The sequence below is a fragment of the Microbacterium sp. Bi121 genome, assembly GCF_918698005.1.
Lineage (GTDB): Bacteria > Actinomycetota > Actinomycetes > Actinomycetales > Microbacteriaceae > Microbacterium.
Map to the genome: position 1 here is coordinate 1 of NZ_CAKKLJ010000005.1, position 115,343 is coordinate 115,343.

The following is a 115,343-nucleotide window of genomic DNA, read 5'->3' on the forward strand; positions in this document are numbered from 1 at the left end:
GGTGCGGCGTGAACACCGCCCAGACGGGCGTACCCGCACGGCGGCGGCGCAGGCAGGACCGGCCCGACTGGCGCCCCAGCACTCGCACCGGCGTCCGCTGATCCTCGCCGGGTCGCTCGTGGCCGTCATCCTCGCCGTGGGACTGTTGTGGCCACAGGGCGACGATGCCGATCCTGCGGAGGCCGCCCAGCTGACCGCTCCAGCCTCGGAGACGGATGGCCTCGAGACCAAGGGCGATGCCGACGCAGCGGAAGGTCCGGAGGAGAAGCCTGTCGAGAGTCCAGCGCCGGCCGAGACCACCCCGCCCGCTGAAGACGGCCTGTCGGCTGTACCGGCCCTTCTAGACAGGATCGCCGAATGCACAGAAGCGGCGGCCCCCGACTGCCCCGCGGCTCTCGTGGACGGACTCGTCGCACCCGACAGCGGCCTGGCGACGCGTGGAGCTCAGGCGAGCGTGGCAACGCTCGTCGACGACTACGGAGATGTCGCCGTGATCAAGCTCGTCTCAGCCGATGACGATTCCGGCGAGAGCTCGACCGCGCAGATGCTCGTGCTCGAGCGCAGGGAAGAGAAATGGCTGGTGCGCGACGTCTACGACGTCGCGCACCAGCCGGATTGAGCGGTGTCTGAACTCAGGCGCCCAGGTTGCCGGCGAAGTTCGCCGCTTCGAGGCGGGCCTTGACCGCGCCGAGGAAGCGCGCGGCGTCCGCGCCGTCCACGATGCGGTGGTCGTACGAGATCGCCAGGTAGACGTACGAACGGATGGCGATGGCATCCACACCATCGACGGTCACGACGCCGGGGCGCTTGAAGACCGTACCGGTGCCGAGGATCGCCGACTGCGGCAGGAACACCAGCGGGGTGTCGAACAGGGCACCGCGCGAGCCCGTGTTCGTCACGGTGAACGTGCCACCGGCGAGCTCGTCGGGCTTCAGCTTGTTGTCGCGCGTGCGGGCGGCGAGGTCCGCGATCTCGTGAGCGAGCTGAGCGAGGTTCTTCGTCGCCGCGTCGCGGACGACAGGGGTCAGGAGTCCGCGCTCGGTGTCGACGGCGATCGAGATGTTCTCAGTCGCCGGGTAGACGATGTTCTCGCCGTCGACTGTCGCGTTGATGACCGGGAACGCCTGCAGCGCCTCGGCGGCGGCCAGGGTGAAGAACGGCAGGAAGGAAAGCTTGTCGCCGGTCTTCTTCTGGAAATCGTCCTTGACGCTGTTGCGGTAGTTCGCCAGAGCGGTGACATCGACCTCGACGAACGTGGTCAGCTGCGCCGTCTGCTGCATCGAGGCGACTGCGCGCTCAGCGACGACCTTGCGCAGACGCGACATCTTCTGCGTGGTGCCGCGCAGCGGCGAGATCTCGAGCGGAGCCGGGGCCGGAGCAGCCGCGGCTGCAGCCGGGGCCGCGCCCTTCGACTCGGCGGCCTTGAGCACGTCCTCCTTGCGGATGCGCCCGCCGACACCGGATCCGGTGACCGTCGACAGATCGACACCCTGCTGCGAGGCGAGGCGACGCACGAGCGGGGTCACGTAGAGCGAACCCTTGTCGTCGCCGGCCTTGTCCTCGGCGGTCGGCTCGGCTGCGGGGGCAGTCTGTGCCGGAGCGGCCTGTGCTGGAGCGGCCTGCGGGGCCGGAGCGGCCGGTGCCGGAGCCTCGGCAGCCGGAGCCTCAGCGGCCGGTGCCGGCTCAGCGGCCGGTGCCGGTGCCTCGGCGGCAGGCGCTGCGGGAGCCGCACCGGAGCCGACGCGAGCCAGGACGCCGCCGACCTCGACGGTCTCGTCTTCGCCCGCGACGATCTCCTGAAGGATGCCGGCGACCGGCGAAGGGATCTCGGTGTCGACCTTGTCGGTCGAGATCTCGAGCAGCGGCTCGTCGACGGCGACCTCGTCGCCGACCTGCTTCAGCCAGCGGGTGACGGTGCCCTCTGTGACGCTCTCGCCGAGTTCGGGGAGACGGATGTCGGTGGCGTTGCCGGCGGCAGCGGCGGGTGCCGCCTCAGCAGCGGGTGCTTCTGCGGTCGGTGCGGGCTCGGCCGGTGCCTCCTGCGCGCGGGCGGCCTCCTCAGCGGGGGCGGCCTCAGCAGGGGCCTCGGCGGGGGCGGAGTCCGCGGCCGCTGGGGCATCCGATGCCTGCGCTGCGCCGCTGCCGTCGCCGATGCGCGCGAGCAGCGCACCGACCTCGACGGTCTCGTCCTCGGCGACGAGGATCTCCTCGATGACGCCGCTGACCGGCGAGGGGATCTCGGTGTCGACCTTGTCGGTCGAGATCTCGAGCAGGCCTTCATCCGCCTGAACGGTGTCTCCGACCTGCTTCAGCCAGCGGGTGACCGTACCCTCTGTGACGCTCTCACCGAGAGCGGGGAGGACCACGGATGTGCTCATGACGGAGTCTCCTTCAAGAATGTTTATGACGTATTCAGCTTAGTGACCCTGACACCGGTTGGTGTTCAGAGGGCGTGCAATGGTTTTCCGGCGAGTGCGAGGAATGCCTCGCCGAGAGCCTCGCTCTGCGTCGGATGCGCGTGGATGAGCGGGGCGATGTCCTCAGGGTGAGCTTCCCACGCCACCGCGAGCTGCCCCTCGGTGATGAGCTCGCCGACACGATCTCCGAGCAGGTGCACACCGAGGACGGGACCGTCTTTCAGGCGGACGACCTTGACCAGACCCGTCGTGCCGATGATCTCGCTCTTGCCGTTGCCCGCGAGGTTGTACTCGTACGCGACGACAGCCTCTGCGCCGTGCTCGCTCACGGCCGCCTCCTCCGAGACGCCGACGGACGCGACCTCTGGGTTGCAGTACGTGATCTTCGGGATCTGCGATTCGGGGATCGGCGCGGGGGAGAGTCCGGCGATCCGCTCGGCCACGGCGATGCCCTGCAGGAATCCGCGGTGAGCGAGTTGGAGCCCAGGGACGATGTCGCCCACGGCCCAGAGACCGGGGACGCCGGTGCGCAGCTCGTCGTCGACGGTGACGAAGCCGCGATCGAGCGTGACCCCGGCTTCCTCGAAGCCGAGGTCGGCCGTCGCGGGGCCCCGGCCGACGGCCACCAGCAGGTAGTCGCCGGTGAACGTCTTGCCGTCCTCGAGCGTCACGGTGACGCTCGCGTCATCCTGCGTCGCGGTCTGGAAGCGGGTTCCGAGCGAGTACTGGATGCCGCGACGGCGGAACGCGCGTTCGAGTCCCTTGCTCAGCGCGATGTCCTCGTTGGGCACCAGGTGCGGCAGCGCCTCGATGATCGTGACCTCTGCGCCGAACGAGCGCCACACGCTGGCGAACTCCACGCCGATGACGCCGCCGCCGAGCACGAGAACGCGCTCTGGTACCTCGTCGAGCGCGAGCGCCTGCTCACTGGTGAGAATGCGTCCCCCGACGTCGAGACCGGGCAGTGAGCGGCTGTACGAGCCCGTCGCGAGAACGACATCAGCGCCGGCGTAGACATCGTCGCCGACGGACACCGTGCGGTCGGCGTTCAATCGACCGGTACCGGCGACCGTCGTGATCCCGCGGGCCTTGATCAGACCCTCGAGACCCTTGAACTTCTTCGCGACGATGTTCTCGCGGTACGTCCGGACCCCGGCGGCATCCACGCCGTCGAATGTCGCGCCGATGCCTACGGACGCGGCATCACGTACGTGATCGGCGACCTCGGCTGCATGCAGGAGTGCCTTGGTCGGGATGCACCCTCGGTGCAGGCACGTGCCCCCGACCTTGTCCTTCTCGATCAGGGCGACGCTCTTGCCGAGTTCGGCGGCTCGAAGAGCTGCGGCGTACCCGCCGCTGCCTCCGCCGAGAACGACGATGTCGAAGGTGTGCGTGGTCATCGAGCCTCCTTGGCGCGTGCTTCAGCGAACGCGACGAGTGAGCGGACGGTCGCGCCGGTAGCGCCCTTGTCCGTGAATCCGTACGGGGAACCGCCGTTCTCGGACGAGCCGGCGATGTCCAGGTGCACCCAGGGGATGCGAGGCGCGTCGTCCGCGTCGCCGTCGCGTCCGACGAAACGCTGCAGGAAGAGCCCCGCGAACATCGATCCGCCCGCACGGTCGCCCATGTTGGCGTTGATCATGTCGGCTATCGGGGAGTCGAGCGAGTCCTCCATGTACTCCGGCAGGGGGAGCGCCCAGGCGAGCTCATCCGCAGACTCGGCCGCAGTCAGGTACTCGGCCACCGCGTCGTCGTCGCCCATCACTCCGGTGTGGCGGTGGCCGAGGGCGACGAGGATCGCGCCGGTGAGAGTGGCGACGTCGAAGATCACGTCGGGCTTCTCTCGGCTGGCGGCGACGAGGCCGTCGGCTAGGACGAGTCGTCCCTCGGCATCCGTGTTGAGCACCTCGACGGTCTGGCCGTCCAGCATCCGGAGCACGTCGCCGGGGCGGATCGCGCTGCCCGAGGGCATGTTGTCGGTGATGCACATCCACGCCGTGACGCGGACGGGGAGTCGCAGCTGCGCGATCGCACGGAGGGTCGCGAGGACGGTCGCGGATCCGGCCATGTCGAACTTCATGCCCACCATGGATGCCGCCGGCTTGAGCGACAGGCCGCCGGTGTCGAAGGTGATTCCCTTGCCGACCAGCGCGATGTGGGCCGCGGCGTCTGCGGGGGCGTAGTCGAGGTGGACGACGCGCGGCGGACGGTCGGAGCCCTGCGCGACGCCGAGCACGCCGCCGAAGCCCTGTTCGGCCAGTGCTTCTTCGTCGAGCACCTCGACGGCGACGTCGAGATCGGCGACGGCATCCACGGCGCTCTGCGCCAGGTCTGCCGGGCTCTGCCACTCGGCGGGCACCGAGACGAGGTCCTTGATCAGGGCGAGGGCTTCGCCGAGGACCCTGGCGCGCTCGATATCAGTATCGCTGACGGTCGTGCCGTGGATCGTGACCGCATCGGCACGACTCTTACCGGGCTTGGCGCGGTATCCCTCGAAGCGGTAGCCGCCGTACGCGGCACCCTCTGCGGCAGCGGCGGCGTGCTCCTCCAGCGGACCGGCTGCGGCCAATGCCACGTTCGCGAAGCCCGTCAGGGAGCGGAGGGCGACGCCAGCTGCGTCACGCACTGCAGCGGCGTCAGCTGCCTTGCCAGCACCGACGACGGCGAACGGCAGATCGGTCACGCCGGGGGCGTGCACGCGGGCGAACGACGACGTGCCGCCGGTGAAGCCGACCGCGGTGAGCACGTCCTTGAGGCCGGAGTACGCGTCCAATGCATCGGGGAACGCCTCGAGATCCGGGACGACGAGCACTGCGGCGTCGGCAGCGCTCCCGGGGAATGGATTATCGGTGTGCGAGAGCGCAGGAAGCGTCATGGTTCCATCCTAGGCACCGACCGCCCCGCGAGCCCCAGCCGTGTTCGCTGTGAGCAACACCGAGTCGCGCCCCGGGTCCGCTCCGACTCGTAGCATGGACACATGCCCGTCTCCGGAGAGCTGTACGAACGCGTCGTGAGCGCACCCGCCGTCCCGCCAGGGCTGCCGCTCGTCATTCTGCTGACCGGGTTCACGGATGCGGGCAGCGCGGTCTCAGGACTCATCGATCACCTCCGCGACGTGGCCGACCCGCAGCCCATCGCGGTCTACGACAACGACGTGCTGCTCGATTACCGCGCACGCCGCCCGCTCTTCGTCTTCGAGCAGGACCACCTGACCGAGTTCCGCCCCGCCCGACTCGAGCTGTCGATCGCGCATGACGCGCTGGGACAGCAGTTCCTCCTCCTCTCCGGCTACGAGCCCGACTTCGCCTGGAACGCCTTCGCGCAGTCCGTCCTCGACTTCGCCGACGAGTTCGCCGTCTCCGGGGTGAGCTGGGTGCATTCGATCGCGATGCCGGTTCCGCACACCCGACCGATCAGCACGACCGTCAGCGGCAATCGCAAGGAGATCACCGCGAGCCTGTCGGTGTGGCGCCCTCGGACGCAGGTGCCCGGAACCGCAGGGCACCTGCTCGAGTACCGATTCGCCGAACGAGGCGACCGCATCGTCGGTTTCGTTCTGCTCGTTCCGCACTACCTGGCAGAGACCGAGAACCCCGAGGCGGTGATCGCCGCGGCCGATCGCGTGATGGGTGCGACGGGTCTCGTCCTCGCGCTCGACGATCTTCGCGAGAGCCGCGACGAGTTCCTCGCCAAGGTCGAGGAGCAGGTCGCGGGCAATGATGAGCTGCGTCAGATGGTGCACACGCTCGAGAACCGTTATGACGCGTACATGGCTGGGCGCGATCCGGAGGACACCGACCGGTTCGATGAAGGCGGCTTCGACGAGCGGGACCTCCCCAGCGCGGACGAGCTGGCGGCCGAGCTCGAGCGCTATCTCGCGACTCGTCCTCCGGGTGACGACGACAAGCGCTCGCGCTCCTGACGCGACTTTCGGCCGGATGCATCCGACCGTTCATTCGTGTGCGATACTGGTAATCCGACCCGTTGTCAATGGTTCGCGCTCGCGCTGCGGACTTGACAAGGGTCTTACTAGTGTCCGAAATGTCCCGGGGCTGCGCGCCCGCCCCGTGAAAGGCGAAACGTGACTCCTGCCGCGACCAAGAACACCCGGACGAAGAAGACGACCGAACCTGAAGCAGAGGTCGTCGAGACCGAAGCCGTCACTGCTGCGGCGAAGAAGCCGGCTGCGAAGAAGGCTCCTGCTGCGAAGAAGGCTCCCGCAGCCAAGAAGGCTCCCGCTCGCCGCAAGAAGGCCGACGACATCGTCGATCAGGCTCAGGCCGAGGCGGACGTCGTCCCCGAGGATTCCGAGGAAGACGACAAGAAGCCGGCCTTCACCGAGCCGCTGCCCACCGGCGCGATCGTCCTCACGTCCAAGGACGAGGACGACGTCCCCGTCTACTCGACGCAGATCACCGGTGCGACCGCTGACCCCGTCAAGGACTACCTGAAGCAGATCGGAAAGGTCGCGCTTCTGAACGCGGCCGAAGAGGTCGAGCTCGCGATGCGCATCGAGGCCGGCCTGTTCGCCGAGGAGAAGCTGTCGGCGATGTCGGCTGCCGAGAAGACCGGCCAGCTGGGCCTCGACCTGCAGTGGGTCGCCCGCGACGGTCAGCGCGCCAAGAGCCACCTGCTCGGCGCCAACCTGCGCCTCGTGGTCTCGCTCGCCAAGCGCTACACCGGCCGTGGCATGCAGTTCCTGGACCTGATCCAGGAGGGCAACCTCGGTCTCATCCGCGCTGTCGAGAAGTTCGATTACACCAAGGGCTTCAAGTTCTCGACGTACGCCACGTGGTGGATCCGTCAGGCGATCACCCGTGCCATGGCCGACCAGGCCCGCACGATCCGCATCCCGGTGCACATGGTCGAGGTCATCAACAAGCTCGCACGCGTTCAGCGGCAGATGCTTCAGGACCTGGGGCGCGAACCCACTCCTGAGGAGCTCAGCCGCGAGCTCGACATGACCCCTGAGAAGGTCGTCGAGGTGCAGAAGTACGGTCGCGAGCCCATCTCGCTGCACACCCCGCTCGGCGAGGACGGCGACAGCGAGTTCGGTGACCTCATCGAGGACACCGAGGCGGTCGTTCCGGCCGATGCTGTCGGGTTCACCATGCTGCAGCGTCAGCTCGAGCAGCTGCTCGACTCGTTGTCCGAGCGCGAAGCAGGCGTCATCCGCATGCGCTTCGGCCTCGGCGACGGCCAGCCCAAGACCCTCGACCAGATCGGCGACACGTTCGGCGTCACGCGCGAGCGCATCCGTCAGATCGAGTCGAAGACGATGGCGAAGCTGCGCCACCCGAGCCGCTCGCAGTCGCTGCGGGACTACCTCGAGTGATGCAGGCGAACGACGGCAAGGCGAATGAGGGCAAGGCGCTCGAGACGGACGTCGACGGCACGAACTACGCCCGCATTCCGCTGAAGACCAGGGTCGTCATGCCCGAGGACGATCTGGATGCCGTGATCACCGAGTACGCGACGGATACCGTGCAACCGGGCGACGTGCTGTTCGTGACCGAGAAGATCGTGGCGATCACGCAGGGCCGCTCGTACCGGCTCGACGAGATCAAGCCCCGCAAGCTCGCGCTCCTCCTGTCGAAGTACGTCACGCGCACGCCGTACGGCATCGGCCTCGGCATGCCCGAGACGATGGAGATGGCGCTGCGGGAGTGCGGCACACCGCGCATCCTCTTCGCGGCCGCCGTGGCTGCCGTCACCAAGGCGTTCGGACGCAAGGGCGACTTCTACCGCATCGCCGGTGACAAGGCCAGGGCCATCGACGGCCCGACCTCCGGCACGATCCCGCCGTACAACCAGGCGGTCGTGCTCGGCCCGAAGAACCCGCGCGGCGTGGCCGCGCACGTTCAGACGCTGATCGGCGGGAAGGCCGAGGTCGCCGTCGTCGACATCAACGACCTGGGCGGCAACATCCTCGGCTCGACGCTCGACCGCGCCGGCGAGGATCGCCTCGTCCGCATCCTCAAGGACAACCCGCTCGGGCAGGGGCATCAGTCGACCCCGATGGGCATCATCCGCGCCGTCTGATGGGCTGAGGCCGCAGAGGCCGCGCTCGGACTTCACTGGGAAGGGTCTCGATGGGAATCGGACGCGCCAGCGCGATGATCGCTGCCGGGACGCTCGTGTCTCGGTTGACGGGTCTACTGCGTGCAGTCGTGCTGGTCGCGGCGATCGGCTCTGTCGGCATGGCGTCTGACGCCTTCGCCGTCGCCAACCAACTTCCCAACAGCATCTACCAGGTGATCTCGGCCGGTGTCCTCACGGGCGTCATCGTGCCGCAGGTCGTCCGAGCGACCGCACACAACGACGGCGGGCACGCCTTCCTCGCCAAGCTGTTGACGCTCGGCACCATCATCGTCGGATCGATCACATTGGTGGCGACGCTCGGCGCGCCCGTGCTGATCGACCTGTATTCCGACTTCGGGCCGGCGCAGTCGGCGCTTGCGATCCAGTTCGCATACTGGTGCGTGCCGCAACTCTTCTTCTACGGCATGTTCGCTCTGCTGGGCGAGATCCTCAACGCGCGGCGTGTATTCGGCCCGTATGCCTGGGCGCCGATCGTCAACAATGCCGTATCCATCGCCGGTTTCGTGCTGTTCATGGTTCTGTTCGGCCAGAGTCGCAGCGGGCTCGGCGGCTGGAACACGGAGATGATCGCGTTGCTCGGCGGCACGGCCACCCTCGGCGTGATCGCGCAGATGGTCGTCCTCGTGCTCTTCTGGCGTCGGATCGGCATCCCGCTGCGGCTCGACTTCCAGTGGCGCGGCATGGGGCTGGGTCGCATGGGCAAGCTCGCGTTCTGGACATTCCTCACGACGCTGGCCGGCCAGCTGGTCGGGCTCGTCCAGTCCAGGGTCGTCACGCCGGCATCGGGCGAGAACGCGTCGGTCGCGGCATCCCAGTACACCTGGCTCGTGTTCATGGTCGCCTACTCCACGATCGTTCTCGCGATCGGAACGCCGTACTTCACGAGGATCAGCGAAGAGGTCGCGGCTGAAAAGGGGGATGAGGTCCGGGAGACCGTTCGCCAGGCGATCCGCATCCTCGGCCTGCTCGTCGTCGTCGCGATGGCGGCGATCGCCGTGGCGTCGATCCCCGCCTCCCGCATCTTCAGCAAGTCGGCAGCCGAGGCCGTCCTCATTGCGCCCCTGCTACTGGCATATCTTGTGAGTCTCCTGCCACTGGCGGTGCTGTTCGTCGTGCAACGCACCTTCTACGCCTACGGCGACGCGCGCACCCCTTTCATCTACACGCTGATACAGGCCGCTCTACTCGTCGTTCTGACCTTGGTCGTGGCAGCCACCACGCCCCTCGAGCAGCGGGCCGCGATGGTCGCCCTCGCGCAGTCGGTGGCGAGTACCGTTCAGACCGTGATCGCCGCGATCATGCTGAAGCGCAAGTTCGGATCGTTCGGTCTCGGCGGCACGATGCTGGCGCTGGGTCGCTTCGTACTGCTGGCCGTGCCAGCTGCTGCGGCCGGCTGGGGCGTCTTCCTTCTCGTCGGCGGAGTCGACAGCTGGATGCTCTCCGGCATGTTGCAGGGAGCCCTGGGCGCTGCCCTGATCGCCGTCGTGACGGGCGTCGTCTTCGTGGCGCTGCTCGCACTGTTCCGCGTGCCGGAGCTGACGACGGCTGTACGGATGCTGCGTCGACGCTGAGGACGGCGTCGGCGAGCGCGGGGCTCAGAACCCGATCGCGGCGCGGTAGCGGGGCTTGTTGCCGGTGCGGATGCCCGACACCGATGGCTTGTTCTCGTACACGCCGGCGCCCCAGTTGCCCTCGACCAGCACAGGGCCGTCCGGGCCGATCACGATGTCCCAGCCCACGTACTGGATTTGGGGGACCACGCGCGCGACGGTGTCGACGAACGCGACCATCTCATCGAAGAGGGGGAGCTGGAAGTCGGCGATGCGGAACCCGGAGTCCGGGTGGTCGACGTGCACGTGGCCGTGGGAATCGTACCCGGCCGAGCGCGCACGCCCTGTTTCGGGGTCGAGCATCGTGTAGAAGCCGCCGAAGGACATCTGGTCGCTGACCTCGCCGCGCCCGAACTTCTGCGCGACGGCCAGGATGTGGGTCTTCTGTCCGTCGAAGAATGCGGTCACGCGGGTGGTGTTGACCGTCCCGGGGCAAACGGCCGCAAGGTCGGCGTGCTGCGTGATCACCTGCTCGATGACCACCTCGCCGCGCGTGAACAGGCCGCGGTGGAACTCGGACCAGTCGTCCACGTCTGCGGCGTGATACCGCTTGACGCCGCTGCCGGCCTGGCCCATGCGCGTCTTGGCGATGATCGTGCCGTGCCGGCGGGTGAACTCCTCCAACTCGGCTGCGTTGTCGCTCGTGACCTCGAGCCACTCACGACGCAGGAACTCGTCGAATACGCGATTGAACGCGAGCTTGTCGTGGAACGTCGGGCGGTACGGCTCGGCGTCGTACCGCTGCGAGAGCTGATTCGACACCGGGTGAGTCATATAGGTCGCGCGCTCCGCGCTGTTCAGCGTCGCGAAGTCGTAGTCGACGTAATCCTGGAAACCCACGTTCTTGAATGCCGCACTCCACAGCATGTCGACGACCACCACCGGGACGGCCTTGCCGTGCTGGTCGCGAACCTCGCGGGCGCGCGTGAACACCGATCCGACATCGATGCGGCGTGCGCGGTTGGCGAGGTATCGCAGGCGGGGCATGACGCCCAGGCCGTTGGCAGGCATTCGTTCTCCAGATTCGTCGCGGACACACCATTCTAGGCGGCGACGCCCGAACGCCCGCCTTCAGCGGCGGCGCACGACACGGCCCGTAGACTCGATGAGTGGTCACTCTTCGCAGCACGGCAACCCGCGCCGTGATCTCTCGTTCTGCGCTGACAGCTCATGCGAAGGCGGCCGTCGCGGCCGGTGGCCGCGTCGCGGATCTGCGTCGTGACGCGTACGGACACGGCCTGCATCAGGTGGCCGACGCTGTGCTGCTGGCGGGGGCCGACGGTGTGCGCGTCGACGATGCGGAGACGGCGCGGATGCTGCGCGCCGATGGCCTGGATGCGAGCGCGACAACTGAACCGGACATCGACCCTGCGGCGCTCTACGGGTTCCCCACCGGCGCAGGCGCTGACTCCGTGGATCGACCGGTGATGCGGCTGTCAGGACGTGTCATGTCGATCAAGCCCCTGCGACGAGGGGAGGCCGTCTCGTACGGCTACACGCACCGCGCGGAGCGCGACACCACGGTGGCCCTCGTCACGGGCGGCTACGCTCAGGCCGTCGTGCGGGCACTCGGCAACCGCGCGCATGTCGAACTCCGAGGACGCGTGCATCCGATCGTCGGACGCGTGGCGATGGATGTGTGCGTCGTCGACCTCGGTGCGACGGACGCGGCGGCCGATGAAGGCGAAGAGGTCACCTACTTCGGGGGAGGCGGCCCAGCCGCCGGCTTCCTCGCCGAGTGGTCCGCGGTGACAGGTCTCACCGCAGCGGAACTCGCCTGCGCCGTCGGCCTCCGTGCCGCGAGAGCAGAGGAGGACTGATGTCCGCCCGCCTCGAGGTCCGCACCCAGACCTTCCTCGACAACATCCAGGCGGTAGCCGAGCGCATCGCCCCCGGCGAGATGATGCTCGTCACCAAGGACGACGCGTACGCGCACGGGCTGGACTGGGCGGTGCCGGCGGCGCTGTCCGCCGGAGTCCGATGGTTCGGTTCGTACGACGTGCCGTCGGCTCTGCGGATCCGTGCGGCGGCTCCCGAGTCCCGGATCTTCGCCTGGGCGACGTCTGCGGCTGACGAGGTCGCCGAGGCGATCCGTGCGGACGTGGACCTGGGCGTCGGCACTGCCGCCTATCTGCGACGGGTGATTGCCGAGGCCGATCGCGCTGGGCGTCGGGCGCGGGTTCACCTCAAGATCGACACCGGACTGCACCGCAACGGCATCAGGCCGGAGGACTGGGGAGATACGGTCGCTGTAGCACGTAGCGCAGAAGACGCCGGTCTGCTCCACGTCGCGGGTGTCTGGAGTCATCTCGCCGAGGCCAGCGACGATGAGGACGACGCGGCCCAGCTGGAGTTCCTGACCGCCGTCGACGCTCTCCAGAAGGCCGGAGGCACACCCGAGCAGCTGCATCTGACCGCGTCAGCTGCATCCTGGGCGCGACCGGAGCTTCGAGGATCGCTGAGCCGGATCGGCGCGTTCTGCTACGGCATTCGCTCTGCCGATGGACCGGAGCTCGACGGCATCCGTCCTGTCGCGTCACTCCGAGCCGAGGTCATCGACGTCAGCGACGATCGCGTTCGGATCGACATCGGAGCCCTGGACGGACTCCCGTCGACCCTTGCTGGAGCGCACCTCGGCGATCCGGCGACGCGGCGCATCCTCCACATCGACGGAACCTGGACCGACCTCGCCCGCTGGGACGCGGCTGCCGTCGGGGACACTGTGACGGTGTTCGGCGATGGCGGTCCGAGCGCGACCGATCTCGCCGAGAGGATCGACACCGTCGGCGAGGAGATCCTCACCCGCGTGTCACCGCTGATCGCCCGCAGATACAGCTGACGCGCGGAGCGTCTGCTCCGCGCGTCGGTGAAGACTCGGGTCGGATCAGACCGTGTCCACGAGGCGTGCGGTCTCGTCGTGCCACGAGGTCGCGATGCTGCGCAGCTTCTCTTCGTACTTGCGTCCGTGGTGTGCGCAGAACAGCAGCTCGGAACCGTTCACCTCTGCGGCGATGTAGGCCTGCGCTCCGCAGGAGTCGCAACGATCCATGGCCGTCAGGCGGTACTCGACGGTGGAGGTCTCACGTTCGGTTGTAGCGTTCATCTCGGTGCCTCCTCGGGTATCGGCGTCCGTTTCGGGATGTGCTCAATACAACCACGCCGGGCTGGGAGTCATGCCCGGATGGCGGCGTGTTTCGCTCACCGCGTACGCGGGCGCGCTGAGTACGGCTGCACAGGGGAGTGTCTGCGAGGCCGAAGACGGCTCCGCGAATAGAATCGATCCTTGTGACCGCCGAGTACTCCGCCCATCATCTTCAAGTCCTCGAAGGGCTCGAAGCGGTCCGCAAGCGCCCGGGCATGTACATCGGGTCGAACGGTTCTCCCGGACTCATGCACTGCTTGTGGGAGATCATCGACAACGCCGTCGACGAGGCCGTCGCCGGGAACGGCAAGCGCATCGAGACGATCCTGCACGCCGACGGCAGCGTCGAGGTGCAGGACAGCGGCCGAGGCATCCCCGTCGACATCGAACCGCGCACCGGGCTCACCGGAGTCGAGGTGGTCTACACGAAGCTCCACGCCGGCGGAAAGTTCGGCGGCGGATCTTACGCGGCGTCGGGTGGTCTGCACGGCGTCGGCGCCTCCGTCGTGAACGCGCTGTCCGAGCGTCTCGACGTCGAGGTCGATCGCGGCGGCAAGACGTACGCGATGTCGTTCCACCGCGGTGAGCCCGGCCTGTTCACGGACTCCGGTGAGAAGCGGCCCGACGCCCCGTTCGCCCCGTTCGAGAAGAGCAGCGAGCTGCGGGTCATCGGCAAGACCGCGCGCGGTGTCACCGGCACGCGGGTGCGGTACTGGGCCGACCGTCAGATCTTCACGAAGGATGCCGCGTTCCAGCTCGGCGAACTCGAGACGCGTGCACGTCAGACTGCGTTCCTCGTCCCTGGGCTGGAACTGACGATCCGCGATGAGCGCGAGGAATCGCGCGGCGAGGACGGTGCGGCCAAGGAGACGTCCTTCCACTACGAGGGCGGAATCTCGGAGTTCGTCGAGTACCTCGCGATGGATGCTCCCGTGACCGACACCTGGCGCATCCAGGGGTCGGGCACGTTCAAGGAGACCGTCCCTGTGCTGCAGGCAGACGGTCACATGGTCTCCACCGAGGTCGAGCGCGAGTGCCGCGTCGATCTCGCCATGCGCTGGGGGACCGGCTACGACACGGTCACCCGCTCCTTCGTCAACATCATCGCGACGCCCAAGGGCGGTACGCATCAGCAGGGTTTCGAGCAGGAGCTGCTCAAGGTTCTGCGGGCGCAGGTCGATCAGAACTCCCGGCGCCTGAAGGTCGGCAACGACAAGCTCGAGAAGGACGACGTGCTGGCCGGTCTCACCGCCGTGCTCACCGTCGAGGTGCCGGAGCCGCAGTTCGAGGGGCAGACCAAGGAGGTCCTCGGGACCCCTGCTGTCCGTCAGATCGTCGCGCAGGTGCTCCGGAAGGAGCTCGGTGCGCGCTTCACCTCCACCAAGCGCGACGACAAGAACCAGGCGAGCCAGCTGCTCGACAAGGTCGTCGCCGAGATGAAGGCTCGAGTCTCTGCCCGCGCCCACAAGGAGACGCAGCGTCGTAAGACCGCCCTGGAGTCCTCGTCGCTCCCGGTCAAGCTGGTCGACTGCCGCTCCAACGACGTGTCCCGCAGCGAACTGTTCATCGTCGAGGGCGACTCCGCGCTCGGTACGGCACGTCGCGCCCGCGACAGCGAGGTTCAGGCGCTCCTGCCGATCCGCGGCAAGATCCTCAATGTGCAGCGCGCATCGATCGGGGACATGCTCTCCAACGCGGAGTGCGCAGCGATCATCCAGACGATCGGCGCCGGATCCGGCAGGACCTTCGACCTCGATCAGGCGCGGTACGGCAAGATCATCCTGATGAGCGACGCCGACGTCGACGGCGCGCACATCCGCACTCTCCTGCTCACGCTGTTCTTCCGCTACATGCGGCCGCTGATCGAAGAGGGTCGTGTTTTCGCCGCCGTTCCGCCGCTGCACCGGGTGATCGTCATGAACCCCGGTTCCAAGCCGAATGAGACGATCTACACCTACAGCGAGCAGGAGCTGCACACGCTGCTGGCCAAGCTCCGCAAGGCGAACAAGCGCTGGCACGAGCCGATCCAGCGCTACAAGGGGCTGGGCGAGATGGATGCGGACCAGCTCGCGAACACGACGATGGACAAGGCAGGTCGTCTGCTGCGCCGAGTGCGCATGGAGGATGCCGAGGCGGCCGGCCGCGTCTTCGAGCTGCTGATGGGCAACGAGGTCGCCCCGCGCCGCGAGTTCATCGTCGACTCGTCGGATCAGCTGTCCCGCGAGTCGATCGACGCCTGAGCGTCGGCAGGGTTCGAGCCCGGCTCAGGCGCCGAGTTGTGTGCCGACCGAACCGATGACCGCGTCCAACGGCTGACCGGACGCGTCGCGCTTCGCGCCCGTCTCGGGGAGCGCACGAGCAGCACCGTCGGTTCCGACTGCCAGCGCAGTCCGAGGGCCGGCCCACGCGAGTCGCAGCCGATCCTCACCCTTGAGGAACGAATGCGTGCGAACGCCTCCTGTCGCACGGCCCTTGGCGGGGAACTCGCCGAACAGCGAGACCTTCGCGCGCCCGGCATCCGTCCCGGCGATCGTGCCGTCGGCACCCGAGATGGTGACGACGATCGCGTCCTCCTGGTTCGTGATCACCGAGAACGTGATGATCTCGGCGCCAGACGCCACCTTGACACCGGCCATGCCGCCGGCCGGGCCGCCCTGGGGCCTCACCGCCGAGGCGGAGTAGTGCAGCAGTTGGGCATCCGAGGTGACGAAGACGAGCTCAGCGGTGTCGGGCGCGGCTCCCGCTCCCACGAGGCTGTCCCCGGCCTTCAGACCGATGACTTCGGTGTCGGGGCGCACGGGGAGCGCTGAGGGGATGATGCGCTTGACGACGCCGGTGCGTGTCCCCATCGCGAACGGGGTGTCGTCGTCGAAGCGGAGCAGGGCGATGACGCGTTCGCTCTTGTCGAGCAGTCCGACGTAGTCGCGCAGCGCGACTCCAGCGGACAGGTGCACGGACGACGAAGGCACCGATGGCAGATCGACGGGGGAGAAGCGCAGCACGCGACCCGCTGTGGTCACCGCGCCGATCTCGCTTCGGGTGGTCGTGGTGAGGGTCGCCAGGACGGCGTCGTGCTTGCTTCGACGTGCAGCGGGAGCCAGCGTCTGCCCGTCGGCGAGGTCGACGCGCACGGCCTTCCCCGTGGTGGAGAGCACGACGACGGTGGGGCTGTCGGCGATCTGCAGGTCGACCGGCGCCTTCGAGCTGCGCGGCTTCGGGGGAGCGGCGTTCAGCAGCAGCGTCCGCCGCGGGGTGCCGTATGCCTCTGCGGCGGCATCCAGTTCGCGTGCCACCTGAGCACGCAGCAGCACCTCGCTGCCGAGCAGCTCCCGCAGCTCGGCGATCTCGGCCTGCAGCTTGTCGCGCTCGGCCTCGAGCTCGATGCGCGAGAACTTGGTCAGTCGACGCAGCCGCAGCTCGAGGATGTACTCCGCCTGCAGATCCGACAGGTCGAAGACCTGACGCAGGCGACCGCGCGCCTGATCGGAGTCGTCGGACGAGCGGATGACCTGGATGACCTCGTCGATGTCGAGGATCGCGATGAGGAGGCCCTCGACGAGGTGGAGCCGCTCTTCGCGGCGAGCGAGGCGGTACCGGCTTCGGCGGGTGATGACCTCGAGACGGTGGCCGACGTAGACGCTCAGCATCTCCTTCAGGCCGAGCGTGCGCGGTTGCCCCTCCACCAGAGCGACGTTGTTGATGCTGAAGGAATCCTCCAGCGGGGTCAGCCGGTACAGCTGCTCGAGAACCGCGTTCGGGTCGAAACCGGTCTTGATGCCGATCTGCACCCGCAGGCCGTGCTGACGGTCGGTGAGGTCGTTGACGTCGCTGATGCCCTGCAGCTTCTTCGCCTGCACGGCATCCCTGATCTTCTCGATCAGTCGTTCAGGACCGACCATGTAGGGCAGCTCGGTGACGATGATCCCGGTGCGGCGCGGTCCGATCTGCTCGACCGAGACCTTGCCGCGCACGCGCAACGCGCCGCGCCCGTTCGCGTAGGCGTCCTTGACGCCGTCGAGACCCATGAGGATGCCGCCGGACGGGAAGTCCGGGCCCGGCACGTACTCCATGAGCTCTTCCGTCGTGGCATCCGGGTTCTCGAGCAGATGGATGGCTGCGGCGACGACCTCGATGAGGTTGTGCGGCGCCATGTTCGTGGCCATGCCGACCGCGATGCCGCTGGCGCCGTTGACGAGGAGGTTCGGGAAGGCGGCCGGCAGCACCGATGGCTGCTGGAACTGCCCGTCGTAGTTCGGGATGAAGTCGACGACGTCCTCGTCGAGGCTCTCGGTCAGAGCCAGCGCGGGGGGAGCGAGACGCGCCTCTGTGTAGCGGGAGGCCGCGGGTCCGTCGTCCAGCGAGCCGAAGTTCCCGTGGCCGTCGACGAGGGGCACGCGCAGGGCGAAGTCCTGGGACAGACGGACGAGAGCGTCGTAGATCGCCGAATCGCCGTGCGGGTGCAGCTTTCCCATCACCTCGCCGACGACGCGCGCACTCTTGACGTGCCCGCGGTCGGGCCGCAGGCCCATCTCGGCCATCTGGTACAGGATGCGTCGCTGGACTGGCTTGAGGCCGTCGCGTGCATCGGGCAGCGCGCGGGAGTAGATCACCGAGTAGGCGTACTCGAGGAATGAACCCTGCATCTCGTTGGACAGGTCGATGTCCTGGATGCGCTCCTCGGCGGGCTCGGCTGATTCGGTGCGGGGCATGGACTTCCTGGGACGTCGCTGAGCCTGTGGAAGACTGGCTCGGATGTCTTCGATTCTACCGACCGTGCCGACGACAGCCCGGATCATCAGCGGGGTGGCGGACGACCTGCTTGCCGCGCTGGAGGGTGGATCCGGCGCTCTCGCACCCGCGCGATCCGTCGTGGTCGTCATCGTGGACGGTCTGGGGGCGATCCAGCTCCGCGCGCACGCCGGCCATGCTCGGCACCTCGTGGCGGGGGTGGGCAAGAAGGACGTGGCCCACTCGGTGTTCCCGACGACGACCGCCGCGGCGCTCACCTCGATCCTCACCGGCGTCGAGCCCGGGTCCCATGGTTTGGTCGGCTACCGCGTCCTGGATCGTGACCGCGATCGGCTCGTCAATCTGCTGTCTGGCTGGGAGTCGGACGGAATCGATCCGCTCGTCTGGCAGCCGCAGCCGACGATCTTCGAGCGCGCGACAGCCGCTGGACACCCCGCGTACGCCCTGGGGATCGCGAAGTACGCGCGCAGCGGCTTCACGAAGGCCACGCTGCGCGGCGCGGAGTTCGTCGCAGCCAGGACCGCAGCCGAGCGGGTCGCCGTGGCCTATCAGCTCGCCGCAGACGATCCGGGTTCGCTCGTCTACTGCTATCTGCCCGAGGTCGACAAGGCCGGCCACCAGCACGGTGTCGATTCGGCGGAGTGGATCGCGGCTCTCGAGGAAGTCGATCACGCCCTCGCAGTCGACCCGCCACGACAGGTCGGCGTGCTGGTGACGGCCGACCACGGCATGGTCGACGTCCCCGCGCACCGGCACGTCGTGCTCGACGAAGGGGATGCGCGTCTGGACGGCATCCGTCATGTCGGCGGAGAGCCGAGGATGCTGCACGTCTATCTCGAAGCAGACGCCGATCGTTCCGCGGTGCTGGACACCTGGCGCCGGCTGAGCGAAGGGGACGCCGATGTTCTCAGCCGGGCGGAGGCGGTGTCATCGGGCATCTACGGGTCAACGGTCGCGCCCGATGCGGATCGCCGCATCGGCGACCTCGTCGTCATCGCGCGCGGGAACAAGGCGTTCTACGACGGCACGGCCGAGGATCAGCGTTCGCGCGGGATGATCGGCCAGCACGGCGCTCTCACGCCGGAGGAGCGGCAGGTGCCCTACATCCGCCGAGGGGTGTTCGCGATCTGACCGTCAGTCGTCCGTGCGGGCGCCGAAGACGATCTCGTCCCACGACGGCATCGCATTGCGGCGACGCTTGCGACCGCCGGCGTCCTGAGGCGTCTCGTGGGCGACGGGGCGCTCCTCGGGCTCATCGTCGGACTCGAGCGAGTCGAACAGCGCGATCGGATCGGATGCGCGCGCCGGCTCGGCGTCCTCGTCGATGTCCGAGACGACCGGGGCGCTCTCGCGCTGGCCACGACGACGCCGGAGCGCCTCCAGAAGGTCGGCTGTCTCGGCGCTGGTCGTCGTCTGATCGGGAGCGCGATTGACGGCGGCCGCCTGTGCGGCGGGCCCGGAGCGCTCCGGCATGAGGGGCTCGTCGACGTCGCCCTCTGGAGCAGGCAGAAGCCGGGGACCGAAGGCGCCGGAGTCGAAGCGGCTGTCGTCCTTGTAGGGAGATTCCGTCCGAGCGCCCTCCACGGCGCGCAGACGGGGGATGAGCCCATCGGGGAGCGAGCCCTGGCGGGAGAGCTGCGTGGCATCCGCGTTCAGCGGAGACAGGGCGCTGCGGCGCGGGTCGAAGCTCCATCGTGCGTCGTGGGCGACTTCGTTGGCGGTGAACTCCAGCTTGACGATCCAGCCGGAATCCTCCTTCCAGCTCGCCCAGCGCTCCGCGCTCGCGTCGAGATCGGAGAGCTTGGTGCGGATGGCCGTGCCGAAGGTGGGCTGAGCGTCGGGCTCGACTTCGCTGCCTATGAGAACGGGAACAGCAAGGGCCTGGCCGACGACGTGCTCGCGCTCCGCGAGCACCGGGCTCTCGAATCGCGTGACCACGTCGATGCCGACGCCGAGCAGTTCAGCGGTCTCTGCCGCAGACAGGCCGGACCTGATGTGCGCCTGGATCTCGCGAGGGCTGACGGTGACGCGCGGCTTCTCATCGTCGTCGCGCCGGCGCGCACGGCGGATCTCTCGTTGCAGCACGTCATCGATGGCGAGCGCGAACCTCTCGCCTGAACCGGTGGCGAGGATCAGGAGGTCGTCTTCCGTGCCGACGATCGTGACGTTTTCCATGCGAATGCCCCTCTGATGGCTGTCCGATCATGGTGCCACGGGCGCACTCAGGACGCCGGGAATACACCGGGCGCGCCGTCAGTTTGATCTGTCGCACGGACCGGCATTTGCTTATCGCGCCGCCATCGTGCAAACTATGGCCGCCGCTTACCCGACGGCGCCCCGCCCACTAGCACCATGAAAGTGGAGATCTACCGCATGGCAACCGATTACGACGCCCCCCGAAAGAGCGAAGACGACTCCGAGTCGATCGAAGCCCTGAAGGAGCGTGTGCCGGACAAGTTGTCCGGCACGACCGGGGATGAGGACTCGGACAACCCGTCGAGCTTCGACCTCCCTGGTGCAGACCTCTCTGACCTCGAGCTCGACGTCGTCGTTCTCCCGGCACAGCAGGATGAGTTCACCTGCATGAGCTGTTTCCTCGTGAAGCACCGCTCGCAGTTGGACCACGAAGGTGCAGATGGTCCCATCTGCAAGGAGTGCGCCGCCTGACAGCAGACGCACTCACGCTCATGCGCCCCGGCCTCTCGGTCAGGGGCGCATTGTCGTTTTCAGGGTCGCATTGTCGTTTCTCGTGCCTCGCGGATCGCGGCGGCCAGTCGGTCCGGCGTGCGCGTGGAGATCGTCCAGCTGGTCACCGGATCAGCCGGATCGATGTTCTCGACGACCACCACGCCGTCGATTCCGCCGCGGATCAGATGCCATCCCCTGGCGGAGAGCCCGGCTCCGCGCGCGATGCGCGCGTCTTCGCCGGAGAGCTCGGTGACCTCGCCGAGCCACCGTGCGTCGATGTGCGCGCGTCCGGCACGCAGGACGGTCCCGTCGATGCGGATGCCGGGAGAGCCGGCGATCATCAGGACGATCAGTGCCAGCGCGACCGCCACGCCGATCAGCAGCGCGGGCAGCGACCCGAGCGGCGTGAACGTCAGTGTCAGCATCGGTGCGGCGACGGCCGCGGTCACCAGCATCCACAGGCTCGGTGAGAGGCGCTCGCGGTAGCGAACGCGCGTATCGGTGGTGGGGTTCTGCATTAGCCTCGTGGGGTGAGCGATTCCGTTGATCTCCCCATTATCGCGTCGATGATGCCTTCCTACGCCCATCCCGGTGATGCCGGCGCCGATCTCGTCGCCGCAGAGGCCGTTCATCTCGAGCCAGGAGAACGTGCGCTGGTGCCCACCGGCGTCCGCATCGCACTGCCGGACGGATACGCCGCATTCGTCGTGCCTCGCAGCGGGTTGGCCGCCAAGCATGGGATCACCATCGTGAACTCTCCCGGGACGGTGGATGCCGGGTACCGGGGCGAGATCAAGGTGAGTCTGCTCAACACCGACAGGTCGAGCGCGTACGATGTGGCGGTCGGGGACCGGATCGCACAGCTGATCATCATGCCGGTCACCAGGGCGAACTTCATCCCGGTCGACGAGCTCGAAGACAGTGCGCGCGGTGCCGGCGGGTTCGGCTCGACGGGATACCAGGCGCCCAGCGCCGAGCAGGCAGGAACAACGAAATGACTGAAGAAGAAACCACCCAGCCGTCGTCCAAGTCGGCGCCGGCGAACCGTGCCAGTGAGGGCCCGTTCGATGAATCCGAGGCGAACCCGGTTCGCCCGTACATCGACCTCGGCGGCATCAAGATCCTCCCTCGGGAGGGGCTGAACCTCCGCCTCGAGGTCGAGGAGCAGTCCAAGCGGATCGTCGCCGTCGGGCTCGATTACGCCGATTCGTCGCTTCAGGTGCAGCCGTTCGCCGCGCCCCGGACGCTCGGACTCTGGCACGAGACGCGCATGCAGCTGGTCGACCAGGTCCGTCAGCAGGGCGGTCGTGTCGAGGAGCGCGATGGTCCACTGGGCAAGGAGCTGCTCGCCGAGGTCCCCGGCCCCGCTTCCGAAGGATCCGAGCTGCGGCTCGCGCGTTTCGTCGGTGTCGACGGACCCCGCTGGTTCCTGCGCGGCGTGATCGGGGGAGCGGCGGCGTCCGACCCCGAAGCCGGGGCGAAGGTTGAAGACCTGTTCCGTTCGATCGTCGTCGTCCGTGGCGGTTCTCCCATGCCTCCGCGCGACCTCATTCCGCTGAAGATGCCGGCCACGCCGGGCTCCGCGTGAGCACGCCCGACGAGCAGCGTCCGGAGCAGGCACCGTCCTCGGCGTCCGAGGTCATCGGGGCCGCCCTCGGCGGTGCTGCGCGCAAGGCCGGGCTCGACCCCACCGAGGAGTCCAGCACGCAGAAGGTCGTCTGGTCGGCGATGGGCGGGTGGCGCGGCATCCTGGAATCGGTGCTGCCGAGCCTCGCGTTCGTCATCCTCTTCACCCTCGCCCCCGATCCGCTGATCCTGTCCCTCGGCGTCTCGGTCGGGCTCGCCGCGGTCTTCACGATCGTGCGGCTCGTGCAGAAGTCGCCGCCCTCGGCTGCTCTGGGCGGACTGATCGCGGCCGCTGGGGCCGCCGCGCTCGCGCTGTGGACCGGGCGCGGTGCCGACAACTTCGTCCCCGGGCTCATCACCAACGCCGTCTACGGCACGGTGTTCCTCGTCTCCGCGCTCATCGGCTGGTCGCTGATCGGCATCGCCGCCGGGTTCCTCATGGGGGATGCCACCGGTTGGCGCTCCGACCGCCGGAAGCGCCGGGCGTTCCGATGGCTCGGCATCGCCTGGGCTGTGCTGTTCTTCGCACGCCTGGCGGTTCAGCTGCCGCTGTATCTGACCGACCAGGTGACAGCGCTCGGAACCCTGAAGCTCATCATGGGCCTCCCGCTGTTCGCGCCCCTCATCGCCGTCACCTGGCTGGTGGTGCGAGCGCTCTATCCGCGCGCGTCGCCGCAGGACCCGGCACCCAGCGCGTGATAGATTTATCTTGACATCAAGATAAATTGCGGACTTTCGCCGAGGCTCAAACGGGCGCACACTGTTAGGTGCGCCTTGCTAGCCTCCGGCAGCCCAGGCGAGCAAGATGGAAGCGCCTGTCGCTCGCATCAGACTAGAAGGAGACGGATTCGTGTCCACGGTGAACAGCTTCGGTGCCAAAAGCACCCTGACGGTCGGCAGCACCGACTACGAGATCTTCAGGATCGACACGGTTCCCGGCTTTGACAAGCTGCCGTTCAGCCTGAAGGTGCTCCTCGAGAACCTGCTCCGCACCGAGGACGGCGCGAACGTCACCAAGGCGCAGATCGAGGCTCTCGGCTCGTGGGATGCCGCGGCCGAGCCCAACACCGAGATCCAGTTCTCGCCTGCCCGCGTGGTCATGCAGGACTTCACCGGTGTCCCCTGCATCGTCGACCTCGCCACCATGCGCGAGGCCGTCACCGCTCTCGGCGGAGACCCGAACAAGATCAACCCGCTCTCGCCCGCCGAGATGGTCATCGACCACTCGGTCATCGCCGACCTGTTCGGCAGCGAGAACGCCCTCGAACGCAACGTCGAGATCGAGTACGAGCGCAACGGCGAGCGCTACCAGTTCCTGCGCTGGGGCCAGACCGCGTTCAACGACTTCAAGGTCGTGCCCCCCGGCACCGGCATCGTCCACCAGGTCAACATCGAGCACCTGGCCAAGGTCATCTACGACCGCACCAACGGCGGCGTTCTGCAGGCTTACCCCGACACCTGCGTCGGCACCGACTCTCACACGACGATGGTCAACGGCCTCGGCGTTCTCGGCTGGGGCGTCGGCGGCATCGAGGCGGAGGCGGCCATGCTCGGCCAGCCCGTCTCCATGCTGATCCCGCGCGTCGTCGGCTTCAAGCTGACCGGCGAGATCCCTGCCGGCGTCACCGCGACCGACGTCGTGCTGACGATCACCGACATGCTGCGCAAGCACGGCGTGGTCGGCAAGTTCGTCGAGTTCTACGGTGCCGGTGTGGCGTCGGTGCCGCTGGCCAACCGCGCCACGATCGGCAACATGTCGCCGGAGTTCGGTTCGACGGCCGCGATCTTCCCGATCGACGACGTCACGACCGAGTACCTGCGCCTGACCGGCCGAGACGAGCAGGCTGTCGCCCTCGTCGAGCAGTACGCCAAGCTGCAGGGTTTGTGGCACGACGCGGACAACGAGCCCGTCTTCAGCGAGTACATGGAGCTCGACCTCGGCACCGTTGTGCCGTCGATCGCCGGCCCCAAGCGCCCGCAGGACCGCATCCTCCTGTCCGAGGCGAAGACGCAGTTCGAGCAGGACATCGTCAATTATGCCGACCCGTCCACCTCCGACTCGCTCGTCGACCTCGAGTCGAAGCACTCGTTCCCGGCATCCGACCCCGGCGCCGGTCCCGGCGACGAGGACCACGACACCCGTCCTGTGCACATCTCCAGCGGGGTCAACGGCACCTCCAAGCCGGTTCCGGTGACCACTCCTGATGGCGAGAGCTACATCCTCGACCACGGTGCGGTCACGCTCGCGGCGATCACCTCGTGCACCAACACGTCCAACCCCTCGGTGATGATGGCCGCGGGCCTTCTCGCCCGCAAGGCGCGCGAGAAGGGCTTGAAGCAGAAGCCGTGGGTCAAGACGACGCTCGGACCCGGCTCCAAGGTCGTCACCGATTACTACGAGAAATCCGGTCTCGACAAGGACCTCGAGGGCCTCGGCTTCTACACCGTCGGCTACGGCTGCACGATCTGCATTGGCAACTCCGGTCCACTCATCGATGAGGTCTCCGCCGCGGTCAACGACCACGACCTCGCCGTGACGGCCGTCCTCTCCGGCAACCGCAACTTCGAGGGTCGCATCAGCCCCGACGTGAAGATGAACTACCTCGCCTCGCCGCCGCTCGTGGTGGCGTACGCGCTAGCCGGCTCCATGCACTTCGACTTCGAGACCGATGCGCTCGGCAAGGACACCGATGGCAACGATGTCTTCCTGAAGGACATCTGGCCCACGCCCGCCGAGATCCAGGAAGTCATCGACTCGTCGATCTCGCGCGAGCAGTTCATCAAGCAGTACGCCACGGTCTTCGACGGCGACGAGCGCTGGACGAGCCTGCCGACCCCGACCGGGCCGGTCTTCGAATGGGACGAGAAGTCGACCTACGTGCGCCGTCCTCCGTACTTCGAGGGCATGAAGATGGAGCTGACCCCCGTCGCGGACATCACCGGTGCCCGCGTCATGGCGACGCTCGGCGACTCGGTCACCACCGACCACATCAGCCCGGCCGGAAACATCAAGATCGGTACACCGGCCGCGAAGTACCTCGAGGAGCACGGAGTGCGCCAGAAGGACTTCAACTCGTTCGGATCGCGCCGTGGAAACCACGAGGTGATGATCCGCGGCACGTTCGCGAACATCCGCCTGAAGAACCAGCTCGTCCGCGCCGTCAACGACGGCGCGGAGGTCGAGGGCGGCTTCACCCGTGACTTCACGAAGCCGGATGCTCCGCAGTCGTACATCTTCGACGCCTGCCAGAACTACGAGGCTGCCGGTACGCCGCTCGTCGTGTTCGGCGGCAAGGAGTACGGCTCCGGATCATCACGTGACTGGGCGGCCAAGGGCACCAGCCTGCTGGGCGTCAAGGCCGTCATCACCGAGAGCTTCGAGCGCATCCACCGCTCGAACCTGATCGGCATGGGCGTCGTTCCGCTGCAGTTCCCCGCCGGCGAGAGCTGGGAGTCGCTGGGTCTCGACGGCACCGAGGTCGTCTCGATCACGGGCCTCGAGGAGCTCAACAACGGGACCACGCCGAAGACGGTCCGCGTCACGGCCGAGCCGAGCGAGCACTCGCCCGAGGGCAAGCAGACGATCGAGTTCGACGCCGTCGTCCGCATCGACACCCCCGGCGAGGCAGACTACTACCGCAACGGCGGCATCCTGCAGTACGTGCTGCGGTCGCTGGTCTGACACCGATCGAGGGGTCCGGGTGCTTCGGCATCCGGGCCCCTTAGCGGTTCGTCCTCGGGGTATTCCCTGGCGTCGGCGGTACCATCGGAAGGTCGTCGTCCATCACGAGGAGACGACCAGTGAAGACGTTCAGGAGGTGCTGATGCCCATTCTTCCCGGCATCAACGGACCGCGCGATCTCGACACCCTCAGCTCCGCGCAGCTGAGCGATCTGGCATCCGAGATCCGATCGTTCCTCGTCGAGAACGTCTCCCGCACCGGTGGTCATCTCGGGCCGAATCTGGGCGTCGTCGAACTCACGATCGCCCTGCACCGCGTGTTCGAATCCCCGGACGACCCGTTCATCTTCGACACGGGGCACCAGTCGTACGTCCACAAACTGCTCACCGGACGACAGGACTTCTCCGCGCTGCGCGTGCGAGGGGGACTGGCCGGTTACCCGCAGCGCAGTGAGAGCCCTCACGACGTCGTCGAGTCATCGCACGCCTCGAGTTCGCTCAGCTGGGCGGACGGGATCTCCCGTGCCCTCTCGGCCACCGGCCGCGACGACCGGCACGTGGTCGCCGTCGTCGGAGACGGCGCTCTCACCGGTGGCATGACCTGGGAAGCCCTCAACAACATCTCCGACGACAACGACCGCAACCTCGTCATCGTCGTTAACGACAACGGCCGGTCCTACGCGCCGACCATCGGCGGGATGTCCCGCTATCTCAACCGGGTGCGCACCGCAGCGGCGTACAAGGACCTGCACCACCGCTCCGACCGTTTCTTCCGCCTGTTCGGCCCGGCGGGCCGTGCGCTGTTCCGCGGCGTGCGAGGCGGCACGCACGGCTTCCTCTCGCGCTTCACGAACAACGAGGCGCTGTACTCGAATCTCGACATCAAGTACCTCGGCCCCGTCGATGGCCACGACATCCCGGCGCTGATCGAGACGCTCGAGCTGGCGAAGTCCTACGGTGCGCCGGTCATCGTCCACGCGATCACCGAGAAGGGCCGCGGGTATCAGCCGGCCCGAGACGACGAGGCGGACCAGTTCCATGCGGTCAACCGCATCGACCCCGCAACGGGTGAGCCGCTGGGGTCGAGCAGCACTGGGTGGACCGATGTGTTCTCCGATGCGCTCGTGCGCGTGGGGGAGCGCGACCCGCGTGTCATCGCCATCACCGCGGCGATGCTGCGACCCACGGGTCTCGCCCCGTTCGCCGAGCGGTTCCCCGAGCGGGTCTACGACGTGGGAATCGCCGAACAGCACGCGGTCGCCTCGGCTGCCGGCCTCGCTTACGGCGGGCTGCATCCGGTCGTGGCGCTGTACGCGACTTTCATGGGGCGCGCGTTCGACCAGGTGCTGATGGATGTCGCGCTGCACAAAGCCGGTGTGACCTTCGTCCTCGACCGCGCGGGTGTCACCGGCCCCGATGGTCCGAGTCACCATGGCATGTGGGATCTCGCGATGCTGCAGATCGTCCCGCACATCCGCATCGCGGCCCCGCGTGACGGTGCGCGCCTCGCCGAGGCGCTGGATGAGGCTGTTGCCGTGGACGACGCGCCCACCGTCATCCGGTTCCCGAAGGGCGGCGTCGCGGCAGACATCGAGGCGATCGAGCGTCTGGATGACGGCGTCGACGTGCTCTCGCGCGGCGAGAGCGAAGATGTTCTCATCGTCGGGATCGGCCCGTTCGCCGCACTCGCGATGGATGTCGCCACTCGGCTGCGCGCGCAGGGAATCGGCGCGACCGTCGTCGATCCGCGCTGGGTGATCCCTGTGCAGCCGTCGATCGTCGCGCTGGCGCGGCATCACCGTCTCGTGATCACTCTCGAGGACGGCATCCGCGTCGGCGGCATCGGCACCCGCGTGCGGCAGGTGCTGCGCGAAGCAGGCATCGACACCGCCGTCGACGAGCTCGGTCTTCCCGATGAGTTCATCGATCATGCGTCGCGCGACCAGATCCTCGCGGATGCCGGGCTGACCGCCTCCAAGATCGCGCAGGACGTCGTCGCTCAGGTGCTCGGCACACGCATCCCCGTCGCACGCAACGCGGGCGAGACCGGTGCGATCGATCTACCGCTGCACGAGCGGCGCTGAGACCTCGCGCACCGCTCAGTTCAGGGCGTGCAGCGCCGCGACGGCCTCGTGGTTGCGGTCTGTTGCGCGCATGGCCTGCGAGAGCAGATGACCGTCGGTGAGCGCGTCACCGGTGATCATCACCGAGAGGACTTCGACACCGCAGGCGTGCAGGGTCTTCTCGGCGCATTCCTGAAGCACTCGGATGCCGAGCTCGGAGTTGTGGGGGAGTTCATTGCCGTCCAGCGTGCGGATGACGTCGCGCAGGGCCGCCCCGACGATGTTCGCGGCGCGCTCCTTCACGTTCACGACGTCGAGTTCGAAGACGCGCAGATCACGACCCGTCGCGATGGGACGCCACTCGAACGACGCGTGCACGAGATGCTGGTGCCCTGTGGCGCCGGTGAGCTGCCGCGCCGGGAGGTCTGTTGAGCGAACGCGCACGTCGATGAGCTTGTACCAGTAGAACATCGGGAACGCGCCATGGGTGCCTGGTTGCAGCACCACGACCTCTCCGGCGGTGCCGCGGCCGGTGCGCACCATCCGAGAGCCGGCCTTGCGGATGATGGGTTTCCCGTTCCGCGTCCGGATCGCCGCCCACCCCTCGTCGACCGTGACGATGAAGAGCTTGAGCAGCATCGGAACCACCAGCAGCGTGGTCAGCACCGCGGTTCCGCTCTTCACGAGCGTGGACATCCCTGAACTGCTGAAGATCGAGAAGAACGCGTCCATGGCTCCACTGTCGCGCATCCGGCAATCCCCAGCAGACCACAAGCGCCCTCGAGCCGAGGAGTTCACCATCATTTTCCCCGGCGTTACGCAAGAAGGGTGGGGCCGGGCTCAGCGCCCGACCCCACCCTTCGCCAGCATGCGTCAGTCGCCGATGCCGCGGATCTGCGGAGTGTGGAAGCTCGCGCCGAACACGCGCTCCGATGCACCCTCGCGGTCGAGGTACGGTGAGGCTCCACCGTCGATGAACGGCCAGCCCGCACCGAGGATCAGGCAGAGGTCGATGTCCTCGACCTCCGGCACGACCTTCTCGTCGAGCATGAGCTTGATCTCCTGCGCGAGGCCGTCCTGCACGCGCCGGAGGATCGTCTCCGCTGACGCCGGCGTCGATCCGACGGCACCCTTGAGAGCCTTCTCCGCCGCCTTGGTCCAGCCGGTAACGCGACCGCCCTTGTCCTTCTCGACGACCTGGGCGAGTTCCGCGAGCGCGTGGAAGTTCTCGTTCGCGTAGAACCGGTCGGGGAAGTGCCGCACCATCGTGTCCTGCACGTGCGCGGCGACCTTCCAACCGACGAGGTCGATGAGCTGGAACGGTCCCATCGGCAGTCCGAGCGGTCCGAACGCCTTCTCGACGTCGGCGACCGAAGTGCCTTCATAGACTGCTCGGGCCGCCTCGCCCATGACCTTCGCGAGCAGGCGATTCACGACGAAACCGGGAGCGTCTGCAGTGAGGACGGCGTTCTTTCCGAGCCCCTTCGCCACGACGAACGCGGTCGACAGCGTCTGCTCGTCGGTCACGGGCGTCTTGACGACCTCGATCAGCGGCATGACCGCGACAGGGTTGAAGAAGTGGAAACCGACCAGACGCTCGGGGTGAGCGAGCCCCGCGCCGATCTCCTCGACGGACAGCGACGAGGTGTTGGTCGCGAGGATCGCGTCCTCGGCGATGATCTTCTCGATCTCGCCGAACACCTGCTGCTTGACGCCGACCTCCTCGAACACTGCCTCGATGACGAAGTCGCAGTCCGCGTACAGGCTCTTGTCGGTCGTCCCGGTCACGAGCGCGCGGAGCTTGTTCGCCGAGTCGCCGTCGAGACGACCCTTCTGCTCGAGCTTGCCGATCTCCTCATGGATGTACTCCACGCCCTTGTCGACCCGAGCCTGGTCGAGGTCGGTGATCAGGACCGGCACCTGCAGCTTGCGCACGAACAGCAGAGCGAACTGGCTGGCCATGAGACCGGCACCGATGATGCCGACCTTCGTGACCTTCTTCGCCAGCGCCTTGTCGGGGGCGCCGACCGGGCGCTTGGCGCGTTTCTGCACGAGATCGAACGCGTACATGGATGCCGCGAACTGATCTCCGGCCACGAGCTCGGCCAGCGCCTCGTCCTCACGGGCGAAGCCTTCGGACTTCGTGCCGCTCTTGGCCTTGTCGAGCAGCTCGAGCGCCGCATAGGGCGAGCGCGGCATGGTGCCGATCTTCGACTCGAGCATGCCGCGCGCCATCTTGATGGCGATCGGCCACTTGGTGAGACGCTCGATCTTGCCCGGCTCGTTCTTGCGGTCGACCTTGGTCTTGCCGCTGAGCACGCCGTCGGCCCAGGCAAGCGAGTTCTCGAGGTAGCTCGCCGCGGGGAAGATCGCATCCATGATCCCCAGGTCGAACGCCTGCTGCGGCTTCAGCATGCGGTTCTGCTTCAGCGGGTTCGATATGACCACCTCGAGGGCGTTCTCGATGCCGATCAGATTCGGCAGCAGGTATGCGCCGCCCCATCCGGGGATGAGACCGAGGAACACCTCGGGCAGAGCGACGGCGGCGGCCGAGGCATCCACGGTCCGGTATGTCGAGTTCAGCGCGATCTCCAGGCCTCCGCCGAGGGCCAGCCCGTTCACGAACGCGAAGCTGGGGACACCCAGATCGCTGAGCGATCCGATGACCTTGTGTCCGAGTTGGGCGATCAGCCGTGCGTTGTCCTTCGACCCGACACGGCTGATGTCGGACAGGTCGGCGCCGGCAGCCAGGATGTATTGCTTGCCGGTGATGCCGACAGCCTGGATCTCGCCGGACGAGGCGCGGGCCTTCAGCGTCGCCAGCGTCTCGCCGAGCTCTGTCAAGGTGCCGGGACCGAGCGTGTTGGGGCGCGTGTGGTCACGACCGTTGTCGAGCGTGATGAGGGCCAGTGTCTTGCCGGACGCGAGGCGGATGTCGCGCACCGTGGAGTGCGTGACGACCTCGTCGTCGGCGAGCGCCTGGATGGGGGAGAAGTCGATCGTTTCGTAATCAGTCATTCCTGCATCCCTCACTTGCGCTTCTTGCCGTCGTAGAACGGGTTCTCCCAGATGACCGATCCGCCCTGGCCGAGGCCGACGCACATGGCGGTCAGACCGTAACGGACATCGGGCCGCTCGGCGAACTGCGCGGCGAGCTGGATCATCAGGCGCACACCGGATGCCGCCAGCGGGTGCCCGAGCGCGATCGCGCCGCCCCACTGGTTGACACGGGGATCGTCGTCGGCGATGCCGAAGTGGTCGAGCAGCGAGATGACCTGGATCGCGAAGGCCTCGTTCAGCTCGAACAGGCCGATGTCGGAGATGTCGAGACCAGCCTTCTTCAGCGCTTTCTCGGTCGACGGGATCGGGCCGATGCCCATGATCTCGGGCTGCACGCCCGCGAACGCGAACGAGACGAGCTTCATCTTCGGCTGCAGACCGAACTCCTTGACGGCGCCGCCGCCGGCGAGCAACGACATGGTCGCACCATCGGTGAGCGGCGATGAGGTACCCGCTGTGACACGGCCGTGCGGGCGGAACGGCGTCTTCAGCGCAGCCAGATCCTCCATGGTCGTCTGCGGGCGTCGGCCCTCATCCTCCGTTGCCAGACCCCACGCGCCTGCGGCGTCCTTCACAGCGACCGACACGAGATCGGGCTGGATCTTGCCGGCGTCGTACGCGGCCTGCACCTTGTGCTGGCTGAGCATGCCGAAGCGGTCGGAGCGCTCCTTGGTCAGGTGCGGGAAGCGGTCGAAGATACGCTCCGCGGTGACGCCCATGTTCAGGGCACCGGGGTCGACCATCTTCTCGGCGACGAAACGCGGATTCGGGTCGGCGTTGCCGCCGATCGGGTGGTGACCCATGTGCTCGACACCGCCGGCGAGGGCGAAGTCGTACATGCCGATGCCGATCGACGCGGCCATGGTCGTCACGCTGGTCATGGCGCCGGCGCACATGCGCTCGACGGCGAGGCCGGGGACGGTGTTGGGGAGACCGGCGAGGATCGCGACGGATCGTCCGAGAGTCAGCCCCTGATCACCGGTCTGCGACGTCGCTGCGATGGCGACGTCGTCGATGCGGTCCGCGGGAACCGCGGAGTTGCGCTCCATGAGACCGATCGTCGCCTTCACGGCGAGGTCGTCCGCACGGGTGTTCCAGTACATGCCTTTTTCGCCGGCGCGCCCGAACGGGGTGCGCATGCCATCGACGAAGAAGACGTCCGAGATCTCGGCCACTCTGCCTCCAAGGGTTGGGATTGAGTTCAGCCTAGGAGCGCGGTCATGGCGAACGGAATCGGTTGGATCGAACCTACGATTCCGAAGCGAGGGCCGGGTCGGGCGATTGAGCAGCTTCTACAAAGGCATCCACGATCTTCTGTGCAGTGTGCTCAATCTGCCACGGGCGAGCACCGAATGCTTCCAGCGCCCCGGCGACAGCATCCGTCGTAAGAGCCGGGGGCGTCCAGGCGAGTCTGCGCAGCGTCTCGGGCTTGAGCAGGTTCTCGGTGGGCATGTGCAGCGCCTCCGCGACCTCCTCGACAGCAGGACGTGCAGCCTTCAGACGTGCGTCGGCCTCAGGATTGCGCTCAGACCATGCCCGCGGCGGAGGCAGTGCGTCGCTGGGGACGCGCGTCTTGGGCAGGTCTTCCGTCTCACGCCCTCGGACGATCGCCTTCCACCAGCGGTCGAGCTCCGACCGGCTTGCGCGGCCGTTGAACGCCTGCACGCCTGCCAGAGCCTGCTTCGACTGAGGGCTCGCCAGCACGGCGGCCACCAGAGAGCGGTCAGGCACCAGGCGCCCGGGGGAGGTGTCCTGCTGCTGCGCGTACTCCTCGCGCGCTTCCCACAGCGACCTGGCGACGGCTAGGTTTCGTGCACCCTTCACCTGGTGCAGACCGCTCAGGCGGCGCCAGGGGTCCTCCCGAGGCGGTCGAGGCGGCTGGGCGAGCGTCGCGGCGAACTCCTGCGCGGCGTACTCCGTCTTGTCCTGTTCTTCCAGCTCGGCGGCGATCTTGTCGCGGACGTCGATCAGGTGCAGCACGTCGAGGGCGGCGTACTCCAGCCAGGATTCGGGCAGGGGCCTGGTCGACCAGTCGGCCGCCGAGTGCTCCTTCTTCAACGTGACGCCGATCGTGTCCTCGACGACGGCGGCGAGACCGACGCGCTCATGGCCGAGCAAGCGCGCTGCAAGCTCGGTGTCGAAGATCACCGCCGGCTCGAGTCCTAGCTCGCGCAACGACGGCAGATCCTGGCTGGCGGCGTGGAAGACCCACTCGAGGTCCGCGATGGCCTCCTGCAGCGGTGCGAAGTCGCCGACGGCCGGAGGGTCGAACAGGAAGACGCCCGCATCCCTGCGGAAGACCTGCACGAGATACGCGCGCTGCGAGTACCGGAACCCCGATGCGCGCTCGACGTCGACCGCGACGGGGCCGGTACCGGCGGCCAGGGTGCGGCATGCCTCTTCGAAACGGGAGAAATCGTCGATGACGGAGTACTCAGTCACGACCTGCCTTTCGCGCGCCGAACACGGCGATGTTCTCGGAGCCGGGCGGGAGACCGGCGAGCATACCGACGAGTTCGGCCCATGCTTCAACGTGCGGCCGGAACGGCTCTTCCGGCGTCCAAGAAGAGCGTAGTTCGATCTGGGCGCCATCGCCTTCTGATGCCAGAGATCCGAAACCCTTGGAGATCGTCTTCGTCGACGTTCCTGATGCCGAGTGATACTGCGCATCGCGGGAATCGAGGGCGTCCACGAGCCACGACCACGTGACGTCGGAAAGCAGCGGATCCGTGCCGATCTCCGGCTCGAGCGGTGCCTGGGCGAACGCGACGATGCGCCAGGGGCCGGCCCAGGCCGACGGCTCATCCGGATCATGGAGCAGTACGAAGCGGCCGGTGCCGTAGATCGACGTGCCGTGCTCGTCCGGTCGGACGTCTGCGGCGAGCGCGATCGAGAACGGCGCGAGGCCCTGCGGTGCGGTGATCTCGCGCACCACGATGTCCGTGCGGAACGTCGTCGCGCGAAGTTCGTCGGCAACGCGCGCGAACTGCGCTCCGGCGTCGGGGTGTGCGCTCACGGTGTCAGGCTAGAGTCAGGAAGCGATGAAGAGTCTCAGGCACGCCGTTGCTCTGCTGGTACCCGCGCTGCTCGCGTTCGCCGCGGGAGCGGCCGTCCTGGTGTTCTCCATCGGGCGTCGGGTCGTCACCCCGAAGTCGCGGGTGGCGGACACCGAGATCCTCGCCGTCGACACGGGAGCGCAGACGATCGAACTGCGCAGGACCCCCGATACCGAACTCCCGGGTCGCTACGGCCTGTTCACGACGGGGACGTACGGCTACGTGAAGCTCGGGGCCGTGCTCAGCGCCGATGCGAAGAGCGTGCGCCGCAAGCTCCTGACGAAGATCGAGCCCGGCGCGCAGATCGACCGCGCAGCCGGTTTCAGCGGCTGGTACTACTCGTCTCCGACCGAGCTGCATCTACCGTGGGAACCGGTGCTGATCGGTTCGCCTGCCGGGCCGTGCCCGGCGTGGTTCTTCCCCGCTGAGTCGTCGACCTGGGTGATACAGGTGCACGGCCGCGGTGTCACGCGGGCCGAGTGCCTGCGGGCGGTTCCGGTGTTCCACGCCATGGGGCTGCCGAACCTCGTCGTGTCCTACCGCAACGACGGCGAAGCGCCCCGCAGCCGCGGTGGCTCCTATGGGCTCGGCGCGTCGGAATGGCGCGATGTCGATGCCGCGATCGGATACGCCATGCGTCACGGCGCTGTGCGGGTGGTGCTCATGGGCTGGTCGATGGGCGGCGCCATCGCGCTGCAGACGGCGCTTTCGTCCGGCAACCGTCAGGCGATAGCAGGGCTCGTTCTCGACTCGCCGGTCGTCGACTGGCGCACGGTGCTGAAGTTCCAGGCGCACGCCACCGGGATCGTCGACCCGCTGCCGGCGCTGGCGATGAACGCGCTGTCCTCGCCGCTCACCGCTCGTCTGAGCGGTGCAGAGGACGCGATCCCGTTCGACAAGCTCGACATGGTCGCGCGGGCTCAGGAGCTGACGATCCCGACTCTCATCCTGCACAGCGATGACGACGGGTTCGTGCCGGCGGACGCATCGCACGCGTTGGCGGCTGCGCGTCCGGATCTCGTCACGATGCCGTCGTTCTCCGTCGCCAGGCACACGAAGATCTGGAACTACGATCAGATCGGCTGGACGGCTGCGATCACCGAGTGGATGAGCGCCAACGGGCTCAGCGCGTCGGACTGACCGCGATCAGCGCTTGTGCGAGACCTGACGCTTGACACGCATCAGCATCCCCGTCATCCCGCCGATCCGAAGCGGTGAGACCGCGCGGGTCAGGCCGATCGACTGCGGGTAGTCGTCGGGGATCGAGAGGACCTGATCGGCGGTGAGACCGGTGATGCCCTGGACGAGGATGCTGGCGAAGCCGCGGGTCGTCGGAGCCTCAGGCGGCGCCGTCGCGTGCATCGTGACGATGTCGTCGTCCACCTCGACGTAGATGTACACCGGGGACTGGCACTCAGCGACCCGTTCGGCCATCTCCGGGTGCGCGGCGACCTCGTCGGAGACAACGGGCAGCTCCTGCGAGAACTCCAGCAGAAGCTGAAGGCGCTCGGCCTCGGGGAGCTCGAGGAAGTCGTCTCGGATCTCCGCGAGGGCGTCTGGAACCTGAGGGCTGCTCATTCCAGCAATCATTCCACGGTCAGAGCGCGCCGGGCTCGCTTCCCGTGACGATCGGAACGCGCACGGCGCTGCCCCACTCGGTCCAGGATCCGTCGTAGTTGCGGACGCTGTCGAAGCCCAGGAGGTGCTTGAGGACGAACCAGGTGTGACTGGAGCGTTCGCCGATCCGGCAGTAGGCGACGATGTCGTCCCCCTCGGCGATGCCTGCGCCGTCGCGGTAGATCGCGTCGAGCTCGGCACGGCTCCTGAATCCGCCGTCCTCGGCGACCGCCTTCGCCCATGGCACGCTCTGCGCGGTGGGGATGTGCCCTGCGCGCAGCGTGCCCTCCTCCGGGTATGCGGGCGCTGTCGTGCGCTCACCGCTGTACTCCTCCGGCGAGCGGACATCGATCAGCGGCCCCTGTCCGATGAACCCCAGCACGTCGTCCTTGTACGCGCGCAGCACCGAGTCGTCCCGCTCGACGACCGGATAGTCGGTCGGTGCGGGAGTGGAGACCTCGGTCGTCATCTCGCGGCCCTCGGAGATCCAGCGGTCGCGACCGCCGTCGAGGAGACGCACGTCCTCATGTCCGAACAGAGAGAACACCCACAGCGCGTACGCGGCCCACCAATTGTTCTTGTCGCCGTAGATGACGACGGTGTCGTCGCGCGAGATGCCCTTGCGGCTCAGCAGCGCAGCGAATCCCTCGCCGTCGACATAGTCGCGGACGACGGGGTCGTTGAGTTCGGTGTGCCAGTCGACCTTCACCGCGCCGGGGATGTGGCCGGTCTCATAGAGCAGTACGTCCTCGTCGGACTCCACGACGACCAGCCCCGGCTCCCCGAGGTGAGCTGCCAACCACTCGGTGCTGACGAGCCTGCCGGGCTCGGAGTACTCTGCGAACTTCGGGACGCTCGTGTCGAACGCGATGGTCATCGGACACTCCTCGGGTGGATGGGCCTCAGGGGTGACGGCGTAGTGTTGAGCCGTCCCCTTCGACATTAGAGCCGTTCGGTGCGCCCGGCGCCGGATCCGTAAGACTTCGACACAGGAATCGCATGACCGAACCGATCCACCTCACCTCGCGTGAACCCGTCGTCACCGGACCCGAGATGCTCGCCAGCCTCGTGCCGCCGCCGCAGTTCGACGGCGCCACGTTCGAGAGCTACCGATCGGATGACGCGTACCCGTCGCAGGCCGAATCGAAGCAGCTGCTGCAGCGGTTCGCCGGGCGAGGAGGCCCGGCCAAGAAGGGCGGCTTCTTCAGCCGTGCCAAGAAGGAGCCGGACCTCAAGCCCGGCGTCTATCTGGATGGCGGCTTCGGCGTCGGCAAGACCCACCTGCTGGCGTCGATCTATCACGCGATGCCGGCCCGTCGTAAGTACTTCGGCTCGTTCATCGAGTACACAGCGCTCGTCGGCGCGCTCGGCTACAAGAACACCGTCGATCTGCTGCGCGGTTCCGACCTGCTGTGCATCGACGAGTTCGAGCTCGACGACCCGGGCGACACGATGGTCATGACCCGCCTGCTGGGCGAGCTCGTGGCATCCGGCACCCGACTCGCCGCCACCTCGAACACGCCGCCCAACGCGCTCGGAGAGGGACGGTTCGCCGCGCAGGACTTCCTGCGCGAGATCCACGCCATGTCGGACAGCTTCGAGACGATCCGCATCGACGGCACCGACTTCCGGCAGCGGGCGCTCGACGGCAAGGCCGTCGTCCTCTCGGACGCCGAGTACCAGAGCGCGATCGCATCGGCACAGAGCGTGGCATCCGATGATGTCTTCGGCGATGTGGTCCGACACCTCGCCAAGGTGCACCCGTCGCGATACATCCGGCTGATCGACGGTGTCTCGCTGGTGGGGCTGCGCGACGTTCACGTGCTCACCGACCAGTCCGAGGCGCTGCGATTCGTCGCGTTCGTGGATCGCGTCTATGACGCGCAGGTGCCGATCGTCGCCACCGGCGTGAGCCTCGACCAGGTGTTCGCCGAGGAGATGCTCGGCGGCGGTTACCGCAAGAAGTATCTGCGCGCCATATCCCGGCTCAACGCTCTGACGCATTCTGCGCAGGTGCAGAGCACCCCGTAACGCGATGTTCACACGGGGGGCCGTGGTGTAACAGCGCCGAAACAGGAGACGTGCATTCCGGAAACGGAGCCTCGACACACTGAAGCTCTCAACTACTTCGGATGTGAGGTTTTCCTATGGATGCTCCCGGCAACATCTCGTGGGGTATTACCGCCACGGCGCTCGTGCTCCTCATGACGCCAGGCGTCGCGTTCTTCTACGGCGGACTCGTCAAGGCCAAGAGTGTCGTCAGCATGATGATGATGAGCTTCGGCTCGATCGGTCTCGTCGCCGTGCTGTGGATCCTGTTCGGCTTCTCGATGAGTGCGGTCGACAGCCCGACGGCTTTCGCCGGCAACCCGTTCGCGGACTTCGGCCTCAGCGGCCTGGCTGCGGGAGACGGCTCCAACGTCGCCCTCCTCGGCGTCGCCTACGGTGCGACCTTCGCGATCATCACCATCGCCCTGATCTCCGGTGCGATCGCCGATCGGGCGAAGTTCGGCAGCTGGCTGATCTTCGCCGGTGTGTTCGCGACGGTCGGATACTTCCCGATCGCGGCATGGGTGTGGGGCGGCGGATGGATCATGAACCTCGGCACCTTCCTGTTCGGGGAGGACAGCGGTATCGGAGTGATCGACTACGCCGGCGGTACAGCAGTGCACATCAACGCCGGTGCGGCGGCTCTGGCTCTGGCGCTCGTCCTCGGCAAGCGCATCGGATTCCAGAAGGGCATCCTCAAGCCGCACAACGTGCCGCTCACGCTGCTCGGCGCGGCTCTCCTGTGGTTCGGCTGGTTCGGCTTCAACGCCGGTGCGGAATGGCTCGCGGATGACATGGGCGGTGTCGGCCTGATCGGCCTGAACACCCTCGGTGCCACCGCGGCCGCCATCCTCGGCTGGATCCTCGTCGAACGCATCAAGGACGGGAAGGCCACGTCGGTCGGCGCGGCGTCCGGTGCTGTCGCCGGTCTCGTCGCGATCACCCCGGCGTGCGCGAATCTGACGCCTGGCTGGTCGCTGCTGCTCGGTGCTCTCGCTGGTGTCGTCTGCGCCCTCGCCGTGGAGCTGAAGTTCCGGCTCGGCTTCGACGACTCGCTCGATGTCGTCGGCATCCACCTCGTCGGCGGTCTGCTCGGAACCGTGTACCTCGGCTTCTTCGCCACCGGCACCGGACTGTTCGTCGGCGGTGACGCCCGTCAGCTCGTGGTCCAGGTCATCGCCGCCTTCGGAGTGCTGATCTACGCGTTCGTGGTGGCCTACATCATCGGTTTCGCGATCCAGAAGACGATCGGATTCCGGATCACGAATGAGGACGAGATCGCCGGAGTCGACTCTGTCGTCCACGGCGAAGAGGGGTACGCACTCGTCGACGCATGATCAGGCAGGATGCCGGTCGGTAGGGTGACGGGGTGAGTTCTTCCCCGAGCATCCTCCGTCAGCTGGCGGACCTCGTCATCAGGGCATTGTCGAGCAGAACGTCCCGGACTCCCGCAACGGAGCCGGGACGTTCTGGCGCGTCGGGGCAGGCGGAGCCAGGAGCGGGGCGCTCGCAGGGGAGCGGGACCGTGCAGGTCGACCCCGACCGCGTACCCGGGCTCCAGGTCGACTACTCGCCGTCGAAGGACGGAATGCCCGACTCGGGCGAGGTCATCTGGACCTGGGTGCCCTACCAGGAGAACGATGGGCGCGGCAAGGACCGTCCGGTCCTGGTGATCGGCAGACAGTCCGCCGATCGCGTGTACGTCGTGCGGATGACGAGCAAGCCTCATGAGCACGATCGCGACTATCTCTCGATCGGCCGCGGCGACTGGGACTCGCAGGGACGCGAGTCATGGGTCGACATCGAGCAGCTGTACAGCGTGCACGCGCGCGGGATGCGGCGCGAAGCAGCCGTCCTCGACCGTGGGCGTTACGACCGAGTGTCCGAAGCGCTCGTCCATCGGTACGGGTGGGCGGTGCGCTGAGTTCCTGACGCTCGCTACCAACACGGACGTGCCGGCGCAATCCCCTCAACAGCCGGACGAGCGGCGCGTAGGTTCGGAGACATGTCCGGCGAAGATATGACTTTCGAAGAGAAGCGCCACGATCAGCTCACGGCGGCCCCTGACGCGACCGAGGCCGACGCCGCGCCCCGCGTCGAGGTTACGGAGCACGATGGGGTGAAGCGGGTCGACGTGGCAGAGGACGCGGCCGTGCGTCCTGGCCCGGGGCCTGGCATGCCGGAAGCGGACGGCGAGGCCGACTGAGCGTTCTGCCGGTGTGCGGATCCGGGAATATCCGATCCGAAACCCGGAGCGCACCGAACCTTCTGTGACACCGCGCAACGCGGTGGTACTCAAGGAGGAAATCATGCGCTTCATCCCCACCAAGGTCCACGGCGTCCTCGACTACATCGTCGGCATCGCCTTGATCGCCGCACCCTGGCTCTTCGGATTCGCGAGCGTCGGCGGTGCTGCTGTCGTCATCCCGATCGTGCTGGGCATCGGGCTCATCGTGTACAGCCTCTTCACGAAGTACGAGTGGGGTCCGTTCGGGTTCATCCCGATGCCGGTGCACCTCGTCTTCGACATCGTCGCGAGCCTGTTCCTCGCGCTGTCGCCGTGGATCTTCGGATTCGCCGGTGAGGCATTGAACGTGTGGCTCCCGCACGTGGTGGTCGGTGCCGCCGTGATCGTCGTGGTGATCTTCTCGAAGCCACAGCCGGCGAGCACTGCGACGCGTACCGCCGCGCGCGCCTGAGATCGGGGGCCCGACGCGCATCTCCCCGTCAATCGGACAGGGGAGATGCGCGTTGTGGTGCGCGATTCCGCGTGGTCAGACGCGCTCGGACGCCGCTTTCGCAGTCAGCATCGGGAAAGCCGCGAGCACCATGTCGACCAGCGCACTCAGCGGGCGGGTCAGCGGATCTGTCGCAGGTACGCCGATCTCCAGTTCGATGGCGTCGATGGCCGCGGCGATCTGCGTGACCGACAGGTTCTCGTGATTGACCGTCACGCCGATCACGCGGGTCTCGGCGAATGCTTCGATGAGCGCGACCTCACTGGCGATAGTGGGCATCGGTACCATGGGGAAATCCCCGAGAACCTCTCTGCCCGGGGCGTGCTGCACGATCACACCGGCGGGTCTGCTGCCTCGAAGGATGTGCGCGGACGTCAGATATGCAGGATGGCTCAGCGCTCCCTGTCCCTCCACGATGATGATGTCGGGGTCTTCACCTTCAAACGCGGCGACGACCTGATTCTCGACCTCGCCCGAGCAGAACTGCGGGACGAGCGCGTCCAGAGCGACCCCGTAACGACCGCCCTGGATGATCGTCGTCTGCCCGGTGCCCACCATGACGGCGCGGATACCCCGCTCGTTGAGCGCCTGGACGAGGAGCGTCGCGGTGGTCCGCTTGCCGATTGCGCCGTCGGTCCCGAGGACGGCGATGCGCGGGCAGGTCACATCGAAGATGCGCCCCGAGAACAGGTGGAGGTCCTTCGTGTCTTTCGGACGTCGCACGTCGGTGATGGTCACGCCCGCGAGAAGCGCTGCGGCGACGAACTCCGCATCATCGTTCAAGAACTCGTGCAGGCCGTTGATGATGTGCATTCCGTCGACGATGCCGTCAAGCAGGACGATTCGCTGGGCGGGGGAGAGGAGTCCGTTGGCCGGTGCGACGCCGCAGATGAGGTAGTCGGGAACCGTGCCCGCATGTGCGAGTGCTTCGGCCAGACTCGCGAATATCGGGATGCCGCTGGGCTTGCCGTCGAGCTGCGCACCGGCGTCCGCACCGGCGAGGCGGCTGTCGATGACGCTGAGGATCTTGTACTTCTCCGAGTGTCGGACAAGGCCGTTCGCCGTCTTGCCATCCTGTTCGCCGAATTGGCCTTCGCAATACACGATCGCGGTCGAGCCGATCGGAAGCGCAGGGCCTGTGGGCACGTTGTTGGGCAGGGTATGCGAGTGCACTGAAATCGGGTCTCCTCATGATCATCCAGAGGAGGCGACGGAGAACGAAATGGCCGGATACGGCCCGTTGGTCGACAAGAAGTCTTCCCTGACGTCGACGACGTGCCGACGCAGCCACCGTATCAGCGTCGGCTGCGCGTGGGCCGAGTGCCCGTGCTCCAGAGCGCCCAGGCGATGAGGACCGGCTGGAGGAACAGGCGGACGAACCGCTTGGTGTCGGTGTCGAGGCCCGGAGCGGAGCGGTGGGTGCGCCACTGCTCGACGTTGCCGGGGAACACGGCCACGAAGAACGTCGCGGTCGCCCAGCCGATGCGATGGCGTTCCTTGGGAAGCGCGATGAGCGCTGCTGCGAGCGCGAGCTCAGCGGCGCCGGACGCGATGACGACGCCGTCCTTGTCGAGTCCCGTCGCGCGGGTCGCCCAATCGGGGATGAGTCCGCGGAAGCCTCTGGTCTGAACGAAATGCAGTACACCCATGAAGGCGAGGCCGAGAGCGAGCGCCCAACGCGCGATGTGTCGGATCATCCGTTCACGGTACCCGCTCGCAGGGCGCCGCTGAGCCAGCGGGCGTAAAGGAGCCAGGGCTCCCCGGCTCGTCGGAGCTCGGTCGTGTGCGCCTCGAGCTCTGTCGAGAACGTGAACCACTCGCCGCCCTCACGGATGGCGGCGAAATCGCGGTGGCGCTGCTGCTCGAGGTTGCGGTCGCCGCGTTCGAACGCGAGGAGCTCGTCGTGCCGGATGCTGGCGAGCCGCTGTTTCGGACGTCTGCTGGTGCCGATCTTCACACGGCGGTCGAAGCGCAGGTAGTAGACGACGTCGATGCGGGGGAGTGGCAGGTCGGCGTCCGGGACATCGCCGTAGCGCCACTCGCAGGAGGCGCATGTCCATCCGCCGTGGGTACGGACTCCCCGGAGACCGCCGCAGAGCGAGCAGGGACCGGGCAGTGATTCTACTTTCGGCACGCGCAGAACGATACGCGCGGATGCCGACATCGACGTGCGAGACGGAGATGAGATGGTGGGCGATGCCGGACTCGAACCGACGACCTCTTCCGTGTGAAGGAAGCGCGCTACCAACTGCGCCAATCGCCCAAGACCCATGGGGTCAGGAATCGATACTACCGGACGGTTTCAGCGCCCCAGGACCATTCCTATGGACACGCGCGAGATCCGTGTCGAGTTTTGCGCCTCGGGAATCTTCGGCTAATGTTTTACAAGTGCCCGGGACGCCGGAACACGAAATGCGGATGTAGCGCAGTGGTAGCGCATCACCTTGCCAAGGTGAGGGTCGCGAGTTCGAATCTCGTCATCCGCTCGAGTGCAGAGAGTCTCTTCCAGAGGCTCACGGCACGTGGGGTCAATCCACACGGTGGCGTGGCCGAGCGGCTAGGCACCGGCCTGCAAAGCCGTTTACACGGGTTCGAATCCCGTCGCCACCTCACCGTACAACTGAACAGCCCCAACGGGCGCGATTGGCGCAGCGGTAGCGCGCTTCCCTGACACGGAAGAGGTCACTGGTTCGATCCCAGTATCGCGCACAGACAAAACCCTCGGTCTCACCGGGGGTTTTCGTGTTTCATCGATCGTTCTCCGCGAGCTTGGACCATACGGGCTCTCTGCGCAACCCCTGTGGACCATAGCTGTTCGGGTCCTATCGTGAACGCATGATCGATGACGCCAGAGTCGCGCAACTGGAGGCGTGGTGGCGCGCCGCGAACTATCTCAGCGTGGGGCAGATCTACCTGCAGTCGAATCCGCTGTTGACCGAACCGCTCGTGAAAGAGCATGTGAAGCCCCGGTTGCTGGGACATTTCGGCACGGTGCCGGGACTGAACCTCGTCTACGCGCACGCCAACCGGCTCATCCAGGATCGCGGGCTGGATGCGCTCTACATCACCGGACCGGGTCATGGGGGGCCGGGCATGGTCGCCAACGCGTGGCTGGACGGCACCTATTCGGAGATCTACCCCAGCATCACAAGAGATGAAGAGGGCATGGCCCGCCTCTTCCGGCAGTTCTCCTTCCCCGGGGGTATCCCCAGTCATGCCGCTCCGGAGACGCCGGGCTCGATTCATGAGGGCGGTGAGCTGGGATACTCCCTGAGCCACGCCTACGGCGCGGCGTTCGACAACCCGGCACTCACGGTGTTCTGCGTGATCGGCGACGGTGAAGCCGAGACCGGGCCGCTGGCCACTGCCTGGCACGCGAACAAATTCCTCGACCCCGTCACCGACGGCACGGTGCTGCCGATCCTGCACCTGAACGGCTGGAAGATCGCCAATCCGACGGTGTTGGATCGCGTCCCTGACGACGAGCTGCTGGACCTCATGCGCGGGTACGGGCACGATCCGCTGCTGGTCGAGTTCTCTGCAGACGATGAGCACGGCGACGTGCACCGACGGTTCGCGAAGACGCTGGACCTGGCGGCGGATCGCATCGCCGAGATCCGCACCGCCGCTCGCGAAGGGGACTCGGTGCGCCCTCGCTGGCCGATGATCATCCTCCGTTCGCCCAAGGGCTGGACCGGACCCGAGTTGGTGGACGGACTTCCCGTCGAAGGCACGTGGCGGGCGCATCAGGTCCCCCTACCAGGGGCCCGCGAGAACGTCGGGCACCTCCACCAGTTGGAGGAGTGGCTCAGGTCATACGATCCCGTCGAGCTGTTCGGCGCCGAGGGAACCCCGAACAGGGAGATCGACGGTCTCGTCCCGGACGCCGACCGGCGGATGTCCGCGTCCCCGCACGCCAATGGCGGCGTGCTCCGGGAGGACCTGGATCTTCCGGAGTTCCGAGACTTCGCCGTGGATGTCGACCGCCCCGGCGCCTCGGATGCCAAGGCCACCGAGGTCCTCGGCGGCTATCTGGCGGACGTGATCCGCCGCAATCCGCACACCTTCAGGATCTTCGGTCCGGACGAGACCGCGTCCAACAAACTCGCACCCGCCGTGTACGAGGCGACGGACAAGCAATGGAATGCTCAGACCAGCCCGCTCGACGAGCATCTCGCCCGCGCCGGGCGGGTGATGGAGGTGCTCAGCGAACACCAGTGCCAGGGATGGCTCGAAGGGTACCTCCTGACGGGGCGCCACGGAATCTTCAACTCGTACGAGGCATTCGTGCACATCGTCGACTCGATGTTCAACCAGCACGCCAAGTGGCTGGAGACCTCCCGGTCGATCGAGTGGCGCCGTCCCGTCGCGAGTCTGAACTATCTGCTCTCGAGCCACGTCTGGCGTCAGGATCACAACGGGTTCACCCATCAGGATCCCGGTTTCATCGACCTCGCGATGAACAAGAGCGCCGACGTCGTTCGCGTCTATCTGCCGTTCGACGCCAACACGCTTCTCAGCACATACGATCACTGTCTCCGAACGGTCGACTACGTCAACGTCGTCGTCGCTGGAAAACAGGACGCTCCCCAGTGGCTCACCATGGACGAGGCCGTGAGGCACTGCACGCGAGGTGTCGGCATCCTGGAATGGGCAGGTTCGGAGACGGACGAGCACAGCGCGGACGTCGTCCTCGCCGCGGCAGGCGACGTCCCCACGCTCGAGGTGCTCGCCGCGGCGGCCATCCTCCGTGAGGAAGCGCCCGAGATCGCGCTGCGAGTCGTGAACGTCGTCGACCTGATGAAGCTGCAGGCCGAGGATCAGCACCCGCATGGCATGTCGGACGATGACTTCGATGCGACCTTCACCGCAGACAGGCCGATCGTATTCGCCTACCACGGTTATCCCTGGCTCATCCATCGACTGGCATATCGCCGCCGGGGCCACGCGAACCTTCACGTGCGCGGCTATGTGGAGAAGGGCACGACCACGACGCCGTTCGACATGGTCATGCTGAACGACCTCGATCGTTTTCGGCTCGCCGCCGACGCTCTTCGCCGGCTCCCCGACGGCGAATCGACTTACTCGACGCTGATCGCGGATCTGCTCGCCCGCCGTGAGCGTGCGCGCGACTACACGAGGCAGCACGGTGAAGACAGCCCTGCGGTCAGCGAATGGCGGTGGCCTTTCGCCGAAAGTCAACGGGCGCGGCGAATCTGAAGCAGAACGCAAGACTGATGTCCCGCACAGGATGAACGGAGCACGACATGTCGAACCCCATGGACGAGCAGAAGGACGAACGACCGACGGTGGTCGGGACCGACCCGGACTTCAACGTCGGCGATGAGGATCCAGCTGCGTCGGAACGGGCAGACGGCGAGGAAAGCGACGAGGATGAGGTCGACGTCGAAGACCTACCGTAACCGCGTCACCTCCTCCTTCACCGGATGGGGCCGCGAGGCCACCAGCGGTGACCGTCTGCTGCTCGCAGCCAAGACGGCGATCGCCGCCGCGATCGCGTGGTACCTCGCGCCGTTCGTGCCCCTGGCCGACAGCGAGTACTCGTACTACGCGCCACTGGGCGTGCTCATCAGCATGTATCCGACCGTGGTCGGATCCGCGCGTGCTGGCGTCCAAGCCCTCATCGGTCTCGCGATAGGCATCGTCCTGGGGCTCGGCGGGCTCCTGCTCGTGTCGACCGGTGCTCCAGGCGTGGTCGCGGTCGCGATGGTCATCGCCGTCGGAATCGCCCTCGGTGGGATCGCAGCGCTCGGCGATGGGCGGGATTGGGTCGCGATCGCCGGACTGTTCGTGCTGCTGGTCGGTGGACCGGCGGGTGACGACTTCACGCTGTCGTATCTGTTCACGACCGCATTCGGCGTCCTCGTCGGAGTGGCGATGAACCTCATCGTCGTCCCGCCGCTGTTCCTGAGAAGAGCCGGCGAGCAGCTCACCGGCCTGCGCGAGAAGTTGCGGGGCGCACTCGAGGAGATCGCGGATGCCGTGGCCGAGGACCCTGTTGACGCAGAACGGCTCGCCCGCGCGACGGACGATCTGCCTGCGATGCTCTCCACCGTCGAGGACGAGGTCCGTCAAGCGGACGAGAGCAGCCGGGCGAATCCACGCGGGAGACGGCGCGCAGCGGACAAAGAGCTCAACACACTGCGGATGTCGGCGCTGGCTCGAACGAGCGACGCCGCTCGGGACCTCGCGGTCGTCCTGATCCAGGCAACCGATGAGGGCGAGTCTCCTGATGCCGCAACAGCGCAGGCCCTGGCCGATGCGGTTCGCGCGTGCGCGGACATCGTCGGTGCGGTCACGGATGACCCGGAGGCCGGTGCGAAGCTCGCTCGAGCGGCCGATGCGGCTGATGCGGTACTCCGCCGACTCGAATCCGCACCGATCGCGCAATCGGGTTACGGACCTGCATACGCGTACACGGCGGCAGTCTGTCTGCGACGCATCGTGCTCGCGTGCAACCACTTCGTGACGCACACGTGAGCGCACGGGCCACCCCCGCGAGGCGAGTAGCCTAGAGGGCGACCCAGATGGAGTGACCTGTGCCTGAAATCGACGAGTCGAACGCCGCCCCCCGTGACGGCTTCGCCCTGTTCTCTGACCGATCCGTCGTCGCCATGCGTGTGAACGGCGAACTCAAGGATCTCGCGACCACCGTGACCGAGACCGACGAGGTCGAGCCGGTCACGATCGACAGCGAGGACGGCCTCGCGATCCTCAGGCACTCGACCGCTCACGTCCTCGCCCAGGCGGTGCAGCGCATCAACCCGCAGGCGAACCTCGGCATCGGCCCGCCCGTCACCGACGGCTTCTACTACGACTTCGGCGTCGAGACTCCGTTCACCCCCGAGGACATCAAGGCGATCTCCAAGGAGATGCAGCGCATCGTCCGCGAGGGCCAGCGCTTCGTCCGCCGCGTCGTCACCGACGACGAGGCGCGCGCCGAGCTCGCGAACGAGCCGTTCAAGCTCGAGCTCATCGGGCTCAAGGGCGGCGGCAAGGAAGCCGCCGAAGGAGCTTCCGTCGAGGTCGGCGCCGGCGAGCTCACCATCTACGACAACACCACGCGCGACGGCGAGGTCGTCTGGAAGGACCTCTGCCGCGGTCCGCACCTGCCCAGCACACGCATGATCGGCAACGGGTGGGATCTCACCCGCATCGCCGCGGCCTACTGGCGCGGCAGCGAGAAGAACCCGCAGCTGCAGCGCATCTACGGCACGGCGTGGCCCACCAAGGATGAACTGCGCGCGTACCAGCACCGTCTTGAAGAGGCAGCCAAGCGCGACCATCGACGCCTCGGCAAGGAGCTCGACCTGTTCTCCTTCCCGGAGGAGATCGGCTCCGGGCTCAGCGTCTGGCACCCGCGCGGCGGGATGATCCGCGGCGAGATGGAGCAGCACGCGCGCAAGCGCCACATCGAGGGCGGCTACACCTACGTGTACACGCCGCACATCTCGAAGGAGGATCTGTTCCTCACCTCGAACCACCTCGTCACCTACAAGGACGGGATGTTCCCGCCCATCGTCATGGACGAGGAGCGCGACGACGAGGGCAACATCACCAAGCAGGGCCAGGACTATTACCTGAAGCCCATGAACTGCCCGATGCACATCCTCATCTACAAGGAGCGCGCGCGCAGTTACCGCGACCTGCCGCTCCGATTGGCTGAGAACGGCACGGTCTACCGCAACGAGCTCTCCGGCGCGCTGCACGGCCTCACCCGGGTGCGCGGCTTCACTCAGGACGACTCGCACCTGTTCGTCACCCCCGACCAGCTCGAAGAAGAAGTCGGCAAGGTCCTGGAGTTCATCCTCTCGATGCTCCGCGACTTCGGTCTGTCGGACTTCGAACTCGAGCTGTCGATGAAGGACGATGAGAAGTCCAAGTGGATCGGCTCCGACGAGTTCTGGGAGAGCTCGACCGATGCGCTGCGACGCGTCGCACTGGCATCCGGCCTCAAGCTCACCGAGGTACCAGGCGAGGCGGCCTTCTACGGCCCCAAGATCGACCTGAAGACCCGCGACGCGATCGGACGCACCTGGCAGCTCTCCACGGTCCAGGTCGACCCGAACCTCCCGGAGCGCTTCGACCTCGAGTTCATGGACAAGGACGGGCAGAAGAAGCGTCCGATCATGATCCACCGGGCGCTCTTCGGTTCGATCGAGCGTTTCTTCGCGATCCTGCTCGAGCACTACGCCGGCGACTTCCCGGTGTGGCTCTCGCCCCTGCAGGTCGTCGGCATCCCCGTAGCGGATGACTTCGCCGACTATCTCGGCGAGGTCATCACGACGCTGCGGGACAGCGGTGTCCGTGCTGAGCTCGACACCTCGGATGACCGGATGCAGAAGAAGATCCGCAACCACACCACCGGCAAGGTGCCGCTGATCCTCATCGCGGGGGAGAAGGACCGGGATGCCGGAACCGTCTCGTTCCGATTCCGTGACGGCACGCAGGAGAACGGCGTGCCGGTCGCGGATGCCGTCGCCCGCATCCGCGCGGCGATCGAGTCGCACGCACTCGTGCACACCGTGGGTGACCTGCCGTGACCGAGGGGGATGCCGCAGAGGATGCCGGGCACCTCGCCGGCGTCCCTGACGAGTTCCAGCGGCTGTGGACCCCGCACCGGATGGCGTACATCCAGGCGGGCCCGGAGCCGCTGCGCGAGGAATGCCCGTTCTGCGAGGCTCCGAAGCATCCTGATGCCGAGCGCCTGATCGTCGCACGTGGCGAGACGGCGTACGTGCTGCTGAACCTGTTCCCGTACAACTCCGGGCATCTGCTCGTGTGCCCGTACCGCCACATCGCCACCTACGACCAGGCGACGCCCGAGGAGGTCGCCGAGATCGGCGCGCTCACCCAGGTGGGCATGCGGGTGCTGCGGGAGGTGTCGAACTGCGACGGCTTCAACCTGGGCATGAACCAGGGGGCCGTCGCCGGGGCTGGTGTCGACGCGCACCTGCACCAGCACATCGTTCCGCGGTGGAAGTCCGATTCGAACTTCTTCCCGATCATCGCGAAGACGAAGGCGCTCCCGCAGCTCCTCGGCGAAGTGCGTGAGGCCGTCGCCAACGCCTGGCCGGCGAGCTGACTCTTCGACAGGCTCGGGAACCGGTCAGCGCACCTGACGTGCTGTGAACTGGAGCTTCGGGTGGGCGTAGGACTCCTGCGCCTCGATGAGCTGCAGCTCCCGCTCTCCTGAATCCAGGGTCAGCTGCAGCAGATCGAACACGCTCGACGCCGTGCGCTCGAGCGCGACCTGCGCGCTGCCGGTCTCGACGTAATGCGCGGTGAACAGCGCCGCCGTGACGTCGCCGGAGCCGTTCGCCTTCATCGGCAGGAACGGCGTCTGCACGATCCACGCTCCGGCGTCGTCGACGGCGAGCATCTCGATGGTGCCCTCCTCGCGATCGGGTCGTTCGACGCTGGTGACGAGCACGGTCCGCGGGCCCATCGCGCGAGCGAGGTCCACGGACTCCAGCGTCGACTCGAGCGTGTCTGGCTCGGTGCGGGTGAGGAAGCCGAGCTCGAACTGGTTCGGCGTGATGATGTCGGCGACGGGCACGACCCTCTCGCGCAGGAGCTCAGGGATCGCCGGTGCGACGAAGCATCCGGATTTCGCGTTGCCCATCACCGGGTCGCACGCGTACAGCGCTCGGGGGTTCGCGGCCTTCACGCGAGCCACGGCGTCGATGATCACATCGCCGATGCCTTCGCCGCCCTGATACCCGGACAGGATCGCGTCGACCTGCTCGAAGACGCCGCGCTCTTCGATGCCGGTGATCACATCACGGACGTCGTCCGGGTCGATGAGCGGACCGCGCCAGGCCCCGTAGCCGGTGTGGTTGGAGAAGTTCACCGTGTACACCGGCAGGACGTCGACGCCGATGCGCTGCAGCGGGAAGACAGCGGCCGAGTTGCCGACGTGTCCGTAGGCGACGGCGGACTGGATCGAGAGGATCTTCATCCCTCGATCTTCTCACCTGCGCCGCACGATCACCGCACGGCTGTGCTGATGTCAGCGGCCAGCTGCTCGGCGTCCACATCGCTCAGAGCGTGCACGGTCAGGCGCATGTGATGGGAGGGGCCGGCGGCCTCGTCGAGGAGGAACTCGTCACCGGTGCGGGCCAGCCACCCCCGTCGCATCAGCCGTTCCGAGACGGAGCGGGCCGGACGGGGAAGCCGCACCCACAGATTCATGCCGTCGACGTATTCGGCGTCGATTCCGTGGTCTCGGAGGCGAGCGGCGAACGCGCGGTTGCGTTCCGCGTAGTGGGCGCCGGCCGCGCGGATCGTCGTCGCAGCCGTGTCATCGGTGAGCATGCCGATCGTCAACCGCTGCAGCAGATGACTCACCCACGTGGTGCCGGGGCTCAGGCGCATCGCGAGGCGCTCGGCCGTCTCGGGATCCGTCGCTGCGATCGCCAGGCACATGTCAGGACCGAGGAACTTCGACACCGATCGCAGCAGCGCGAACCGTCGGTGCCCGGGCCCGATCAGGCTCTCGTACGGCCGCTCCGACAGCATCGAGAAGTGGTCGTCCTCGATGATGAGGACGTACGGATGCTCCGCGAGCAGTGCGCGCAGGGCAGCCGCCCGCTCGGGGGAGAGGCTCACGCCCGTCGGGTTCTGCGCCCGCGGCGTGGAGATGACCGCCCGTACTCCGGCATCCAACGCCGCGCGGAGTCCCTCGACAGTCATGCCCTCGTCGTCGACGGGTACGGGGACGGCGCGATAACCGCCGAGACGCACCGTGTGGATGCTGGCGAGGAAGCACGGATCCTCGAGCGCGACCGCGTCGTCGCGCATCAGTGCCTGTGCGAGCAGCCGTTCCACGGCATCCACAGCGCCGCTCGTGATCGTGACACGGAAATCGGATGCCGGCAGATCGGGGGCGATCCAGTCACGCGCCCAGGCCTCGAGCGACGGATCGATGACGGGCTCGCCGTAGAGAACAGGGCGACCGAGCACGCCGCTGAGCACCGAGAACGGATCCGGGATCAGAGTGGGGTCCGGGTTGCCGGTTCCGATGTCGCGCAGCACGGTGTCCTGCGCGTACCCCTCCTGAGCCACGGCGTCGTGTTCGACGAGCATCGTCCCTGCGCGGCCCCGGGTGACGACGATTCCGGCCTGCGACAGCTGGCGGTAGGCGGCGACCGTGGTGTTGCGGTTGACGCCGAGCCGAGCCGCGAGCTCGCGGACCGGCGGCAGCAGAGTGCCGGGGGAGAGCACACCGCGTTCACGCAGCGCGCGCACGCTGGTGGCGATCTCGCTGGCCGTCCGCCCGGTGATCTGCTCGTTCACGACACCTCCCGTCATCCGAGTCTAGGGTGCGCCCGCACGGTGATATCTTTTGGCATAGATCAAAAGCACGATTGGATGCACGGAAGGATCCACCATGGCCACGGCTGAGAAGAGCGACGAGAACACCACCACAGGATCGGCACGCGTCAAGCGCGGTCTCGCCGAGATGCTCAAGGGCGGCGTCATCATGGATGTCGTCACCGCAGAGCAGGCGAAGATCGCCGAGGACGCCGGTGCCGTCGCCGTCATGGCGCTCGAGCGCGTCCCGGCGGACATCCGCGCCCAGGGCGGCGTATCGCGCATGAGCGACCCCGACATGATCGACAGCATCATCGACGCCGTCTCGATCCCGGTGATGGCGAAGGCGCGCATCGGGCATTTCGTCGAGGCGCAGGTGCTGCAGGAGCTCGGTGTCGACTACATCGACGAGTCCGAGGTGCTCTCACCGGCCGACTACGTCAACCACATCGACAAGTACGACTTCACGATCCCGTTCGTGTGCGGCGCGACGAACCTCGGCGAGGCTCTGCGGCGCATCAACGAGGGCGCTGCCATGATCCGCTCCAAGGGCGAGGCCGGCACTGGCGACGTGTCGGAGGCGATGAAGCACATCCGCAAGATCCGCGGAGAGATCGCGACTCTCGCAGCGCTCCCCAAGGACGAGCTCTACGTCGCGGCCAAGGAGCTGCAGGCGCCGTACGAGCTCGTCGCCGAGATCGCCTCCACAGGGAAGCTCCCCGTCGTGCTGTTCGTCGCCGGCGGCGTCGCCACCCCGGCGGATGCTGCCATGATGATGCAGCTCGGCGCCGACGGCGTCTTCGTCGGATCGGGCATCTTCAAGTCCGGCGACCCGGCGGCTCGGGCGAAGGCGATCGTGAAGGCCACGACGTTCTACGACGACGCCAAGGTCATCGCCGAAGTGTCCCGCGGCCTCGGTGAGGCCATGGTCGGCATCAACGTGTCCGACCTGCCGGCGCCGCACCGGCTCGCCGAGCGTGGCTGGTAGTCCACGCGTCGGCATCCTGGCCCTGCAGGGCGACGTGCGCGAGCACGAGCACGTCCTGCAGGGACTCGGCGTCGACACGCTGCGCGTCCGACGCGCCGACGAGCTCGCGCAGGTGGACGCTCTGGTGATCCCCGGCGGGGAATCCACCGTGATCGACAAGCTCTCACGAGCGTTCGAGGTCCGTGAGCCGATCCGCGACGCGATCCGGGACGGGATGCCGATGCTCGGCACCTGTGCGGGTCTCATCATGCTCGCTGACACGGTCGTCGACGCCATCGACGGGCAGCAGTCGTTCGGCGGGCTCGACGCCGTAGTCCGGCGCAACGCCTTCGGTCGGCAGGTCGATTCCTTCGAGGCGGAGCTGCGCGCTCCGGCGATCTCGGGTGCACCCGTTCGCGCCGCGTTCATCCGCGGCCCGCTCATCGAATCGGTCGGACCGCGTGCCGACGTGCTGGCGCAGCTCGAGGACGGACGCATCGTCGGCGTCGAGCAGGGGTCGCTCATCGGGCTGAGCTTCCACCCGGAGATCAGCGGCGAGGATCGGTTCCATCGCCGACTGCTGGCCGCCGTCGGCTGATCCGCACGCGCCACGGTAGCGTGGCGGGATGCGCCTGCCGATCGGATCCACGAGTGTCAGTGCGAGCGGCGGCAACGCCACGCTCATTGGGCGGCGAGGAGAAGGCTGGGAGCGCATCTGCGACGACGACATGTCGATCGACGAGGCGATCGCGCTCCTCGAGGACGCAGGACACGGCTCAGCGCACGAAGACCCCGCATTCGATCACGCTGTGCGGTCCGAGCGGGCCGGTGCACCCCGGTTCGCTCCGGACGACAGCATTCTGTGGCGCTACGGACGACACATCGAAGCGGTGCGCGTCGTGCGCGACGATCCGCGCGGGCTCGTCATCTGGATCCCGTCCGGTTCGGCCAGGCTGGAGCCGGTGCCGGCCGACGGGCGCCGACACAGAGATGTGCCGTTGGACGAGCGCTTCACGACGCCGTGGGTGATGGCCGAGAAGGCATGGACAGGACCAGGGGTGGTGAGGGTCGCGCCGGCGGGGCGCCCGTGGTCGGTGTGGTTCTTCCGCCGCCCTGACGGCACGCCCGACGGCGCGTACGTCAACCTCGAGCTTCCGCACCGGCGGGTCGCCGGAGACAGTCCGGCGGTGTACTCCCGCGACCTCGTGCTCGACATCTGGATCGACGCCGAGCACGCCGGCTCGGAGGACATCTGGTTGAAGGATGCCGATGAGCTCGACGCCGTCGTCGCGCAGGGACGCTTCAGCGGAGCACAGGCCGCGGCTGTGCGGTGCCTGGGCGAGTACGCGGTCCGCGAGTTCATCGCCGACGGCGGCTGGCCGCTGGACGAGGGGTGGGCGCAGTGGCAGCCGGACAGGGCAGCGGATGTGCCCGTGCTGCTCCCGTCGACGCCGGCCGTCGATGCCGCGCGGCGACGATCCGGGAGCACCAGCCTCGAGGGCTGATCCGAGGCTGCTAGGTCAGTACAGCTAGGTGAGGACGAGTCGGGTGATCGCCGCGATCGTGCGATCGACGTCGTCCGTTGTCGTCGCCCAGGAGGACATCGAGCAGCGCAGCGTCGCCCTGCCGCGCCACTCGGCACCGGTGACGGCCGCGGTCCCCTCAGCGAGGATGGCTTGTCCCAGCGCTGCTGTCGCGTCGTCCTCATGCAGCCGGAACATCACCTGGGTGTAGTCGACGTCGTTGACGACCTCGACGCCGTCGATCGCGGCGAGTCCCCTCGCCATCGCTGTGGCGTTCGCATGCAGACGGTCGAGGAGGGTCTCGATCCCGGAGCGGCCGAGACTCCGCATGACAGCCCACGCCGGCACGCCCCTGGCACGACGGGACAGCTCGGGCGTGACGTCCCACGGGTCGAGCCCCGAGTAGATGAGGTAGTCGCCACCTGTCCGGAATGCGGCGATGGAATCTGCCGGATCCCGCACGATCGCCATGCCGCAGTCGTAAGGGACGTTCAACGTCTTGTGCGCATCGGTCGCCCAGGAATCGGCATCCGCCATACCGGCCGTCAGCGGACGGAGCGACTCTGAAGCCGCGGCCCAGAGCCCGAATGCTCCGTCCACGTGCACCCAGGCGCCGTGTGCGTGCGCGATCGGGAGGAGCGCGGCGAAGTCGTCGAATGTGCCGGTGTGGACTTCGCCTGCCTGCAGGCACACGATCAGCGGGCCGCGCCCCTGGTCCAGTGTGCGCTGGAGGGCATCGGGGCGCATCCGGCCCTGATCGTCGGATTCGACGACGGTCAGCTCGGCGCGGCCGAACCCGAGGAAGCGCGCTGCGCGGTCGATCGAACCGTGACGGTCTGCTCCGACGACCAGACGGATCCGCGGCGCGGTTCGGAGCCCGCGCTCGGCGAGGTCCCAGCCCACCCGGGCGAGGACGGCGCCTCGGGCCGCGGCCAGACAGGTGAAGTTCGCTAGCTGCCCTCCCGTGACGAATCCGACGCTCGCCGACGAAGGAAGACCGAACAGCTCGAGCATCCACCTTCCTGCGATCCGCTCCATGGCCACGGTCGTCGGTGTCAGTCGTGATGATCCGGAGTTCTGATCCCAGGCAGACACCAGCCAGTCCGCGGCGAGGGCAGCAGGGTGCGTGCCGCCGATGACGAAGCCGAAGAACCGGCCGCCGGGGATCGCGACCAGCCCGGGATCTGCGAGCCGGGCGATCTCGTCGACCACTGCGGCCGGATCCGACTCGGCTTCCGGCAGCGGCCCGCCGAATGCCGTCAGCATCTCTTCGAGGCTCGCACGCGGCCACACCGGACGGTCGTCGAGCGTGTCCAGGAACTCGGCGGCGCGTCGGTGCGCGGTGTCGAGAGCTCGCTCCCGATCGTCCATGGGCGTCAGTCTCCCACTGCGGTCGGGCAGCGACAAGGCGTCCTTCGCGCAGTTCGTTAGAATGGACGACGCCCTTGGTGAGGCCTCGGGCGGATTCGACGAGCGGAGACATATGTCCGGGCACTCCAAGTGGGCGACAACCAAGCACAAGAAGGCAGTCATCGACTCCAGGCGCGCGAAGTCCTGGGCCAAGCTCATCAAGAACATCGAGGTCGCCGCGAAGCTCGGCGGTGCTGACCTCGCAGGCAACCCGACCCTGTACGACGCCGTGTTCAAGGCGAAGAAGATGTCTGTCCCGAAGGACAACATCGACCGAGCCGTCAAGCGCGGCGCCGGCATCGGCGGCGAAGCCGTCGAGTACACCTCGATCATGTACGAGGGCTACGGACCCAGCGGTGTCGCGCTCATGATCGAGTGTCTGACCGACAACAAGAACCGGGCGGCCGCAGAGGTGCGCACCGCGCTCAGCCGCAACGGCGGCAACCTCGCTGATCCTGGCAGCGTCGCCTACAACTTCAGCCGCAAGGGCGTCATCGTCGTCGGCGCGGAGGGCACGACCGAGGACGACGTCATGGAAGCCGTGCTCGAGGCCGGGGCCGAAGAGGTCGAGCCGCATGGCGATGGCTTCGGCGTGATCACCGAGGCGACCGACCTCGTCACCGTGCGCACGGCCCTCCAGGAAGCGGGGATCGACTACGAGTCCGCTGACGTCGAGTTCGTGCCGAACCTCAAGGTCGAGGTCGACGCAGCCACGGCACGCAAGGTCTTCCGTCTCATCGACGCTCTGGAGGACAGCGAGGACGTGCAGAACGTCTACAGCAACGTCGACCTGACCCCTGAGGTGCAGGCCGAGCTCGAGAACGACGAGTAAGTCGACCAGAGCCTCTGCGAGTCTGCGAAGCCGCCGCTCCCCGCGCGCATAGCCTGGGGGAGTGGCGGCTTCTTCTCTGCGTGTGCTCGGGATCGACCCCGGCCTGACCCGCTGCGGTGTCGGTGTCGTCGACGTCGATCGTTCCCGGCGCGCCACCCTGGTTCACGTCGGGGTCATCCGCACGCCGCCGGAGGCTCCGATCGGCGAGCGACTGGCCGCGGTCGCCGAGGGCATCCGCTCGGTCCTCGCGCAGCACAGTCCCGATGCCGTCGCCGTAGAGCGCGTGTTCGCGCAGCACAACAGTCACACCGTGATGGGAACCGCTCAGGCGAGCGGCGTCGCGCTGCTGCTGGCCGCCGAGGCCGGCCTGCCTGCGGCCACCCACACCCCGAGCGAGGTCAAGGCAGCCGTCACGGGGTACGGTTCCGCCGACAAGAAGCAGGTGCAGGCGATGATCGCCCGCATCCTGCGCCTGGATGCGCCGCCGCAGCCGGCCGACGCCGCCGATGCGCTCGCGATCGCCCTCTGTCATGCCTGGCGCGGTGGAGCCGCTGCAGCGACGGAAACGACAGGCCTCACGCCGGCGCAGCGAGCGTGGGCCGATGCCGAGCGTGTCGCTCGAACATACATACGATCCGGATCGTAGGCTGGGAGCATGATCTCCTCGCTGCACGGCTCCGTGCTGTCCACTGGAACCGACCACGTGGTCGTCGAGGTCGGAGGCGTCGGGTTCTTCGTGTTCGTGCCCGCTGACGTCGCGCACACGGCACGGGTCGGAGAGAACCTGCGTCTGCACACGAGCCTCATCGTCCGCGAGGATGCGCTGACCCTGTTCGGCTTCGCCGATCGTGTCGAGCTCGACGTGTTCGGGCAGCTGCTCAGCGTCACGGGCGTCGGGCCCAAGTCCGCTCTGGGCGTGCTCGGGCACCTCACGGTCGATCAGATTGCCGCCGCTGTCGCCGACGACGATGATGCGCCGTTCCGACGCGTGTCGGGCATCGGTCCGAAGACGGCGAAGCTCATCGTCGTCCAGCTGGCAGGAAAGCTCCAGCCGCCCAGTTCGACGCCGAGCAGCAGGACCGGTTCGGCAGCGGATGCCGTTGTCGCGCAGGTGACCGCCGCTCTCGTCGGTCTCGGATGGTCGGAGAAGGTCGCCGGCGAGGCTGCAGCAGAGACCGCGGATGCCGCGAGCGACGCCGACCGCTCCTCCGTCCCCGCGCTGTTGAGGCAGGCGCTCGCGGCCCTCGGACCTGCGAAAGCGGGAGGCGCACGTGGCTGACGACGCGATCGCGGACGGTCGCAACCCGGCCGAAGCCATCGACGAGACCGAGCTCGCGATCGAGGGAGCACTGCGTCCGGCGAGTCTGGGCGAGTTCGTCGGGCAGCCGAAGGTGCGCGGTCAGCTGCAGCTGCTGCTCGATGCCGCACGCATCCAGAGCCGTCCGCCGGACCACATCCTGCTCGCCGGCCCTCCAGGACTAGGCAAGACGACGCTGGCCATGATCGTGGCGCACGAGAGCGAGCGACCTCTGCGGCTGTCGAGCGGCCCGGCCATCCAGCACGCCGGCGATCTGGCCGCGCTGCTGTCCAGCCTCGTTCCCGGCGAAGTGCTCTTCATCGATGAGATCCACCGGATGGCGCGCTCCGCGGAGGAGATGCTGTACCTCGCCATGGAGGACTTCCGCATCGACATCATGGTCGGCAAGGGCGCAGGGGCCACCAGCATCCCGCTGGATCTTGCGCCGTTCACGCTCGTCGGGGCGACGACGCGCTCCGGGCTCCTGCCCAACCCTCTGCGCGACCGCTTCGGCTTCACCGGCCACCTCGAGTTCTACGATGACTCCGACCTCGAGAAGGTGATCGAGCGATCCTCCGCCGTCCTCGGCGTGGCCATGCCGGACGACGCGAGGCACGAGATCGCCCGCCGGTCGCGCGGGACGCCCCGAATCGCCAACCGGCTGCTGCGCCGCGTGCGCGACTACGCCCTGGTCCACGGCGCGCAGGGCACGGCGACTGTGGCGGACGTGAACGCCGCGCTCGAACTGTACGACGTCGACCCCATCGGCCTCGACCGGCTGGATCGCGCGGTCCTCGATACTCTGGTTCGCCGATTCCGCGGCGGTCCTGTTGGTCTCAGCACGCTCGCCGTCGCGGTGGGCGAAGAGGCGGAGACCGTGGAGAGCGTCGTCGAGCCGTACCTCGTGCGGATCGGCTTTCTGGGGCGAACGCCGCGCGGGCGTGTCGCGATGCCGGAGGCCTATCGCCACCTCGGTCTGCCGCACCCGGAGGGGGCGGCATTGTTCGATGACCTATAATCGCTGAAGACTTCACCCCGAACCCCCTCTCTGCGCGTCCATCGTCGGCGTGCGCTTTTGAAAGGCTCCGCCTGATGGAAATCATCCTCTTCGGCCTCCTCGCCGTGCTGCTCGTCTTCATGTTCTTCAACACCCGCAAGCGGCAGCGCCAGATGAAGGCCGAGCAGGAGGAGAAGGCGACGAAGACAGTCCCGGGCGCCAAGGTGCTCCTTCAGGGCGGCTTGTACGGCAAGATCGTCGCGTACGACCCCGAGGACCTCGACTCGCCGGCCCTCGTCGAGATCGCGCCGGGCACGGTCATCGAGGTGCACAGCCAGGCGATCCTCCGCGTCGTGGAGCCGCTGGATGCCGTCGCCGACGCCGACGCCGACCTGACCGCCGACACTCACGAGTCCGTGATCGAGGAGAGCACTCCCGATGCCACGCTCGAGACTCCGGAGCAGACCCGCGCACGCCTCGAGCGCGACGCCGACGACAAGTGACCTCCCGCTGATCCTGACCGGTCCGATCGGATTCGCAGAAAGCTGAACGTACGTGGCCTCATCCTCTCCTGTCCGCCATGCGTGGAAGGTGCTCCTCGGTCTTCTCCTCGTGACCGCGGCTCTGTTCGGCATCAACGCTCTGGGCGTCTACGGGTTCCAGAAGAGCTCCTGGGCTCCTGAGCTCGCTCTCGACCTGCAGGGCGGCACGCAGATCGTTCTCAGCGCTGCCACCGCCGACGGGTCGGATCCGACGCAGGAGCAGCTCGACCAGGCCGCGTCGATCATCCGCCAGCGCGTCGACGCCTCCGGCGTCGCCGAGGCCGACATCACCACCGAGGGCGGCCGCAACATCGTCGTCCAGATCCCCGGCGTCGCCGACGAGGAGACCCGCAACCGGATCCAGGCGAGCGCACAGCTCGAGTTCCGCACAGTCCTCTACGCCGGTGACCCTGCGACCGAGTTCGTCGGCGAGGACGGCAACGCCACGCCGTACCCGACCCCCGACCCCACGCTGCAGGCGACGCCGACGGCCACGCCGACGAACGGCAGCGACATGTCGTGGATCACTCCGAAGCTGCAGGCCGAGTTCCTCGCCTATGACTGCGCGAACCCGGAGAACAACGCCGGCACCGCGGACCCCACGCAGCCGCTGATCACCTGCGATGACACGCGGTCCGTGAAGTACATCCTCGGCCCGACAGAGCTCACCGGCGATGCGATCGACGACGCGACGAGCGGCCGCGATCAGCAGTCCGGCGCCTGGACCGTCAATCTGACGCTCGACGGCAACGGCACGGAGGTGTTCGGCAAGATCAGCCAGCGCCTCTACCAGAACAAGCTCGCGCAGCTCAGCCCGCGCGACCAGTTCGCGTTCGTGCTCGACGGCGCCGTCATCTCCGCTCCGCAGATGAACGCGCAGATCCTCGACGGCCGCCCCAGCATCTCCGGCAACTTCAACCAGGAGTCCGCTGAGGCGCTGGCCGATCAGCTCAAGTACGGCGCGCTGCCGCTCAGCTTCAACACCGAGAGCTCCGACACGATCTCGGCGACGCTCGGCACGCAGCAGTTGCAGGTCGGTCTCATCGCCGGTCTCATCGGTCTCGCCCTGGTCGCGCTGTACTCGTTGTTCAGCTACCGGGCCCTCGGCACCGTGATCATCGCGTCCATCGCGGTGATGGGTGTGCTGACCTACATCATCATCTGCATCCTCGCCTGGCGCATGGGATTCCGTCTGTCGCTTGCGGGCGTCGCCGGTCTGATCGTGTCGATCGGCTTCACGGCCGACTCGTTCATCGTGTACTTCGAGCGAATACGAGACGAGCTGCGCGACGGGAAGTCCATCACCAGCGCCGTCGAGGACGGCTGGGGGCGCGCGAAGCGCACGATCTACATCTCGAAGTCGATCAACATCCTGGCCGCTGTGGTGCTGTACATCCTCGCCGACGCGACGGTTAAGGGCTTCGCCTTCACTCTGGGTCTGACCACGATCATCGACGTGTTCATCTTCGTGATCTTCACGCACCCGGTGATGCAGATCCTGGCACGCACGAAGTTCTTCGGCGGCGGACACAAGCTGTCGGGACTCGACCCGGACGCGCTCGGTGCGGTCTACCACACCCGCTCGCAGTTCCGGCAGGTGACGCCCGCCACGGGCGGCAGAGCCGCGAAGAGCAGCCGCTCGCGCGGTGAGGCGGAGCGTCGCCAGACGATCGCGGAGCGCAAGCGCGCCGAGGCGCTGGCGGGCGACAGGACCTCGAGCGACAGAACCACGGACGCCGGAAGCGAGGGAGAGCGCTGATGGCCTCCATGAATGAGTTCGGCAACAACCTGTATACGGGGAAGACCTCCTTCCCGTTCGTCGCGAAGCGCCGCCTGTGGTTCATCATCGCGATCATCCTGGTCATCGGTTCGGTTCTCGTGCCGCTGATCCGCCCTGTGCAGTTCTCCATCGAGTTCACCGGCGGATCGCAGTTCACGGTCCTCGCGCCGGAGTCGACCGATCAGACCAGAGCGACGGATGCCGTTCAGTCGGTCGTCCCTGACTCCACCGCGAAAGTCGTCATCGTCGGCGGCACCGATGTGCGCGTCCAGACCTCCCAGATGTCGCAGAGCGAGACGCTCGCCGTCGCGAACGCTCTCGCCGACACCTACTCGGTGGACCCGGAAGAGGTCACCAGCTCGTTCATCGGGCCGGCCTGGGGCGAGAACGTCACCCGGCAGTCCCTGTGGGGCCTGGCGATCTTCCTCGCACTGACCTTCCTGATCCTGGCGATCTACTTCCGCACGTGGAAGATGTCTGCGGCGGCGATCCTCGGTCTGCTCGACGTGCTCGTGATCACCGTCGGCGTGTACGCGCTGGCAGGATTCGAGATCTCGCCGGCGGCCGTGATCGGATTCCTGACGATCCTCGCGTACTCGCTGTACGACACCACTGTCGTGTTCGACAAGATCAGAGAGAACACCACCGAGGACGGGGAGAACTCTGCCCGCACGTTCGGTGAATCGGTCAACCTCGCCGTGAACCAGACGCTGGTGCGCTCGATCAACACGTCGATCGTCGCCGCCCTTCCGGTGGGCGCGATCCTGTTCATCGGCGCGTTCTGGCTCGGCGCCGAGACGCTCACCGACATCTCGCTCTCGATCTTCGTCGGCATCCTGGTCGCGACCTACTCGACGCTCTTCGTCGCCGCGCCGCTGTACTCGCTGTTCCGCGAGCGGGAACCGCAGATCGTCGAGCGCGACCGTCGTGTTCTGGAGCTGCGCGAGCGCGCAGCGGTCCAGTCCTGAGGCGTTCAGGGGCGGGTCTGCGATCCCGCCGTACGCGTAGGATGATCTGACCCGGAGGTGAAGTGATGGCGGAGGCGACAACGTCGACGCAGGGATCGAGCCTGAGACGACTCGTGCCCCGCATCTTCTCGCGCGCGCCCCGCATCAACGACCTCGACAACCTCATCCGCTCCGTTCGGGTCAACCATCCCAAGGGCGATCTTGCGATCATCGAACGCGCCTACCGCGTCGCCAAAGAGAAGCACGAGGGGCAGAAGCGGCGCAGCGGCGAGCCGTACATCACGCATCCGCTCGCCGTGGCGCAGATCCTCGCCGAGATGGGTCTCGGTCCCCGGGCGATCGCGGCTGCCCTTCTGCATGACACGGTCGAGGACACGGGCTACGCGCTCTCCGAGCTGACCGACGCGTTCGGCGACGAGGTCGCGATGCTCGTCGACGGGGTGACGAAGCTCGACAAGGTCAAGTACGGCGAGAGCGCGCAAGCCGAGACCGTCCGCAAGATGATCGTCGCGATGTCCAAGGACATCCGCGTGCTGCTCATCAAGCTCGCCGATCGCCTGCACAACGCCCGCACCTGGGGCTTCGTCCCCCCGGAGAAGGCGGAGCCGAAGGCACGGGAGACTCTGGAGATCTACGCGCCGCTGGCCAATCGCCTGGGCATCCAGACGATCAAGTCGGAGCTCGAGGATCTCTCGTTCGCCGTCCTTCATCCCAAGATCTACGCCGAGATCAACAGTCTGATCGCGCAGCGCACCCCGCAGCGCGAGAAATACCTCAAGCAGGTCATCGAGTCGATCAACGAGGATCTGCACGACCTGCGCATCCGGGGCAAGGTCGTCGGCCGCCCGAAGCAGCTCTACTCCGTCTACCAGAAGATGGTCATCCGCGGACGCGAGTTCGACGACATCTACGACCTCATCGGCATCCGCGTCCTCGTGAACTCCGTACGCGACTGCTACGCGGTGCTCGGCGCCATCCATGCGCGGTGGACTCCGCTGCCCGGACGGTTCAAGGACTACATCGCCACACCGAAGTTCAACCTGTATCAGTCGCTGCACACCACGGTGATCGGGCCGAGCGGACGAACGGTCGAGATCCAGATCCGCACGCACGAGATGCACCAGCAGGCGGAGTTCGGCGTCGCCGCGCACTGGATGTACAAGGAGCGGATGAACGGCGGCAAGGCCGTCGATGGTCCGTCCGACACCGACATGACGTGGCTCGCCCACATCTCGGACTGGCAGGCCGAGACCGCTGACCCGAGCGAGTTCCTGGACTCGCTGCGCTTCGAGATCGGTGCGAAGGAGGTGTACGTCTTCACGCCGAAGGGCCGAGTGATCGGTCTGCCGGCCGGTGCGACGACCGTCGATTTCGCGTACGCCGTGCACACCGAGATCGGTCACCGCACGATGGGGGCCAAGGTCAACGGGCGTCTGGTTCCCCTGGAGACCGAGGTCCGAACCGGCGACGTCGTCGAGGTGTTCACCTCGAAGAACCCCGATGCCGGTCCCAGCCAGGACTGGCTCACCTTCGTCAAGAGCACGAGGGCGCGGAACAAGATCAAGGGCTGGTTCACGAAGGAGCGCCGCGAGGAGGCGATCGAGCAGGGCAAGGAGGCGATCGCTCGCGCGCTGCGGCGGCAGAACCTGCCTCTGCAGCGGATGATGAGCCAGGACTCGTTCTCCGAGGTCGCCCATCAGCTGCACTACGAGGACGTCTCCGCACTGTACGCCGCTGTCGGCGAAGGCCACGTCTCGACGCAGTCGGTGATCGAGAAGGTCACCTCCCTCGTCGCGGCGAACGACACGAGCACCGGCGCCATCGCGCTGCCCGCCCCCGGGCGACCGCATGAGCCGAAGGCGGGGGATTCCGGCATCCTCGTCCGCGGGGCAGCCGACATCCTCGTCAAGCTCGCCAAATGCTGTACGCCCGTACCCGGCGATCCGATCGTCGGCTTCGTGACCCGCGGCAGCGGCGTCTCGGTGCACCGCTCGGACTGCGTCAACGTGAAGGCGCTCAGCGATCAGGAGCAGCGTTTCATCGAGGTGGAGTGGGCGCCGACGACGAAGAGCGTCTTCCGCGTCCAGATCCAAGTGGAGGCGCTGGACCGTTCCGGCCTCCTGTCCGACGTCACACGCGTGCTCAGCGAGCATCATGTGAACATCCTGTCCGCCACCGTCAACACCAATACTGAGCGGCTGGCGATCAGCCGGTTCGTGTTCGAGATGGGCGACTCGGTGCACCTCGATCGGGTGCTCAACGCCGTGCGGCGGATCGACGCCGTCTACGACGTGTACCGGGTGACCTCCTCCTGAGGTTCCAGTTCGCGCTCCAGTTCGTCGATCCTCGCGAGCGCTGCGCGCTTGCCCGGCATCCTGTGGCGTGATGCGAGGATACCGCGCACCTGAGGCACCAGCTCGGGTGCCGTGGCGGCGAGCCGGTGCATCCACTCGGCCGTGCTCTCGTCAGCGTCGGCGCCGAGAACCAGGTCGACGAGGGTCCGCACCCTGGTGGTCACAGGGACGTCGTCGATCAGCTCTATGTCGCCCGCTGCAGTCGTCCGCTCGTGCAGCACGACGTTCAGGGCGCGCTCGACGCGGGGGCGGTGGGCGCCGATGCGCTGGAGATGATGGCGGATCGGCGGTGCGTCGCCGGCGCCGTGAACCCACGCTGCACTCGGCCCGCTCAGGGCGTAGCCGGAGACGAGGACAGGGGAGAGGGAGCGTGCGCGAGCGGCGTCGTCCTCTGGCAGGTCGGGCGGCATGTAGCCTTCACCGACCTCGATCAGCACCCCGTCGATGCGTGCAGCACCCAGCTCGGGCTGCGACAGCAGCGCCCCAGGGCGGAAGAACAGCGATGGATGCACACCTTCAGTGTGGCCCGTCGTCCTTCGCCCTGGGGCGTCTGTGGATAAGAGGTCAGCTGCCGAGGGCGCTGAGCCACGTGCGCCGCGCCTCGAGAGCGTCGGCGGCTTCCTTGGCGGCCTTCTTGTTCCCCGATTTCTCCGCTGCGGCCAGCTCGGTCTCGAGCTTCTCGATCGCGTCCTGAAGCTGCTGGCTCATGTCGTTCGCGCGAGCCTTGGTCTCGGGGTTGTTGCGCTTCCAGTCGACGTCTTCACGCGACTTGAGCCCCTGCTCGATCACGCGCAGCTTGTCGTCGAGCGCCCGCTCCTGCTCGCGCGGGAAGATACGGCCGACCTCGTCCCACTGACGCTGGATCTTCGTCAGCAGTGCACGGGCCTGCTTGATGTTCGACTCATCCGCGACGGCCTTCGCTTCTTCGAGCAGCGCCTTGCGGGCCTCGATCTTGGGAGCGGACTCGGCCTCTTCGGCGGCGGACTGCTCTGCGCGCGCGGCGTAGAGCGCGTCACCAGCGGCCTTGAAACGAGCCCAGAGTGCATCGTCAGCCTTGCGGCCGGCACGGCCGGCGGTCTTCCAATCGTCGAGCAGGCCGCGGTACGCCGGGATGCCGTCGACACCCTTGGGCGCAAGCGCCTCGGCGCGCTCGATCAGCGCGTTCTTGCGGTCGCGGGCGGACTTGTGCGTCTCGTCGAGCTCGGCGTAGAACGCGCGGCGGCCCTTGTCGACGACGGCGCGGGCATCGCGGAATCGCTTCCAGAGCTGCTGCGAGATGCCCTTGGGCAGACGCGGACCGTTCTGCTGGTGGGACTGCCACGTGTCGAACAGCGAGGACACCTCTTCGGTGACCTGCTTCCACTGAACCTTCGTCAGGTCCCGCGCGGCGATGGCCTCGATCGATTCGACGATCACCGTGCGTTCGGCGATCGCCTTGTCGACGACCTCCTTCGCCTCCTTCGCCTCGGCTTCGCGCGCCTCGGAGAGGGTCTCGGTGAGCGTCGACAGACGCCCCTGCAGTGAACCGAGATCTCCGACCGCCGCGGCGCCGGTGACCTCGGTGACGAGCTTCTGGGCCTGGTTGGTCAGGTCGCTTGCGGATGCGCCACCGGCCTGGTGCCGCTGCTCGAGCGTGTGCACCTTGAACGCCAGGTCGTCGAACTTGCGGACGAAGTAGGCGAGCGCCTCTTCGTGCGTGCCGTCCGGGTACTGGCCGACGACACGCCAGTCGTCGCCCTCGCGGACCTCGACCGTTCCGTCTTCTGTCACACGTCCCCAGTCGGCCGAATCGACGGCGGCGACGGGCGATGCCGGTGCCGCGGGAGCCGCGGCCACAGCCGGGGTGCGCGGTGGCATAGGCACGCGCGGCGGCGCGGGGACGGGCGGGGTCGGCTTCGGGGTCTCGTCTGCAGACACGATGTGCTCCTTGCGCGGTCAACCCGCGTGAGGGTGGAAAGGACTTCGTTCAGCCTAGTACGAGGGGACGACCCCGATGGTGCCGAGATCTCACCGCGCCGTTATCCGTTTGTGAGCAGAACGTTCGTTGCGCGTAACAGGTGCCGCACGGTCCGCGAAACATGACCTTCATAGTGTCTGGTCATCCCCGAACGACAGGAGACCCCGTGAACGTGAGCACCGAGATCGTCGTCGTGGGAGCGGGCATGGTCGCGCATCGGTTCGTGGAGAGCATGCTCAGCGTGTCTCATCCGGACGTCCGGATCACCATGATCGGCGATGAGAGCCGGCTGCCGTACGACCGTGTGGGGCTCACCGGCTACTTCTCGGGAGCCACCCCGACAGAGCTGACGCTCGATGAGGGCGCGCTCGACGACGAGCGCGTGACCGTCATCACCGGGGACCGCGTAGTGAGGATCGATCGAGAAGCCAGGACGGTCACGTCCCGATCCCGGCGAGTGTTCCGATACGACGGACTCGTGCTCGCGACGGGCTCATACGCGGCACGGGTCGCCGTGGACGGTGCCGATCTGCCCGGATGCTTCGTCTACCGCACCCTCGACGACGTGCAGGGGCTTCGCCGGTTCGTCGAGAACCGCTCGGCTGACCTCGGTCGTCCGTTGCGCGGGGCTGTCATCGGCGGGGGCCTGCTCGGACTGGAGGCCGCAGGCGCCCTGCAGAGCCTCGACGTCGACTGCACGGTGGTGCAGTCATCCGACCGTCTCATGTCGGCGCAGCTCGATGCAGCCGGTGGCGGGATGCTCCGCCGCCTGATCGAGGACCGGGGCATCGCGGTGCGGACGGAGTCGCGCACGACCCGCCTCGACCCCGACGCGTCTGGCAGCGTCGCGGCGCTGGAGTTCCAGGACGGCAGCATCCACCGCGCCGACGTCGTCGTCTTCACGGTGGGAGTACGCCCGCGCGACGAACTGGCCCGCGCGTCGCAGCTCGCCGTCGACCCGCGCGGCGGTGTGGTGATCGACGAACGGTGCCGCACCAGCGATCCGGCGATCCTCGCGATCGGAGAGGTCGCCAGCTTCGCCGGTCGCAGCGTCGGGCTCGTCGCACCCGGATATGCGATGGCGGAGGTCGCGGCGGCTCGTCTCGGCGGCGGCGACGCGACGTTCGGCGGGTATGACGAGTCGGCCAAACTGAAGCTGTCCGGTGTCGATGTCGCGAGCTTCGGCGACGCGTTCGCCCGGACCCCCGGCGCCCTCGATGTCGTCTACGCGGACCCAGTGGCCGGGGTGTACAAGAAGCTCGTGCTGTCGGATGACGCGCAGACGCTGCTCGGCGGCATCCTCGTCGGCGACGCGTCTGCATACGGAGCGCTGCGCCCACTGGTCGGGGCGCGCCTCGGATCCGACCCCGCCGCCTACCTCCTGCCGGCAGGAGGGGTCGAAGCGCCGGGCGGTGATCTCCCCGACGAGGCCGTCGTCTGCTCCTGCTCGAACGTCACTGCCGGCCGCATCAGGCAGGCGGTCCACGATGAAGGGTGCGCGGACGCCGGCGCGGTGAAGGCCTGTACGCGAGCGGGCGCGACCTGCGGCTCGTGCGTTCTCATGGTCAAGAAGGTCGTCGGGAAGGAACTCGCCTCCCTCGGCCGGACCGTGTCGAACGCGCTCTGCGAGCACTTCGATATGACCCGCAGGCAGCTGTTCGACGCGGTTCGCGTGTCGGAGCTCGGCACCTTCAGCGCGATCATCGAGCGCTTCGGGCGCGGGCGCGGCTGCGACGTCTGCAAACCGGCCCTGGCCAGCATCCTGTCGGTCCTGGTGGGAGCGCACGTCCTCGATGGCGAGAACGCGACGCTGCAGGACACCAACGATCACGTCATGGCGAACCTCCAGAAGGACGGCACCTACTCGGTCGTGCCGAGGATGCCCGGCGGAGAGGTCACCCCTGGGGGACTCATGGTCATCGGGCAGGTCGCTGAGGATTTCGGCCTGTACACGAAGCTCACCGGAGGGCAGCGCATCGACATGTTCGGTGCACGCCTCGAACAGCTGCCGCTGATCTGGCAGCGGCTCGTCGATGCCGGATTCGAGTCAGGCCACGCGTACGGCAAGTCCCTGCGCACCGTGAAGTCCTGTGTCGGATCCACCTGGTGCCGGTTCGGCGTCCTGGACTCGGTCGGCATGGCCGTGCGGCTCGAACTGCGTTACCGCGGCCTGCGGGCCCCGCACAAGTTGAAGATCGGTGTCTCAGGGTGCGCTCGTGAATGCGCTGAAGCCCGCTCCAAGGACGTCGGCGTGATCGCCACCGAGACCGGCTGGAACATGTACGTCGGGGGCAACGGCGGGTTCGCACCGCGTCATGCCGAGCTGCTGGCATCCGGCCTATCGGACGACGAGCTCATCTCGGCCATCGATCGCTTCTTCATGTACTACATACGCACGGCCGACCGGCTGCAGCGCACAGCGCCGTGGTGCGAGGATCTCGAGGGCGGGCTGGAGGGGCTGCGCGCGGTCATCTTCGACGACAGTCTCGGCATCTGCGACGACCTCGACGCGGCGATGAACCGCCACGTCGACGATTACGAGGACGAATGGGCCGCAACCTTGCGTGATCCGGACAAGCTGGCCCGCTTCCATTCGTTCATCAACGCCGCCGACACACCCGACCCGTCGCTGTCGTACGTAGCCACCCGCGGGCAGGTGCGGCCGGCGACGGCTGAGGACCGGCAGGACGGCAGCGTACTCATCGCAGGAACCACGTTGGCGGTGCTGCGATGACCGGGATCGCCCTGGCCGTGACGTCGATCCGCGTGTGCAGCATCCGCGATCTCGAGGTCGAACGAGGCAGAGCGGCCCTCATCGGATCCGAGCAGGTCGCGCTGTTCCTGCTGCGCGACGGCACCGTGCATGCCGTGTCGAACCACGACCCGTACAGCGGCGCCCATGTGATCTCCCGCGGCATCGTAGGTACGAAGGGCGATGCGCCGACCGTCGCGTCGCCGATGCACAAGCAGGTGTTCGACCTCCGCACCGGCGTCTGCCTGGACACGCAGGGCGAACCGGACGCTCGTCTGGTCGTGTGGTCGGTGCGGATCGACGGCGACGACGTGCACCTGCAGCGGCCCGCATCCACCGGAGAGGTCGTGTGAGATGACGACGATCCTCGGAGTCTCGCTCACCGGGCGGCAGGTCGTGTTCGTCGGCGGGGGAGCGGTCGCCGCACGTCGGCTCGGGCGCTTCGTCGCTGACGGCGCCCGCATCCGCATCGTCGCACCGCTTCTCGCGCCGCAGACCAGCGCGCTCGTGCTCGAGCACGAGATCGAATGGGTGGAGCGGGAGTTCGCACCCGATGACGTCGTCGACGCCTGGGTCGTGCACACGGCCACGGGCGACGCCGTCACAGACAGGGCAGTGACAGCCGCCTGCGAGCTTCACCGGGTGCTCTGCATCAATGCGTCGGACGGCGCTCATGGCAGTGCGCGGATGACGGCGCAGTCCGGCTCGGGTGACGTGGTCGTCGGGGTCGCCAGCGACGTGGGCGTGGATCCCAGACGAGCGGTCGCCGTGCGCGACGCGATCGACGCCATGCTCGTCGGAGGCCGCATCCCCGTCCGACGACGACGTGCGGCGACCATGGGACGCGTCGACTTGATCGGCGGCGGCCCCGGACCGATCGATCTGATGACGGTGCGCGCACGTCGGCTGCTCGCGGAGGCGGACGTCGTGATCGCCGACCGACTCGGCCCGACCGCCGAGGTCCTCGCAGAGCTCGATCCCGACGTGCTCGTCATCGACGTCGGCAAGCGTCCCGATCATCACCCGGTGCCGCAGCAGCAGATCAACGCGCTCCTCGTCGAGCACGCGATGGCTGGGCGACGGGTGGCGCGGCTCAAGGGAGGCGACCCGTTCGTGTACGGCCGCGGCGGCGAAGAGGTCATCGCGTGCCAGGCGGCAGGGATCCCCGTCGACGTGACCCCCGGTGCATCCAGCGCGATCTCGGTTCCGCAGGCCGCAGGCATCCCCGTCACTCACCGGGGAACGGCATCCGCGCTCCACGTCGTGAACGGACAGGGAGTCGACGGACAGGGCGATGTGTCGGAGACGACGCTGCGAGCCCTGGCGGACCCCGAGGTGACGACCGTGATGCTGATGGGCGTCGCCGCGCTGCCGAAGGTGGTGCGTGCCGCGCGCGACCACGGCGTCGGCGACGATCTGCCGGTCGCCATCGTCGAGAACGGGCACACGCGGCGGCAGCGCACCACGAGAAGCACCCTGGGCTCCGTAGTCGAGGCGGCTGCGGATGTCGGCGTGCGCAACCCGGCCGTGATCGTCTTCGGCGCTGTGGCCCGCGCCGGGCTGCTCATGCCGAGCAGCATCCGGTCGGGGGAGACCGCTCGGTGACCCAGCGCAGACTCCTCGACGCTGCGCTCACCGGCTGCACCATCGTGATCGCGGCGGATCGGCGCGCCGGAGATCTGGCGAACGCGCTCGAGCGGCGAGGAGCCAGTGTGTACCGGGCGCCGGCGCTGAGCATCATGCCGAACGCCGACGACGAGGAATTGATGCAGCGCACGCGAGAGTTGATCGCGAAGCCGCCGGACATCGTCGTCGTCACGACCGGCGTCGGCTTTCGCGGGTGGATGGATGCCGCGCACGAGAACGGCCTCGCCGAGGAGCTGTCAGAAGCCCTCAGCAGGACGTTGTTCGTGGCGAGAGGGCCGAAGGCGCACGGGGCGATCCAGCAGGCTGGGTTCGTCGCCGACTGGGTGGCAGAGTCCGAGACCGCCGCAGAAGTCGGGGAGTACCTGCTCACGACCCTTCTCGATGGCAGGCGCGTCGCCGTGCAGCATCACGGGTCGGGCGCCGATGGACTGGATGCCCTGCTCTCGACCGCCGGAGCCGACGTTGTTCCGCTGACGGTATACCGCTGGGGGCCGCCACCTGACCCGCGGCTCGTGGAGCGATCCGTCGAGCAGGCGGCTACCGGCGAGGTGGATGCGGTGCTGTTCACGTCCGCGCCAGGAGCGTCGGAGTGGGTGCGCACGGCCGCCGGCATCGGCGCCCTCGACGCGATCCGCAAGCGCGCAGCCCGAGGGCGACTGCTGCTCGCCTCCGTCGGGCCTATCACCGCCTCGCCCCTCGAGAACGCCGGGGTCAAGACCATTCAAGCCGAACGAGGCAGGCTCGGTTCGCTTGCGCGCTGCGTCATCGCCTTCTTCGCCGAGGGCGGCGATGCACCCGTCCTCCGCACCACGGCAGGGGTCGTATCGATGCGCAGCGGCGGCGCCGTGATCGCCGGCGAGTTCGTCCCGCTCTCGAGGACGGCTGCCGGCGCGCTCGGTGCGCTCTTCGACGGGGGAGGGCGCGTTCTCTCCCGCGACGAGATCGCGGCATCCGTGCCCCGCGCCGGGCAGAACGCCCACGCGGTGGAGATGGCCGTCGCGCGGCTGCGCGAGGCACTGCGCGGATTCGAGCTCGTGCAGACCGTCGTGAAACGGGGCTATCGCCTCGCTGTGGAGGAGCACGCTTGACGATTCTCATCGCCTGTTCGCACGGCACAGCAGATCCTGCCGGGCGTTCCGCAGTGCAGTCTCTGATCGATGACGTCCGGCGGCTGCTGCCCGACGTTCGGGTGGTGCACGCCGTGGTCGACGTCGAGCATCCGCAGATCGACGACGTGCTGGCCGCCGAAGCGCCGCGCGACGACGTCATCGTCGTGCCCTTGCTGCTGTCGGTCGGATACCACACCGCCGTCGACATCTCGCTGGCCGTGGCCGCGCACGCCAACGTCGGCCAGACACCGCCGCTCGGCATCCACCCGCTCGTCACGGACGTGCTCGTCGACCGGCTCGCCGCCGCTGTTCCGCAAGGATGGCGACCGGGCGACCACGTCGTCCTGGCCGCTGCCGGCTCCAGCAACCCGGACGCGATGAGCGACGTCGAGACCGCCGCAGCACGCCTCCGGACCCGCATCCCGGTACCCGTCAGCGTCGGCTACGCCTCGGCGTCGACGCCCCGCATCGGCGACGCCGTCGGCGCGGCCCGCGCAGCCGGGGCGGTGCGGGTCATCGCGGCGAGCCATGTGCTCGCGCCCGGCTTCTTCGCCGGACTGGTCGGTCGAGCCGGCGCCGATGTCGTCACGGCGCCTCTCGCACCCGATGCGCGGATCGCTGCGGTCGTGGCCGAGCGCTTCCGCGCCGCGGCCATCCGTTCCTGAACGCCGTCTCGGCGCGTGGAAAGGCCCGGTGAGCTTCGGTCTCACCGGGCCTTCGCGATGTCCGATCAGCCGACGGTGATCGGTTCGCGCTCCACACCGCTGCCCGCGGCGGTCTCGACCTCAGCGGTGGCCACTGGTGCCACCGGGGCCGAAGCGCTCGTCTTCGTGCTCTTGCGACGTGTGCGCCGTGCGGCAGGACGGCCGTAGGTGAAGTACAGAGGCAGGCCCACGAAGAGCAGGCCGCCGACCAGGTTGCCGATGACGGTCGGGATCTCGTTCCAGATCAGGTAGTCCATCAGGGTGAAGTCGGCGCCAAGGAGTAGGCCGGAGGGGAACAGGAACATGTTCACGATCGAGTGCTCGAAGCCCATGTAGAAGAACAGCATGATGGGCAGCCACATCGCGAGGATCTTGCCGACGACGTTGTCCGAGACCATCGACAGCACGACACCGGTCGAGACGAGCCAGTTGCAGAGCACGCCGCGGATGAACAGCGTCAGCATGCCGGCCGCTCCGTGGTCGGCGTATCCGACGGTGCGTCCGTGGCCGATCTCTCCGATCGCGTGGCCGACGGCACTGGGCTCGGTCGAGAACCCGTACGTGAAGTAGATCGCCATCAGGATCGCGATGAAGAAGGCACCGCCGAAGTTGCCGACGAACACGAGACCCCAATTGCGGAACATCGCGCCGACGGTCGCACCCGGACGCTTGTCGAGCACGGCCAGGGGACCGAGCGTGAAGACGCCGGTGAGCAGGTCGTAGCCGAACAGGTACAGGATCACGAAACCGACCGGGAACAGGACTGCACCGAGCAGCGGCTGCCCGGTGTTCGTCGAGATCGTCACGGCGAAGGCCGCGCCGAGGGTCAGGAATGCGGCTCCCATGAAGGATCGGATCAGAGTGTCGCGGGCGGACAGCTGGAGTTTGTAGGCGCCGGCGTCGACCATGCGGGTGACGAGTTCGGCTGGTTTGACGTAGGACACGGGCAACCTCCACGGACGTATCGGATGAGCACAGCTGCTGGGTTGGTTCCAGCGTTGCTCACGGGAGTTTCCGGGAGAGGCGCCCTGCGTTACGACTGCGGTGCGATTCGCTCACACCGGCCGACGGGTGATGTGAGATCGCTACGGCGTCGCGGAGCCGGTCGAGAACAGGTCGGCGAACGGGTTCTCCACCGGACCGGGGGTCGAGGTCTCAGTCGGCTCCGGCGCCGGGCCGGCGACCACGGCGTGAACGGATTGGCTCACGATCGCACCGACGACGATGAGCGCGCCGATGATCACGGCGGCGGTGTTGTCGCGCACGCGGCGGCTGATCTGGCCTTCGTGCCACGAGGTCCGTGCCGCGTACAGCCGCGCGCGCTCGCTCGACGCCTTCGTGCGCTGTGCGCTCTTCGATCCGCGAGCGGCCATGATGATCCTTCCCTCGGCGCTTCCTGCATGCGCCACAGGCGAGCCTACCGGCGAGCAGTGTCGGCGAAGCGCATTAGCCTGGACGGATGACATCCGCGCCGTTGCTCTCGGGACAGACGCCCCTGGCTGTGCGCATGCGTCCCGTCTCACTCGATGAGGTCGCCGGTCAGCAGCACCTGCTTCGTGCGGGGTCCCCGATCGTGGCGCTGGCAGATCCGGATGCCGCATCCCCTGGTGCCGTATCCATCATCCTGTGGGGGCCACCCGGCACAGGCAAGACCACGCTCGCGCAGGCCATCGCCCGATCATCAGGACGCCGTTTCGTCGAGCTGTCGGCCATCACCGCAGGTGTGAAGGACGTCCGCGAGGTGATGCAGGAGGCGATCAATCAGCGCGACCTGTACGGGCAGACGACCATCCTGTTCCTCGACGAGATCCACAGGTTCACGAAAGCTCAGCAGGACGCTCTGCTCCCCGGCGTCGAGAACGGCTGGGTCATTCTGATCGCCGCGACGACCGAGAACCCCTCGTTCTCGGTGATCTCCCCGCTGCTGTCACGGTCGCTGCTGCTGACGCTTCAGCCGTTGACCGACGAGGACATCGCCCTGCTCGTCGACCGCGCAGTCACCGACGCCCGCGGCCTGAACGGCGGGGTCGAGATCGAAGGAGCCGCGCGCGGAGCTCTGGTGCGTCTGGCATCCGGCGACGCGAGGCGTGCGCTCACCGGTCTCGAGGCGGCGGCCGCCGTCGCGGCCTCCAAGGCGGCCGACGACGACGCGGTTCCGTCGATCACCGACGACGACGTCGCGCAGGCCGTCGACCGCGCTCTGCTGCGATACGACCGCCAGGGCGACGAGCACTACGACGTGATCAGCGCGTTCATCAAGTCGATCCGCGGTTCTGATCCCGATGCAGCCCTGCACTACCTCGCCCGCATGATCGAGGCGGGGGAGGACCCGCGGTTCATCGCCCGCCGTCTCGTGATCTCCGCGTCCGAGGACATCGGGCTCGCCGACCCCCAGGGGCTCGTGATCGCCACGGCGGCGGCCGACGCCGTCGCCTTCATCGGTATGCCGGAGGGGAGGATCCCGCTCGCCGAGGCGACGGTGTATCTGGCGACCACGGCGAAGTCGAACGCCGCCTACGCCGGCATCAACGCAGCGATCGCCGACGTGCGCGCCGGCAGCTTCGGCCGGGTGCCGCCGCATCTGCGCGACGCGCACTACGCCGGCGCGAAGCGACTCGGGCATGGCAAGGGCTACGTGTTCCCTCATGACAACGAGCACGGCATCGTGCCGCAGCAGTACCTCCCCGATGAGCTCGAAGGTCGGCGGTACTACCAGCCGAAGAACCTCGGAGCCGAGCGCGACGTGTCTGCACGACTCGAGCGCATCCGCCGTATCCTCGACGGTCGCTGACCCTTCGACCCGCTCGACCGAGCTCAGGAATCGGTGCGATGACCGGTCTGTTAGACTTGAGCGGCTCGAAACACAGTTTTCGGGCATCTCTTCGTTCACACCCCACCTTCTGCGCGCCCCGGCGTGCGCGCATCAGGCAGAGCGAGGGAGATACGTCCGTGAGACGTGAAAGACACGTCCACGTCATCGGAAGGAATACTTCGTGGTCACGAAGTCCCAGGACCGCCGCAAGGTCCGTCTGTCCCGCGCCCTCGGCGTGGCACTCACCCCGAAGGCCGCCCGCTACCTCGAGAAGCGTCCCTACGCTCCGGGTGAGCACGGCCGCACCAAGCGCAAGGCTGACAGCGACTACGCCGTCCGCCTCCGCGAGAAGCAGCGTCTGCGCGAGCAGTACGGCATCCGCGAGAAGCAGCTGCGCATCGCGTTCAACGAGGCACGCCGCGTCGACGGCCTGACCGGTGAGAACCTGGTCGAGCTGCTCGAGATGCGTCTGGACGCCCTCGTGCTCCGTTCGGGCTTCGCCCGCACCACCGCACAGGCCCGCCAGATGGTCGTGCACCGTCACATCATGGTCGACGGCCAGCTCGTCGACCGCCCGTCCTTCCGCGTGAAGCCGGGTCAGCTCATCCACGTCAAGCCCCGCAGCGAGGGCACCGAGCCCTTCCAGGTGGCAGCAGCCGGCGGTCACGCCGAGGTCCTGCCTCCCGTTCCGGGCTACCTCGAGGTCGAGCTCGACAAGCTGCAGGCACGCCTGGTCCGTCGTCCGAAGCGCGCCGAGGTCCCCGTGACCTGTGAAGTGCAGCTCGTCGTCGAGTACTACGCGGCTCGCTGATACAGCGTCCAGGACAAGAGGCGTCGGGTTCATCCCGGCGCCTCTCGTCGTACCCCTGGCCGTTTCCGCCTACGATGGAAAGACCGCGCTCTGCGGGCCCAATCGCAAGGATGACGACATGAAGAATGTGCTGTGGTTCCTGATCGGCGTGATCGGCGGATTCGTCGCCGCCCACTTCATGAACAAGGACCCTCGCGGCCACGATCTCCTGGCTGACGTGGATGCGCGCATCAACGAGTTCACCGCGATCCTGGGCGATGCGTACCGCGACCAGGAAGCCCGGCTCTTCTCAGACAAGGACACGCAGTAACCCCATGAAAACCGCGGAGATCGCGCAGCGTTACCTCAACTACTTCGAGAAGAACGACCACCTCATCGTTCCCTCGGCATCCCTGGTCAGCGACGATCCGTCGCTGCTGTTCACGGTCGCCGGCATGGTGCCGATGATCCCGTACCTGACCGGAGTCGTTCCTGCGCCGCATCCGCGGATCGCCGATGTCCAGAAGTGCATCCGCACCAACGACATCGAGGAAGTGGGCCGCACCGCCCGTCATGGCACCTTCTTCCAGATGCTGGGCAACTGGTCCTTCGGCGACTACTTCAAGGAAGGCGCGATCCGCTACGCGTGGGAGCTGCTGACCTCGTCCGAGTCCGACGGCGGTCTCGGCTTCGACGAGAAGGATCTCTGGGTCACCGTCTATGAGACCGACGACGAGGCCGAAGCGATCTGGCGCGACATCATCGGGTTGAAGCCTGAGCGGATCCAGCGGCTCGGCCGGGCCGACAACTACTGGAACACCGGACAGCCGGGTCCCGGCGGCCCTGATTCGGAGATCTTCTTCGACCGCGGGCCCGCGCACGGCAAGGACGGCGGACCCGCGGTCGACGACACGAGGTTCCTGGAGATCTGGAACCTCGTGTTCATGCAGGACTTCATCGAGAACATCCGCGGAAAGACCGAGTTCGACATCGTCGGCGAACTGCCGATGAAGAACATCGACACCGGCATGGGGCTCGAGCGCGTCGCATTCCTCAAGCAGGGCGTCGAGAACATGTACGAGACCGACCAGGTGCGTCCGGTTCTCGACCGCGCGATCGAGCTCTCCGGTCGTCGTTACGGTGCCGCCCACGAGGACGATGTCCGTTTCCGGGTCATCGCCGACCACGTGCGCTCCTCGCTCATGCTGCTCTCCGATGGCGTCCGGCCGTCGAACGAGGGGCGCGGGTACATCCTTCGCCGCCTCATGCGGCGCACCGTCCGGGCGATGCGCCTGCTCGGCGTCGATGAGCCGTCCTTCCCCGAGCTGTTCTCCGCATCGCGCGATGCGATGAAAACGACCTACCCGGAGCTGGAGACGGAGTGGTCGGTGCTGTCTTCGGCTGCATTCGCCGAGGAGGAGACTTTCCGTCGCACGCTCGCACAGGGCTCGACGATCCTCGACCTCGCGCTGGACCAGACCAAGAGCGCCGGGGGGAGCACGCTCAGCGGCCCCGAGGCGTTCCTGCTCCACGACACGTACGGGTTCCCGATCGATCTGACCCTCGAAGTGGCTGAGGAAGCGGGTCTGTCCGTGGATCGCTCGGCCTTCGACGCGCTCATGCAGGAGCAGCGCCAGCGCGCCAAGGAGGACGCCCGCAACCGCAAGCGCCAGCTCGCCGATGTCTCGGTGTATCGGGACTTCCGCGCCCTCGGCGAGACCGCCTTCGCCGGGTACAGCGATCTCGAGACGGAGTCGCGTGTTCTGGGCATCCTCGTGGACGGTCATCCGGCCACGTCTGCGACCGAGGGCCAGGTGGCCGAGGTCATCCTTGCCGAGACGACCCTGTACGCCGAGTCCGGCGGTCAGGTCGCCGACAAGGGCACCATCGTCGGCCCCGGCTACGAGCTCGAGGTACTCGACGTCCAGAAGCCCGTGCCCGGCCTCATCAGCCACACCGTGCAGGTCAGCACGGGAACGGTGGCCGTCGACGACCGTGCGACGACCGTCGTGGATGCCGCGAATCGCCGCGCAGCCCGTCAGGCGCACTCGGCGACCCACCTGGTGCACGCCGCCCTCCGGGACACCCTCGGAGCGGGCGCGACCCAGGCCGGTTCGCTGAACCGCGCCGGTTACATGCGATTCGACTTCTCCTGGTCGCAGCCGCTGTCGACCGACACGCGCACGGAGATCGAGGACATCACGAACCGCGCCGTGCAGGACGCCCTCGAGGTGACCACGCGCATCGTCTCGCTCGACGAGGCCAAGGAAGCGGGCGCCATGGCGCTCTTCGGCGAGAAGTACGGCGATGTCGTGCGCATGGTCGACATCGGCGGTCCCTGGTCGCGTGAACTCTGTGCGGGCACCCATGTCGCCTCCAGCGCCGAGATCGGCCTGGTTAGCGTCGTCGGAGAATCATCGGTCGGCGCATCCAACCGGCGCATCGAGGCTCTCGTCGGTCAGGACGCATTCCGCGAGCTCGCTGCAGAGCGGGCGATCGTGTCGCAGCTCACGTCGGCTCTGAAGACGCCGCGCGAGCAGCTTCCCGACCGCATCGCGGAGATCGCCGCGAACCTGAAGAGCGCCGAGAAACGCATCGCTCAATTCGAGGCGAAGGAGCGCGAGGGTCGGGTTCCGGCGATCGCCGAGGCTGCCGAACGCATCGGCGCCTTCCGCGTCGCGGCGGTCTCCGTCGGCGAGGTCGCGTCCGGCGATGACGTGCGCGGTCTGGCGCTCAGCGTTCGCGAGCGCCTCGGCTCGGACCCGGCAGTCGTCGCCCTCGGCGGGATCGTCGGCGGCAGGCCCGTCGTCGTCGTCGCCACCAACGACGCAGCCCGTGCGGCCGGCGCGAAAGCCGGCGCGCTCGCGAAGCGCGCCGCCGGTGTGCTCGGCGGCGGCGGTGGTGGACGCGATGACGTCGCCCAGGGCGGTGGAACGGATGCTGCGGCGCTGCCCGCTGCGTTCGACGCGATCACAACCGACCTGCGGACCGCGTGACCGGGTTCCGTCGCGGCGTGCGACTCGGCGTCGACGTCGGCAAGGCCCGCGTCGGAGTCGCTCGTTGCGACCCGGACGGGATGCTCGCCGTGCCCGTGGAGACCGTGCCGCGTTCGGATGCCTCGCTCACGCGGCTTGCGGAGATCGCCGCCGAGTACGAGCCGCTCGAATTCGTCGTCGGTCTGCCGGTGAACATGCAGGGGGAGGACACGCCGTCGACCTCGGACGCGAGGGAGTTCGCTGCGGCGCTGCAGCGCGTCACCTCGGTGCCGGTGCGTCTGGTCGATGAACGGCTGAGCACGGTCTCTGCGCACGCGGCGCTGAGATCATCGGGGAGAACTCAGCGGAATTCTCGTAGCATTGTCGATCAGGTCGCCGCTGTGGTTCTGCTGCAGCACGCGATCGACACGGAGAAGAGCACCGGCAACCCGGCCGGATCCGTGGTGCCCCCGACCGAGGAGCCCTTCTGAGCATGCCCGAACGCGAGAACCCAGAGCCGAGTTCGCACAGTCTGTCCGACGACCTGTTCTCGAAGCTCCCAGAGCCGTCGCACCGTGCGCCGGCGTCAGACTCCACGCCGCCCGTCCCCGGTTCACGCCGTGCCCGGCGAGAGGCGGCGCAGACCGGCCAGCAGGCCGGCTCGTTCACACCGAAGACGGGCGGCGACCCGGAATCCACTCCAGAGCAGACGACGGCTCAGCAGCCCACAGGTGAATCGACGGCGACCACGGCCGGCCCTGAGACTTCTGCCGCTGAGACCCCTGCTCCTGAGACCGCTGCCGTTGAGCCCTCGGCCTCCGCAGCCGTGCCGGGCGCCGCGACGCTGGACGATCTGTTCGAGGCGGACCACACCGAAGTCGGACACACCAAGAAGGCGAAGAAGAAGCGTCGCACCGGATGCCTGGTGGCGCTGGCGATCGTGCTGGCGATCCTGGGCGGCCTCACTGCGGGCGGGTTCTGGGCATGGAACACTTACGGCGACAAGATCAGCGACGTGATGGGCTGGGGCCCGCCGGCGGACTGGGAGCCCGGCATCGCCACCGGCGAGGTCTTCGTGACGATCCGCGACGGCGACACCGGCGGCCCGGTGTCCACCGCGCTCTACGAAGCGGGCGTGACCCGAACCGAGGACGTGTTCTACGACTATCTGGTCGACGAGAACATCGCGGTCACCTTCTACCCCGGCGTGTACAAGCTGCAGGAGAAGATGACGGCCGAGGCCGCGCTCACGGCGATCCAGGATCCGGCGAGCAAGGCTGAGAACACGGCGTCCGTGCCGGAGGGATCGACGCTGGAATACTTCCTGCCGACCATGGCGGAGAGCCTCGGCATCCCGATCGAGGACTTCCAGGCCGCCGTCAAGGACCCGAGCGCATACGGCGTGGAAGCCGACAGCCTCGAGGGCTGGCTGTTCCCCGCTGTCTACACGTTCGACCCCGAGGTCACGGCGAAGGACGTGATCCAGCGCATGGTCGATCGCACGCGTGAGTCCCTCGCAGCGGCCGGCGTGCCGGAGGGCGACGAGCAGCGTGTCCTGACGATCGCATCCATCATCCAGCGCGAGGGTCACACCGAAGACTTCCCCAAGGTCTCCCGCGTCATCGTGAACCGGCTCCAGCCGGGCAACGACGAGACGCACGGTCTGCTGCAGATGGACTCCACCGCGCAGTACGGGGTCGGGGAGCTCCACGCCGGCTCCGCCGGTTCCTCGGAGAAGGCTCTCACCGATCCGAACCCGTGGAACACCTACATCCACCCCGGACTGCCGAAGGGTCCGATCGCCACCGCGAGCGACGCCGCGATCGATGCGGCCATGCACCCGGCTGACGGACCGTGGTTCTACTTCGTCACGGTGAATCTGAACACGGGTGAGACGGTGTTCTCGGCGACGTACGCGGAGCAGACCCAGGCCGAGAAAAAACTCCACGAGTGGTGCCAGGCCAATCCTGACTCCGGCTGCTATGCCGGCTGATCGGACGCGTCCGCCGGCGACGGCGATGCGTTTCGCGGTGTGGGGCGACCCGATCGAGCACTCGAAGTCCCCGCAGCTGCACGAGGCCGCGTATCGCGCCCTGGGACTCGACTGGCAGTACGACCGGCGTCAGGTGGCGGCGGCAGGTTTCGGGGACGCGCTGGCGGGCCTCGACGACACGTGGCGCGGGCTCTCGCTCACCATGCCGCTCAAGGAGCAGGGGTACCTGGCCGCTGTTACGCGCGACCGGCATGCCGAACTGACCGGGGCGGTGAACACCCTGCTGCTGGGCGACGCTCCCACCGGCTTCAACACCGATGTCGGCGGCATCATCGACGCCCTCGCCGAGCAGGAGATCACGCGGCCTCGCTCCGTGCGGATCCTCGGCGCGGGCGCGACAGCGGCGTCCGCGCTGGTCGCTGCGAGCGAGATCGGCGGAGCGGACATCGACATCCGTGCGCGGCGCCCTGAGCGTTCGGCGCCGCTCGTCGAGCTGGGGAGCCGCCTGGGCATCCGGGTCACCGCGAACACGTTCGACGCTCCCGCGACGCCTGTCGACCTCACGATCGCCACGCTCCCGAGCGGGACGGTTCTCGATGAATCAGTCTCCGAGGAGCTCGCGACCCACGGGGGCGCGCTCTTCGACGTGGCCTACGCGCCGTGGCCCTCGGCACTCGGCGCGGTGTGGACCGCCGCCCCCGTGATCTCCGGCCTCGGGATGCTGCTGCACCAGGCGCTCCGGCAGGTGCGCGTGTTCCTGCACGGGGACCCCGCCGTGGAGCTGCCGGAGGAACAGCGCGTCCTCGCGGCCATGCGCGACGCTCTCTGACGCGCCGACCGCACGCCCGACACACGGGCGAAGCAGTGCGCCGAGACATGGGAGACTGGAGCAATGCTCCGCGTGCTCACCGCCGGCGAATCGCACGGCCCCGAACTCATCGCCGTCATGGAGGGTCTGCCCTCCGGCGTCCCGATCTCCTCCGAGGCGATCCAGGCCGACCTCGCGCGTCGCAAGCTCGGCTATGGCCGAGGCTCGCGCATGAAGTTCGAGCAGGATGAGCTCACGATCTCCGGCGGAGTCCGCCACGGCAGGACCCTCGGCAGCCCGATCGCCCTGCGCATCGGCAACACCGAGTGGCCGAAGTGGATCGAGGTCATGAACCCCGAGCCGACCGAGATCACCGACAAGTCGCGCGGACGCTCGGCGCCGCTGACGCGCCCCCGCCCCGGTCACGCCGATCTCGTCGGCATGCAGAAGTACGACTTCGACGAGGCCCGTCCGATCCTCGAGCGAGCCAGTGCCCGCGAGACGGCAGCACGAGTCGCTCTCGGCGCTGTCGCGCGCGCGTTCCTCAGCGAGCTCGGCATCCGCCTCGTCAGCCACACGCTCTCGATCGGCCCCGTGCAGGTGCCGGAGGGCCGCCCAGTCCCGAACCCGGACGACGTGGATGCGCTGGACGCCGATCCGCTGCGCTGCTTCGACGCCGAGACCTCAGCCCGCATGGTCGACGAGGTCGACGCCGCGCGCAAGGACGGCGACACGCTCGGCGGCATCGTCGAGGTACTGGCCTACGGGCTCCCACCAGGACTCGGTTCGCACGTGCACTGGGATCGCCGGCTCGACGGTCGCCTGGCGCAGGCGCTCATGAGCATCCAGGCGATCAAGGGCGTCGAGGTCGGCGACGGCTTCGAGACGACCCGTCGACGCGGCTCCGCAGCCCACGACGAACTCTTCGTCGCCGACGACGGCATCACCCGCGCATCGGACCGCGCCGGAGGTACGGAGGGCGGCATGTCCACCGGCACCGTCCTGCGCGTGCGCGCCGGCATGAAGCCCATCGCGACCGTGCCGCACTCGCTGCGGACGATCGACGTCGCGACAGGCGACGCTGCGACCGCACACCACCAGCGTTCCGACATCAGCGCCGTTCCCGCCGCCGGCGTCGTCGCCGAGGCAATGGTCGCCATCGAGCTGGCGAACGCCGTGCTCGAGAAGTTCGGCGGCGACAGCGTTCGCGAGACCAGGCGCAACCTCGAAGGATACCTGGCGGCGATCCCCGCCGAGCTCCGCACGGCTCCCGCCTCCGAGGCGGCTCTGATCGCCCACGATGAGCAGTCCTGAGCTGCTGACACTCGTGCTCGTCGGTCCGATGGGCGCGGGCAAGACCAGCGTCGGACGCCGAGTCGCGAAGAAGCTCAGCGTCGGGTTCATCGACACCGATCGGCGCATAGTCGCCGCACACGGACCGATCCCCGAGATCTTCGCCGCGCGCGGTGAGGACGGCTTCCGGGCGCTCGAGACAGAAGCCGCGGCGACCGCGTTGTCCGAAGGCGGCGTGATCTCACTCGGCGGGGGCGCGGTGACGTCGTATTCCACGCGACAGCTGCTGCGACAGCATCCTGTCGTGTTCCTGACAGTCAGCCCCGAGGCGGTCGCGCACAGGATCGGCGGCGGCGGAAGACCCATGCTCGCCGGCGATGAGGATCCGGTGACCCGGTGGAAAGAGATCTACGAACAGCGCCGCGGCTGGTACGAAGAAATCGCAGACGCGACTTTCGACACTTCTCGACGGCCGATGCAGCGCATCGCCGAGGAGATCGCGGCATGGAGGAGAGAGCAGGCATGAGCACCACCACGATCAGCGTGAGCGGCCAGGCGTCGTACGACATCACGGTCGGCCGGGGCATCCTCGACCAGGCCTCAGCGGTCCTCGACCCCGGGGTGCGCAAGGTCCTCGTCGTGCATCCGCCTACGCTCGCCGCTCGGGCAGCTGAGTTCCGCGACAGGCTGCTCGCCGATGACGCGAACGGACAGCGCGAAGTGCTGCTGGCCGAGGTGCCGGACGCCGAGCAGGGCAAGCGCATCGAGGTCGCCGCTTTCTGCTGGCAGATCATGGGGCAGTCCGACTTCACCCGCACGGACGCCGTGATCGGCTACGGCGGGGGAGCGGTCACCGATCTCGCCGGATTCGTCGCGGCGACGTGGTTGCGCGGAGTCCAGGTCGTCCAGGTGCCGACGACTGTTCTCGGTCTGGTCGATGCATCAGTGGGCGGCAAGACCGGCGTCAACACCGCCGAGGGAAAGAACCTCGTCGGTGCGTTCTGGGCGCCGCGTGCCGTGATCGGCGATCTCGACGAGCTCGGCAGTCTCAGCGCCCATGAGGCCACCGCCGGCTACGCCGAGGTCGTCAAGGCCGGCTTCATCTGGGCTCCCGAGATCCTCGACATCATCGAAGCGGACCCGGCGCGCGCGGTCGACACGTCGACGGACGAGTTCCGTCGCACCGTCGAGCTCGCGATCGACATGAAGGCGAACGTCGTCTCGGAGGACTTCCGCGAGGCGGGGCAGCGCGAGATCCTCAACTACGGCCACACCCTCGGTCACGCGATCGAGCACGCCGAGCGCTACCGCTGGCGACACGGTGCCGCGATCTCGATCGGCATGATGTACGCGGCCGAGCTGTCGCGACTGGCCGGCCGTTTGTCCGACGCGGCAGTCGATCGCCACCGTTCGATCCTCGAGTCCCTTGGCCTGCCCACGACGTATCGGGCCGGCGCCTGGTCGACGCTGCTCGCCTCGATGCAGCGTGACAAGAAGACACGCGGCGGGATGCTGCGGTTCATCGTCCTCGACGACATCGCCAAGCCCACCGTCCTGCAGGCGCCGGATGAGTCCTTGTTGTTCGCCGCGTATCAGGAGGTCGGCGCATGACTCGTCGTCTGCTGCTCGTCAACGGCCCGAACCTGAATCTGCTCGGCGTCCGCGACCCCGCCGTCTACGGCACATCGACCCTGGCCGATGTGGAGCGGATCGCCACGGATGCCGCGGCCGAGGCCGGCTTCGAGGTGCGCAGCATCCAGTCGAACCACGAGGGCGTGCTGATCGATGCGATCCACGCGGCGCGTGAGGACTGCGTCGGCGTGATCATCAACCCCGGTGGGCTCACGCACACCTCGGTCGCCCTGCGCGACGCGCTCACCGGAATCAGCCTGCCGTTCGCCGAGGTGCACATCTCAGACGTGAACAACCGCGAGGAGTTCCGCCGGTTCTCCTACCTGCACGACGTCGCCGCCGTGCGGATCATCGGGGAGGGCGTCGACGGCTACGCGACGGCTGTCGCACGGCTTGCCGCCCTGATCCCGTAGAATCGACTGTCGGCCGACCTGAGCCTGCTCGAAGGGTCGATCGCCCGCATACTCAACGGAAACGGAACTTTCGCGCATGGCATCCACCGCAGACATCAAGAACGGCGTCGTCCTCAGCATTGACGGACAGCTCTGGAACGTCATCGAATTCCAGCACGTCAAGCCCGGCAAGGGCGGTGCGTTCGTGCGCACCAAGCTGAAGAACGTGGTCTCGGGCAAGACCGTCGATCGCACGTACAACGCCGGTGCCAAGATCGAGATCGAGAACGTCGACCGTCGCGATTTCACCTACCTCTACGCGGACGGCGACGGGTTCGTGTTCATGGACGCCACGGACTACGACCAGATCACCGTCGGCGCCGCCACCGTCGGCGACGCCAAGAACTTCCTGCTCGAGAACCAGCAGGTCACGATCGCGCTGAACAACGGCAACCCGCTGTACATCGATCTGCCGGCATCCGTCATCCTCGAGGTGACGTACACCGAGCCCGGTCTGCAGGGCGACCGCTCGTCCGCAGGCACGAAGCCGGCGACCGTCGAGACCGGCTACGAGATGCAGGTGCCGCTCTTCGTCGAGACCGGCACGAAGATCAAGGTCGACACCCGCACCGGCGACTACCTCGGTCGCGAGAAGTAAGGCGTGGGCGCCCGTACCAAGGCGCGCAAGCGCGCGCTCGACATCCTCTTCTCCGCTGACGTCCGCGGAGACGACATCGCGGTGACCCTCGCAGCGGAGGCCAAGCGCGCCGCCAGCGAACCGGCACGCGAAGCCTCTTGGCTCTACGCACGCGAGATCGTGGACGGCATCCTGGACCACAGCGATGACATCGACGAGAGCATCGTGACGCACAGCCGTGATTGGAAGCTCGAGCGGATGCCGACGGTCGACCGGGCGCTGCTGCGCATCGGGGTATGGGAGATCCTGTACAACGAGGCGGTTCCCACGGCTGTGGCGATCGATGAGGCTGTCGAGCTCGCCAAGGAGTTCTCCACGGACGACTCCGGCGCGTTCGTGCACGGCGTGCTCGCCCGGGTGGCCCGCGCCAGCTGACTCTCCACATGCCCGCCCCGAGCATCGACCTGTCCATCCTGCGACGGGTGACGGACGCGGGCAGCCTCGAGCGCGGACGGGCGTATGCACGCGCCGGCATGGTGAGACGCACCGCCTGGAACGCGGACTTCACCATGCTCACGGCCGAGGTCCGCGGGTCGGGCGAGAGCGACTACCGATGCGTCGTCCGCGTCACCATGGGGCGCGAATCGGCCGAGATCTCGTCGACGACGTGCACGTGCCCTGTCCGATTCGGATGCAAGCACATCGTCGCGACCGTTCTCACGAGCAACGCCGACATCGAGGCGTCTCCGGTCCCGGCCTCCCCGCTGCCGCCCGAATCGGCGGCGCCGACCTGGCGTGTACTGCTCGAATCGCCGCCGGCGGCGGCCCGTGCCGTACCGCTCGCGCTCGGCGTCGAGGTCCGGCATCGCGCTGCACGCGGAGTCCACCAGTGGGCGCCGCGCCCTGTGCGCACAGCCACCGTTCGCGATGTCGTCAAGGGCGGGGGCGAGCTGCTCCTCGGCATCCGCCCGCTCATGCGCAGCGGCGCCACAGGGTCATGGATTCAGGGGACGGCGTCCTGGGACGCCATGCGTCGTCCTGGCACGCAGTTCGCTCCGGAGCAGTTGCGATGGTTCGCCGAGCTGCTGAGCATCGCGCGCGACTCGCTGCTCTCCGGTACTGCGGGGGACTGGCTGATCCTCGACCACGTGGAATCGGGTCTGCTGTGGCCGCACCTGCGTGCGGGCGCAGCGCACGGCGTTCCGCTGGTCACAGCGCAGAAGAGTTTCACGGTCGCGTTCGCGGAATCCGGTGAGGTCACTGCGGCGATCGAGCGAACCGATGACGGCCTCTCCGTGTCCGCCGACGTCGTCCTCGACGGGCACGCGGTCGATCCCCAGACGGCTTGGACGATCGGTCACTCCGGTGTCTACGCGGTCACGCCTCTCGGCGCCAGAGCGCAGGTGACGCTCGCCGAGGTGCCGCTGAGCTCCACGGTGCACGCACTGATCACGGCGCGGACGCCGCTGGTCGTTCCGGCGGCCGAAGAAGGCGCGTTCCTGCGCGACGCCTATCCGGCGCTCGCGCGCCGCGTTCCGATACGAACCGTCGGGGCGGTCGAGCTGCCCGCTGTGCCGACGCCCGTCGCGACGCTCGTACTCGTCCACCGACCCGGAGACCGCATCGACTACGCCGTCGAATGGGCGTATCGCGGTCACGGTCGCTTCCCGCTGACGCCGACCGCCGATGCCGTCCGCGACGAGGACGCCGAGCAGGAGGCTCTTCGAGAGGCCTCTGCGCTGTGGGAGTCGGTGACCGGGGAGGATTTCGCGCCGTCCGGCACGTTCCTCGATGTCGACGCCGCCGAGTTCGCGACACACATCGTGCCGGCGCTCAAGGCCCAGGGTCTGTCCGTCGTCATGACGGGCAGACCCAAGACGTATCACGAGCTCAGCGGTGCGCCCGAGATCACGGTGTCCACGGTGGAGAGCACCGACCCTGACTGGTTCGACCTCGGGGTGATCGTGAAGATCGACGGCCGCAGCATTCCGTTCGCCCCGCTGTTCACGGCTCTGAGCATGCGCCGCACGAAGCTGCTGCTCGTCGACGGCAGCTGGTTCTCGCTCGCACATCCGGCGCTCGACTCGCTCCGCGAGCTCATCGACGAGGCCACCGAGCTCGCCGAATGGGAGACCGGCCCCCGCATCAGCCGGTACCAGACCGACCTCTGGGAGGAGTTCGAGGATCTGGCCGATCAGGCGGTGCCCGCGACGAGCTGGCGCGCCACGGCTGAGGGCCTGAGAGAGGCGACCGGGGTTCCCTCGGCGCCGCTGCCCACGGGGCTGCAGGCAGAGCTGCGTCCGTATCAGAAGACCGGATTCGACTGGCTCGCCTTCCTGTGGCGGCACCGGCTGGGCGGCATCCTCGCCGACGACATGGGACTCGGCAAGACGATCCAGTTGCTGACCCTGATGCTCCACGCCCGCGCCTCAGGCGAACGACGGCCGTTCCTCGTGATCGCGCCGACGTCTGTGCTGTCGACTTGGAGCGAGGAGGCCGCGCGCTTCGCGCCGTCGCTGAGCGTGCGCGTCATCGAGGGGACGCGAACCCACCGCGAAGGATCGATCGCAGATGCCGCGCGAGACGCCGACCTCGTGGTGACGTCGTACACGCTGGCGCGATTGGATGCCGAGGAGTACGCCGCTGCGGACTGGGCAGTGCTCGTGCTCGACGAGGCGCAGTTCGTGAAGAACCCTGCGACCAAGCAGCACCGCGCTGTGGCATCCATTCCGGCCGGCGTCACGTTCGCGGTCACCGGAACCCCGATGGAGAACAGCCTCGGGGATCTGTGGGCGCTGCTCAAGCTCACCGCGCCCGGGCTGTTCGCGTCGGCCAGGAAGTTCCGGCAGGACTACGTCCAGCCGATCGAACAGGGGAAGGTGCCGGAGAACGAAGAGGGCGGGGAGTACCGGCAGCGCCGGCTGGAGCGGCTGCGGCGTCGCATCCGGCCGCTCATGCTGCGGCGTACGAAAGAACTCGTCGCCACCGATCTTCCCGAGAAGCAGGAGCAGCTGCTGCACGTGGAGCTCAGCGCGTCGCATCGGGCGGTGTACGACACCGTGCTGCAGCGCGAGCGGCAGAAGGTGCTCGGGCTGCTGAAGGATCTCGACCGCAACCGATTCATCGTGTTCCGATCGCTGACGATGCTGCGGATGCTGAGTCTCGCACCTGGGCTCGTCGACGAGGCCGATGCGAAGATCGGCTCGCGCAAGCTCGACGCGCTCATCGAACGCGTGATGGAACTCCACGCCGAAGGGCACCGAGCGCTCGTGTTCAGTCAGTTCACGTCGTTCCTGCAGCTCGCCGCCGCGCGGCTCGAACAGGCGGGCATCCCGTACGCGTACCTCGACGGCTCGACGCGCAAGCGCAAGGAGGTCATCGACGGGTTCCGCACGGGGGAGCAGCCGGTCTTCCTCATCAGCCTGAAATCCGGCGGGTTCGGGCTGACGCTCACCGAGGCCGACTACGTGTTCATGCTGGATCCGTGGTGGAACCCCGCCGCCGAGGCCCAGGCCATCGACCGCACGCATCGCATCGGCCAGCGCAACCCCGTGATGGTGTACCGCATGATCTCGTCCGGCACGATCGAAGAGAAGGTTCTCGCGCTGCAGCAGCGCAAGGCGCGCCTGTTCACCGCGGTGATGGATGACGAGGCGCTGTTCGCACAGTCGCTCACAGCGGACGACATACGCGGGCTGTTCGACAGCTGAGGGTTTCCACGGCCGTGCTCGGCTGACGCGAAGGGCGCCGCCGGTAGAATCGAGCGGTCCACCTCAGGAGGAGTGCAATGCGGATCACCGGACTCGGCCACGCCGGGATGTTCATCGAGACCGTCGGCGGAAACATCATCTGCGACCCGGTCCTCGGACCCTCGTTCTTCGGCTCCTGGTTCCCGTTCCCCGACAACCGCGGCCTCGACTGGGAGAAGTTCGGACGGGATGCCGACTTCCTCTACATCTCGCACCGCCACCGCGACCACTTCGACCCGAAGCTGCTCGAGCGCTACATCCGGAAGGACATCGAAGTGCTCCTCCCGGAGTACCCCATCGACGACCTCGAGCGGGACATCCGGGCGCTCGGCTACACGAACATCACGTACGCGCCGGCCGGTCAGGTCATCGAGCGCGGCGACCTGAAGATCATGATCACGCCGCTCCGCGCGCCCAGTGACGGTCCGATCGGCGATTCCTCGCTGAGCGTCGACGACGGCACGGCATCCGTGCTCAACCAGAACGATTCGCATCCGCTGGACCTCGAGAAGCTGCTGAGCTTCGGCACACCTGATGCGTATTTCACGCAGGTCTCCGGAGCGATCTGGTGGCCGATGGTCTACGACCTCCCGATGGACGCCAAGCAGAACTTCGCGAAGCTCAAGCGCGACGCCCAGAACAAGCGCGCGATGTACTACATCGAGAAGGTCGACGCACCGCACGTGTTCCCGATGGCAGGGCCTCCCATGTTCCTGCGCGACGACCTGTTCGACTTCAACGGACTCGGGCGAAACGGCGAGTCGATCTTCACGGATCAGAAGCAGTTCCTCGCGCACATGAAGGAGCTCGCACCGCAGTACGACGGCCGGCTCTTCGTTCCTGGCACGGTCGTCACGCTCGAGAACCGCGAACTCGTCGCTGTCGAGCAGACGCTGTACACGCCGTCGGAGCTCGAGCACATCTTCGACGAGAAGTGGGACTACCTCGAGGAGCAGCGCGCGAGCCGTCAGCAGGAGATCCGGGACGAAGAGGCGGAGCGGGCACCCGTGCTGTCGTCGGAGGAGATCCTCGCCGAGCTCAAGGCGTGGTGGGAACCGCTGATGAAGAAGTCCCGCACCATCCGGCTCGGCGTCGGCGGCTGCGTCCGATTCCACATCGGCGACCTCGACATGGTCGTCGACTTCCCGCGTGCCAAGGTCCGCGAGTACGCAGGGGAGGACTGCATCTACTGGTACACGATCCCCGCCGATCTCGTCTCGACGAACATCCGTGATCGCGAGATCGACTGGTCGAACTCCATCTTCCTGTCGATGCAGTTCTCGGTCGGTCGCAGCGGCAAGTTCAACGAGTTCCTGACGACGTTCCTCAAGTGCCTGTCCGTCGACCGGATCGAGTACGTCGAGAACTGGTACTCCGAGCAGACCGATCAGACCGAAGACGCCGAGGTCGGCGACTGGGTCGTCCAGCGCCGCTGCCCGCACCTGCGGGCCGACCTGACCAAGACGGGCAAGGTCGACGAAGATGGCATCCTCACGTGCAGCATGCACGACTGGAAGTGGGATCTGAAGACCGGCAAGTGCCTCACCACCACCGGCCACGAGATCCGCGCGGAGCGCTGCGCCGTCACGGAGGACGCACTGAAGCTCGGCTAGACTCGAACCGCAAGCAACCTTTAACCCCGTCCAGAGAGGCGGAGAAGGGAGCGGCTGATGAGCGCACGCACCGTGCTGCAACAGGCCGATATCTCGCGGGCACTGACCCGCATCGCCCATGAGATCCTCGAATCCAACAAGGGTGCGGCAGGTCTCGTGCTGCTGGGTATCCCCACCCGCGGCGTCGCCCTCGCCGAGCGACTGGGCGCACTGATCGCCTCGATCGCCGACACCGAGGTTCCGATCGGCTCGCTCGATGTCACGCTCTTCCGCGACGATCTCGCCAAGCATCCGACTCGTTCGCCGCAGCCCACCGAGATCCCCGCCGGCGGCATCGACGGCAAGACGGTCGTGCTCGTCGACGATGTGCTGTTCTCCGGTCGAAGCATCCGCGCTGCCCTCGACGCGATCCAGTCGATCGGGCGTCCCTCGATCGTGCGCCTCGCGATCCTCGTCGACCGCGGACACCGCGAGCTGCCGATCCGCCCCGACTTCGTCGGCAAGAACATCCCGTCAGCGCGCACCGAGCGCGTCAACGTGCGCCTGAGCGAGAACGACGGCGTGGATGAGGTGACGATCGGCGCATGAGGCACCTTCTCGACACCCACACGCTCGACCGCGAGACCGCGCTGCGGATCCTCGACGTCGCAGAGGACATGTCCGACACGCAGTCCCGCGAGGTCAAGAAGCTTCCGACCCTGCGCGGCAAGACCGTCGTCAACCTCTTCTTCGAGGACTCCACCCGCACCCGCATATCTTTCGAGGCTGCGGCCAAGCGTCTGTCCGCCGATGTCATCAACTTCGCGGCCAAGGGCTCCAGCGTCTCGAAGGGCGAGGGCCTGAAGGACACCGCGCAGACCCTCCAGGCCATGGGCGCCGATGCCGTCGTCATCCGGCACTCGGCATCGGGCGCTCCCCGCACTCTCGCCACCAGCGGCTGGATCTCTGCCGGGGTCGTCAACGCCGGCGACGGCACGCACGAGCACCCGACGCAGGCGCTGCTGGATGCGTTCACGATCCGCAAGCGCCGCTTCGGCGCCGACAGTCGAAGCCGCGACCTCGCCGGTATGCGCGTCGTCATCGTCGGCGACGTGCTGCACTCGCGCGTTGCCCGATCGAACGTCTGGCTGCTCACCGCGCTCGGGGCCGAGGTCACCCTGGTGGCACCCCCGACGCTCGTCCCGCAGAACGTCTCGCAGTGGCCGGTGCGAGTCGCCTACGACCTCGATGAGGCTCTGGCCGAAGGACCGGACGCCGTCATGATGCTGCGCATCCAGCTCGAGCGCATGGGGGCCGCGTATTTCCCGAGTGAGCGGGAGTATTCCCGTACCTGGGGGCTCGACGCCGTGCGCGCGGCGTCCCTGCCGAGCGATAGCATTGTGATGCACCCCGGACCGATGAATCGCGGCTTGGAGATCTCCTCCGCTGCCGCGGATTCGCCGCGCTCGACAGTGCTCGAGCAGGTGACGAACGGAGTGTCGGTACGGATGGCCGTACTGTATCTGCTGCTCGCAGGCGAACGACACGACGAACGAGGGAGAGACCTGTGACCGAGACCCTCGTGATCGTCGGAGCGCGGATGCTGGGAGCAGACGGCGCCGACATCCTCGTCAAGGACGGTGTGATCGCCGAGATCGGTTCCGGTGTGCGCAGCGCGGGAGCCCGCGTCATCGACGCGGACGGCCTCGTCGCGCTCCCCGGTCTCGTCGATCTGCACACGCACCTGCGGGAGCCGGGCTACGAAGCATCCGAGACGATCCTCACCGGGACCAGAGCGGCGGCTGCTGGCGGCTTCACCGCCGTCTTCGCGATGCCCAACACCTCGCCGGTCGCCGACTCAGCCGGCGTCGTCGAACAGGAGCTCGCCCTCGGTGAGGCCGCTGGCTACGCCACGGTGCAGCCGATCGGCGCCGTCACCGTCGGTCAGAAGGGCGAGCGCCTCGCCGAACTCGGCGCGATGGCGAACTCGCGAGCGAAGGTGCGCGTCTTCAGCGACGACGGCTTCTGCGTGTTCGACCCGCTGATCATGCGTCGCGCCCTGGAATACGTGAAGGCGTTCGGCGGCGTCATCGCACAGCACGCGCAGGACCCTCGTCTGACGGAGGGCGCCCAGATGAACGAGGGCGTCGTCTCCGCCGAACTCGGACTCGCCGGCTGGCCCGCGGTCGCCGAGGAGTCGATCATCGCCAGGGATGTGCTCCTCGCCGAGCATGTCGGATCACGGCTGCACGTGTGTCACCTCTCCACTGCCGGTTCGGTCGACATCATCCGCTGGGCCAAGAAGCGCGGGGTCGACGTGACCGCCGAGGTCACCCCGCACCACCTGCTGCTGACGGACGAACTCGTCCGCGGTTACGACGCGCGCTACAAGGTCAATCCGCCGCTTCGCCGTGAGGAGGACGTCCTCGCGGTGCGCGAGGGGCTCGCCGACGGCACGATCGACATCGTCGCGACCGACCACGCCCCGCACCCGAGCGAGAGCAAGGCCTGCGAGTGGCAGGCTGCGGCCAACGGCATGGTGGGGCTGGAGAGCGCGCTGCGCGTCGTGCACCAGTCGATGGTGCAGACGGGGCTCCTCGAGTGGGCGGATGTCGCGCGCGTCATGAGCACAGCCCCTGCTCGCATCGGCATGCTCGACGGCCACGGCACACCTCTCGAGGTCGGACAGCCGGCGCAGATCACGTTGTACGACCCGAACATCACCGGCACGTTCACGACGAACGACCTGCGCGGCCGCAGCGAGAACTCGCCGTACCTGGGCCGCGAGCTCCCCGGTCGCGTGGAGTGGACCATCCACGGCGGCACGGTCACCGTGGCATCCGGAACCGTCGTAGAGGAGTTGAACTCGTGAGCATGCGGGATCTCGCCGTGGCCATCACGATCGGCGTCGCCGTCCTCGTGCTGCTCGCGATGGCGTTCGCCTGGCGACGACGACTCCGACGCGACTCCGTATACAGCGCCCCGCTGGGCGTTCCGGAGCACGCCGAGGTCCTCAGCCGCCACGCGGTGCTCTACGTGTCGACCACTCGACACGATGAGCCATTGGAGCGTCTGGCGATCACGCCGCTCGCGTACCGGGCGCGCGGTGAGCTCGCCGTGACCGATCGGGGCGCGGCGCTGTGCCTCGACGGGGCGCCGACGGTGTTCCTGTCGAAGGACAAGCTGGCCGGCGTCGACAGAGCCACCGTCACGATCGACCGGGTCGTCGAACCCGGTGGTCTGGTCCGGCTCGCCTGGAACGTCGACTCGGACACGGTGGTCGACTCCTACCTGCGCCCAACGGGCGGAACACCCGAAACCCTCATCTCTGAACTTCAGCGGCTCATCCCCGCAGGCGACAAAGGAGCAGCGTCTTGACAAGCTCAACCACTTCCGCGGGCCAGATGCCGGCACCAGCCGTCCTCGTGCTGGAAGACGGCACGCGCCACCGCGGCCGCGCATACGGTGCCGTGGGCACCACGCTCGGCGAGGTCGTCTTCGCCACCGGCATGTCCGGATACCAGGAGACCCTGACCGACCCGTCCTACGCAGGGCAGATCGTCCTGCAGACCGCGCCGCACATCGGCAACACCGGAATGAACGACGAGGACACCGAGTCCCGCCGGATCTGGGTCTCCGGCTACATCGTGCGCGACCCCTCGCGCGTCGTGTCGAACTGGCGCGCGAACGCCTCACTCGATGAGATCCTCGTGCGCGACGGCATCGTGGGCATCAGCGGCATCGACACCCGTTCCATCACCCGCCACATCCGCTCCGCCGGTTCCATGCGCGGCGGGATCTTCTCGGGCGCAGACGCTGCGATCGACGCCGAGGAGCAGCTGCGTCTCGTGCAGCAGGCGCCGGAGATGAGCGGTCAGAACCTCTCCGCCCAGGTGTCGGTCGAGGTGACCACGGTGACGACGGCCCTCGGCGAGCGCATCGGCAACCTCGCCGTGCTCGACCTCGGAGTCAAGCAGGCCACGATCGACAACCTCGCCGCTCGCGGGTTCGAGGTCCACGTGCTGCCGCAGAAGGCCACGATCGACGAGATCCGCGCCATCGACCCGGTGGCGGTCTTCTACTCCAACGGACCAGGCGACCCCGCAGCATCCGGCGATCACGTCGAACTGCTCCGCTCCGTGCTCGACGAGGGTCTGCCTTTCTTCGGCATCTGCTTCGGCAACCAGCTCCTCGGCCGCGCGCTGGGGCTCGGAACCTACAAGCTGCCGTTCGGCCATCGCGGCATCAACCAGCCCGTGCTCGACAAGTCCACCGGCAAGGTCGAGATCACCGCCCACAACCACGGCTTCGCCGTCGACGCACCCCTGGAGGGCACGTTCGACAGCCCGAACGGCTACGGCAAGGTCGAGGTCAGCCACGTGGGCCTCAACGACAACGTGGTCGAGGGACTGCGCGCCCTCGACATCCCGGCGTTCTCGGTGCAGTACCACCCCGAGGCCGCCGCGGGCCCGCACGACGCCAACTACCTCTTCGACCGGTTCGCAGAACTGGTCATCTCCACGCAGAAGGACGCCAAGTAATGCCGAAGCGCGACGACATCAACTCCGTCCTCGTCATCGGGTCCGGCCCGATCGTCATCGGTCAGGCCTGCGAGTTCGACTACTCGGGAACCCAGGCGTGCCGTGTGCTGCGCGAGGAGGGCGTCCGGGTCATCCTCGTCAACTCCAACCCGGCCACCATCATGACCGACCCCGACTTCGCCGACGCGACGTACATCGAGCCGATCACCTGGCAGGTCATCGAGACGATCATCGCCAAGGAGCGCCCGGATGCGATCCTCCCGACGCTCGGCGGTCAGACGGCGCTGAACGCCGCGATCGAGCTCCACAACCACGGGATCCTCGAGAAGTACGACATCGAGCTGATCGGCGCGAACTTCGAGGCGATCAACAAGGGGGAGGACCGTCAGGTTTTCAAGGAGCTGGTCCTCGAGGCGGGCGCGGATGTCGCAGCATCCGTCATCTGCCACACCATGGACGAGCTCATCGCCGGCGCCGAGAAGCTCGGTTACCCGCTCGTCGTGCGCCCCAGCTTCACGATGGGCGGGCTCGGCTCCGGGTTCGCTTACGATGAAGCGGATCTCCGCCGCATCGGCGGTGCCGGGCTGCACGATTCGCCCACCACCGAGGTGCTGCTCGAGGAGTCGATCCTCGGGTGGAAGGAGTACGAGCTCGAGCTCATGCGCGACACGGCCGACAACACCGTCGTCGTCTGCTCGATCGAGAACGTCGACCCCGTCGGCGTGCACACCGGCGACTCGATCACGGTGGCCCCGGCTCTGACGCTCACCGACCGCGAGTACCAGAGGCTCCGCGACATCGGCATCGACATCATCCGAGCGGTGGGCGTCGACACCGGAGGCTGCAACATCCAGTTCGCGGTGAACCCCGAGAACGGGCGCATCATCGTCATCGAGATGAACCCGCGTGTCTCGCGTTCGTCCGCGCTGGCCTCCAAGGCGACCGGCTTCCCGATTGCGAAGCTCGCAGCCAAGCTCGCGCTGGGCTACCGGCTCGACGAGATCCCGAACGACATCACCGGCGTGACGCCCGCGAGCTTCGAGCCCACGCTCGACTACGTGGTCGTGAAGGTGCCCCGCTTCGCGTTCGAGAAGTTCCCTGCGGCCGACGCCACCCTGACGACGACCATGAAGTCGGTCGGCGAGGCCATGGCGATCGGACGCAACTACGCCACGGCGCTGCAGAAGGCGCTCCGCTCGCTCGAGAAGCGCGGCTCGAGCTTCCACTGGGGCGAGGAGACCCGCTCGGTGGAGGAGCTGCTCGAGATCTCGAAGACTCCGACCGACGGGCGGATCGTCGTCCTGCAGCAGGCGCTGCGCAAGGGCGCGACGATCGAGCAGGCGTTCGACGCCACGGCCATCGATCCCTGGTTCCTCGACCAGATCGTGCTGATCAACGAGGTCGCCGAGACCGTCCGCACCGCGGGGGAGTTCGACGCCGACGTGATCCGTTACGCGAAGGAGCACGGCTTCTCCGACGTTCAGCTGGCTGAGATCCGAGGCATCAGCGAGGCCGAGGTCCGGGGTGTGCGCCATGGGCTCGGCATCCGTCCCGTGTACAAGACGGTCGACACCTGCGCGGGGGAGTTCCCGGCTCTGACCCCCTACCACTACTCGAGCTACGACTTCGAGACCGAGGTGGCACCGTCCGAGCGCACCAAGGTGGTCATCATCGGGTCCGGCCCCAACCGCATCGGCCAGGGCGTCGAGTTCGACTACTCGTGCGTGCATGCGTCGTTCGCCCTGTCGGATGCCGGGTACGAGACTGTCATGGTCAACTGCAACCCCGAGACGGTGTCCACCGACTACGACACCTCCGACCGGCTGTACTTCGAGCCGCTCACGCTCGAGGACGTGCTCGAGGTGCTCGATGCCGAAGCCGCCAGCGGCACCATCCTCGGCGTCGTCTGCCAGCTCGGCGGCCAGACGCCGCTCGGGCTGGCCAAGGGCATCGAGGCTGCGGGCTACACGGTGCTCGGCACTAGCCCCGCCGCCATCGACATCGCCGAGGAGCGCGAGCTGTTCTCGCAGCTGCTCGCCCAGGCCGATCTCGTCGCACCGCGCCACGGCACGGCCACAGGCGTCGACGGCGCGGTCGCGATCGCGGAGGACATCGGCTACCCGGTGCTCGTCCGCCCCAGCTTCGTGCTCGGCGGCCGCGGCATGGAGATCGTCTACGACACCCCGAGCCTGCGCGACTACTTCGTGCGCACAGCCGGAGAGGTCATCGTCGGACCCGGCACGCCGCTGCTCGTCGACCGCTTCCTCGACGACGCCATCGAGCTCGACGTCGACGCGCTGTACGACGGCCACGAGCTGTACATCGGCGGCGTCATGGAGCACCTCGAGGAGGCCGGGATCCACTCCGGCGACTCGAGCTGCACCCTGCCGCCCATCTCACTCGGCCGCAGTGACGTCGATCGCGTCCGCGACGCGACCCTCGCGATCGCCGAGGGCGTGGGCGTGCGCGGTCTGCTGAACGTGCAGTTCGCGATCAGCGCCGGTGTGCTCTACGTCATCGAGGCGAACCCGCGTGCGAGCCGCACCGTCCCGTTCGTGTCGAAGGCGCTCGGCATTCCGATGGCCAAGGCCGCCAGCCGCATCATGGCCGGTGCCACGATCGCCGAGCTGAAGGCCGAAGGGCTGCTGCCGGCTGCCGACGGATCCCGCGTACCGATGGACGCCCCGGTGTCTGTGAAGGAGGCGGTCCTGCCCTTCAAGCGGTTCCGCACCAAGGACGGGAAGATCGTCGACTCCGTGCTCGGCCCGGAGATGCGGTCGACCGGCGAGGTCATGGGCATCGACAAGGACTTCCCGACCGCGTTCGCGAAGAGCCAGGCCGCGGCCTACGGCGGGATGCCGACCTCCGGCACCGTGTTCATCTCCGTGGCCGACGCCGACAAGCGCGCCGTGATCCTGCCGGCGCACCGTCTGCAGCAGCTCGGCTTCACACTGGTCGCGACAGAGGGCACTGCCGAGATCCTCTCGCGCAACGGCATCACTGTTCAGGTCGTGGCCAAGTACAGCGAGACACAGGACAGCGGCGCGCAGAACATCGTCGACCTCATCAACGACGGCGCGATCGACATCGTCGTGAACACGCCGTCCGGTGGTGCGGCGCGTGCCGACGGATACGAGATCCGTGCGGCCGCCGTCGCTGCCGACAAGGCGCTGTTCACCACGATCGCCGTGCTCGGCGCCGCCGTGAGCGGTATGGACGCCGCCGACGAGGGCTTCGACGTCAAGAGCCTCCAGGAGTACGCACTCGACCGTCAGGCGGCACTGTGAGCGCAGACGGCTTCGGAGAGAGGGTCCGTGCAGCTCTGGCCGCACGAGGCCCGCTCTGCGTCGGCATCGATCCGCACGCCGAGCTCCTGACGGCGTGGGGGCTGGGGACCTCGGCGGGCGGGGCGCGCGAGTTCGGTCTGCGGACGGTGGATGCCGCGGCCGGCCGCGTCGGGGCCGTCAAGCCGCAGGTGTCGTTCTTCGAACGGTTCGGATCCGCCGGGTTCGCGGCTCTCGAGGACGTCCTCTCGGCGGCCAGGGATGCCGGGCTCATCGTGATCGCCGACGCCAAGCGCGGCGACATCGGCACCACGATGGACGCGTACGCGACGGCGTGGCTGACTCCGGGGGCGCCGCTCGAGGCGGACGCCATCACTGTGAACCCCTACCTCGGCGTCGGAACGCTCGAGAGCACGTTCGAATTGGCGCATGAGCACGGCAAGGGCGTCTTCGTCCTCGCCGCGACGAGCAATCCGGAAGCCGCAGACGTGCAGCGCGCCGAGACCGCGGCGTCGCAGACGGTGTCGGCGGAGATCATCGCCCAGGTGAGCACGCGCAACGCCCAGCACACGGACGCCGGCAGGTGGGGGAGTCTCGGCTTCGTCATCGGAGCGACCGTCGACTGGACGGATGCCGGGCTCGCGCCGTTCGCGCCATCCGCCCCGATCCTCGCACCCGGATTCGGGGTTCAGGGTGCAGGTCCTGCGGACCTGCACGCGCGCTTCGGCGTCTCCTCCCCGATGGTGATCGCCTCGGAGAGCCGGAGCATCCTCTCGGCCGGCCCCGACGGCCTCGTCTCGGCGATCGACGCTCGCATCGCCGACTACCGGAAGGCTCTCGATGGCTGAGCGAACCGTTCCCGAAGTCGATCGTGCGGCGGCGGCCCGCCGCGCGGTGGAACGCCGTCAGGCGCGTGCGTCGCTCAAGCGCGACCTGAGCATGCGCGTCGTGACCCCGCAGACCGTCGCGGCTCAGGCCTTCGCGGACGCCGACTCCGTGGCCGGATCGATGCGGATCACCGACTTCCTGCTCGCGCTCCCGGCGATCGGCGTCGGCAAGCGGGACCGTATCCTCCTCGACCTCGACATCTCACCCGTGAAGCGGCTTGGCGGCCTCGGCGTGCGCCAGCGTGCGAGCCTCACGCACTGGCTCGACGAGCGGTTCCCGGTTTCGGAGCCCCGCGCCGGGCGCAGCCGCCTGCTCGTGCTTGCCGGCCCGACCGCGGTCGGCAAGGGGACTGTCGCCGCGCACATCCGTGAGAATCATCCGGAGATCCATCTGTCGGTCTCGGCAACCACCCGCGCGCCGCGCCCCGGTGAGATCGACGGCGTGCACTACTTCTTCGTCGACGACGCCGAGTTCGATCGTCTCATCGCGGACGGCGAACTCCTCGAGCACGCGGTCGTGCACAACAGATCCCGATACGGCACTCCGCGCGCGCCCATCGATGCCGCTCTCAGCGAGGGCAAGACGGTTCTCCTCGAGATCGACCTGCAGGGCGCCCGTCAGGTCAGGGCGGCGGAGCCGTCGGCCACGCTCATCTTCCTGCTGCCTCCATCGTGGGACGAACTCGTCCAGCGGCTGGTCGGCCGAGGCACCGAGAACGAGGAGGAACGCACCCGTCGGCTGCGCACCGCGAAGGTGGAACTTGCCGCTCAGGGAGAGTTCGATTACCGCATTGTGAACGAGGACGTCGCCGCAGCAGCGCGCGAGGTCGTAGAATTGTCTAAGGCTCCAGCGCGCTGAACGCTTTCGCGCGCCCGCCGATTCGACTTCGCGACGAACCCGTCGCCTGATCTGGAGGTCCCACCATGGCCGGACACCACACCAAGGGCATCATCGACCCGCCCATCGACAACCTGCTCGACCGCGTCGAGTCCAAGTACGAATTGGTCATCTACGCGTCCAAGCGCGCGCGCCAGATCAACGACTACTACGCCGACCTCCACGAGGGCAACCTGTTCGACAACGTCGGACCGCTGGTCGACTCGTCCGTCGAGGACAAGCCGCTGACCATCGCGCTGCACGAGATCAACGAGGACAAGCTCCGCCTTCGCCACGCTGAGTGACGGCGGCCTCCTCGATGAGCGCGCTGCGCCTTTTCACGTCTGAATCCGTCACCGAGGGCCATCCGGACAAGATCTGCGACCAGATCTCGGACAGCATCCTCGACGGCCTGATCGCCAAGGATCCGGCATCCCGTGTCGCGGTGGAGACCCTGGTCACCACCGGTCTGGTGCACGTCGCCGGCGAGATCCGCACCGAGGCGTACGTCGACATCCCCACCATCGTCCGCGAGGTCGTCAACGGGATCGGCTACACCTCCAGCGACACCGGATTCGACGGCGACTCGTGCGGCGTGAGCGTCTCAGTGGGGGAGCAGTCCAGCGACATCGCCCACGGCGTCGACCTCGCCCAGGAGCACCGCGACGGCACCTCCAGTGATGCGCTCGACGGCCTCGGCGCCGGCGACCAGGGCATCATGTTCGGGTTCGCGACCGTCGAGACTCCCGAGCTCATGCCGATGGCAGGGCACACGGCTCATCGCATCGCGGAGCGCCTCACCGAGGTGCGCCGCTCCGGAGAGCTCGACTTCCTGCGTCCGGACGGCAAGACGCAGGTCACGCTCGGCTACGAGGGCTTCACGCCGAAGACGATCGATGCGGTCGTGCTCTCGACGCAGCATCACCCCGACGTCTCGCAGGATGAGCTCAAGGATCAGGTGCGCCGTCTGGTCATCGATCCGGTTCTCGAGGGTACCGGGCTCGAGATGCCGTCGAGCGACCGCTACTTCATCAACCCCGCCGGGCCGTTCGTCACCGGCGGCCCGAAGGGGGATGCCGGACTCACCGGCCGCAAGATCATCATCGACACCTACGGCGGCGCTGCCCGTCACGGCGGCGGCGCGTTCAGCGGCAAGGATCCGTCCAAGGTCGACCGCTCGGGCGCGTACGCCATGCGCTGGGTCGCGAAGAACGCCGTCGCCGCCGGTCTCGCAGATCGGCTCGAGGTGCAGGTCGCGTACGCGATCGGCGTCGCCCGCCCCGTCGGCCTCTACGTCGAGACGTTCGGCACCGGCAAGGTGTCCGACGAGGTGATCACGAACGCTATCCGCGAGGTCTTCGACCTGCGGCCGCAGGCGATCATCGAGCAGCTCGATCTGCTGCGTCCGATCTACCGCCGAACGGCGGCATACGGCCACTTCGGGCGCGAGCTGCCGGAGTTCACGTGGGAGCGGACCGACCGAGCCGACGAGCTGCGCCGCGCCGCAGGGCTGTGATGCGCAGGCGCGGAGCCCGGCGTTGAGCCGGCGCATCGCGCGCGTGCTGCTGGACTCGCCACTGCCGCAGCTCGACCGCCTGTTCGACTACGTCCTCCTCGAGGAGTTCGGCGACGTTCCGGTCGGCGCCCGCGTGCGGGTGCCGCTGCGCACGGCCGGGCGGCTGGTCGACGCCTTTGTCGTAGAGGTGGCGGAGGAGGACGATTCCGAGCGCGCCCTGTCGACCGTCGACAGCGTGACCTCCCTCGTGCCCGTTCTGCCGGAGCGGCTCTACCGCCTCGCGCGCCGCGTGGCCGATCGTGCGGCGGGGTCGGCGTCCGACATCCTTCGACTCGCGATTCCGAAACGTCAGGTCCGCGTCGAGAAGGCATGGAAAGCGGACGCCGCGGCCGTCGCGCCGTCCGACGAGGCGATCGCGAGGGCGGAGGCCGTCCTCGGCGAGTACTCCGGACTCGCCGGTCTGCTCGACGAACGCGGGCGAGGCGCTGTCGAGGCCGTCCCAGGGGTCCGTGATGGGATGCTGCCGTGGACGCAGCTGCTGGCGGCCTCGGCGACGCGGATGCTCGCATCCGGCTCCTCCGTCATCATCGCGCTGCCCGATCACCGCGACCTCGATCGGCTGCTCACGACGCTCGAGACGTTCGTGCCGGCCGAGGCGATCGTGCGCCACGACGCCCGGCAGACCAATCCAGAGCGCTACCGGGGGTTCCTGCGGACCATCGAAGACGCGCCGTGCGTGGTCGTCGGCAACCGCTCGTCCGTGTACGCCCCGGTGGAGGCCGGTCTCATCGCCATCTGGGACGACGGAGACCCGCTGTACAGCGAACCGCTGGCGCCGTACGTGCACACCAGAGACGCGATGCTCGTCCGTCAGGAGCAGGAGGGGTCTGCGCTGCTGTTCGCCGGTCACACGCGCACGAGTGATGTCGAGCGTCTCGTGCAGCGCGGGTGGCTGACCGAAGTTCGTGCGGAGCGCCGCGTCACACCCCGTGTCGTGCTGAGCAGTCCGCAGGAGATGGAGCAGCCGGCGCAGCGCGTGCATTCCACCGCCTACGCCGCCGCACGGAAGGCCAGCGAGGAAGGCCCCGTACTCGTGCAGGTCGCGCGCCCCGGGTTCTCGCCGACGCTGGTGTGCGCCGACTGCCGTGCCCCCGCTCGTTGCGCCCACTGCGGCGGTCCGCTCGGAGCTTCGCACCGCGGTGCTGTGCCGGTCTGCGGCTGGTGCGGCCGTTCGGCCCGCGCCTGGCACTGCCCGTCCTGCTCCTCGACCCAGCTCCGCCTTGCGTCCTCCGGGAGCGAGCGAACGGCCGACGAACTCGGTCGCGCCTTCCCCGGCGTGCGCGTGATCGTCGCAGACAGCGCGCACCCCGTCGAGTCGGTGCCTGCGAGACCGGCTCTGGTGGTCGCCACCAGGGGAGCCGAGCCGCTCGCCGATGGCGGGTACCGCGCCGTGCTGCTTCTCGACGGTCCACGGATGCTGCAGGCTCCTGACCTCCGCATCGCGGAGTCGTGCCTGCGCTGGTGGTCGAATGCCGCAGCCCTCGCAGCTCCTGGGGCGCCGATCCACCTGGTCGGGGTCGACGGTCCGGTCGGCCGAGCACTCGCGACGTGGACGCAGGCCGCGTACGCACGAAGCGAGCTCGAGAGCCGGGAACCACTGCATCTGCCGCCCGCGACGCGTGTCGCGCTCGTCGAGGGGCTGCCGCCGTCGGTGTCCCGAGCACTCGCTGCGCTTCGCGAGCTGCCCCTGCCGGCGGACGCCGTCCTCGGACCGGTGCCGATCGAGACCGACGACGGCCGGGTGCGCGCTCTCGTCCGCTTCGAGTACGCCGCCGGCCCCGCCGTCACCACCAGGCTCAGAGCATCCGTCGTCGCCGAAGCGACAGGGCGTCGTCGTGGACGGGGCCAGAGCAATCGGATCCCGCTCTCGGTGCGTCTGGATATGCTCGATCCTGAGCTTTGACAGTTTCCGAGCTTCCATCCATCCGGAGCACCTTCATGCGTCTTGTCTTCGCCGGCACCCCGGCAGCCGCGATTCCCACCCTTCGCACCCTTGCGATGATCCACGAGATCGCAGCCGTCGTCACCCGGCCCGATGCGCCGCTCGGCAGAAAGCGCGTGCTCACCCCGTCGCCGGTCGCGCAGGTCGCAGAGGAACTCGGAATCCCGGTCATCAAAGCGGCCAAGCTCGATGACGATGCCACCGGCCGCATCGCAGCCCTCCGCGCTGAGCTCGGAGTGATCGTCGCGTACGGCGGACTCGTGCGCGAGCCGCTGCTGTCGACCCCGCAGCACGGATGGATCAATCTGCACTTCTCGCTGCTGCCGCAGTGGCGCGGGGCTGCGCCTGTCCAGCGAGCGCTCATCGCCGGGGATGCCGTGCTCGGCGCGAGCGTCTTCCAGCTCGTCCCCGCGCTGGACGCCGGAGACGTCTTCGCAGCGCGAAGCGTCGCGGTGCCGCCGGACGCCACGGCAGACATCGCCCTCGAGATCCTCACGGAGGACGGGGCGCAGCTCACCGCAGACGTCGTCGCCGGCATCGCCGACGGCACCGCCGCGTCGCGGCCGCAGGAGGGCGAGCCGACCACCGCCCCGAAGCTGACCGTCGAGGACGGCGCACTGGATTGGACGCAGCCGCTCGACGCCGTCTTCGCACGATTCCGCGGTGTGACACCGGAGCCGGGTGCGCACACGGTCGTCGGAGACCTGAGGGTGAAGATCCTGGCAGCCGCACCGTCTCAGGATGCGGAGCCGCTCGATCCGGGCGCCGTCGCGGTGACCAAGGACGCACTGCTGATCGGCACGGCCACGCAGCCCCTGGCGGTGACGCGCGTGCAACCGGCTGGCAGGCCGGCGATGGACGCGACCGCCTGGTGGCGCGGCTTCCGCGGAGACGAGACCGTGCGAGCGGGCGCATGAGCGGGCCGTCGCAGCGCCGCCCAGCACGCCGCCCCACCGGCAGTGCGCCGCAGACCCGGCGCGTGCAGCCGGCCCGTCGAGTGGCCTATGACGTGCTGAGAGCAGTGAGCGAGTCGGATGCCTACGCGAACCTGCTGCTGCCGTCCGCGATCAGCGACGCCCGGCTGACGCCGCAGGACGCGGCTCTCGCAACCGAGCTGACCTATGGCACGCTGCGCCGACGAGGCACCTACGACGCGGTCATCGAGGCGGCGGCCGGCCGTTCGACAGCGGACATCGACCCCGCAGTGCTCGATGCCCTGCGGCTCGCGGCGCATCAGCTGCTCGCCACACGCGTGGCCTCGCACGCCGCGGTCAACGAGTCCGTGAACCTCGTCACCGCCGAGGTCGGCAGAGGTCCGGCCGGCTTCGCTAACGCGGTGCTGCGGCGGATCTCGCGCGATACGCCCGGTCAGTGGCAGGAGCGCATCGAGCAGGGCGCGCGGTCCGACGATGAGCGACTGGGTCTGCGCACGGCGCACCCGGTCTGGATCATCCGCGCGCTCCGCAGAGCTCTGGCGGCCGACGGCCGGGTCTCGGAGCTCGAAGAGCTGCTCGACGCCGACAACGTCTCACCGGAGGTCACGCTGGTGGCGCTGCCCGGGCTCGCCGAACCAGGAGAACCGCGCCGGCCATACGCACCGACGGCCTTCGGATCCCCCGGAGGCGATCCGCTCGCGCTGATCAGTGCCTCCGGCGGGACAATCCGGGTCCAGGACGAGGGGTCGCAGCTCGTCGCACTGGCGCTGGCCGGCGCGAAGCCGATCACGGCGGGGGAGAAGTGGCTCGACCTGTGCGCCGGCCCAGGGGGCAAGACCGCGCTGCTCGCGTCGATCGCACGCGAGAACGAGGTCGTCCTCGAGGCGAACGAGGTCGTCCCGACACGCGCCAGGCTCGTCCGCAATGCGCTGAAGGCTGTGCCCGGCGAGGTGATCGTCCACGAGCAGGACGGCAGGCACCTCACCCAGGAGAACCGGGGCGTGTTCGACAGGATCCTCGTCGACGCCCCGTGCACCGGCCTCGGCGCGCTGCGCCGCCGCCCTGAGGCGCGCTGGCGCAAGTCGCCTTCCGACGTCGCCGAGCTCGCCGAGCTCCAGACCGAACTGCTCGCCGGTGCTCTGGACGCGCTGGCACCGGGCGGCGTCGTCGCCTACGTGACCTGCTCGCCGCACCTCGCTGAGACCTCGGGTATCGTCGCAGAGGTCCTGAGGACCCGTGACGACGTGACCCGGCTGGATGCCGCGGCCGTCATCAGCGACGTCGCCATGAGTCCGATCGACCTCGCCGGCGACGGCAGCGGTCACGTTCAACTGTGGCCGCATCGTCACGGCACAGACGCCATGTTCCTCGCGCTGCTCCAGCGCGATTCGAAGGGAGAAGACCGGTGAGCCTTCCGTCCTCGTTGCGTTCTGAAGCACCGCGCATCAACCCCAGCATCCTCTCGGCCGACTTCGTGAACATGCAGCGCGATCTCGCCCGCATCGAGACGGCCGACTTCGTGCACGTCGACGTGATGGACAACCACTTCGTCCCGAATCTGACGTTCGGACTGCAGATGGTCGAGCGCGTCCAGGCGACCAGCCCCATCCCGCTCGATGTGCACCTGATGATCACGGACCCCGATCGCTGGGCTCCTGGCTACGCCGAGCTGGGAGCGGCCAGCGTCACGTTCCACCTCGAGGCGGCATCCGACCCCGTCGCCCTCGCCAGGCGGCTCCGCGACATGGGCGCACGTGCCGGGGTCGCGATCAAGCCGGGTACCGCCGGCGACGCGCTCTACGACATCCTCGACGAGTTCGATCAGATCCTCGTCATGACGGTCGAGCCGGGATTCGGCGGACAGAGCTTCATGCCCGAGACGATGCCGAAGCTGCGTGCGCTCGTGGATGAGGCCAGGCGCCGCGGCTCGAACACCTGGTTCCAGGTCGACGGCGGCATTTCGGATTCGACGATCGAACAGGCTGCGGCGGCCGGCGCCGACACCTTCGTCGCAGGATCCGCGGTCTACGGCGCCGACAGCATCGAGGCGGCCGTCACGGGACTTCGGGACCGCGCGCGAGCCGCTAGCCTGGAAACGTGAAGACTTTCGACGAGCTGTTCGCCGAGCTCAGCGCCAAAGCCGAGAACCGTCCAGAGGGTTCTCGCACCGTCGCAGAGCTCGACGCCGGCGTGCACACCATCGGCAAGAAGATCGTCGAGGAGGCCGCCGAGGTGTGGATGGCCGCCGAGTACGAGTCGGATGCCGAGGCCGCCGAGGAGATCTCCCAGCTGCTCTATCACCTGCAGGTCATGATGATCGCGAAGGGGCTGACCCCCGAGGACGTGTACCGACATCTCTGATGCGCTCCGTCTCGTACCTCTGATCTGAAAGTTCCCCATGCTGCGCATCGCTGTTCCCAACAAGGGCTCGCTCGCCGAGACCGCCGCCGAGATGCTCGCCGAAGCCGGATACACCGGCCGTCGCGACTCCAAGACCCTGCACGTCGTGGATGCCGCGAACGACGTCGAATTCTTCTTCCTCCGTCCGCGCGACATCGCCACCTACGTGGCATCCGGAGCACTCGACGTCGGCATCACCGGCCGCGACCTGCTGCGCGACGTGCCGCAGCAGGCCCGCGAGATCGAAGCGCTCGGCTTCGCGCACTCGACGTTCCGCTTCGCCGCCCCACCAGGACGGTTCCAGACCCTCGAAGACCTGGCGGGGGTCCGGATCGCCTCGGCCTACCCTGGACTCGTCGACGCGTTCCTCCGCGACCACGGTGTCGAGGCGACCCTCGTGCCGCTCGACGGCGCGGTGGAGTCCGCCGTTCAGCTCGGCGTCGCCGACGCGATCGCCGACGTCGTCGAGACCGGAACCACGCTCCGCCAGGCGGGACTCGAGATCTTCGGACCCGTGATCATCGAATCCGAGGCCGTCCTCATCAGCCGAACCGGCGACGTCGACGGGACCGAGCGGCTGCTGCGTCGCCTCCGCGGAGTGATCGTCGCCCGGCGCTTCGTGCTGCTCGACTTCGATCTCCCCGCCAGCCTCGTGGAGAAGGCCGCCGCGATCGCCCCCGGCCGCGAATCGCCGACCATCTCACCGCTGCAGGATCCGGATTGGGTCGCCGTGCGCGTGATGCTGCCGCGCAAGGGCATCAACCAGGTGATGGACGATCTGTACTCGATCGGCGCACGCGCATTGCTGGTCACCGCCATCCACGCTGCGAGATTGTGATCACGGAGACCCAGATGACTCTGACCAGCCGTGTCATCCCGTGCCTCGACGTCGCCGCAGGACGCGTCGTCAAGGGCGTCAACTTCGAGAACCTGCGCGACATGGGCGACCCGGTCGAACTGGCTGCGCACTACGCGGCGCAGGGAGCCGATGAGATCACGTTCCTCGACGTCACGGCGACCGTCGACGACCGGTCCACGACGTACGACGTCGTGCAGCGCACGGCCGAGAACGTGTTCGTGCCGCTCACCGTCGGCGGGGGAGTCCGCTCCGTCGAGGACGTCGCCCGGTTGCAGGGAGTCGGAGCGGACAAGGTCGGCGTGAACTCCGCCGCGATCGCACGCCCTGACCTCATCGGCGAGATCGCCGACCGATTCGGTGCTCAGGTGCTCGTGCTCTCCCTCGATGTGAAGCGCGCTGGGGCCACGGCGTCCGGGTTCGTCGTCACGACCCACGGCGGGCGCACCGAGACGACGCTCGACGCCCTCGAGTGGGCGCGCGAGGCGATCGAGCGCGGTGCGGGGGAGCTGCTCGTGAACTCCATCGACGCCGACGGCACGCGCGACGGCTTCGACCTCGAGCTCGTCGGCCTCATGCGCGAGGTGTCCTCGGTCCCCGTCATCGCCTCCGGCGGCGCCGGTGCCGTGACCGACTTCGCACCGGCTGTCAATGCGGGGGCGGACGCCGTGCTCGCCGCGAGCGTCTTCCACTCCGGTGCCCTGACTGTCGGCGACGTCAAGGAAGCCATGCGCGCAGAAGGGATCGTCGTGCGATGAGCGAGACTTCGAAGAGTGATCTCGAGGCACGGATCGCCCAGGTCGCGTGGAACGCCGACGGCCTGGCGCCCGCGATCGTGCAGCAGTGGGACTCGCGCGAAGTGCTCATGCTCGCCTGGCTCGATGCCGAGGCGCTGCGACGCACTCTCACCACAGGTCGCGTGACGTACTGGTCGCGCTCGCGTCAGGAGTACTGGCGCAAGGGCGACACGTCGGGCAACATCCAGCGCATCCGCGAGGCCAGGCTGGACTGCGACGGCGACGCGATCCTGCTGCTCGTCGATCAGACGGGTCCCGCCTGCCACACCGGCACCCGGACGTGCTTCGACGCGGCCGACCTCGAGGCCGTCGACGGCGTGACCGGATGAGTCGGCCCAGAATGAGCATCGCCCAGCGCGGCCGCAGCATCGCCGTCATCGGTTTCCTCCTGGCCGGAGCCATCGGCATCATCTCCTCGACCCAGACGTGGCTCACGGTGACGCGCGCCGACTCCGGCGAGCCGATCCTCGTGGCGGGCGCCGATGCCCTTGCGCTCCTCGCCCCGCTCAGTCTCGCCGTCCTCGCCGTCGGGGCGGCTCTCGCGATCGTCGGCGTGGTGCTTCGATACGCCCTGGCCGCGCTCGCTCTGCTCGCCGGCGGACTGCTCACGTGGTGGACAGCCGACATCCTCTTCTCGACACCGCTGCCAGCCGTCGCACCGACGGTCACGCAGGCCACCGGGCTCGCAGGCAGCAGCACGCTGATGGACATGATCGCATCGATCGAGCCGTCCGCCTGGCCGGTGCTCGCCCTCATCGGCTGGGTCGTGCTGATCATGTCGGCGCTCTTCGCGCTCATCACAGCGCACCGCTGGAAGCGCGGTGGACGCCGCTATCGCACGGATGCCGCGGCGCACGGTGATCACGACGGGCCTGTCGACGCGATCGATTCCTGGGACGACCTGTCGCGTGGCACGGACCCCACACGGTGACCCCGATAGACTGGCTGAGAAACCCACGACCGCCTCGGAGGAGAACATGACCAACCCGATCGCCGACCCCGGCCACGGACACTCGCCTGCGGCCTGGACTGCCGTGATCGTCATGCTGTTCGGCTTCTTCGCCGGCACGATCGCCTTCTGCTTCGAGCAGCCCGTCTTCGTGTGGGTCTCGGTCGGAATCATCGTGATCGGGCTGCTGCTGGGTTGGATCCTCGCCAAGGCCGGTTACGGCGTCAACGGACCCAAGTACGCGCCGAAGGGCCACTGATGGTGCTCGCCGACCTCACGGCCGGCGCAGTCGAGGACGCGGAACGTCGTGCACTCGCCCGGCCCCTGTCCGAGGTCGAGAAGGCGGCTGCGGCACGCCCGGCAGCACTCGACGTCTCCGCCGCTCTCGCGCCGGCATCCCGTGTCAAGATCATCGCCGAGGTGAAGCGCGCGAGCCCGTCCCGCGGAGAGCTCGCCGAGATCCCCGATCCTGCGCGCCAGGCTGCGCTCTACGAGACGGGCGGAGCATCGGCGATCAGCGTCCTCACCGAGGAGCGCCGGTTCGGCGGATCGCTCGCAGACCTCGAGGCCGTGACGGAGCGCGTCGCGCTTCCCGTGCTCCGCAAGGACTTCATCGCCACCCCGTATCAGGTGCTCGAAGCCCGCGCCGCCGGCGCCGATCTGGCGCTGCTCATCGTCGCAGGGCTCGAGCCGAAGGTGCTCAGCGAACTGCACGGGCTGATCCTCGAGCTCGGCATGACGCCGCTCGTCGAGACCCACACCGCCGCCGAGCTCGACGTCGCGATCGACCTCGGCGCGACGCTGATCGGTGTGAACGCCAGGAACCTCTCGACCTTCGACCTCGACCGCGATCTGTTCGGCCGTCTCGTCGATCGCATCCCCTCAGGCGTCATCAAGGTCGCCGAGTCGGCCGTGCTCGTCCCCGAGGACGTCGCGCACTACCGCGAGGCCGGGGCCGACGTCGTACTGATCGGCGAGGCTCTCGTCACCGGCGACCCCGTCGCCACTCTGCAGAGCTTCCTCGCCGCGGGAGACTTCGAAGGGAGTCGTGCGCTGTGAGCCTGCGCGACCAACCAGGTCCGTTCTTCGGAGAGTTCGGCGGGCGGTACATGCCGGAATCCCTGATCGCGGCGATCGACGAACTCACCGTCGCCTACGAGCAGGCGATCGCCGACCCCGATTTCCGCGCAGAGCTGGCAGGACTCCTCGGCTCGTACGCCGGCCGGCCGTCCGCCCTCACCGAGGTGCACAGGTTCGCCGAGCACGCCGGGGGAGCGCGCGTGTTCCTCAAGCGCGAGGACCTCAATCACACCGGCAGCCACAAGATCAACAACGTCCTCGGGCAGGCTCTTCTGACCAAGCGGCTCGGTAAGAGCAGAGTGATCGCGGAGACCGGCGCGGGACAGCACGGCGTCGCCACCGCGACCGCAGCGGCGCTGTTCGGCCTCGAGTGCACGATCTACATGGGTGAGGTCGACACCGAGCGGCAAGCGCTCAACGTCGCCCGCATGCGTCTGCTCGGCGCGGAGGTCGTGCCGGTGACCACGGGTTCCCGCACGCTGAAGGACGCCATCAACGACGCGTACCGCGACTGGGTCGCGACCGTGGAGTCGACCAACTACATCTTCGGCACCGCTGCCGGTCCTCATCCGTTCCCTGCCATGGTGCGCGACTTCCAGAAGATCATCGGCGAAGAAGCGCGCCAGCAGCTTCTCGACGAGATCGGCCGACTGCCTGACGCCGTCGTGGCGTGCGTCGGCGGCGGCTCGAATGCGATCGGCATGTTCGATGCGTTCCTCGACGACGATGCCGTGAAGCTGTACGGCGTGGAGGCGGCCGGCGACGGCGTCGACACCGAGAAGCACGCGGCATCCATCGAGCGAGGACGTCCAGGCGTGCTGCACGGCTCGAAGACCTACGTCCTGCAGGACGAGGACGGCCAGACGATCGAGTCGCACTCGATCTCCGCCGGACTCGACTACCCCGGCGTCGGACCCGAGCACTCCTGGCTCGCCGACATCGGTCGCGCCGAATACATCCCGGCCACCGATGACGAGGCGATGCAGGCTCTGCGGCTGCTGAGCCGCACCGAGGGCATCATCCCGGCCATCGAGTCGGCGCACGCGCTGGCCGGCGCGTTGCGCCTGGGTCGGGAGATGGGTCCGGATGCCGTGATCGCCGTCTGCCTGTCCGGCCGCGGAGACAAGGACATGGACACCGCTGCGAAGTACTTCGACCTGTACGACGAGGGCGTGGAGGAGGCACGATGAGTCGCGTCGCCGCCGCGATCCAGAACGCGAAGGATGCCGGACGCGGAGCATTCATCGGATACCTGCCCGTCGGGTTCCCCGATCTGGAGACGAGTATCCAGGCCGCGATCACCCTTGCCGAGAACGGTGTGGACGTCATCGAACTCGGGCCGCCCTACAGCGACCCGGTGATGGACGGGGTCGTCATCCAGCAGGCCACGCAGGCCGCGCTCGCGGGTGGATTCAAGATGCGCGACCTCTTCACTGCGGTGAAGGCGATCACCGCGGCCACGGACGTTCCTGTCGTCGTCATGACGTACTGGAACCCCGTCATGCAGTACGGGGTCGATCGCTACGCGGATGACCTGCTCGCAGCGGGCGGCGCCGGCCTCATCACGCCCGACATCACCCCTGAGGCGGCCGAGGACTGGATCGCCGCCAGCGAGAGGACCGGCCTCGACCGCATTTTCCTCGCTGCTCCGACTTCCACGGACCAGCGACTCGATCTCGTGGTCAAGTCCTCGACCGGCTTCGTCTACACCGTCTCCACGATGGGCATCACCGGCGAGCGTGCCTCCCTCGACCAGGCTGCGCGCAGCCTCGTCGCGCGGCTTCGCGAGCACGGGGCCGAGAACGCCTGCGTCGGCATCGGCATCTCCACCGCCGATCAGATCGCAGGCGTGGTGGACTACGCCGACGGCGCGATCGTCGGCACCGCCCTGGTCAGAGCTCTCGGCGACGGGGGCCTCGACGCCCTGGCCGAGGTCACAAGGAACCTCGCTGCAGGCACGCCGTCCGCAGTCCGCTCACACGAGAACTAGAATCGCACTCATGTCCCTCGCGCTCCACACTGCACTCAGCGGCGTGCTCACCAGCATCCCGAGCCCAGACGTCAGCTACATCGACCTCGGCCCGCTGCGGATCCACTTCTACGCCCTGTGCATTATCGCCGGCATCATCGTCGCCACGCTCATGACCAATCACCGCCTCACCAAGCGCGGTGCGGAGCCGTGGGTCGTCATCGACATCGCGATCCTCGCGGTGCCGCTCGCGATCATCGGTGCGCGCATCTTCCACGTACTCACCCACCCGAACTTCTACTTCGGCGAGGGCAAGAACACCTGGAACCCGTTCGAGCCTGGCTCGGTCTGGGCGATCTGGGAGGGCGGCATCGCGATCTTCGGCGCGCTTCTCGGCGGCGCGGTCGGCGCGTACCTGGGCTGCAGGTGGACAGGCATCCGGTTCTGGACGTTCGCGGATGCCCTCGCCCCCGGCATTCTGCTCGCACAGGCCATGGGCCGCTTCGGCAACTGGTTCAACCACGAACTGTTCGGTCTGCCTACGGACCTGCCCTGGGGCCTGGAGATCGAGTCGGACAACGCCGCGTTCCCCCCGGGTCTCGCCGAGGGCACCCTGTTCCACCCGACGTTCCTGTACGAGGTCATCTGGAACGTCCTCGGCGTGCTGTTCATCCTGTGGATCGGCGCCCGCCTGAAGCTGCAGTGGGGCAAGCTCTTCGCCGTGTATCTCATCTGGTACAGCGCGGGGCGCATCGTGTGGGAGTCCATCCGCATCGACCCGAGCGAGATCATCCTGGGGCTGCGCAGCAACGTCTGGGCCGCCATCCTCGGCGTCGTGGTCGGGATCGTGATCATCATCGTCCAGACGCGTCGTCACCCCGGTGTCGAGCCCAGCCCGTACATGCCGGGCCGCGGCCGGAAGGATGCCCACGCTGATGTACAATCGCAGAACGATCTCGATGACTTCGTCGACGTGAGCGAGCCTCCCGCTGAAGTCACCGTCGGAGCCACCGCCACAAGCACTGCTCCCTAGAGCGAGGGCAGCTCCCGACAAGCACCTCCTCTTCGAGTGAGGAATCCACTGCACTGAACGAGCGGGCCGACGGCGTCCCCGGTGTCACCTGATTACCTGAGGGCGGTAATAGATGTACTTCCAGCCTCCTTACGGTGCCTCCGGCGCCTACCCCCCGAAGCAGGGTCTGTACAACCCGGCATTCGAGAAGGATGCCTGCGGCCTGGCCATGGTCGCCACCCTGCGTGGAACCGCAGGACACGACATCATCGCGCTGGCGCTCGAGGCGCTGCGCAACCTGGAGCACCGCGGTGCGATCGGCTCCGATGCCGGCACCGGAGACGGTGCGGGCATTCTCACCCAGATGCCGGACGCATTCCTTCGTGAGGTCACCGCCTTCGAACTGCCCGATGCCGGCGAGTACGCCGCCGGGCTCGCCTTCCTTCCGCTGCAGGCCTCTGAGCGCCGCAGCCAGAAGGCCGGCGTCGAGAGGATCGCGCGCGAAGAGGGCCTGGAGGTCCTCGGATGGCGCGTCGTCCCCACCGCGAACGAGAATCTCGGCAAGCTCGCCGATGAGGCCCGCCCCGCATTCGAGCAGCTCTTCGTCGCATCCCGCGCTGGGGAGCGCCTCTCCGGCATCGCGCTCGACCGCGTCGCCTACCGTCTGCGCAAGCGCGCCGGCCACGAGGTCGGCGCCTACTTCGTCTCGCTGTCCAGCCGCACGCTCGGCTACAAGGGCATGGTCACCACGCTCCAGCTCGAGCCGTTCTACCCCGACCTGCAGGACGAGC

Annotated in this window: 106 protein-coding genes, 4 tRNA genes and 1 pseudogene (1 of these 111 running past the window's edge); 85 read left to right on the forward strand and 26 right to left on the reverse strand. The window is 67.8% G+C overall.

Features of this window, described 5'->3' with window-relative positions; genetic code table 11:
- A pseudogene (locus tag LQZ87_RS08970) lies at positions 1-619 on the forward strand (hypothetical protein); the annotation flags it as partial.
- Positions 620-632: 13 nt separating this feature from the next.
- On the opposite strand, the gene sucB reads toward LQZ87_RS08970, so the two are convergent.
- The 3 genes from sucB to LQZ87_RS08985 form a co-directional block, all read right to left on the reverse strand.
- Positions 633-2,378: a 2-oxoglutarate dehydrogenase, E2 component, dihydrolipoamide succinyltransferase gene (sucB, locus tag LQZ87_RS08975; protein WP_230103139.1), complete on the reverse strand. Its 1,746-nt coding sequence runs from the start codon at positions 2,376-2,378 to the stop codon at positions 633-635.
- A gap of 65 nt (positions 2,379-2,443) precedes the next feature.
- Positions 2,444-3,817, reverse strand: coding sequence for a dihydrolipoyl dehydrogenase (lpdA, locus tag LQZ87_RS08980; protein ID WP_230103140.1), 1,374 nt, complete (start codon positions 3,815-3,817; stop codon positions 2,444-2,446).
- Positions 3,814-5,292, reverse strand: a complete 1,479-nt coding sequence (locus tag LQZ87_RS08985) for a leucyl aminopeptidase (protein ID WP_230103141.1) — start codon at positions 5,290-5,292, stop codon at positions 3,814-3,816. Before LQZ87_RS08985 ends, lpdA begins: the two co-directional genes overlap by 4 nt.
- 102 nt (positions 5,293-5,394) lie before the next feature.
- On the opposite strand from LQZ87_RS08985, the gene LQZ87_RS08990 reads away from it, so the two are divergent.
- The 4 genes from LQZ87_RS08990 to murJ all read left to right on the forward strand — a co-directional run bounded on the left by LQZ87_RS08990 (position 5,395) and on the right by murJ (position 10,090).
- Positions 5,395-6,339, forward strand: a complete 945-nt coding sequence (locus tag LQZ87_RS08990; protein ID WP_230103142.1) for a PAC2 family protein — start codon at positions 5,395-5,397, stop codon at positions 6,337-6,339.
- A gap of 159 nt (positions 6,340-6,498) precedes the next feature.
- Positions 6,499-7,752 (forward strand): RNA polymerase sigma factor, encoded by a 1,254-nt coding sequence (locus tag LQZ87_RS08995; RefSeq protein WP_230103143.1) that lies wholly within the window; start codon positions 6,499-6,501, stop codon positions 7,750-7,752.
- Complete coding sequence (locus LQZ87_RS09000; RefSeq protein WP_230103144.1) at positions 7,752-8,459, forward strand: coenzyme F420-0:L-glutamate ligase; 708 nt, start codon at positions 7,752-7,754, stop codon at positions 8,457-8,459. The genes LQZ87_RS08995 and LQZ87_RS09000 overlap by 1 nt, the downstream gene beginning before the upstream one ends.
- A gap of 50 nt (positions 8,460-8,509) precedes the next feature.
- Complete coding sequence (murJ, locus tag LQZ87_RS09005; RefSeq protein ID WP_230103145.1) at positions 8,510-10,090, forward strand: murein biosynthesis integral membrane protein MurJ; 1,581 nt, start codon at positions 8,510-8,512, stop codon at positions 10,088-10,090.
- 24 nt (positions 10,091-10,114) lie between these two features.
- On the opposite strand, the gene LQZ87_RS09010 is transcribed toward murJ, so the two are convergent.
- The gene (locus LQZ87_RS09010; protein ID WP_230103146.1) at positions 10,115-11,140 is read right to left on the reverse strand and encodes a sugar-transfer associated ATP-grasp domain-containing protein; all 1,026 of its coding nucleotides are present in this window, start codon (positions 11,138-11,140) and stop codon (positions 10,115-10,117) included.
- A gap of 98 nt (positions 11,141-11,238) precedes the next feature.
- Between LQZ87_RS09010 and LQZ87_RS09015 the strand changes: the two genes are divergently transcribed.
- Positions 11,239-11,949, forward strand: a complete 711-nt coding sequence (locus tag LQZ87_RS09015) for an alanine racemase C-terminal domain-containing protein (RefSeq protein WP_230103147.1) — start codon at positions 11,239-11,241, stop codon at positions 11,947-11,949.
- Positions 11,949-12,968: an alanine racemase gene (locus LQZ87_RS09020; RefSeq protein WP_230103148.1), complete on the forward strand. Its 1,020-nt coding sequence runs from the start codon at positions 11,949-11,951 to the stop codon at positions 12,966-12,968. Before LQZ87_RS09015 ends, LQZ87_RS09020 begins: the two co-directional genes overlap by 1 nt.
- Positions 12,969-13,013: 45 nt before the next feature.
- Here LQZ87_RS09020 and LQZ87_RS09025 read toward each other — a convergent pair whose 3' ends face one another.
- Positions 13,014-13,232 carry a hypothetical protein gene (locus LQZ87_RS09025; protein WP_194419646.1) on the reverse strand — a complete coding sequence of 73 codons (219 nt, stop codon included), beginning with the start codon at positions 13,230-13,232 and terminating at the stop codon, positions 13,014-13,016.
- A gap of 182 nt (positions 13,233-13,414) precedes the next feature.
- Here LQZ87_RS09025 and LQZ87_RS09030 point away from each other — a divergent pair, with 182 nt between their 5' ends.
- Positions 13,415-15,511 carry a DNA topoisomerase IV subunit B gene (locus LQZ87_RS09030; RefSeq protein WP_230103149.1) on the forward strand — a complete coding sequence of 699 codons (2,097 nt, stop codon included), beginning with the start codon at positions 13,415-13,417 and terminating at the stop codon, positions 15,509-15,511.
- Positions 15,512-15,535: 24 nt separating this feature from the next.
- Here the strand turns inward: LQZ87_RS09030 and LQZ87_RS09035 are convergent, their stop codons facing one another.
- Positions 15,536-17,980 (reverse strand): DNA topoisomerase IV subunit A, encoded by a 2,445-nt coding sequence (locus LQZ87_RS09035; RefSeq protein ID WP_230103150.1) that lies wholly within the window; start codon positions 17,978-17,980, stop codon positions 15,536-15,538.
- Between the two features lie 43 nt (positions 17,981-18,023).
- Here LQZ87_RS09035 and LQZ87_RS09040 point away from each other — a divergent pair, with 43 nt between their 5' ends.
- A complete protein-coding gene (locus LQZ87_RS09040; protein ID WP_230103151.1) occupies positions 18,024-19,151 on the forward strand; it encodes a nucleotide pyrophosphatase/phosphodiesterase family protein in 1,128 nt (375 codons plus the stop codon).
- Between the two features lie 3 nt (positions 19,152-19,154).
- Here LQZ87_RS09040 and sepH read toward each other — a convergent pair whose 3' ends face one another.
- A complete protein-coding gene (gene sepH, locus LQZ87_RS09045; RefSeq protein ID WP_230103152.1) occupies positions 19,155-20,195 on the reverse strand; it encodes a septation protein SepH in 1,041 nt (346 codons plus the stop codon).
- A gap of 198 nt (positions 20,196-20,393) precedes the next feature.
- Here sepH and LQZ87_RS09050 point away from each other — a divergent pair, with 198 nt between their 5' ends.
- Positions 20,394-20,687 carry a DUF4193 domain-containing protein gene (locus LQZ87_RS09050; protein WP_144796210.1) on the forward strand — a complete coding sequence of 98 codons (294 nt, stop codon included), beginning with the start codon at positions 20,394-20,396 and terminating at the stop codon, positions 20,685-20,687.
- Positions 20,688-20,746: 59 nt separating this feature from the next.
- Here the strand turns inward: LQZ87_RS09050 and LQZ87_RS09055 are convergent, their stop codons facing one another.
- Positions 20,747-21,226 (reverse strand): DUF3093 domain-containing protein, encoded by a 480-nt coding sequence (locus LQZ87_RS09055; RefSeq protein ID WP_230103153.1) that lies wholly within the window; start codon positions 21,224-21,226, stop codon positions 20,747-20,749.
- 12 nt (positions 21,227-21,238) lie between these two features.
- Here LQZ87_RS09055 and dut point away from each other — a divergent pair, with 12 nt between their 5' ends.
- The 5 genes from dut (at position 21,239) to dxs (ending at position 28,099) form a co-directional block, all read left to right on the forward strand.
- The gene (gene dut, locus LQZ87_RS09060; protein WP_230103154.1) at positions 21,239-21,706 is read left to right on the forward strand and encodes a dUTP diphosphatase; all 468 of its coding nucleotides are present in this window, start codon (positions 21,239-21,241) and stop codon (positions 21,704-21,706) included.
- Positions 21,703-22,296, forward strand: a complete 594-nt coding sequence (locus LQZ87_RS09065) for a DUF3710 domain-containing protein (RefSeq protein WP_230103155.1) — start codon at positions 21,703-21,705, stop codon at positions 22,294-22,296. The genes dut and LQZ87_RS09065 overlap by 4 nt, the downstream gene beginning before the upstream one ends.
- A complete protein-coding gene (locus LQZ87_RS09070; protein WP_230103156.1) occupies positions 22,293-23,033 on the forward strand; it encodes a DUF3159 domain-containing protein in 741 nt (246 codons plus the stop codon). Before LQZ87_RS09065 ends, LQZ87_RS09070 begins: the two co-directional genes overlap by 4 nt.
- A gap of 151 nt (positions 23,034-23,184) precedes the next feature.
- Positions 23,185-26,016 carry an aconitate hydratase gene (locus LQZ87_RS09075; protein WP_290368259.1) on the forward strand — a complete coding sequence of 944 codons (2,832 nt, stop codon included), beginning with the start codon at positions 23,185-23,187 and terminating at the stop codon, positions 26,014-26,016.
- A 142-nt stretch (positions 26,017-26,158) separates the two neighbouring features.
- Positions 26,159-28,099 (forward strand): 1-deoxy-D-xylulose-5-phosphate synthase, encoded by a 1,941-nt coding sequence (gene dxs / locus LQZ87_RS09080; RefSeq protein WP_230103158.1) that lies wholly within the window; start codon positions 26,159-26,161, stop codon positions 28,097-28,099.
- 15 nt (positions 28,100-28,114) lie between these two features.
- Here dxs and LQZ87_RS09085 read toward each other — a convergent pair whose 3' ends face one another.
- The 5 genes from LQZ87_RS09085 to LQZ87_RS09105 all read right to left on the reverse strand — a co-directional run bounded on the left by LQZ87_RS09085 (position 28,115) and on the right by LQZ87_RS09105 (position 34,154).
- On the reverse strand, positions 28,115-28,828 hold the full coding sequence (locus tag LQZ87_RS09085) for an SPFH domain-containing protein (protein WP_230103159.1): 714 nt from the start codon (positions 28,826-28,828) through the stop codon (positions 28,115-28,117).
- A 123-nt stretch (positions 28,829-28,951) separates the two neighbouring features.
- Positions 28,952-31,096: a 3-hydroxyacyl-CoA dehydrogenase NAD-binding domain-containing protein gene (locus LQZ87_RS09090; protein ID WP_230103160.1), complete on the reverse strand. Its 2,145-nt coding sequence runs from the start codon at positions 31,094-31,096 to the stop codon at positions 28,952-28,954.
- An 11-nt stretch (positions 31,097-31,107) separates the two neighbouring features.
- Positions 31,108-32,313 (reverse strand): thiolase family protein, encoded by a 1,206-nt coding sequence (locus tag LQZ87_RS09095; RefSeq protein WP_230103161.1) that lies wholly within the window; start codon positions 32,311-32,313, stop codon positions 31,108-31,110.
- 73 nt (positions 32,314-32,386) lie between these two features.
- Complete coding sequence (locus tag LQZ87_RS09100; protein ID WP_230103162.1) at positions 32,387-33,580, reverse strand: HRDC domain-containing protein; 1,194 nt, start codon at positions 33,578-33,580, stop codon at positions 32,387-32,389.
- Positions 33,573-34,154, reverse strand: coding sequence for a DUF3000 domain-containing protein (locus LQZ87_RS09105; protein WP_230103163.1), 582 nt, complete (start codon positions 34,152-34,154; stop codon positions 33,573-33,575). The genes LQZ87_RS09100 and LQZ87_RS09105 overlap by 8 nt, the downstream gene beginning before the upstream one ends.
- 25 nt (positions 34,155-34,179) lie before the next feature.
- On the opposite strand from LQZ87_RS09105, the gene LQZ87_RS09110 reads away from it, so the two are divergent.
- Positions 34,180-35,334, forward strand: a complete 1,155-nt coding sequence (locus LQZ87_RS09110) for an alpha/beta fold hydrolase (protein WP_230103164.1) — start codon at positions 34,180-34,182, stop codon at positions 35,332-35,334.
- A 6-nt stretch (positions 35,335-35,340) separates the two neighbouring features.
- Here the strand turns inward: LQZ87_RS09110 and LQZ87_RS09115 are convergent, their stop codons facing one another.
- Positions 35,341-35,772: a SufE family protein gene (locus tag LQZ87_RS09115; RefSeq protein WP_230103165.1), complete on the reverse strand. Its 432-nt coding sequence runs from the start codon at positions 35,770-35,772 to the stop codon at positions 35,341-35,343.
- A 19-nt stretch (positions 35,773-35,791) separates the two neighbouring features.
- Entirely contained in the window at positions 35,792-36,688 is an 897-nt protein-coding gene (locus LQZ87_RS09120; protein ID WP_230103166.1) for a sulfurtransferase, read from the reverse strand.
- A gap of 122 nt (positions 36,689-36,810) precedes the next feature.
- On the opposite strand from LQZ87_RS09120, the gene zapE reads away from it, so the two are divergent.
- The 5 genes from zapE (at position 36,811) to LQZ87_RS09145 (ending at position 40,559) form a co-directional block, all read left to right on the forward strand.
- Positions 36,811-37,842 carry a cell division protein ZapE gene (gene zapE, locus LQZ87_RS09125; protein WP_230103167.1) on the forward strand — a complete coding sequence of 344 codons (1,032 nt, stop codon included), beginning with the start codon at positions 36,811-36,813 and terminating at the stop codon, positions 37,840-37,842.
- Positions 37,843-37,958: 116 nt separating this feature from the next.
- Complete coding sequence (locus tag LQZ87_RS09130) at positions 37,959-39,197, forward strand: ammonium transporter (RefSeq protein WP_230103168.1); 1,239 nt, start codon at positions 37,959-37,961, stop codon at positions 39,195-39,197.
- 188 nt (positions 39,198-39,385) lie between these two features.
- Positions 39,386-39,784 (forward strand): type II toxin-antitoxin system PemK/MazF family toxin, encoded by a 399-nt coding sequence (locus LQZ87_RS09135; RefSeq protein WP_230103169.1) that lies wholly within the window; start codon positions 39,386-39,388, stop codon positions 39,782-39,784.
- A gap of 81 nt (positions 39,785-39,865) precedes the next feature.
- Positions 39,866-40,066 (forward strand): multidrug transporter, encoded by a 201-nt coding sequence (locus LQZ87_RS09140; RefSeq protein WP_230103170.1) that lies wholly within the window; start codon positions 39,866-39,868, stop codon positions 40,064-40,066.
- Between the two features lie 103 nt (positions 40,067-40,169).
- Positions 40,170-40,559 (forward strand): SPW repeat protein, encoded by a 390-nt coding sequence (locus LQZ87_RS09145; RefSeq protein WP_230103171.1) that lies wholly within the window; start codon positions 40,170-40,172, stop codon positions 40,557-40,559.
- Between the two features lie 75 nt (positions 40,560-40,634).
- Here the strand turns inward: LQZ87_RS09145 and LQZ87_RS09150 are convergent, their stop codons facing one another.
- The 4 genes from LQZ87_RS09150 to LQZ87_RS09165 form a co-directional block, all read right to left on the reverse strand.
- Positions 40,635-41,744, reverse strand: coding sequence for a DUF1611 domain-containing protein (locus LQZ87_RS09150; RefSeq protein WP_230103172.1), 1,110 nt, complete (start codon positions 41,742-41,744; stop codon positions 40,635-40,637).
- Between the two features lie 149 nt (positions 41,745-41,893).
- Positions 41,894-42,295, reverse strand: coding sequence for a hypothetical protein (locus tag LQZ87_RS09155; protein ID WP_230103173.1), 402 nt, complete (start codon positions 42,293-42,295; stop codon positions 41,894-41,896).
- Positions 42,292-42,732: a GIY-YIG nuclease family protein gene (locus LQZ87_RS09160; RefSeq protein WP_230103174.1), complete on the reverse strand. Its 441-nt coding sequence runs from the start codon at positions 42,730-42,732 to the stop codon at positions 42,292-42,294. Before LQZ87_RS09160 ends, LQZ87_RS09155 begins: the two co-directional genes overlap by 4 nt.
- 53 nt (positions 42,733-42,785) lie before the next feature.
- Positions 42,786-42,861: transfer RNA gene (locus LQZ87_RS09165), tRNA-Val, on the reverse strand.
- Positions 42,862-43,012: 151 nt separating this feature from the next.
- Between LQZ87_RS09165 and LQZ87_RS09170 the strand changes: the two genes are divergently transcribed.
- From LQZ87_RS09170 to LQZ87_RS09205, 8 genes are all read left to right on the forward strand, one after another.
- A tRNA-Gly gene (locus tag LQZ87_RS09170) sits at positions 43,013-43,084 on the forward strand.
- Between the two features lie 53 nt (positions 43,085-43,137).
- Positions 43,138-43,208: transfer RNA gene (locus tag LQZ87_RS09175), tRNA-Cys, on the forward strand.
- Positions 43,209-43,235: 27 nt separating this feature from the next.
- A tRNA-Val gene (locus LQZ87_RS09180) sits at positions 43,236-43,307 on the forward strand.
- 126 nt (positions 43,308-43,433) lie between these two features.
- The gene (locus LQZ87_RS09185) at positions 43,434-45,818 is read left to right on the forward strand and encodes a phosphoketolase family protein (protein WP_230103175.1); all 2,385 of its coding nucleotides are present in this window, start codon (positions 43,434-43,436) and stop codon (positions 45,816-45,818) included.
- Positions 45,819-45,865: 47 nt separating this feature from the next.
- A complete protein-coding gene (locus LQZ87_RS09190; RefSeq protein WP_230103176.1) occupies positions 45,866-46,021 on the forward strand; it encodes a hypothetical protein in 156 nt (51 codons plus the stop codon).
- The gene (locus LQZ87_RS09195; protein WP_230103177.1) at positions 45,993-47,099 is read left to right on the forward strand and encodes an FUSC family protein; all 1,107 of its coding nucleotides are present in this window, start codon (positions 45,993-45,995) and stop codon (positions 47,097-47,099) included. Before LQZ87_RS09190 ends, LQZ87_RS09195 begins: the two co-directional genes overlap by 29 nt.
- Before the next feature lie 134 nt (positions 47,100-47,233).
- A complete protein-coding gene (gene thrS / locus LQZ87_RS09200) occupies positions 47,234-49,162 on the forward strand; it encodes a threonine--tRNA ligase (protein WP_230103438.1) in 1,929 nt (642 codons plus the stop codon).
- On the forward strand, positions 49,159-49,704 hold the full coding sequence (locus LQZ87_RS09205; protein WP_230103178.1) for an HIT domain-containing protein: 546 nt from the start codon (positions 49,159-49,161) through the stop codon (positions 49,702-49,704). The genes thrS and LQZ87_RS09205 overlap by 4 nt, the downstream gene beginning before the upstream one ends.
- Positions 49,705-49,728: 24 nt before the next feature.
- Here the strand turns inward: LQZ87_RS09205 and pdxY are convergent, their stop codons facing one another.
- Positions 49,729-50,580, reverse strand: a complete 852-nt coding sequence (gene pdxY, locus LQZ87_RS09210) for a pyridoxal kinase PdxY (RefSeq protein ID WP_230103179.1) — start codon at positions 50,578-50,580, stop codon at positions 49,729-49,731.
- A 29-nt stretch (positions 50,581-50,609) separates the two neighbouring features.
- A complete protein-coding gene (locus LQZ87_RS09215) occupies positions 50,610-51,932 on the reverse strand; it encodes an aminotransferase class I/II-fold pyridoxal phosphate-dependent enzyme (protein ID WP_230103180.1) in 1,323 nt (440 codons plus the stop codon).
- Positions 51,933-52,011: 79 nt separating this feature from the next.
- Here LQZ87_RS09215 and pdxS point away from each other — a divergent pair, with 79 nt between their 5' ends.
- The 3 genes from pdxS to LQZ87_RS09230 are packed head-to-tail and all read left to right on the forward strand — an operon-like array spanning position 52,012 to position 54,407.
- Positions 52,012-52,923 carry a pyridoxal 5'-phosphate synthase lyase subunit PdxS gene (pdxS, locus tag LQZ87_RS09220; RefSeq protein WP_230103181.1) on the forward strand — a complete coding sequence of 304 codons (912 nt, stop codon included), beginning with the start codon at positions 52,012-52,014 and terminating at the stop codon, positions 52,921-52,923.
- Complete coding sequence (pdxT, locus tag LQZ87_RS09225; protein ID WP_230103182.1) at positions 52,913-53,500, forward strand: pyridoxal 5'-phosphate synthase glutaminase subunit PdxT; 588 nt, start codon at positions 52,913-52,915, stop codon at positions 53,498-53,500. Before pdxS ends, pdxT begins: the two co-directional genes overlap by 11 nt.
- Positions 53,501-53,528: 28 nt before the next feature.
- Positions 53,529-54,407 carry a DUF402 domain-containing protein gene (locus LQZ87_RS09230; protein WP_230103183.1) on the forward strand — a complete coding sequence of 293 codons (879 nt, stop codon included), beginning with the start codon at positions 53,529-53,531 and terminating at the stop codon, positions 54,405-54,407.
- Positions 54,408-54,431: 24 nt separating this feature from the next.
- Here the strand turns inward: LQZ87_RS09230 and LQZ87_RS09235 are convergent, their stop codons facing one another.
- Complete coding sequence (locus LQZ87_RS09235) at positions 54,432-55,796, reverse strand: aminotransferase class V-fold PLP-dependent enzyme (RefSeq protein WP_230103184.1); 1,365 nt, start codon at positions 55,794-55,796, stop codon at positions 54,432-54,434.
- A 112-nt stretch (positions 55,797-55,908) separates the two neighbouring features.
- Between LQZ87_RS09235 and LQZ87_RS09240 the strand changes: the two genes are divergently transcribed.
- The 8 genes from LQZ87_RS09240 to LQZ87_RS09275 all read left to right on the forward strand — a co-directional run bounded on the left by LQZ87_RS09240 (position 55,909) and on the right by LQZ87_RS09275 (position 64,566).
- Positions 55,909-56,667: a YebC/PmpR family DNA-binding transcriptional regulator gene (locus LQZ87_RS09240; RefSeq protein WP_230103439.1), complete on the forward strand. Its 759-nt coding sequence runs from the start codon at positions 55,909-55,911 to the stop codon at positions 56,665-56,667.
- A gap of 61 nt (positions 56,668-56,728) precedes the next feature.
- The gene (ruvC, locus tag LQZ87_RS09245; protein WP_230103185.1) at positions 56,729-57,313 is read left to right on the forward strand and encodes a crossover junction endodeoxyribonuclease RuvC; all 585 of its coding nucleotides are present in this window, start codon (positions 56,729-56,731) and stop codon (positions 57,311-57,313) included.
- 9 nt (positions 57,314-57,322) lie between these two features.
- Positions 57,323-57,946, forward strand: a complete 624-nt coding sequence (gene ruvA / locus LQZ87_RS09250; protein ID WP_230103186.1) for a Holliday junction branch migration protein RuvA — start codon at positions 57,323-57,325, stop codon at positions 57,944-57,946.
- Between the two features lie 7 nt (positions 57,947-57,953).
- Complete coding sequence (gene ruvB / locus LQZ87_RS09255) at positions 57,954-58,982, forward strand: Holliday junction branch migration DNA helicase RuvB (RefSeq protein WP_230103440.1); 1,029 nt, start codon at positions 57,954-57,956, stop codon at positions 58,980-58,982.
- A 74-nt stretch (positions 58,983-59,056) separates the two neighbouring features.
- Positions 59,057-59,464 carry a preprotein translocase subunit YajC gene (locus LQZ87_RS09260; protein ID WP_230103187.1) on the forward strand — a complete coding sequence of 136 codons (408 nt, stop codon included), beginning with the start codon at positions 59,057-59,059 and terminating at the stop codon, positions 59,462-59,464.
- A gap of 52 nt (positions 59,465-59,516) precedes the next feature.
- Positions 59,517-61,262: a protein translocase subunit SecD gene (secD, locus tag LQZ87_RS09265; protein WP_230103188.1), complete on the forward strand. Its 1,746-nt coding sequence runs from the start codon at positions 59,517-59,519 to the stop codon at positions 61,260-61,262.
- Entirely contained in the window at positions 61,262-62,251 is a 990-nt protein-coding gene (secF, locus tag LQZ87_RS09270; protein WP_230103189.1) for a protein translocase subunit SecF, read from the forward strand. Before secD ends, secF begins: the two co-directional genes overlap by 1 nt.
- Positions 62,252-62,316: 65 nt before the next feature.
- Positions 62,317-64,566: a bifunctional (p)ppGpp synthetase/guanosine-3',5'-bis(diphosphate) 3'-pyrophosphohydrolase gene (locus LQZ87_RS09275; RefSeq protein ID WP_230103190.1), complete on the forward strand. Its 2,250-nt coding sequence runs from the start codon at positions 62,317-62,319 to the stop codon at positions 64,564-64,566.
- Here LQZ87_RS09275 and LQZ87_RS09280 read toward each other — a convergent pair.
- Complete coding sequence (locus LQZ87_RS09280; protein WP_230103191.1) at positions 64,536-65,117, reverse strand: hypothetical protein; 582 nt, start codon at positions 65,115-65,117, stop codon at positions 64,536-64,538. The genes LQZ87_RS09275 and LQZ87_RS09280 overlap by 31 nt on opposite strands.
- A 52-nt stretch (positions 65,118-65,169) precedes the next feature.
- Positions 65,170-66,522, reverse strand: a complete 1,353-nt coding sequence (locus tag LQZ87_RS09285) for a DUF349 domain-containing protein (protein ID WP_230103192.1) — start codon at positions 66,520-66,522, stop codon at positions 65,170-65,172.
- A 245-nt stretch (positions 66,523-66,767) separates the two neighbouring features.
- Between LQZ87_RS09285 and nirB the strand changes: the two genes are divergently transcribed.
- The 5 genes from nirB to LQZ87_RS09310 are packed head-to-tail and all read left to right on the forward strand — an operon-like array spanning position 66,768 to position 72,735.
- A complete protein-coding gene (nirB, locus tag LQZ87_RS09290; RefSeq protein WP_230103441.1) occupies positions 66,768-69,296 on the forward strand; it encodes a nitrite reductase large subunit NirB in 2,529 nt (842 codons plus the stop codon).
- Entirely contained in the window at positions 69,293-69,667 is a 375-nt protein-coding gene (gene nirD, locus LQZ87_RS09295) for a nitrite reductase small subunit NirD (RefSeq protein WP_230103193.1), read from the forward strand. The genes nirB and nirD overlap by 4 nt, the downstream gene beginning before the upstream one ends.
- A 1-nt stretch (position 69,668) precedes the next feature.
- Positions 69,669-70,919: a uroporphyrinogen-III C-methyltransferase gene (gene cobA / locus LQZ87_RS09300; protein ID WP_230103194.1), complete on the forward strand. Its 1,251-nt coding sequence runs from the start codon at positions 69,669-69,671 to the stop codon at positions 70,917-70,919.
- Positions 70,916-72,049, forward strand: a complete 1,134-nt coding sequence (locus tag LQZ87_RS09305) for a uroporphyrinogen-III synthase (RefSeq protein WP_230103195.1) — start codon at positions 70,916-70,918, stop codon at positions 72,047-72,049. The genes cobA and LQZ87_RS09305 overlap by 4 nt, the downstream gene beginning before the upstream one ends.
- Positions 72,046-72,735 (forward strand): CbiX/SirB N-terminal domain-containing protein, encoded by a 690-nt coding sequence (locus tag LQZ87_RS09310; RefSeq protein WP_230103196.1) that lies wholly within the window; start codon positions 72,046-72,048, stop codon positions 72,733-72,735. The genes LQZ87_RS09305 and LQZ87_RS09310 overlap by 4 nt, the downstream gene beginning before the upstream one ends.
- A 65-nt stretch (positions 72,736-72,800) precedes the next feature.
- Here the strand turns inward: LQZ87_RS09310 and LQZ87_RS09315 are convergent, their stop codons facing one another.
- Both LQZ87_RS09315 and LQZ87_RS09320 read right to left on the reverse strand, forming a co-directional pair.
- Positions 72,801-73,718, reverse strand: a complete 918-nt coding sequence (locus LQZ87_RS09315) for a formate/nitrite transporter family protein (protein WP_230103197.1) — start codon at positions 73,716-73,718, stop codon at positions 72,801-72,803.
- A gap of 141 nt (positions 73,719-73,859) precedes the next feature.
- The gene (locus LQZ87_RS09320) at positions 73,860-74,147 is read right to left on the reverse strand and encodes a hypothetical protein (RefSeq protein WP_230103198.1); all 288 of its coding nucleotides are present in this window, start codon (positions 74,145-74,147) and stop codon (positions 73,860-73,862) included.
- An 86-nt stretch (positions 74,148-74,233) separates the two neighbouring features.
- Here LQZ87_RS09320 and LQZ87_RS09325 point away from each other — a divergent pair, with 86 nt between their 5' ends.
- The 40 genes from LQZ87_RS09325 to gltB form a co-directional block, all read left to right on the forward strand.
- On the forward strand, positions 74,234-75,565 hold the full coding sequence (locus tag LQZ87_RS09325) for a replication-associated recombination protein A (protein WP_230103199.1): 1,332 nt from the start codon (positions 74,234-74,236) through the stop codon (positions 75,563-75,565).
- A 202-nt stretch (positions 75,566-75,767) separates the two neighbouring features.
- On the forward strand, positions 75,768-76,397 hold the full coding sequence (gene rpsD, locus LQZ87_RS09330; protein WP_175986266.1) for a 30S ribosomal protein S4: 630 nt from the start codon (positions 75,768-75,770) through the stop codon (positions 76,395-76,397).
- Between the two features lie 118 nt (positions 76,398-76,515).
- A complete protein-coding gene (locus LQZ87_RS09335; protein WP_230103200.1) occupies positions 76,516-76,707 on the forward strand; it encodes a hypothetical protein in 192 nt (63 codons plus the stop codon).
- A gap of 4 nt (positions 76,708-76,711) precedes the next feature.
- Positions 76,712-79,372, forward strand: a complete 2,661-nt coding sequence (gene alaS / locus LQZ87_RS09340; protein ID WP_230103201.1) for an alanine--tRNA ligase — start codon at positions 76,712-76,714, stop codon at positions 79,370-79,372.
- Entirely contained in the window at positions 79,369-79,842 is a 474-nt protein-coding gene (gene ruvX, locus LQZ87_RS09345; RefSeq protein ID WP_230103202.1) for a Holliday junction resolvase RuvX, read from the forward strand. Before alaS ends, ruvX begins: the two co-directional genes overlap by 4 nt.
- A 2-nt stretch (positions 79,843-79,844) precedes the next feature.
- Complete coding sequence (gene mltG, locus LQZ87_RS09350; protein ID WP_230103203.1) at positions 79,845-81,344, forward strand: endolytic transglycosylase MltG; 1,500 nt, start codon at positions 79,845-79,847, stop codon at positions 81,342-81,344.
- Positions 81,345-81,369: 25 nt separating this feature from the next.
- On the forward strand, positions 81,370-82,173 hold the full coding sequence (locus LQZ87_RS09355) for a shikimate dehydrogenase (RefSeq protein WP_230103204.1): 804 nt from the start codon (positions 81,370-81,372) through the stop codon (positions 82,171-82,173).
- A 63-nt stretch (positions 82,174-82,236) separates the two neighbouring features.
- The gene (aroC, locus tag LQZ87_RS09360) at positions 82,237-83,466 is read left to right on the forward strand and encodes a chorismate synthase (protein ID WP_230103205.1); all 1,230 of its coding nucleotides are present in this window, start codon (positions 82,237-82,239) and stop codon (positions 83,464-83,466) included.
- The gene (locus tag LQZ87_RS09365; protein ID WP_230103206.1) at positions 83,453-83,971 is read left to right on the forward strand and encodes a shikimate kinase; all 519 of its coding nucleotides are present in this window, start codon (positions 83,453-83,455) and stop codon (positions 83,969-83,971) included. Before aroC ends, LQZ87_RS09365 begins: the two co-directional genes overlap by 14 nt.
- Positions 83,968-85,056 carry a 3-dehydroquinate synthase gene (gene aroB, locus LQZ87_RS09370; protein WP_230103207.1) on the forward strand — a complete coding sequence of 363 codons (1,089 nt, stop codon included), beginning with the start codon at positions 83,968-83,970 and terminating at the stop codon, positions 85,054-85,056. Before LQZ87_RS09365 ends, aroB begins: the two co-directional genes overlap by 4 nt.
- The gene (locus LQZ87_RS09375) at positions 85,053-85,490 is read left to right on the forward strand and encodes a type II 3-dehydroquinate dehydratase (protein WP_230103208.1); all 438 of its coding nucleotides are present in this window, start codon (positions 85,053-85,055) and stop codon (positions 85,488-85,490) included. Before aroB ends, LQZ87_RS09375 begins: the two co-directional genes overlap by 4 nt.
- Positions 85,491-85,566: 76 nt before the next feature.
- A complete protein-coding gene (efp, locus tag LQZ87_RS09380) occupies positions 85,567-86,127 on the forward strand; it encodes an elongation factor P (RefSeq protein ID WP_230103209.1) in 561 nt (186 codons plus the stop codon).
- A 3-nt stretch (positions 86,128-86,130) separates the two neighbouring features.
- On the forward strand, positions 86,131-86,541 hold the full coding sequence (nusB, locus tag LQZ87_RS09385) for a transcription antitermination factor NusB (protein ID WP_230103210.1): 411 nt from the start codon (positions 86,131-86,133) through the stop codon (positions 86,539-86,541).
- Positions 86,542-86,549: 8 nt separating this feature from the next.
- Positions 86,550-89,816, forward strand: coding sequence for a DEAD/DEAH box helicase (locus LQZ87_RS09390; protein WP_230103211.1), 3,267 nt, complete (start codon positions 86,550-86,552; stop codon positions 89,814-89,816).
- A gap of 77 nt (positions 89,817-89,893) precedes the next feature.
- Positions 89,894-91,468: a Rieske 2Fe-2S domain-containing protein gene (locus LQZ87_RS09395; RefSeq protein WP_230103212.1), complete on the forward strand. Its 1,575-nt coding sequence runs from the start codon at positions 89,894-89,896 to the stop codon at positions 91,466-91,468.
- 57 nt (positions 91,469-91,525) lie between these two features.
- Positions 91,526-92,056 carry a bifunctional pyr operon transcriptional regulator/uracil phosphoribosyltransferase PyrR gene (pyrR, locus tag LQZ87_RS09400; RefSeq protein ID WP_230103213.1) on the forward strand — a complete coding sequence of 177 codons (531 nt, stop codon included), beginning with the start codon at positions 91,526-91,528 and terminating at the stop codon, positions 92,054-92,056.
- Positions 92,053-93,018, forward strand: coding sequence for an aspartate carbamoyltransferase catalytic subunit (locus tag LQZ87_RS09405; RefSeq protein ID WP_230103214.1), 966 nt, complete (start codon positions 92,053-92,055; stop codon positions 93,016-93,018). Before pyrR ends, LQZ87_RS09405 begins: the two co-directional genes overlap by 4 nt.
- Positions 93,015-94,319 (forward strand): dihydroorotase, encoded by a 1,305-nt coding sequence (locus LQZ87_RS09410; protein ID WP_230103215.1) that lies wholly within the window; start codon positions 93,015-93,017, stop codon positions 94,317-94,319. The genes LQZ87_RS09405 and LQZ87_RS09410 overlap by 4 nt, the downstream gene beginning before the upstream one ends.
- A gap of 2 nt (positions 94,320-94,321) precedes the next feature.
- On the forward strand, positions 94,322-94,825 hold the full coding sequence (locus LQZ87_RS09415; RefSeq protein WP_230103442.1) for a hypothetical protein: 504 nt from the start codon (positions 94,322-94,324) through the stop codon (positions 94,823-94,825).
- A 26-nt stretch (positions 94,826-94,851) separates the two neighbouring features.
- Positions 94,852-95,988 carry a glutamine-hydrolyzing carbamoyl-phosphate synthase small subunit gene (carA, locus tag LQZ87_RS09420; RefSeq protein WP_230103443.1) on the forward strand — a complete coding sequence of 379 codons (1,137 nt, stop codon included), beginning with the start codon at positions 94,852-94,854 and terminating at the stop codon, positions 95,986-95,988.
- Positions 95,988-99,275: a carbamoyl-phosphate synthase large subunit gene (gene carB / locus LQZ87_RS09425; protein ID WP_230103216.1), complete on the forward strand. Its 3,288-nt coding sequence runs from the start codon at positions 95,988-95,990 to the stop codon at positions 99,273-99,275. Before carA ends, carB begins: the two co-directional genes overlap by 1 nt.
- Positions 99,272-100,120 (forward strand): orotidine-5'-phosphate decarboxylase, encoded by an 849-nt coding sequence (pyrF, locus tag LQZ87_RS09430; RefSeq protein WP_230103217.1) that lies wholly within the window; start codon positions 99,272-99,274, stop codon positions 100,118-100,120. Before carB ends, pyrF begins: the two co-directional genes overlap by 4 nt.
- Positions 100,113-101,018: a guanylate kinase gene (gene gmk / locus LQZ87_RS09435; protein WP_230103218.1), complete on the forward strand. Its 906-nt coding sequence runs from the start codon at positions 100,113-100,115 to the stop codon at positions 101,016-101,018. The genes pyrF and gmk overlap by 8 nt, the downstream gene beginning before the upstream one ends.
- Before the next feature lie 65 nt (positions 101,019-101,083).
- Positions 101,084-101,341 carry a DNA-directed RNA polymerase subunit omega gene (rpoZ, locus tag LQZ87_RS09440; protein WP_033107065.1) on the forward strand — a complete coding sequence of 86 codons (258 nt, stop codon included), beginning with the start codon at positions 101,084-101,086 and terminating at the stop codon, positions 101,339-101,341.
- A 14-nt stretch (positions 101,342-101,355) separates the two neighbouring features.
- Positions 101,356-102,552, forward strand: coding sequence for a methionine adenosyltransferase (gene metK / locus LQZ87_RS09445; protein WP_230103219.1), 1,197 nt, complete (start codon positions 101,356-101,358; stop codon positions 102,550-102,552).
- 22 nt (positions 102,553-102,574) lie between these two features.
- Positions 102,575-104,515, forward strand: coding sequence for a primosomal protein N' (locus LQZ87_RS09450; protein ID WP_230103220.1), 1,941 nt, complete (start codon positions 102,575-102,577; stop codon positions 104,513-104,515).
- Between the two features lie 35 nt (positions 104,516-104,550).
- A complete protein-coding gene (locus tag LQZ87_RS09455; RefSeq protein WP_230103221.1) occupies positions 104,551-105,471 on the forward strand; it encodes a methionyl-tRNA formyltransferase in 921 nt (306 codons plus the stop codon).
- Complete coding sequence (locus LQZ87_RS09460; RefSeq protein ID WP_230103222.1) at positions 105,468-106,898, forward strand: transcription antitermination factor NusB; 1,431 nt, start codon at positions 105,468-105,470, stop codon at positions 106,896-106,898. The genes LQZ87_RS09455 and LQZ87_RS09460 overlap by 4 nt, the downstream gene beginning before the upstream one ends.
- Positions 106,895-107,590, forward strand: a complete 696-nt coding sequence (gene rpe / locus LQZ87_RS09465; protein ID WP_290368260.1) for a ribulose-phosphate 3-epimerase — start codon at positions 106,895-106,897, stop codon at positions 107,588-107,590. Before LQZ87_RS09460 ends, rpe begins: the two co-directional genes overlap by 4 nt.
- On the forward strand, positions 107,587-107,850 hold the full coding sequence (locus LQZ87_RS09470) for a phosphoribosyl-ATP diphosphatase (RefSeq protein WP_230103223.1): 264 nt from the start codon (positions 107,587-107,589) through the stop codon (positions 107,848-107,850). The genes rpe and LQZ87_RS09470 overlap by 4 nt, the downstream gene beginning before the upstream one ends.
- A 37-nt stretch (positions 107,851-107,887) precedes the next feature.
- Positions 107,888-108,727 carry an ATP phosphoribosyltransferase gene (gene hisG / locus LQZ87_RS09475; protein ID WP_230103224.1) on the forward strand — a complete coding sequence of 280 codons (840 nt, stop codon included), beginning with the start codon at positions 107,888-107,890 and terminating at the stop codon, positions 108,725-108,727.
- Positions 108,728-108,741: 14 nt separating this feature from the next.
- The gene (hisF, locus tag LQZ87_RS09480; RefSeq protein ID WP_230103225.1) at positions 108,742-109,503 is read left to right on the forward strand and encodes an imidazole glycerol phosphate synthase subunit HisF; all 762 of its coding nucleotides are present in this window, start codon (positions 108,742-108,744) and stop codon (positions 109,501-109,503) included.
- Positions 109,500-109,871, forward strand: a complete 372-nt coding sequence (gene hisI / locus LQZ87_RS09485) for a phosphoribosyl-AMP cyclohydrolase (RefSeq protein WP_230103226.1) — start codon at positions 109,500-109,502, stop codon at positions 109,869-109,871. The genes hisF and hisI overlap by 4 nt, the downstream gene beginning before the upstream one ends.
- A gap of 11 nt (positions 109,872-109,882) precedes the next feature.
- Complete coding sequence (locus tag LQZ87_RS09490) at positions 109,883-110,473, forward strand: Trp biosynthesis-associated membrane protein (protein ID WP_230103227.1); 591 nt, start codon at positions 109,883-109,885, stop codon at positions 110,471-110,473.
- Positions 110,474-110,519: 46 nt separating this feature from the next.
- Positions 110,520-110,750, forward strand: a complete 231-nt coding sequence (locus tag LQZ87_RS09495) for an HGxxPAAW family protein (RefSeq protein WP_230103228.1) — start codon at positions 110,520-110,522, stop codon at positions 110,748-110,750.
- 2 nt (positions 110,751-110,752) lie between these two features.
- Positions 110,753-111,550: an indole-3-glycerol phosphate synthase TrpC gene (gene trpC / locus LQZ87_RS09500; RefSeq protein WP_230103445.1), complete on the forward strand. Its 798-nt coding sequence runs from the start codon at positions 110,753-110,755 to the stop codon at positions 111,548-111,550.
- Positions 111,547-112,761, forward strand: coding sequence for a tryptophan synthase subunit beta (trpB, locus tag LQZ87_RS09505; protein ID WP_230103229.1), 1,215 nt, complete (start codon positions 111,547-111,549; stop codon positions 112,759-112,761). Before trpC ends, trpB begins: the two co-directional genes overlap by 4 nt.
- Positions 112,758-113,561, forward strand: a complete 804-nt coding sequence (gene trpA, locus LQZ87_RS09510; RefSeq protein ID WP_230103230.1) for a tryptophan synthase subunit alpha — start codon at positions 112,758-112,760, stop codon at positions 113,559-113,561. Before trpB ends, trpA begins: the two co-directional genes overlap by 4 nt.
- Positions 113,562-113,571: 10 nt before the next feature.
- Entirely contained in the window at positions 113,572-114,573 is a 1,002-nt protein-coding gene (gene lgt / locus LQZ87_RS09515) for a prolipoprotein diacylglyceryl transferase (RefSeq protein ID WP_230103231.1), read from the forward strand.
- Positions 114,574-114,685: 112 nt separating this feature from the next.
- On the forward strand, positions 114,686-115,343 hold the 5' portion of the coding sequence (gltB, locus tag LQZ87_RS09520) for a glutamate synthase large subunit (protein ID WP_230103232.1). It continues 3,908 nt past the right edge of the window; the window shows 658 of its 4,566 coding nt (coding positions 1-658); the start codon lies at positions 114,686-114,688; its stop codon lies off the right edge, out of view.

Coding starts and splice junctions, on each gene's coding strand:
- efp (WP_230103209.1), top strand. CDS start 85,567: ATGGCATCCACCGCAGACATCAAGAACGGCGTCGTCCTCAGCATTGAC.
- LQZ87_RS09055 (WP_230103153.1), bottom strand. CDS start 21,226: ATGCAGAACCCCACCACCGATACGCGCGTTCGCTACCGCGAGCGCCTC.
- LQZ87_RS09230 (WP_230103183.1), top strand. CDS start 53,529: ATGCGCCTGCCGATCGGATCCACGAGTGTCAGTGCGAGCGGCGGCAAC.
- LQZ87_RS09335 (WP_230103200.1), top strand. CDS start 76,516: ATGAAGAATGTGCTGTGGTTCCTGATCGGCGTGATCGGCGGATTCGTC.
- LQZ87_RS09460 (WP_230103222.1), top strand. CDS start 105,468: ATGAGCGGGCCGTCGCAGCGCCGCCCAGCACGCCGCCCCACCGGCAGT.
- LQZ87_RS09130 (WP_230103168.1), top strand. CDS start 37,959: ATGGATGCTCCCGGCAACATCTCGTGGGGTATTACCGCCACGGCGCTC.
- secF (WP_230103189.1), top strand. CDS start 61,262: ATGGCCTCCATGAATGAGTTCGGCAACAACCTGTATACGGGGAAGACC.
- sucB (WP_230103139.1), bottom strand. CDS start 2,378: ATGAGCACATCCGTGGTCCTCCCCGCTCTCGGTGAGAGCGTCACAGAG.
- LQZ87_RS09325 (WP_230103199.1), top strand. CDS start 74,234: ATGACATCCGCGCCGTTGCTCTCGGGACAGACGCCCCTGGCTGTGCGC.
- LQZ87_RS09495 (WP_230103228.1), top strand. CDS start 110,520: ATGACCAACCCGATCGCCGACCCCGGCCACGGACACTCGCCTGCGGCC.
- aroC (WP_230103205.1), top strand. CDS start 82,237: ATGCTCCGCGTGCTCACCGCCGGCGAATCGCACGGCCCCGAACTCATC.
- carB (WP_230103216.1), top strand. CDS start 95,988: ATGCCGAAGCGCGACGACATCAACTCCGTCCTCGTCATCGGGTCCGGC.
- LQZ87_RS09395 (WP_230103212.1), top strand. CDS start 89,894: ATGCGGATCACCGGACTCGGCCACGCCGGGATGTTCATCGAGACCGTC.
- LQZ87_RS09090 (WP_230103160.1), bottom strand. CDS start 31,096: ATGACTGATTACGAAACGATCGACTTCTCCCCCATCCAGGCGCTCGCC.
- pyrR (WP_230103213.1), top strand. CDS start 91,526: ATGAGCGCACGCACCGTGCTGCAACAGGCCGATATCTCGCGGGCACTG.
- LQZ87_RS09260 (WP_230103187.1), top strand. CDS start 59,057: ATGGAAATCATCCTCTTCGGCCTCCTCGCCGTGCTGCTCGTCTTCATG.
- LQZ87_RS09120 (WP_230103166.1), bottom strand. CDS start 36,688: ATGACCATCGCGTTCGACACGAGCGTCCCGAAGTTCGCAGAGTACTCC.
- LQZ87_RS09365 (WP_230103206.1), top strand. CDS start 83,453: ATGAGCAGTCCTGAGCTGCTGACACTCGTGCTCGTCGGTCCGATGGGC.
- LQZ87_RS08990 (WP_230103142.1), top strand. CDS start 5,395: ATGCCCGTCTCCGGAGAGCTGTACGAACGCGTCGTGAGCGCACCCGCC.
- LQZ87_RS09050 (WP_144796210.1), top strand. CDS start 20,394: ATGGCAACCGATTACGACGCCCCCCGAAAGAGCGAAGACGACTCCGAG.
- LQZ87_RS09405 (WP_230103214.1), top strand. CDS start 92,053: ATGAGGCACCTTCTCGACACCCACACGCTCGACCGCGAGACCGCGCTG.
- LQZ87_RS09390 (WP_230103211.1), top strand. CDS start 86,550: ATGCCCGCCCCGAGCATCGACCTGTCCATCCTGCGACGGGTGACGGAC.
- ruvA (WP_230103186.1), top strand. CDS start 57,323: ATGATCTCCTCGCTGCACGGCTCCGTGCTGTCCACTGGAACCGACCAC.
- LQZ87_RS09065 (WP_230103155.1), top strand. CDS start 21,703: ATGACTGAAGAAGAAACCACCCAGCCGTCGTCCAAGTCGGCGCCGGCG.
- metK (WP_230103219.1), top strand. CDS start 101,356: ATGAGCGCGCTGCGCCTTTTCACGTCTGAATCCGTCACCGAGGGCCAT.
- dxs (WP_230103158.1), top strand. CDS start 26,159: ATGCCCATTCTTCCCGGCATCAACGGACCGCGCGATCTCGACACCCTC.
- LQZ87_RS09035 (WP_230103150.1), bottom strand. CDS start 17,980: ATGCCCCGCACCGAATCAGCCGAGCCCGCCGAGGAGCGCATCCAGGAC.
- LQZ87_RS08985 (WP_230103141.1), bottom strand. CDS start 5,292: ATGACGCTTCCTGCGCTCTCGCACACCGATAATCCATTCCCCGGGAGC.
- LQZ87_RS09110 (WP_230103164.1), top strand. CDS start 34,180: ATGAAGAGTCTCAGGCACGCCGTTGCTCTGCTGGTACCCGCGCTGCTC.
- LQZ87_RS09490 (WP_230103227.1), top strand. CDS start 109,883: ATGAGCATCGCCCAGCGCGGCCGCAGCATCGCCGTCATCGGTTTCCTC.
- LQZ87_RS09025 (WP_194419646.1), bottom strand. CDS start 13,232: ATGAACGCTACAACCGAACGTGAGACCTCCACCGTCGAGTACCGCCTG.
- hisI (WP_230103226.1), top strand. CDS start 109,500: ATGAGCGAGACTTCGAAGAGTGATCTCGAGGCACGGATCGCCCAGGTC.
- cobA (WP_230103194.1), top strand. CDS start 69,669: ATGACGACGATCCTCGGAGTCTCGCTCACCGGGCGGCAGGTCGTGTTC.
- carA (WP_230103443.1), top strand. CDS start 94,852: ATGCCGGCACCAGCCGTCCTCGTGCTGGAAGACGGCACGCGCCACCGC.
- lpdA (WP_230103140.1), bottom strand. CDS start 3,817: ATGACCACGCACACCTTCGACATCGTCGTTCTCGGCGGAGGCAGCGGC.
- trpA (WP_230103230.1), top strand. CDS start 112,758: ATGAGTCGCGTCGCCGCCGCGATCCAGAACGCGAAGGATGCCGGACGC.
- LQZ87_RS09240 (WP_230103439.1), top strand. CDS start 55,909: ATGTCCGGGCACTCCAAGTGGGCGACAACCAAGCACAAGAAGGCAGTC.
- nirB (WP_230103441.1), top strand. CDS start 66,768: ATGGTCGCGCATCGGTTCGTGGAGAGCATGCTCAGCGTGTCTCATCCG.
- murJ (WP_230103145.1), top strand. CDS start 8,510: ATGGGAATCGGACGCGCCAGCGCGATGATCGCTGCCGGGACGCTCGTG.
- thrS (WP_230103438.1), top strand. CDS start 47,234: ATGCGTGTGAACGGCGAACTCAAGGATCTCGCGACCACCGTGACCGAG.
- hisG (WP_230103224.1), top strand. CDS start 107,888: ATGCTGCGCATCGCTGTTCCCAACAAGGGCTCGCTCGCCGAGACCGCC.
- gmk (WP_230103218.1), top strand. CDS start 100,113: ATGGCTGAGCGAACCGTTCCCGAAGTCGATCGTGCGGCGGCGGCCCGC.
- alaS (WP_230103201.1), top strand. CDS start 76,712: ATGAAAACCGCGGAGATCGCGCAGCGTTACCTCAACTACTTCGAGAAG.
- rpoZ (WP_033107065.1), top strand. CDS start 101,084: ATGGCCGGACACCACACCAAGGGCATCATCGACCCGCCCATCGACAAC.
- pdxY (WP_230103179.1), bottom strand. CDS start 50,580: ATGAAGATCCTCTCGATCCAGTCCGCCGTCGCCTACGGACACGTCGGC.
- LQZ87_RS09235 (WP_230103184.1), bottom strand. CDS start 55,796: ATGGACGATCGGGAGCGAGCTCTCGACACCGCGCACCGACGCGCCGCC.
- LQZ87_RS09190 (WP_230103176.1), top strand. CDS start 45,866: ATGTCGAACCCCATGGACGAGCAGAAGGACGAACGACCGACGGTGGTC.
- nirD (WP_230103193.1), top strand. CDS start 69,293: ATGACCGGGATCGCCCTGGCCGTGACGTCGATCCGCGTGTGCAGCATC.
- LQZ87_RS09010 (WP_230103146.1), bottom strand. CDS start 11,140: ATGCCTGCCAACGGCCTGGGCGTCATGCCCCGCCTGCGATACCTCGCC.
- LQZ87_RS09375 (WP_230103208.1), top strand. CDS start 85,053: ATGACTCGTCGTCTGCTGCTCGTCAACGGCCCGAACCTGAATCTGCTC.
- sepH (WP_230103152.1), bottom strand. CDS start 20,195: ATGGAAAACGTCACGATCGTCGGCACGGAAGACGACCTCCTGATCCTC.
- LQZ87_RS09355 (WP_230103204.1), top strand. CDS start 81,370: ATGCGTTTCGCGGTGTGGGGCGACCCGATCGAGCACTCGAAGTCCCCG.
- LQZ87_RS09040 (WP_230103151.1), top strand. CDS start 18,024: ATGTCTTCGATTCTACCGACCGTGCCGACGACAGCCCGGATCATCAGC.
- lgt (WP_230103231.1), top strand. CDS start 113,572: ATGTCCCTCGCGCTCCACACTGCACTCAGCGGCGTGCTCACCAGCATC.
- LQZ87_RS09000 (WP_230103144.1), top strand. CDS start 7,752: ATGCAGGCGAACGACGGCAAGGCGAATGAGGGCAAGGCGCTCGAGACG.
- mltG (WP_230103203.1), top strand. CDS start 79,845: ATGCCCGAACGCGAGAACCCAGAGCCGAGTTCGCACAGTCTGTCCGAC.
- LQZ87_RS09275 (WP_230103190.1), top strand. CDS start 62,317: ATGGCGGAGGCGACAACGTCGACGCAGGGATCGAGCCTGAGACGACTC.
- LQZ87_RS09415 (WP_230103442.1), top strand. CDS start 94,322: ATGCGGGATCTCGCCGTGGCCATCACGATCGGCGTCGCCGTCCTCGTG.
- LQZ87_RS09020 (WP_230103148.1), top strand. CDS start 11,949: ATGTCCGCCCGCCTCGAGGTCCGCACCCAGACCTTCCTCGACAACATC.
- pdxS (WP_230103181.1), top strand. CDS start 52,012: ATGGCCACGGCTGAGAAGAGCGACGAGAACACCACCACAGGATCGGCA.
- LQZ87_RS09145 (WP_230103171.1), top strand. CDS start 40,170: ATGCGCTTCATCCCCACCAAGGTCCACGGCGTCCTCGACTACATCGTC.
- LQZ87_RS09455 (WP_230103221.1), top strand. CDS start 104,551: ATGCGTCTTGTCTTCGCCGGCACCCCGGCAGCCGCGATTCCCACCCTT.
- LQZ87_RS09140 (WP_230103170.1), top strand. CDS start 39,866: ATGTCCGGCGAAGATATGACTTTCGAAGAGAAGCGCCACGATCAGCTC.
- aroB (WP_230103207.1), top strand. CDS start 83,968: ATGAGCACCACCACGATCAGCGTGAGCGGCCAGGCGTCGTACGACATC.
- hisF (WP_230103225.1), top strand. CDS start 108,742: ATGACTCTGACCAGCCGTGTCATCCCGTGCCTCGACGTCGCCGCAGGA.
- zapE (WP_230103167.1), top strand. CDS start 36,811: ATGACCGAACCGATCCACCTCACCTCGCGTGAACCCGTCGTCACCGGA.
- LQZ87_RS09185 (WP_230103175.1), top strand. CDS start 43,434: ATGATCGATGACGCCAGAGTCGCGCAACTGGAGGCGTGGTGGCGCGCC.
- LQZ87_RS09320 (WP_230103198.1), bottom strand. CDS start 74,147: ATGGCCGCTCGCGGATCGAAGAGCGCACAGCGCACGAAGGCGTCGAGC.
- LQZ87_RS09215 (WP_230103180.1), bottom strand. CDS start 51,932: ATGACGGGAGGTGTCGTGAACGAGCAGATCACCGGGCGGACGGCCAGC.
- LQZ87_RS09115 (WP_230103165.1), bottom strand. CDS start 35,772: ATGAGCAGCCCTCAGGTTCCAGACGCCCTCGCGGAGATCCGAGACGAC.
- LQZ87_RS09155 (WP_230103173.1), bottom strand. CDS start 42,295: ATGATCCGACACATCGCGCGTTGGGCGCTCGCTCTCGGCCTCGCCTTC.
- LQZ87_RS09195 (WP_230103177.1), top strand. CDS start 45,993: ATGAGGTCGACGTCGAAGACCTACCGTAACCGCGTCACCTCCTCCTTC.
- LQZ87_RS09085 (WP_230103159.1), bottom strand. CDS start 28,828: ATGCGCGACAGTGGAGCCATGGACGCGTTCTTCTCGATCTTCAGCAGT.